Source organism: Pseudomonas juntendi (genome assembly GCF_021560075.1).
GTDB lineage: Bacteria > Pseudomonadota > Gammaproteobacteria > Pseudomonadales > Pseudomonadaceae > Aquipseudomonas > Aquipseudomonas juntendi.
Genome location: NZ_CP091088.1, coordinates 1,247,781 through 1,362,881 on the forward strand (window position 1 = coordinate 1,247,781; position 115,101 = coordinate 1,362,881).

General features: G+C 62.9%; 95 protein-coding genes and 4 tRNA genes (2 of these 99 running past the window's edge). 60 read left to right on the forward strand and 39 right to left on the reverse strand.

Features of this window, described 5'->3' with window-relative positions; all coding sequences use genetic code 11:
- From L1P09_RS05705 to L1P09_RS05715, 3 genes are all read right to left on the reverse strand, one after another.
- On the reverse strand, positions 1–575 hold the 5' portion of the coding sequence (locus L1P09_RS05705; RefSeq protein ID WP_029886693.1) for an OmpP1/FadL family transporter. It extends 691 nt beyond the left edge of the window; the window shows 575 of its 1,266 coding nt (coding positions 1–575); it begins with the start codon at positions 573–575; its stop codon lies off the left edge, out of view.
- Between the two features lie 147 nt (positions 576–722).
- A complete protein-coding gene (locus L1P09_RS05710; RefSeq protein WP_029886692.1) occupies positions 723–1,205 on the reverse strand; it encodes a hypothetical protein in 483 nt (160 codons plus the stop codon).
- A 250-nt stretch (positions 1,206–1,455) separates the two neighbouring features.
- Complete coding sequence (locus tag L1P09_RS05715) at positions 1,456–1,680, reverse strand: hypothetical protein (protein WP_009686213.1); 225 nt, start codon at positions 1,678–1,680, stop codon at positions 1,456–1,458.
- A 946-nt stretch (positions 1,681–2,626) separates the two neighbouring features.
- Here L1P09_RS05715 and L1P09_RS05720 point away from each other — a divergent pair.
- On the forward strand, positions 2,627–3,046 hold the full coding sequence (locus tag L1P09_RS05720; protein WP_029886691.1) for a tetratricopeptide repeat protein: 420 nt from the start codon (positions 2,627–2,629) through the stop codon (positions 3,044–3,046).
- A 159-nt stretch (positions 3,047–3,205) separates the two neighbouring features.
- Positions 3,206–4,579: a DNA recombination protein RmuC gene (rmuC, locus tag L1P09_RS05725; protein ID WP_161893205.1), complete on the forward strand. Its 1,374-nt coding sequence runs from the start codon at positions 3,206–3,208 to the stop codon at positions 4,577–4,579.
- On the opposite strand, the gene L1P09_RS05730 is transcribed toward rmuC, so the two are convergent.
- The gene (locus L1P09_RS05730) at positions 4,551–8,027 is read right to left on the reverse strand and encodes a hybrid sensor histidine kinase/response regulator (protein ID WP_029886689.1); all 3,477 of its coding nucleotides are present in this window, start codon (positions 8,025–8,027) and stop codon (positions 4,551–4,553) included. The two genes, rmuC and L1P09_RS05730, sit on opposite strands and share 29 nt — an antisense overlap.
- 260 nt (positions 8,028–8,287) lie before the next feature.
- Between L1P09_RS05730 and L1P09_RS05735 the strand changes: the two genes are divergently transcribed.
- The 4 genes from L1P09_RS05735 (at position 8,288) to L1P09_RS05750 (ending at position 13,267) form a co-directional block, all read left to right on the forward strand.
- Positions 8,288–9,019 (forward strand): GntR family transcriptional regulator, encoded by a 732-nt coding sequence (locus L1P09_RS05735; protein WP_029886688.1) that lies wholly within the window; start codon positions 8,288–8,290, stop codon positions 9,017–9,019.
- A 99-nt stretch (positions 9,020–9,118) separates the two neighbouring features.
- Entirely contained in the window at positions 9,119–10,393 is a 1,275-nt protein-coding gene (locus L1P09_RS05740; RefSeq protein ID WP_029886687.1) for an MFS transporter, read from the forward strand.
- Positions 10,394–10,416: 23 nt separating this feature from the next.
- A complete protein-coding gene (locus tag L1P09_RS05745) occupies positions 10,417–11,250 on the forward strand; it encodes an amidohydrolase family protein (protein WP_029886686.1) in 834 nt (277 codons plus the stop codon).
- Between the two features lie 139 nt (positions 11,251–11,389).
- A complete protein-coding gene (locus tag L1P09_RS05750) occupies positions 11,390–13,267 on the forward strand; it encodes an MFS transporter (RefSeq protein ID WP_110678008.1) in 1,878 nt (625 codons plus the stop codon).
- A 9-nt stretch (positions 13,268–13,276) separates the two neighbouring features.
- On the opposite strand, the gene sugE is transcribed toward L1P09_RS05750, so the two are convergent.
- A complete protein-coding gene (sugE, locus tag L1P09_RS05755; protein ID WP_009686221.1) occupies positions 13,277–13,594 on the reverse strand; it encodes a quaternary ammonium compound efflux SMR transporter SugE in 318 nt (105 codons plus the stop codon).
- Between the two features lie 291 nt (positions 13,595–13,885).
- Positions 13,886–14,806 carry a recombination-associated protein RdgC gene (rdgC, locus tag L1P09_RS05760; RefSeq protein WP_009686222.1) on the reverse strand — a complete coding sequence of 307 codons (921 nt, stop codon included), beginning with the start codon at positions 14,804–14,806 and terminating at the stop codon, positions 13,886–13,888.
- 217 nt (positions 14,807–15,023) lie between these two features.
- On the opposite strand from rdgC, the gene L1P09_RS05765 reads away from it, so the two are divergent.
- From L1P09_RS05765 to L1P09_RS05780, 4 genes are all read left to right on the forward strand, one after another.
- Positions 15,024–15,099 (forward strand) — tRNA-Val (locus L1P09_RS05765).
- 13 nt (positions 15,100–15,112) lie between these two features.
- Positions 15,113–15,189: transfer RNA gene (locus L1P09_RS05770), tRNA-Asp, on the forward strand.
- 170 nt (positions 15,190–15,359) lie between these two features.
- Positions 15,360–15,435, forward strand: a tRNA-Val gene (locus tag L1P09_RS05775).
- Positions 15,436–15,448: 13 nt separating this feature from the next.
- Positions 15,449–15,525 (forward strand) — tRNA-Asp (locus L1P09_RS05780).
- Between the two features lie 108 nt (positions 15,526–15,633).
- Here the strand turns inward: L1P09_RS05780 and map are convergent.
- Positions 15,634–16,431: a type I methionyl aminopeptidase gene (map, locus tag L1P09_RS05785; RefSeq protein WP_225624710.1), complete on the reverse strand. Its 798-nt coding sequence runs from the start codon at positions 16,429–16,431 to the stop codon at positions 15,634–15,636.
- Between the two features lie 268 nt (positions 16,432–16,699).
- Here map and L1P09_RS05790 point away from each other — a divergent pair, with 268 nt between their 5' ends.
- The 3 genes from L1P09_RS05790 to nirD all read left to right on the forward strand — a co-directional run bounded on the left by L1P09_RS05790 (position 16,700) and on the right by nirD (position 23,935).
- Positions 16,700–20,725: a bifunctional nitrate reductase/sulfite reductase flavoprotein subunit alpha gene (locus L1P09_RS05790; protein ID WP_235768573.1), complete on the forward strand. Its 4,026-nt coding sequence runs from the start codon at positions 16,700–16,702 to the stop codon at positions 20,723–20,725.
- 295 nt (positions 20,726–21,020) lie between these two features.
- Positions 21,021–23,573 (forward strand): nitrite reductase large subunit NirB, encoded by a 2,553-nt coding sequence (gene nirB / locus L1P09_RS05795; RefSeq protein ID WP_235768575.1) that lies wholly within the window; start codon positions 21,021–21,023, stop codon positions 23,571–23,573.
- A complete protein-coding gene (nirD, locus tag L1P09_RS05800; RefSeq protein WP_235768577.1) occupies positions 23,573–23,935 on the forward strand; it encodes a nitrite reductase small subunit NirD in 363 nt (120 codons plus the stop codon). The genes nirB and nirD overlap by 1 nt, the downstream gene beginning before the upstream one ends.
- Before the next feature lie 127 nt (positions 23,936–24,062).
- Here the strand turns inward: nirD and L1P09_RS05805 are convergent, their stop codons facing one another.
- From L1P09_RS05805 to L1P09_RS05820, 4 genes are all read right to left on the reverse strand, one after another.
- Entirely contained in the window at positions 24,063–25,013 is a 951-nt protein-coding gene (locus L1P09_RS05805; protein WP_029885868.1) for a 2-hydroxyacid dehydrogenase, read from the reverse strand.
- A gap of 40 nt (positions 25,014–25,053) precedes the next feature.
- Positions 25,054–25,812: an SDR family oxidoreductase gene (locus L1P09_RS05810; RefSeq protein WP_029885869.1), complete on the reverse strand. Its 759-nt coding sequence runs from the start codon at positions 25,810–25,812 to the stop codon at positions 25,054–25,056.
- Positions 25,813–25,830: 18 nt separating this feature from the next.
- Positions 25,831–26,541 (reverse strand): fumarylacetoacetate hydrolase family protein, encoded by a 711-nt coding sequence (locus tag L1P09_RS05815; RefSeq protein WP_154211813.1) that lies wholly within the window; start codon positions 26,539–26,541, stop codon positions 25,831–25,833.
- 203 nt (positions 26,542–26,744) lie between these two features.
- Positions 26,745–28,085, reverse strand: a complete 1,341-nt coding sequence (locus L1P09_RS05820; RefSeq protein ID WP_009686232.1) for an MFS transporter — start codon at positions 28,083–28,085, stop codon at positions 26,745–26,747.
- Positions 28,086–28,499: 414 nt separating this feature from the next.
- Here L1P09_RS05820 and L1P09_RS05825 point away from each other — a divergent pair, with 414 nt between their 5' ends.
- From L1P09_RS05825 to L1P09_RS05860, 8 genes are all read left to right on the forward strand, one after another.
- A complete protein-coding gene (locus L1P09_RS05825) occupies positions 28,500–29,429 on the forward strand; it encodes a helix-turn-helix transcriptional regulator (RefSeq protein WP_029885872.1) in 930 nt (309 codons plus the stop codon).
- A gap of 10 nt (positions 29,430–29,439) precedes the next feature.
- Positions 29,440–30,372 (forward strand): pca operon transcription factor PcaQ, encoded by a 933-nt coding sequence (gene pcaQ, locus L1P09_RS05830; protein ID WP_009686234.1) that lies wholly within the window; start codon positions 29,440–29,442, stop codon positions 30,370–30,372.
- A gap of 193 nt (positions 30,373–30,565) precedes the next feature.
- Positions 30,566–31,330 (forward strand): FKBP-type peptidyl-prolyl cis-trans isomerase, encoded by a 765-nt coding sequence (locus L1P09_RS05835; RefSeq protein WP_009686235.1) that lies wholly within the window; start codon positions 30,566–30,568, stop codon positions 31,328–31,330.
- 289 nt (positions 31,331–31,619) lie between these two features.
- Entirely contained in the window at positions 31,620–32,060 is a 441-nt protein-coding gene (locus L1P09_RS05840) for a YkvA family protein (RefSeq protein WP_029885873.1), read from the forward strand.
- A gap of 77 nt (positions 32,061–32,137) precedes the next feature.
- On the forward strand, positions 32,138–32,308 hold the full coding sequence (locus tag L1P09_RS05845) for a YhfG family protein (protein ID WP_009686237.1): 171 nt from the start codon (positions 32,138–32,140) through the stop codon (positions 32,306–32,308).
- On the forward strand, positions 32,305–32,922 hold the full coding sequence (locus L1P09_RS05850; protein ID WP_029885874.1) for a Fic/DOC family protein: 618 nt from the start codon (positions 32,305–32,307) through the stop codon (positions 32,920–32,922). Before L1P09_RS05845 ends, L1P09_RS05850 begins: the two co-directional genes overlap by 4 nt.
- Positions 32,923–33,205: 283 nt before the next feature.
- Positions 33,206–33,544 carry a helix-turn-helix domain-containing protein gene (locus L1P09_RS05855; RefSeq protein WP_029885875.1) on the forward strand — a complete coding sequence of 113 codons (339 nt, stop codon included), beginning with the start codon at positions 33,206–33,208 and terminating at the stop codon, positions 33,542–33,544.
- Positions 33,541–33,909 carry a hypothetical protein gene (locus tag L1P09_RS05860; protein WP_009686241.1) on the forward strand — a complete coding sequence of 123 codons (369 nt, stop codon included), beginning with the start codon at positions 33,541–33,543 and terminating at the stop codon, positions 33,907–33,909. Before L1P09_RS05855 ends, L1P09_RS05860 begins: the two co-directional genes overlap by 4 nt.
- A 96-nt stretch (positions 33,910–34,005) precedes the next feature.
- Here L1P09_RS05860 and L1P09_RS05865 read toward each other — a convergent pair whose 3' ends face one another.
- Positions 34,006–36,087: a carboxy terminal-processing peptidase gene (locus L1P09_RS05865; RefSeq protein ID WP_165944151.1), complete on the reverse strand. Its 2,082-nt coding sequence runs from the start codon at positions 36,085–36,087 to the stop codon at positions 34,006–34,008.
- A 143-nt stretch (positions 36,088–36,230) separates the two neighbouring features.
- Between L1P09_RS05865 and L1P09_RS05870 the strand changes: the two genes are divergently transcribed.
- Positions 36,231–37,193 carry an NAD(P)H-quinone oxidoreductase gene (locus tag L1P09_RS05870; protein WP_009686243.1) on the forward strand — a complete coding sequence of 321 codons (963 nt, stop codon included), beginning with the start codon at positions 36,231–36,233 and terminating at the stop codon, positions 37,191–37,193.
- Positions 37,194–37,299: 106 nt separating this feature from the next.
- Here L1P09_RS05870 and L1P09_RS05875 read toward each other — a convergent pair whose 3' ends face one another.
- The 6 genes from L1P09_RS05875 to L1P09_RS05900 form a co-directional block, all read right to left on the reverse strand.
- Positions 37,300–37,953, reverse strand: a complete 654-nt coding sequence (locus tag L1P09_RS05875) for an HAD family hydrolase (RefSeq protein ID WP_029885876.1) — start codon at positions 37,951–37,953, stop codon at positions 37,300–37,302.
- 14 nt (positions 37,954–37,967) lie between these two features.
- Complete coding sequence (locus L1P09_RS05880) at positions 37,968–38,957, reverse strand: ABC transporter ATP-binding protein (protein WP_009686245.1); 990 nt, start codon at positions 38,955–38,957, stop codon at positions 37,968–37,970.
- 1 nt (position 38,958) lies between these two features.
- The gene (locus tag L1P09_RS05885) at positions 38,959–39,753 is read right to left on the reverse strand and encodes an ABC transporter permease (protein ID WP_029885877.1); all 795 of its coding nucleotides are present in this window, start codon (positions 39,751–39,753) and stop codon (positions 38,959–38,961) included.
- Positions 39,743–40,591 (reverse strand): ABC transporter permease, encoded by an 849-nt coding sequence (locus tag L1P09_RS05890; protein ID WP_054881375.1) that lies wholly within the window; start codon positions 40,589–40,591, stop codon positions 39,743–39,745. The genes L1P09_RS05885 and L1P09_RS05890 overlap by 11 nt, the downstream gene beginning before the upstream one ends.
- Positions 40,570–41,376: an alkaline phosphatase family protein gene (locus L1P09_RS05895; RefSeq protein ID WP_009686249.1), complete on the reverse strand. Its 807-nt coding sequence runs from the start codon at positions 41,374–41,376 to the stop codon at positions 40,570–40,572. The genes L1P09_RS05890 and L1P09_RS05895 overlap by 22 nt, the downstream gene beginning before the upstream one ends.
- A 138-nt stretch (positions 41,377–41,514) precedes the next feature.
- Positions 41,515–42,579 carry an ABC transporter substrate-binding protein gene (locus L1P09_RS05900; protein ID WP_029885879.1) on the reverse strand — a complete coding sequence of 355 codons (1,065 nt, stop codon included), beginning with the start codon at positions 42,577–42,579 and terminating at the stop codon, positions 41,515–41,517.
- 318 nt (positions 42,580–42,897) lie between these two features.
- On the opposite strand from L1P09_RS05900, the gene L1P09_RS05905 reads away from it, so the two are divergent.
- A complete protein-coding gene (locus L1P09_RS05905; protein ID WP_029885880.1) occupies positions 42,898–43,611 on the forward strand; it encodes a UTRA domain-containing protein in 714 nt (237 codons plus the stop codon).
- A 38-nt stretch (positions 43,612–43,649) separates the two neighbouring features.
- Here the strand turns inward: L1P09_RS05905 and L1P09_RS05910 are convergent, their stop codons facing one another.
- The 7 genes from L1P09_RS05910 to minC all read right to left on the reverse strand — a co-directional run bounded on the left by L1P09_RS05910 (position 43,650) and on the right by minC (position 50,389).
- Complete coding sequence (locus L1P09_RS05910) at positions 43,650–45,803, reverse strand: mechanosensitive ion channel family protein (RefSeq protein WP_029885881.1); 2,154 nt, start codon at positions 45,801–45,803, stop codon at positions 43,650–43,652.
- Between the two features lie 44 nt (positions 45,804–45,847).
- Positions 45,848–46,015: a hypothetical protein gene (locus L1P09_RS05915; RefSeq protein ID WP_009686254.1), complete on the reverse strand. Its 168-nt coding sequence runs from the start codon at positions 46,013–46,015 to the stop codon at positions 45,848–45,850.
- Between the two features lie 183 nt (positions 46,016–46,198).
- On the reverse strand, positions 46,199–47,488 hold the full coding sequence (locus tag L1P09_RS05920; protein WP_029885882.1) for a M18 family aminopeptidase: 1,290 nt from the start codon (positions 47,486–47,488) through the stop codon (positions 46,199–46,201).
- A gap of 159 nt (positions 47,489–47,647) precedes the next feature.
- The gene (locus L1P09_RS05925; RefSeq protein WP_029885883.1) at positions 47,648–48,283 is read right to left on the reverse strand and encodes an RluA family pseudouridine synthase; all 636 of its coding nucleotides are present in this window, start codon (positions 48,281–48,283) and stop codon (positions 47,648–47,650) included.
- 153 nt (positions 48,284–48,436) lie between these two features.
- On the reverse strand, positions 48,437–48,691 hold the full coding sequence (minE, locus tag L1P09_RS05930; RefSeq protein ID WP_009682849.1) for a cell division topological specificity factor MinE: 255 nt from the start codon (positions 48,689–48,691) through the stop codon (positions 48,437–48,439).
- Positions 48,692–48,694: 3 nt separating this feature from the next.
- A complete protein-coding gene (gene minD / locus L1P09_RS05935; RefSeq protein ID WP_003252574.1) occupies positions 48,695–49,507 on the reverse strand; it encodes a septum site-determining protein MinD in 813 nt (270 codons plus the stop codon).
- A gap of 120 nt (positions 49,508–49,627) precedes the next feature.
- The gene (gene minC, locus L1P09_RS05940) at positions 49,628–50,389 is read right to left on the reverse strand and encodes a septum site-determining protein MinC (protein ID WP_009682850.1); all 762 of its coding nucleotides are present in this window, start codon (positions 50,387–50,389) and stop codon (positions 49,628–49,630) included.
- A 111-nt stretch (positions 50,390–50,500) separates the two neighbouring features.
- On the opposite strand from minC, the gene L1P09_RS05945 reads away from it, so the two are divergent.
- Positions 50,501–51,436 carry a lipid A biosynthesis lauroyl acyltransferase gene (locus L1P09_RS05945; protein ID WP_009682851.1) on the forward strand — a complete coding sequence of 312 codons (936 nt, stop codon included), beginning with the start codon at positions 50,501–50,503 and terminating at the stop codon, positions 51,434–51,436.
- 25 nt (positions 51,437–51,461) lie between these two features.
- Positions 51,462–52,613: a patatin-like phospholipase family protein gene (locus L1P09_RS05950; protein ID WP_064314622.1), complete on the forward strand. Its 1,152-nt coding sequence runs from the start codon at positions 51,462–51,464 to the stop codon at positions 52,611–52,613.
- Between the two features lie 54 nt (positions 52,614–52,667).
- Here L1P09_RS05950 and L1P09_RS05955 read toward each other — a convergent pair whose 3' ends face one another.
- Together L1P09_RS05955 and L1P09_RS05960 are read right to left on the reverse strand one after the other, a co-directional pair.
- Entirely contained in the window at positions 52,668–53,414 is a 747-nt protein-coding gene (locus L1P09_RS05955; RefSeq protein WP_050492197.1) for an MlaA family lipoprotein, read from the reverse strand.
- Between the two features lie 73 nt (positions 53,415–53,487).
- Positions 53,488–54,786 (reverse strand): alpha/beta fold hydrolase family protein, encoded by a 1,299-nt coding sequence (locus L1P09_RS05960; RefSeq protein WP_029885886.1) that lies wholly within the window; start codon positions 54,784–54,786, stop codon positions 53,488–53,490.
- A gap of 190 nt (positions 54,787–54,976) precedes the next feature.
- Here L1P09_RS05960 and L1P09_RS05965 point away from each other — a divergent pair, with 190 nt between their 5' ends.
- Entirely contained in the window at positions 54,977–55,345 is a 369-nt protein-coding gene (locus L1P09_RS05965) for a hypothetical protein (protein WP_192440570.1), read from the forward strand.
- Between the two features lie 40 nt (positions 55,346–55,385).
- Here the strand turns inward: L1P09_RS05965 and L1P09_RS05970 are convergent, their stop codons facing one another.
- Entirely contained in the window at positions 55,386–56,951 is a 1,566-nt protein-coding gene (locus tag L1P09_RS05970) for a glycoside hydrolase family 17 protein (RefSeq protein WP_235768579.1), read from the reverse strand.
- 197 nt (positions 56,952–57,148) lie between these two features.
- Here L1P09_RS05970 and L1P09_RS05975 point away from each other — a divergent pair, with 197 nt between their 5' ends.
- The 3 genes from L1P09_RS05975 (at position 57,149) to L1P09_RS05985 (ending at position 60,185) form a co-directional block, all read left to right on the forward strand.
- Complete coding sequence (locus L1P09_RS05975; RefSeq protein ID WP_009682858.1) at positions 57,149–58,009, forward strand: glycine betaine ABC transporter substrate-binding protein; 861 nt, start codon at positions 57,149–57,151, stop codon at positions 58,007–58,009.
- Positions 58,010–58,212: 203 nt separating this feature from the next.
- On the forward strand, positions 58,213–58,524 hold the full coding sequence (locus L1P09_RS05980) for a DUF485 domain-containing protein (RefSeq protein WP_009682859.1): 312 nt from the start codon (positions 58,213–58,215) through the stop codon (positions 58,522–58,524).
- On the forward strand, positions 58,521–60,185 hold the full coding sequence (locus tag L1P09_RS05985; protein ID WP_009682860.1) for a cation acetate symporter: 1,665 nt from the start codon (positions 58,521–58,523) through the stop codon (positions 60,183–60,185). The genes L1P09_RS05980 and L1P09_RS05985 overlap by 4 nt, the downstream gene beginning before the upstream one ends.
- Before the next feature lie 62 nt (positions 60,186–60,247).
- On the opposite strand, the gene L1P09_RS05990 is transcribed toward L1P09_RS05985, so the two are convergent.
- Entirely contained in the window at positions 60,248–60,400 is a 153-nt protein-coding gene (locus L1P09_RS05990) for a DUF3309 family protein (protein ID WP_009682861.1), read from the reverse strand.
- A gap of 195 nt (positions 60,401–60,595) precedes the next feature.
- Here L1P09_RS05990 and L1P09_RS05995 point away from each other — a divergent pair, with 195 nt between their 5' ends.
- Positions 60,596–61,405, forward strand: a complete 810-nt coding sequence (locus L1P09_RS05995; protein ID WP_235768580.1) for an SDR family oxidoreductase — start codon at positions 60,596–60,598, stop codon at positions 61,403–61,405.
- 120 nt (positions 61,406–61,525) lie between these two features.
- Positions 61,526–61,708 carry a carbon storage regulator gene (locus tag L1P09_RS06000; protein WP_029885890.1) on the forward strand — a complete coding sequence of 61 codons (183 nt, stop codon included), beginning with the start codon at positions 61,526–61,528 and terminating at the stop codon, positions 61,706–61,708.
- Here L1P09_RS06000 and L1P09_RS06005 read toward each other — a convergent pair.
- The 5 genes from L1P09_RS06005 to mnmC all read right to left on the reverse strand — a co-directional run bounded on the left by L1P09_RS06005 (position 61,705) and on the right by mnmC (position 69,733).
- Positions 61,705–61,932: a YheU family protein gene (locus L1P09_RS06005; protein WP_009682864.1), complete on the reverse strand. Its 228-nt coding sequence runs from the start codon at positions 61,930–61,932 to the stop codon at positions 61,705–61,707. The two genes, L1P09_RS06000 and L1P09_RS06005, sit on opposite strands and share 4 nt — an antisense overlap.
- Positions 61,933–62,765: 833 nt before the next feature.
- Positions 62,766–63,950 carry an osmoprotectant NAGGN system M42 family peptidase gene (locus L1P09_RS06010; protein ID WP_115293536.1) on the reverse strand — a complete coding sequence of 395 codons (1,185 nt, stop codon included), beginning with the start codon at positions 63,948–63,950 and terminating at the stop codon, positions 62,766–62,768.
- A 67-nt stretch (positions 63,951–64,017) separates the two neighbouring features.
- Positions 64,018–65,763 carry an N-acetylglutaminylglutamine synthetase gene (gene ngg, locus L1P09_RS06015; RefSeq protein WP_009682070.1) on the reverse strand — a complete coding sequence of 582 codons (1,746 nt, stop codon included), beginning with the start codon at positions 65,761–65,763 and terminating at the stop codon, positions 64,018–64,020.
- Between the two features lie 3 nt (positions 65,764–65,766).
- Positions 65,767–67,554 (reverse strand): N-acetylglutaminylglutamine amidotransferase, encoded by a 1,788-nt coding sequence (locus tag L1P09_RS06020; protein ID WP_054881869.1) that lies wholly within the window; start codon positions 67,552–67,554, stop codon positions 65,767–65,769.
- 208 nt (positions 67,555–67,762) lie between these two features.
- A complete protein-coding gene (gene mnmC, locus L1P09_RS06025) occupies positions 67,763–69,733 on the reverse strand; it encodes a bifunctional tRNA (5-methylaminomethyl-2-thiouridine)(34)-methyltransferase MnmD/FAD-dependent 5-carboxymethylaminomethyl-2-thiouridine(34) oxidoreductase MnmC (RefSeq protein ID WP_192440566.1) in 1,971 nt (656 codons plus the stop codon).
- On the opposite strand from mnmC, the gene L1P09_RS06030 reads away from it, so the two are divergent.
- From L1P09_RS06030 to L1P09_RS06040, 3 genes are all read left to right on the forward strand, one after another.
- Entirely contained in the window at positions 69,732–69,944 is a 213-nt protein-coding gene (locus L1P09_RS06030; protein ID WP_235768582.1) for a hypothetical protein, read from the forward strand. The genes mnmC and L1P09_RS06030 overlap by 2 nt on opposite strands.
- 12 nt (positions 69,945–69,956) lie before the next feature.
- On the forward strand, positions 69,957–71,450 hold the full coding sequence (pap, locus tag L1P09_RS06035; RefSeq protein ID WP_054881871.1) for a polyphosphate:AMP phosphotransferase: 1,494 nt from the start codon (positions 69,957–69,959) through the stop codon (positions 71,448–71,450).
- Between the two features lie 134 nt (positions 71,451–71,584).
- Positions 71,585–72,547 (forward strand): DMT family transporter, encoded by a 963-nt coding sequence (locus tag L1P09_RS06040; protein WP_029888098.1) that lies wholly within the window; start codon positions 71,585–71,587, stop codon positions 72,545–72,547.
- Between the two features lie 456 nt (positions 72,548–73,003).
- Here the strand turns inward: L1P09_RS06040 and L1P09_RS06045 are convergent, their stop codons facing one another.
- On the reverse strand, positions 73,004–74,398 hold the full coding sequence (locus L1P09_RS06045) for a class II fumarate hydratase (protein WP_235768585.1): 1,395 nt from the start codon (positions 74,396–74,398) through the stop codon (positions 73,004–73,006).
- A gap of 154 nt (positions 74,399–74,552) precedes the next feature.
- Between L1P09_RS06045 and L1P09_RS06050 the strand changes: the two genes are divergently transcribed.
- The 7 genes from L1P09_RS06050 (at position 74,553) to L1P09_RS06080 (ending at position 82,413) form a co-directional block, all read left to right on the forward strand.
- Positions 74,553–75,077 (forward strand): DUF2059 domain-containing protein, encoded by a 525-nt coding sequence (locus L1P09_RS06050; RefSeq protein ID WP_009686015.1) that lies wholly within the window; start codon positions 74,553–74,555, stop codon positions 75,075–75,077.
- A gap of 10 nt (positions 75,078–75,087) precedes the next feature.
- On the forward strand, positions 75,088–75,384 hold the full coding sequence (locus tag L1P09_RS06055) for a BolA family protein (protein WP_235768587.1): 297 nt from the start codon (positions 75,088–75,090) through the stop codon (positions 75,382–75,384).
- A gap of 228 nt (positions 75,385–75,612) precedes the next feature.
- A complete protein-coding gene (gene trhO, locus L1P09_RS06060) occupies positions 75,613–76,545 on the forward strand; it encodes an oxygen-dependent tRNA uridine(34) hydroxylase TrhO (RefSeq protein ID WP_009686013.1) in 933 nt (310 codons plus the stop codon).
- A 3-nt stretch (positions 76,546–76,548) separates the two neighbouring features.
- Complete coding sequence (locus tag L1P09_RS06065) at positions 76,549–77,181, forward strand: DsbA family protein (RefSeq protein WP_029886224.1); 633 nt, start codon at positions 76,549–76,551, stop codon at positions 77,179–77,181.
- Complete coding sequence (locus L1P09_RS06070; protein WP_029886223.1) at positions 77,174–79,006, forward strand: ABC transporter ATP-binding protein; 1,833 nt, start codon at positions 77,174–77,176, stop codon at positions 79,004–79,006. Before L1P09_RS06065 ends, L1P09_RS06070 begins: the two co-directional genes overlap by 8 nt.
- Positions 79,007–79,140: 134 nt before the next feature.
- Positions 79,141–81,597: an EAL domain-containing protein gene (locus tag L1P09_RS06075; RefSeq protein ID WP_235768589.1), complete on the forward strand. Its 2,457-nt coding sequence runs from the start codon at positions 79,141–79,143 to the stop codon at positions 81,595–81,597.
- 30 nt (positions 81,598–81,627) lie between these two features.
- Positions 81,628–82,413, forward strand: coding sequence for a TenA family transcriptional regulator (locus tag L1P09_RS06080; protein ID WP_054890379.1), 786 nt, complete (start codon positions 81,628–81,630; stop codon positions 82,411–82,413).
- 62 nt (positions 82,414–82,475) lie between these two features.
- Here the strand turns inward: L1P09_RS06080 and L1P09_RS06085 are convergent, their stop codons facing one another.
- From L1P09_RS06085 to ubiG, 3 genes are all read right to left on the reverse strand, one after another.
- On the reverse strand, positions 82,476–83,216 hold the full coding sequence (locus L1P09_RS06085; RefSeq protein WP_235768590.1) for a YciK family oxidoreductase: 741 nt from the start codon (positions 83,214–83,216) through the stop codon (positions 82,476–82,478).
- A 165-nt stretch (positions 83,217–83,381) separates the two neighbouring features.
- On the reverse strand, positions 83,382–84,053 hold the full coding sequence (mupP, locus tag L1P09_RS06090; protein ID WP_029886220.1) for an N-acetylmuramic acid 6-phosphate phosphatase MupP: 672 nt from the start codon (positions 84,051–84,053) through the stop codon (positions 83,382–83,384).
- A 2-nt stretch (positions 84,054–84,055) separates the two neighbouring features.
- Positions 84,056–84,754, reverse strand: a complete 699-nt coding sequence (ubiG, locus tag L1P09_RS06095) for a bifunctional 2-polyprenyl-6-hydroxyphenol methylase/3-demethylubiquinol 3-O-methyltransferase UbiG (RefSeq protein ID WP_009686004.1) — start codon at positions 84,752–84,754, stop codon at positions 84,056–84,058.
- A gap of 204 nt (positions 84,755–84,958) precedes the next feature.
- On the opposite strand from ubiG, the gene mtnA reads away from it, so the two are divergent.
- The 8 genes from mtnA to ltrA all read left to right on the forward strand — a co-directional run bounded on the left by mtnA (position 84,959) and on the right by ltrA (position 98,377).
- Positions 84,959–86,035 carry an S-methyl-5-thioribose-1-phosphate isomerase gene (gene mtnA / locus L1P09_RS06100; RefSeq protein ID WP_029886219.1) on the forward strand — a complete coding sequence of 359 codons (1,077 nt, stop codon included), beginning with the start codon at positions 84,959–84,961 and terminating at the stop codon, positions 86,033–86,035.
- Between the two features lie 294 nt (positions 86,036–86,329).
- Positions 86,330–89,095 carry a DNA gyrase subunit A gene (gene gyrA / locus L1P09_RS06105; RefSeq protein ID WP_054905905.1) on the forward strand — a complete coding sequence of 922 codons (2,766 nt, stop codon included), beginning with the start codon at positions 86,330–86,332 and terminating at the stop codon, positions 89,093–89,095.
- Between the two features lie 264 nt (positions 89,096–89,359).
- Positions 89,360–90,445, forward strand: coding sequence for a 3-phosphoserine/phosphohydroxythreonine transaminase (gene serC / locus L1P09_RS06110; protein WP_009686001.1), 1,086 nt, complete (start codon positions 89,360–89,362; stop codon positions 90,443–90,445).
- Positions 90,445–91,539, forward strand: coding sequence for a prephenate dehydratase (gene pheA / locus L1P09_RS06115; protein WP_009686000.1), 1,095 nt, complete (start codon positions 90,445–90,447; stop codon positions 91,537–91,539). The genes serC and pheA overlap by 1 nt, the downstream gene beginning before the upstream one ends.
- A gap of 235 nt (positions 91,540–91,774) precedes the next feature.
- Positions 91,775–93,994, forward strand: a complete 2,220-nt coding sequence (locus tag L1P09_RS06120) for a bifunctional prephenate dehydrogenase/3-phosphoshikimate 1-carboxyvinyltransferase (RefSeq protein WP_054881875.1) — start codon at positions 91,775–91,777, stop codon at positions 93,992–93,994.
- A complete protein-coding gene (gene cmk / locus L1P09_RS06125) occupies positions 93,991–94,677 on the forward strand; it encodes a (d)CMP kinase (protein ID WP_009685997.1) in 687 nt (228 codons plus the stop codon). The genes L1P09_RS06120 and cmk overlap by 4 nt, the downstream gene beginning before the upstream one ends.
- 124 nt (positions 94,678–94,801) lie before the next feature.
- A complete protein-coding gene (gene rpsA / locus L1P09_RS06130) occupies positions 94,802–96,478 on the forward strand; it encodes a 30S ribosomal protein S1 (RefSeq protein WP_003252673.1) in 1,677 nt (558 codons plus the stop codon).
- Between the two features lie 477 nt (positions 96,479–96,955).
- Positions 96,956–98,377 (forward strand): group II intron reverse transcriptase/maturase, encoded by a 1,422-nt coding sequence (ltrA, locus tag L1P09_RS06135; protein ID WP_222186725.1) that lies wholly within the window; start codon positions 96,956–96,958, stop codon positions 98,375–98,377.
- A gap of 175 nt (positions 98,378–98,552) precedes the next feature.
- Here ltrA and L1P09_RS06140 read toward each other — a convergent pair whose 3' ends face one another.
- A complete protein-coding gene (locus L1P09_RS06140) occupies positions 98,553–99,008 on the reverse strand; it encodes an REP-associated tyrosine transposase (RefSeq protein WP_235768592.1) in 456 nt (151 codons plus the stop codon).
- A gap of 1,630 nt (positions 99,009–100,638) precedes the next feature.
- Here L1P09_RS06140 and ihfB point away from each other — a divergent pair.
- The 11 genes from ihfB to L1P09_RS06195 all read left to right on the forward strand — a co-directional run.
- Positions 100,639–100,935, forward strand: coding sequence for an integration host factor subunit beta (gene ihfB / locus L1P09_RS06145; protein WP_003252675.1), 297 nt, complete (start codon positions 100,639–100,641; stop codon positions 100,933–100,935).
- A gap of 19 nt (positions 100,936–100,954) precedes the next feature.
- Positions 100,955–101,218 (forward strand): lipopolysaccharide assembly protein LapA domain-containing protein, encoded by a 264-nt coding sequence (locus L1P09_RS06150; protein WP_009685995.1) that lies wholly within the window; start codon positions 100,955–100,957, stop codon positions 101,216–101,218.
- A 102-nt stretch (positions 101,219–101,320) separates the two neighbouring features.
- Complete coding sequence (locus L1P09_RS06155) at positions 101,321–102,754, forward strand: MBL fold metallo-hydrolase RNA specificity domain-containing protein (RefSeq protein WP_235768594.1); 1,434 nt, start codon at positions 101,321–101,323, stop codon at positions 102,752–102,754.
- Positions 102,755–103,078: 324 nt separating this feature from the next.
- Positions 103,079–104,521, forward strand: a complete 1,443-nt coding sequence (locus L1P09_RS06160; protein ID WP_070085807.1) for a mannose-1-phosphate guanylyltransferase/mannose-6-phosphate isomerase — start codon at positions 103,079–103,081, stop codon at positions 104,519–104,521.
- 129 nt (positions 104,522–104,650) lie between these two features.
- The gene (locus L1P09_RS06165; protein WP_235768596.1) at positions 104,651–106,012 is read left to right on the forward strand and encodes a phosphohexomutase domain-containing protein; all 1,362 of its coding nucleotides are present in this window, start codon (positions 104,651–104,653) and stop codon (positions 106,010–106,012) included.
- An 8-nt stretch (positions 106,013–106,020) separates the two neighbouring features.
- On the forward strand, positions 106,021–107,214 hold the full coding sequence (locus tag L1P09_RS06170) for a glycosyltransferase family 4 protein (protein ID WP_083281529.1): 1,194 nt from the start codon (positions 106,021–106,023) through the stop codon (positions 107,212–107,214).
- A 114-nt stretch (positions 107,215–107,328) separates the two neighbouring features.
- Complete coding sequence (locus L1P09_RS06175) at positions 107,329–108,129, forward strand: ABC transporter permease (protein WP_009685988.1); 801 nt, start codon at positions 107,329–107,331, stop codon at positions 108,127–108,129.
- 1 nt (position 108,130) lies between these two features.
- Complete coding sequence (locus L1P09_RS06180) at positions 108,131–109,339, forward strand: ABC transporter ATP-binding protein (RefSeq protein WP_009685987.1); 1,209 nt, start codon at positions 108,131–108,133, stop codon at positions 109,337–109,339.
- Positions 109,340–109,700: 361 nt separating this feature from the next.
- Positions 109,701–110,906, forward strand: a complete 1,206-nt coding sequence (locus tag L1P09_RS06185) for a class I SAM-dependent methyltransferase (RefSeq protein WP_165944124.1) — start codon at positions 109,701–109,703, stop codon at positions 110,904–110,906.
- Positions 110,907–110,924: 18 nt separating this feature from the next.
- Positions 110,925–113,807: a glycosyltransferase family 4 protein gene (locus L1P09_RS06190; RefSeq protein WP_070085804.1), complete on the forward strand. Its 2,883-nt coding sequence runs from the start codon at positions 110,925–110,927 to the stop codon at positions 113,805–113,807.
- Positions 113,804–115,101, forward strand: partial view of a glycosyltransferase family 4 protein gene (locus tag L1P09_RS06195; RefSeq protein WP_009685983.1) — the 5' portion only. 316 nt of this gene lie beyond the right edge of the window; 1,298 of the gene's 1,614 nt are visible here — the first part of the coding sequence; it begins with the start codon at positions 113,804–113,806; its stop codon lies beyond the right edge, outside the window. The genes L1P09_RS06190 and L1P09_RS06195 overlap by 4 nt, the downstream gene beginning before the upstream one ends.

The following is a 115,101-nucleotide window of genomic DNA, read 5'->3' on the forward strand; positions in this document are numbered from 1 at the left end:
TCGTTGCGGCCCGGGGTGAATGGGTTGATCAGGCTGGAGCCCAGCTCACCCTTGATGCGGTTGATCGTTGGACCAAAACCGATCGAGACCTTGTCGTTGAAGGCGTAGCTGACGGTGGGCTGGAAGGTGACGACCTCGACGTGGCTCTTTTTGCCCCAATAGCGCGCAGCGTCATCGCTGCCGTAGTCGGTCACCAGGCCGAACGGCACATAGACACCGAAGCCGACGCTCCAGTGGTCGTCGATAGGTTTGACGTAGTAGCCCATGGGCACGCCAACGACCGGCACCATGTCACCATCGGTTTCCCCCCCGAGGTTGCTGCCAGGCCCGGAAATGTCGGTTTTGGCGATGACGGCTGCGCCGCCCACGGTGAACTGTTCACGTTTGAGGCGGGACATGCCGGCCGGGTTGCCAAACACGGTGCTGGCATCTTCGGCAGAAGAAGAACGTCCCGCGAAACCTGTCCCCATGCTGCTGATGCTCTGTTCGTTCAATGCAAAGCCGCTGGCGAGCAGTTGGCTGGATGCAAGAGCAACGGCTACGCCGAGGGAGGTTTTGAGCATTACTTTTTTCATTATTAGAAAACTCCTTGGGATCTCCGGGGCGAAAAGCTACCAACAAATGACGCGCCGCGCTATAGCCTCAATCGCAGGAGTTAGAGCGGTTTTGTAGGACAATCCGACCAAAATTCCCTTTTTTCCGGCTTTGATGTAGGACGCTTCTCAAGATGCCTGGGGCAATCTTTGATCCACGCAGGTGTGCCAAGCATGAGTGAAGTCGCGCAAGCGGCCTTGGGGGTAGAAAATCTGACGCCATATGCGCGCCAGTGCCAGTAAATCGTCAGCGGCGGGCAAGGGCATGGCGTGCTCTTCGACGAGCATCCAGGCAATGGCCGTGGAGTATCGCAGGTTGACCGTAAGCTCGAGGTGCGGGCCGCCCAGGAAGGCATGCTGGCTCGCCAGGCCCCGGACGAGGCTGGCCAGGTCGGGATCACGGGCCAGGTAGTTATCCCACAGCGCTTGGTGGCGGTGTTCGCCAATGCGGTAGAGGCCGTGCCCGCGTCGGTCGTGCAAGGCAGCCCCGAGTGCCGACTGGCTGGCGGCAATGCCCAGTAACAAGGCTTCTGCGCTGGCGCAGTGACGGTTCAGGTAAACCAGGGTGGGCCGTATCACATACTGACACAATTCATTCGCCGCAATACCCATGATGCCCTCGAACAGTAAAGGGCCGGACGGGCGCTGGAGCTTGGCAGCTGGTGAAGGAGTCAGGCCCGCCGGAAGCGGCAAGTACCGCTCGAGTTGAAGTGTAGTGTGATAATCGTGGTGTAAAGAGCTGTTTTTAAATCAATTGCTGCCTGACGTTGCGGGGTATATGCCCTAAGGCAATTACGCCGTGAACGTTCAGGCAGGTAGACGATGGCATGATTCAGCGTATGAATACTGCAGCATTCGCCGCTCACGCGGTGAGCGACTGGCGAGTCCTTGCAATGACTGCCTGCAAGGGTTCATTGCGGCTGTACTGTTCAGGGTACAGGCGCTCGGTGTGGCAGGCGACGCCGTGTTCGTCTACCAGGGTAAAGCTGAAGCTGCCTTTGCGTGGGGCAACGATAAGGCACTTCAACGGCGAGAAGGCCTGGGAAAGGGTGCCAATGGCAGCCTGAATCTGATGATGGGTTTGCATATTGTTGGATGTTCCTGCTTTAAACACGGGGAGTATGATCCGTGCATGATAGAAACGTTCCAGTGACGCCATTATTAAGGGACGAGCGAACCTGACTGGAACAGGGCAGCCAGAGGGGCGCAATCAAATGTGGGCGCTTGGGCTGACTGGTAGGTACTTCAGAAGGCAGGCAGCACGCCGGGGCCAAGGTTCGCGGCCATCGGGGTGGGATCCTGATCAATCTGTCGGGTGATTCGTGCTTGACCAGCCTGTGGCTGGCGAGTGAATCATCGAATGGGCCGGTCCTGGTTTCAGCAGGGCCGCACTTGGGAGGTGGGCGACTGCAAGGACATGGGGCCAGAATTGACTTTCAGCTTGGTACTAACGAGGCGGACTGTACAGTGAATGAGTGCGCTTGGCAAGCACCGTGTCAGTATTGGGTAGCCGAGCAGTATGGCCTGAATTCGCCAGGCTGGGAAGAGGGTGCAAATGGCCCGTATCGCCACGGATGTACCCATTGCGTGCATTCAAAAGAGGGCTCACGGTGCATTTGTTCACATTCGGTGCAGGGCTTGTAACAGCACCGCAACAACCCCTGGCGACTTCGCCAATGCCTTGACTGCGTGGTTAAGTCAATGAAAAAAAACACTATTTTCAGCTGGTGAAAAAATCGTCAGTTTGACTGAAGCCCACAGTTTACGGGGGTTTGCGGGGTGTGTCATAGGGTTGTCCACCGAGTTATCCACAGGAACTGTGGATTGTCCCCGGCACTTGCTCTAGCACGGGCGTATCAGCTACGCGCCGAGCTGTCCGACAATCGCGAAGCCTGGACGACTAGCCCAACCATTCGCCGGCGAACGTCAAGAAAAGATCATCTAAAATTTTTTTCATTGTTCCGGATTCGACAGGCCATGGCGGAAAAAAAAGCGTACAGTGGCGCGCCTTTCGCATTGCCTGACGTGTTGCCATGAAGTTCCGCAGTAAACACCTCGCCAACTCCGCCGCCCCTACACCACCCCCTGACGCCGAGCGGTTCAGCTTGAAAGTGGCCTTGTGGCTGCTCGATAGCCCGCGCCTCGGTGACAAGCCCCAGGTCAAGCATCTGGCGGGCCGCCTGCTGAAGCAGCCGGCCCGCCAGGGTGTGGTGGTGGCGCAAAGCCGGCTAGGGCAAATGCTGTGCCGGGATTGCGGCAATGCCCGTGACCGGCGCATTGGCCATGAGTTACTGCGCCAGGCAGCGCGGGCCGGGGACCGGCGGGCGCAGCTGGAATACGCGCGGTTGTGCCAGCACAACGCGCCGGCGCAGGCGCGTTACTGGCTGGAGCTTGCGGCGGGGCAAGGTTCGCAGGAAGCGCGGCGGCTGCTGGGGCAGTGGTTTGCGGGTTGAAGGCTGATAAGCTGCACCCATTCGTACAGCGCGTTCGGGGTAAGCATGACAGTGGATCTGGCCAGCATTCTGCTCGGCGTGGTGGCAGGGGCTTTGCCCTGCCTGGGGTGGATCATTCAGCTCCAGCGCCGTCAGGGTGCACGGCAGGGCGAGCAGGCATTGCTGGAGGAGCGCCTCAACGCCGCCCAGTTGGCCCAGGCCGGGCTGCAAGCGCAGCTGGATGCCAGCCGCGACGAAATCAGCGACCTCAGCGAAGCCAATACCCTCAAGCAGAGCCAGCTGGCCGCCCAGGGTCGTGAGCTGGAGTTGCTGCAGATCGACCGCGACAACGCCCGCGACGCCGCCCATGCCTGGCACCTCGAACGCGCCAACCGCGAAGCCGAACTGCGCCGCCTGGAGGCGCAAAGCGCACGCCTGGAGGCTGAACTGCGCGAACAGCAGGAAAGCCACCAGCAACGCCTCGAAGACCTGCAAGAAGCCCGTGACACCCTGCGTGCCCAGTTCGCCGAAATGGCCACCAAGATCTTCGACGAGCGTGAGCAGCGCTTTGCCCAGACCAGCCAGCAGCACCTTGGCCAGTTGCTCGACCCCCTCAAGGAACGCATCCAGTCGTTCGAAAAACGGGTCGAGGAGAGCTACCAACAGGAAGCCCGGGAGCGCTTCTCGCTGGGCAAGGAGCTGGAGCGCCTGCAACAGCTCAACCTGCGCCTGTCCGACGAAGCTACCAACCTGACCCAGGCACTGAAGGGCCAGAAAACCCAGGGCAACTGGGGCGAGTTGATTCTCGAACGGGTACTGGAGCATGCCGGTCTGGAGAAGGGCCGTGAGTACCAGACCCAGGTCAGCCTGAAGAGCGCCGATGGCGAGCGCTTCCAGCCCGATGTGCTGATCATGCTGCCGGGCGACAAGCAGGTGGTGGTGGATGCCAAGGTCAGCCTCACGGCCTACCAGCAGTTCGTTTCCAGCAATGACGAGGCCGCGCTCAAGCAGCATGTGCAATCGCTGCGCAGCCATGTCAAAGGCTTGTCGAGCAAGGATTACAACCGCCTCGAAGGCCTGCACAGCCTCGACTTCGTGTTGCTGTTCGTGCCCATCGAGGCGGCCTTCTCGGCGGCCCTGCAGGCGGAGCCGAACCTGTTCCAGGAAGCTTTCGACCGGCAGATCGTGATCGTCAGCCCCACGACCTTGCTGGCGACGTTGCGGGTGATCGACAGCCTCTGGAAGCAGGAACGCCAAGGCCAGAACGCCCGGGAGATCGCCGAGCGGGCCGGCTGGCTATACGACAAGTTCGTCCTGTTCATCCAGGACCTGGACGAGCTGGGCAGTCGCCTGCAACAGGTGGACAAAGCCTATGCTGCGGCGCGCAACAAGTTGTGCGAGGGGCGCGGTAACCTGGTAAGCCGCAGCGAGCAATTGAAGTTGCTCGGCGCCCGCGCCAGCAAAAGCCTGCCGCCCGACCTGCTGGAACGGGCGCTGGCCGACGCGGCGCTGGCCGATCAAGCGCTTACTGAACCAGGTTCAGATGGCGATTGAGCATAGCGCGCAGGGCCGCAGGCTTGACCGGCTTGGCCAGGTAGTCGAGGCCGGACGCATGCACCAGGGCAATGGTTTCCTTGCTGCCGTCGGCACTGATCACCACACCCGGTACGGGCTCACCCAACCGCGCACGTAGCCAGCCCATCAGCCCGGTGCCGGTCTCGCCGTCGTCTAGGTGGTAGTCCACCAGCGCCAGGTGCGGGCGCAGGCCGTGGTCCAGCAAGGCGGCGCATTCGGCCTGGTTACGCGCAGTAGACACCTGGCAACCCCAACGGCTGAGCAGGCTGTTCATGCCGATCAGAATGCTGTCTTCATTGTCTACGCACAGTACCTGCAAGCCTGCCAGCGGCTGGCTCGCCTGCTCCAGCGGGGCGGGCTGTGCCGGCGCGGCCTGGCGGGCGATGGGCACACTGACCCGAAACACCGTACCTTTGCCTGGCCATGAACGTACTTCCAGTGGGTGGCCGAGCACCCGGCACAGGCCGTCGGCGATCGCCAGGCCCAGGCCCAGGCCCTTTTCGGCACGGGTCTGGTGGCTGTCCAGGCGCTTGAATTCCTGGAAGATCACCTGCAGCTTGTCGTCGGCGATGCCTGGGCCGCGGTCCCAGACTTCCAGCCACAGCCGCCCGCCCTGGCGCCGTGCCCCCAGCAGAATCGGGCTTTTGCCATAGCGCAGGGCGTTGGTAAGAAAGTTCTGCAGCACCCGGCGCAGCAGTTTCATGTCACTGTCCACCCGCAGGCGGCTGCCGCGCAGGCGGAATTCCAGGCCCTTCTCGGCAGCCAGCAGCTTGAACTCGGCGCCGAGGGTGTCGAACAGTTCGGTAAGGGCGAAGGGCTTGGCGTCTGGCGTGATCTTGCCGTTTTCCAGGCGCGAGATGTCCAGCAGGTCGCTGATCAGCTCCTCTGCCGAGCGCAGTGAGCTGTCCATGTGCTGCACCAACTGCCGGGCTTCTTCATTCATGCCTTCGGCCTGCTGCGACAAGGCGGCGGAAAACAGCCGCGCAGCGTTCAACGGTTGCATCAGGTCATGGCTGACTGCAGCCAGGAAGCGGGTCTTGGACTTGCTGACCGCTTCGGCCTGGCTCTTGGCTTCGGACAATGCCTGGTTCAGTTGCGACAGTTCATGGGTGCGCTCGGCCACCCGTTGCTCCAGGCCTTCGTTGGCATCGCGCAGTGCCTGTTCGGCCTCGCGGAACGGCGTGATGTCGGTGAAACTCATGACGAACCCGCCCCCGGGCATCGGGTTGCCGATCAACTCGATCACCCGGCCGTTGGGGAACAACCGCTCGGAGGAGTGCGCACGGCCCTGGCGCATCCAGTGCAGGCGGCGCGCCACGTGCACCTGGGCCTCGCCGGGGCCGCACAACCCGCGCTCGGCGTTGTAACGGATGATGTCGGCAATCGGCCGGCCGACACTGATCAGCCCCTCCGGGTAGTTGAACAGCTCCAGGTAACGGCGGTTCCAGGCCACCAGGTGCAGGTTCTGGTCGACCACGCTGATGCCTTGGTTGATGTTCTCGATGGCGCCCTGCAGCAGGGCGCGGTTGAACTGCAGGACTTCGCTGGCTTCATCGGCGATGCGCACTACGTCTTCCAGCTGCATGTCGCGGCCTTCGATGGCCGCCTTGACCACCGCGCGGGTCGACGAGGTGCCCAGCACGCCGGCCAGCAGCCGTTCGGTGTGTTCGATCCAGTCGCCGTCCGCGTTCTGGTTGGGGTTGAAGCCCTTGCCCTGGCGGTAGGCAAAGCGGATGAAGCTCTGCCGGGCGCGCTCTTCGCCGACAAAGCGCGATGCCAGGGTCAGCAGGTCGTCGATCTGTACCGCCAGCAGCGGCTTGCTGCTGGGCCGGGCGCTGGTCTGCTGGCCAATGAAGCGGCCAGCCTGCCAATGTTCGGACACCCGCGTGCGCGACAGCAGCGACACCCAGGCGAACAGGGTGAAGTTACCCGCCAGCGACAACACCACGCCTTGGGTCAGGGGACTGATCGGCAGGTTCAGCGGGTTGCCGTGCAGCCAAGCCAGCCCTGGGAACACCTGCAGGGGCCAGCCCACACTGTGCGCGGCAATCGGCAACACCAAGGTGTAGAACCACAGGAAGATACCGGCAGCCAGGCCGGCAAACACGCCGCGGCGGTTGGCCTGCTTCCAGTACAGCGCGCCGAGCATGGCCGGGGTCAATTGGGTCACGGCGGCAAACGCGATCTGGCCGATGGTTGCCAGGCTGGCGGTCGAGCCCAGCAGGCGATAGCTGACATAGGCCAGCAGCAGGATCACCACGATGGTCACCCGGCGCACCGAGAGCATCCAGTGACGGAACGCTTCGAACGGCCGTTCGGCATTGTTGCGGCGTAGCAGCCAGGGCAGCAGCATGTCGTTGGAGACCATGGTCGACAGTGCCACGGCCTCGACGATGACCATGCCGGTGGCTGCCGAGGCGCCGCCGATGAACGCCAGCAGCGCCAGGCTCGGGTGGGCCTCGGCCAGCGGCAGGCTGATCACGAACGAGTCGGAAATCACGGCCCCTGGCAGCAGCATTTGCCCGGCCAGGGCAATCGGCACCACGAACAGGGCAGCCAGCCCCAGGTACAGGGGGAACACCCAGCGGGCCAGGCGCAGGTCTTGTGGTTCGATGTTCTCCACCACAGTAACGTGGAACTGCCGCGGCAGGCAGATGATCGCCATCATCGCCACGGCGGTCTGCACCACCATGGAGGGCCAATTGATGGTCTCCTGCCAGTAATCCTGCAACTGAATCGACTGGCGTGCCTGGCTGAACAGGTCGCCGAAGCCGTCATACAGGTTGAACACCACGAAGATGCCCACAGCCAGGAAGGCCAGCAGCTTGATCAGCGATTCGAAGGCAATGGCCAGGACCATGCCACGGTGGTGTTCGGTCACGTCCAGGCTGCGCGTGCCAAACACGATGGCGAACAGCGCCAATACCAGCGACACCACCAGCGCGGTGTCCTGGACGCGTGTGCCGGTGGCGTCGGCACTGGCGCCGATCAGCAAGTTCACGCCCAGCACGATGCCCTTGAGCTGCAGGGCGATGTAGGGCAGCACGCCAACCAGGCAGATCAGCGCCACCACCACCGCCAGGGTCTGCGACTTGCCATAGCGTGCGGCGATGAAGTCGGCGATCGAGGTGATGTTCTGCTGCTTGCTGATCAGCACCATCTTCTGCAACACCCAAGGCGCAAAAATCAGCAGCAGTACCGGGCCCAGGTAGATCGGCAAGAACGCCCATAGTTGTTCGGCGGCCTGGCCAACGGCGCCGAAGAAGGTCCAGCTGGTGCAGTACACGGCCAGCGACAGGCTGTACACCCAGGCACGCAGCTTGGGCGGCAACGGCGTGCTGCGGCGGTCGCCATAGAAGGCGATGGCGAACATGATGGCCATATAGGCCAGGGCGACCACGGCGATCAGCCCGCTGGACAACGACATGAAAACTCCGAAGCAATAAGATAACGCGGTCCCGATCTACCAGTCTGGCACGCTGGTGGCGCTTCGTCAGCGCCGACGATGGTCGCAGTGGCGCGTGGTCGCAGGGCCCGGCTTCGCTGACCGGTACCGGCCCTGTCGCCAGCAAGGCAGCTGACGCCTCAGAACCGCGACAAGCGGAGGATTGACAGCCCGGCATACGCGGGGAATACTGCCTCCAGAATTCATATATATGTTTATATAACAACAAGAGAGCGAGACCCATGCACCCACTGTCCGGTGATGCTCGACTGCCCCGTTACCAACAACTGCGCGACCACTTGCTCGAGCAGATTGCCAACAACCGCTGGCGCCCAGGCGAAGCGATCCCGACTGAGGCTGCCTTGGCCACCGAGTTCGACATGTCAGTCGGCACCGTGCGCAAAGCCGTGGACGTACTGGTGGCTGAAGGCGTGCTGGAGCGTCAGCAGGGGCGCGGTACCTTCGTGCGCCGCCCGCAATTCCAGTCTTCGCTGTTCCGGTTCTTCCGCTTCGAAGCCGCCAATGGCCAGCGCGCGGTGCCTGAAAGCCGCATTCTTGCCATCGAGCCGATGACCGCGCCTTCGGCGGTCGCCGAAGCACTGGGCCTGGCGGTTCACAGCGAGGTGATCCGAATTGTCCGCACGCGCCTGCTCGGCGCCCAGCCGGTACTGGCCGAAGAAATCTGGTTGCCGCGCCAGACGTTCCAGCCGTTGCTGGAGGTCGACCTGAACAGCGAGGGGCCGCTGCTGTACCCCCTCTACGAAGCACTGTGCGGCCAGGTGGTCGCCTACGCCGAAGAAACCCTCACCGCCGAAGCGGTTGACGCGGCGCATGGCCGCTTGCTGCAACTGCCGGCCGGCAGCCCGGTGGTGGTGATCGAGCGCCTGGCCCGTGACTACGCCGGCAAGCCGCTGGAATGGCGCCGCTCACGCGGCCATGCGCAGCACTTCCGCTACCGCATCGACATTCGCTAAGCCGGCGGCTGCACCCCGTTTCCCTCTGCGCCGTGCACACGCGGCGCGGTGGCTTCGCTTGCCTGGCGGTCACAGGCACACACTAGAAGGATAACAATCATGTTCAGTTGGTATCGCCAGATCACCTCGCGGGAACGCAAGACATTCTGGGCCTGTTTCGGCGGCTGGTCGCTCGATGCGCTGGAAGTGCAGATGTTCGGCCTGGCCATCCCGGCGCTGATCGCCGCGTTCTCCCTGAGCAAAGGCGATGCCGGCCTGATCAGTGGCCTGACCCTGGTGACTTCGGCCATCGGCGGCTGGCTGGGTGGCACCTTGTCCGACCGCTACGGCCGCGTGCGGACCCTGCAGTGGATGATCCTCTGGTTCTCGTGCTTCACCTTCCTCTCGGCGTTCGTCACCGGTTTTTACCCCTTGCTGTTGGTCAAGGCCATGCAAGGCTTCGGTATCGGCGGCGAGTGGGCTGCCGGCGCCGTGCTGATGGCCGAAACCATCAACCCGAAATACCGCGGCAAGGTCATGGGCACGGTGCAGAGCGCCTGGGCCGTGGGCTGGGGCCTGGCCGTGGCACTGTTCATGCTGATCTACTCGCTGGTGCCGCAGGAATTTGCCTGGCGGGTGATGTTCTTCGTCGGCCTGTTGCCGTCGTTGCTGATCCTTTGGGTACGCCGCAACGTGCCCGAGCCGGACAGCTTCCAGCGCCTGCACAACGCCAATGCCATCCCTGCCAGCTTCCTGCACTCCATGGCCGGCATCTTCCGCCCGCAGCTGTTGCGCGTGACCTTGCTGGGCGGCCTGCTTGGCCTGGGCGCCCATGGTGGGTACCACGCGGTGATGACCTGGCTGCCGACCTTCCTCAAAACCGAGCGCAACTTGTCGGTGCTGAACTCCGGTGGTTACCTGGCGGTGATCATCCTGGCCTTCTGGTGCGGTTGCGTGGTCAGCGGCCTGCTGATCGACCGCATCGGCCGGCGCAAGAATATTCTGCTGTTCGCCCTGTGCTGCGTGCTGACCGTACAAGCCTATGTGTTCTTCCCGCTGACCAACACGCAGATGCTGTTCCTCGGCTTCCCGCTGGGCTTTTTCGCCGCCGGTATCCCGGCCAGTCTGGGGGCGTTTTTCAATGAGCTGTACCCGGCCGAGGTGCGCGGTGCCGGGGTGGGCTTCTGCTACAACTTCGGCCGCGTACTGTCGGCAGTGTTCCCGTTCCTGGTCGGCCACATGAGCGAGTCGATGTCCTTGGGCAGCGCCATTGGTATCGACGCTGGCATCGCCTATGGCGTGGCGGTGATCGCCGCCTTGTGCTTGCCGGAGACCCGCGGGCGCACCCTCGAAAATGCCACGGCGCCGCACACCGCCGGGGCAGTTGCCAAATAACCTGACTTTTCTGTATGAGAGCCATGCCCGACGTACCTCCTTTACACCTGAGCGCGATCGACAGCCACGCCCACGTTTTCAGCCGTGGGCTGGCGCTGGCCAGTGAGCGGCGCTATGCCCCTGATTACGATGCGCCGCTGGGCGACTACCTGGGCCAGCTGCTGGCCCATGGTTTCAGCCATGGCGTGCTGGTGCAGCCGAGTTTCCTCGGCACCGACAACCGCTACCTGCTCAGCGCCCTGCAGGCTGTGCCGCAGCAACTGCGCGGGGTGGTGATGCTGGCGCCCGATGTCGAGCCACACACCCTTGCCGACATGGCCCGGTCAGGCGTGCGTGGTGTGCGCCTGAACCTGATGGGTCAGACCCTGCCGGACCTGGCCAGTGGCCGCTGGCGACCGCTGCTCGAACGCATTGGCGAACAAGGCTGGCACCTGGAACTGCACCGGCAGGTGGCGGACATACCGGCACTGGTCCGCGCGCTACAACCCTATGGCCTGAACATCGTGATCGACCATTTCGGCCGCCCCGATGCCCGCCGTGGGCTGGGCCAGCCCGGGTTCGCCGAACTGTTGACCCTGGGCGGGCAGGGCAAGGTTTGGGTGAAGGTGTCGGGGATCTACCGGCTGGCGGGGGCGCCGGACGAGAATCTGGCCTTCGCGCGCTCGGCACTGTGCGCGCTGGAAGCGCACTACGGCGCCGAGCGCTTGATGTGGGGCAGTGATTGGCCGCATACCCAGCATGAGTCGACGACCAGCTTTGCCACTGCAGTGCAGCAGTTCGAGGCCTTGGGTTGCTCGGCCCAGCTGCGCCAGGCCCTGCTGGTGGATACCGCGCGGGCTTTGTTCGGTTTCGAATGAGCGCCTGCCGGGCGCGATCGACCCGCTGAGCGTGGCGGGTTCTGCCCCTGCGCTTGCCAGCCGCTGCCTTTCCCATGCAGATTTGTGGCCTGGTGCGCCCGGCGCGCCTCCAATTGAAAAGCCATCAGGACCAAGGACGATGAGTCATTCCTCGCAATTCACCTTGCTCGGCAAGCGGCGCTTCCTGCCGTTTTTCATCACTCAGTCGCTGGGTGCCTTCAACGACAACCTGTTCAAGCAGTCGCTGATCCTGGCGATCCTGTTCAAGCTCAGCCTGGGCGAGGGTGACCGGTCGATCTGGGTCAACCTGTGTGCCTTGCTGTTCATTCTGCCGTTTTTCCTGTTTTCGGCGTTAGGTGGGCAGTTTGGCGAAAAGTTTGCCAAGGACGCGCTGATCCGCGCCATCAAGCTGGCCGAGATCGCCATCATGGCGGTCGGCGCCCTGGGCTTCATCACCAACCACCTGGCGCTGATGCTGGTGGCGCTGTTCGGCATGGGCACGCATTCGGCGCTGTTCGGCCCGGTGAAGTATTCCATCCTGCCCCAGGCCCTGCGTGAAGAAGAGCTGGTCGGTGGCAACGGGCTGGTCGAAACCGGCACCTTCCTTGCCATCCTGGCAGGCACCATCGGCGCCGGGGTGATGATGTCGGCCGACAGCTACGCCACCGTGGTGGCCGGGGGGGTGGTCGGCACTGCGGTGCTGGGCTACCTGGCCAGCCGCTGGATCCCGCGGGCAGCCGCGGCCTCGCCGAACATGCCGCTGGACTGGAATATCTTCAAGCAATCCTGGGTGATCCTGCGCATGGGCCTGGGCCAGCCGCCGGCAGTGTCGCGCTCGATCGTCGGCAACTCGTGGTTCTGGTTTGTCGGTGCCATCTACCTTACGCAGATTCCGGCCTACGCCAAGGACTGGCTGCACGGTGACGGCACCGTGGTAACGCTGGTGCTGACGCTGTTCTCGGTGGGCATCGCGCTGGGCTCTCTGCTGTGCGAACGGCTCAGCGGGCGCAAGGTGGAAATCGGCCTGGTGCCATTCGGCTCGTTCGGCCTGACCCTGTTCGGGTTGCTGTGGTGGTGGCACTCTGGCGATGTGCCAGCGGCTGCTGCGCCGCATGACTGGCTGGCGCTGCTGGGCATGAGCCAGGCCTGGTGGATCCTGCTGTCGATCATGGGCCTGGGGGTGTTCGGCGGCTTCTATATCGTGCCGCTGTATGCCTTGATCCAGGCCCGCACCGGCGAAGACCAGCGCGCCCGGGTAATCGCGGCCAACAACATCCTCAATGCCCTGTTCATGGTGGTGTCGGCACTGCTCACCATCCTCCTGCTGGGCCTGGCCAAGCTGAGCATCCCCCAGCTGTTCCTGGTGGTGTCGCTGCTCAATATCGCGGTCAACGCCTACATTTTCAGGATCGTGCCCGAGTTCACCATGCGCTTCTTGATCTGGCTGCTCAGCCATTCGATGTACCGCGTGCAGCACCGTGACCTCCAGCGCATTCCCGACCAGGGTGCGGCGTTGCTGGTGTGCAACCATGTCTCGTTCGTCGACGCGCTGCTGTTGGGTGGGGCGATCCGCCGGCCGATCCGCTTTGTCATGTACTACAAGATCTACAACCTGCCGGTGCTCAACTTTGTTTTCCGTACCGCAGGGGCCATCCCGATTGCCGGGCGCAATGAAGACCAGGCCACGTACGAGCGGGCCTTCGCACGCATTGCCGCGTACCTGGCCGACGGCGAACTGGTGTGCATCTTCCCGGAGGGCAAACTGACCGGTGATGGTGAAATCGATGTGTTCAAGGGGGGCGTCAAGCGCATCCTCGAAGAAACCCCGGTGCCGGTGATTCCGCTGGCCTTGCAGGGCTTGTGGGGCAGTTTCTTCAGCCGCGACCCACGCAAAGGCTTCTTCAAGCGGTTGTGGTCGCGGGTGACCATCGTGGCCGGTGCCGCCATCCCGGTGGAGGCGGCGCAGCCAGAAGCCTTGCGAGAGCAGGTCAGCCGCTTGCGCGGCAACCTGCGCTAGGGGAGAGGATCAGCTGGCGCTGACCTTCAGGCCGACCAGGCCGGTGATGATCAGCGCCACGCTAACCAGGCGTACAAGGGCCATGGATTCGCCGAACAGGATAATGCCGGCGATTACCGTGCCCACGGCACCCACCCCGGTCCAGATGGCGTAGGCAGTGCCCAGCGGCAACTCCTTCATGGCCAGGCCCAGAAGGCCGAGGCTGATAGCCATGGCGGCGACGGTGAGTACGGTGGGCAGTGGCTTGCTGAAGCCGTCGGTGTATTTGAGGCCTACGGCCCAGCCGACCTCGAACAGGCCGGCGAAGAACAGGATGATCCAGGACATGGTGCTTCTCCATCGTGGTGAATGATGGGGCCGTCCCCGTAATGATCACGCGGTGCGTCGTGAGGTCGTCCTCACAGTGAGCACTATAGTGCACACCTGCAGGTTTCAGGGCAAGACGCGAGACGCAAGCTGCAAGCTGCAAGAAAAACCCAAAGCAGGGGTGCCGTGTTCGATGCGGCACCGTAGTACTTTCACTTGCCACTTGCCACTTGCCACTTGCCACTTGCCACTTGCCACTTGCCACTTGCCACTTGCCACTTGCCACTTGCCACTTGCCTTTCGCTACTGCTTTCAGACCCCCTGCGGAATCTCCTCGCCACCCAGGGCCTCGAACAGCACCGGCAAGAATTCGGCAAAGGTCATCATCATCAGCTGGAAGCTGGCGTCGAACTGCTGGGCCGCCTCATCGCCACCGTCCTGTTCGGCCTGTTCCTGCAGCAGCTCTTCGAACTTCAGGCGCTTGATGACCATCTTGTCGTCGAGGATGAACGACAGCTTGTCCTGCCAGGCCAGGGCCAGTTGGGTAACCACCTTGCCGGTGCTCAGGTGCAGCTGGATTTCTTCGCCGGTCAGGTCCTGGCGTTTGCAGCGCACGATGCCACCGTCTTCGGCGGTGTCGCGCAGTTCGCACTCGTCCAGCACGTAGAAGCCTTCAGCAGCCTGTTGCGACTTGACCCAGTCGGTCATGGTAGCAACCGGTGCGATTTTTACCGTGGCTGGGCGCACTGGCAGCGAGCCCATCACTTCACGCAGGGTCGACAGCAGGTCTTCGGCACGCTTGGCGCTGGCCGAGTTGACCAGGATCACACCCTGACGCGGGGCAATGGCAGCGAAAATCATCGAGCGGCGGATGAACGCGCGCGGCAGGAAGGCCTGGATGATCTCATCCTTGATCTGGTCGCGTTCCTTCTTGTAGACCTTGCGCATCTGCTCGGTCTCGATCTCTTCGACCTTTTCCTTCACGGCGTCATTGACCACGCTGCTTGGCAGGATGCGTTCTTCCTTGCGTGCGGCAATCAGCAGGTACTCGCCGCTGACATGCACCAAGGGCGCGTCTTCGCCTTTGCCGAACGGTGCGATGAAACCATAGGTGGACAGCTCCTGGCTGGCACAGGCGCGGGCCGGCTTGCTGGCCAGGGCGGCCTCCAGCGCTTCAGGCTCGAACGGTACTTCCTGGGTCAGGCGGTAGGTCAGCAGGTTCTTGAACCACATGCGGGGCAATCTCTCATTAATGCATAAGGCGGGCATTATTCTCCGAGCAGTGCTCCCAGGCCAACCCTGTCAGAGGGCCAGCAGTGGTTAATGGCGCAAGAAAACGCCTGGCAACGCTAGGTCTTTGAAAGGCCTGAGGTTTTTTTTGAAAAAAGTTTAAAAAGTGCTTGCCAGGGTGCAGGGGCGTACGTAGAATGCGCGCCACACCGAGAGACATGGGTGATTAGCTCAGCCGGGAGAGCATCTGCCTTACAAGCAGAGGGTCGGCGGTTCGATCCCGTCATCACCCACCACTCGATGTATAGCGCAGCGGTAGTTCAGTCGGTTAGAATACCGGCCTGTCACGCCGGGGGTCGCGGGTTCGAGTCCCGTCCGCTGCGCCATATTCAACTTCCAGGGCCCACTGAACACCCGGAAGTTACAAAGAAAGCGACCTTAGGGTCGCTTTTTTTTTGCCTGAAATTCTGTGCCTGATTTAAATGCGCAAAAACTTCGATAAGGGCTTGCCAGAGCGAAAAGTCGCCCGTAGAATGCGCGCCACACCGAGAGACATGGGTGATTAGCTCAGCCGGGAGAGCATCTGCCTTACAAGCAGAGGGTCGGCGGTTCGATCCCGTCATCACCCACCACTCGATGTATAGCGCAGCGGTAGTTCAGTCGGTTAGAATACCGGCCTGTCACGCCGGGGGTCGCGGGTTCGAGTCCCGTCCGCTGCGCCATATTCAACTTCCAGGGCCCACTGAACACCCGGAAGTTACAAAAAAAGCGACCCTAGGGTCGCTTTTTTTGTGCCTGTATGCTTCAAGAGCCCGCAGAGCGCTTCAGTTTCAGCCCCGGCGTTCTTCTTCACGCAACGTCAGCACTTCGAAACCGTCGTCCGTCACCGCCACCGTGTGCTCCCATTGCGCCGACAAGCTGTGGTCGCGGGTAACCACTGTCCAGCCATCTTTCAGTTCGCGCGTGCCGCGCCCACCCTGGTTGATCATCGGTTCGATGGTGAACACCATGCCTGGCTTGAGCTTCATGCCCATGCCGCGCTGGCCCACGTGCAAGACCTCCGGTGCTTCATGCATCTGCTGGCCGATACCATGCCCACAGTATTCGCGCACCACGCTGTAGCCCGCGGCCTCGGCATGGGCCTGCACGGCGTGGCCGATGTCACCCAGCGTGGCCCCTGGGCGCACCTGCTCGATGCCTTTCCACAGCGCTGCATAGGTGGTGTCGACCAGGCGGCGGGCCTCGTCGCTGATCGTGCCAATGCAGTACATCTTCGAGGCGTCGGCGATGTAGCCGCCCTGTTCCAGGGTAATGTCGACGTTGACGATCGAGCCTTCCTCAAGCACCTCGTCGGCTTTGGGCATGCCATGGCACACCACATGGTCCACCGAGGTATTGAGCGAGTAGGGGAACCCGTACTGGCCCTTGCTCGCAGGCCGGGCCTTGAGCGTTTCGACAATGTAGGCTTCGGCGCGGTCGTTGATTTGCAGGGTGGTCACGCCGGGGCGGATGAAGTTGTCGAGGTCAGCGAATACCTGGGCCAGCAACTGGCCGGCCCGGCGCATCAGCTCGAGTTGGGCGGGGGTCTTGAGGATCACCTGGGGCATGGGGAAAGGGCGGTTGCTCATGCTGGAATTTGCCCCAGCATAGCGCCAGCGGGTGTTAAGTTGCCACCGCATGGTGCGCAGGGTGCGCAGGGTGCGCACGGTACGCCAGAGCGCGGGCGTGGTAGAAGCGTCTGCTCCAGCTGGCCCACTAATTGCTGGCTACCTCCCATCCCGGGCCATCAACGTCGACAGCCCGCACATTCTCACGACAAAGGCGCCGTGTTGCCCCCGCTTGCTGCTGCAGGCCGGGGCAGCCGGCGCCTTTTTGCGTTTCCACAGGAGCCCGCCCATGGTCAATAACGAAGTGCGCAGCGTATGCCCGTATTGCGGGGTTGGTTGCGGCATCGTCATGAGCGTTGCCGATGGCAAGGTCGGCAAGATCAGCGGCGACAAGCAGCACCCCAGCAACTACGGCCGGCTGTGCACCAAGGGCCTTACCGCCCACTTGCCGCTGACGGCGGCCGGGCGCATGGAAGACGCCTACCTGCGCCAGCAACGCAACCAGCCGCCAGTGCGCGCCAACATGGACCAGGCAATTGCCGAGAGTGCTAAGCGCCTGCGTGGCATCATCGACCAGCATGGGCCAGACGCCGTAGCGCTCTACGTGTCCGGGCAGATGTCGCTGGAGGCCCAGTACCTGGCCAACAAGCTGGCCAAGGGTTTCATTCGCACCCGCCACATCGAGTCCAATTCGCGCTTGTGCATGGCCAGTGCCGGCAGCGGCTACAAGCTGTCGCTAGGCGCCGACGGCCCGCCTGGCAGCTATGAGGATTTCGAGCACGCCGATGTGTTTCTGGTGATCGGTTCGAACATGGCTGACTGCCACCCGATCCTGTTCCTGCGTCTGCTCGACCGGGTCAAGGCAGGGGCCAAACTGATCGTCGTAGATCCCCGGCGCAGCGCCACGGCGGACAAGGCCGACCTGTTCCTGCAGCTGCGCCCCGGCAGCGACATGGCCTTGCTCAATGGCCTGCTGCACCTGCTGCATCGCAATGGCCACACCCAACCGGACTTCATCGCCCGCCATACCGAAGGCTGGGACGACATGCCCGCCTTGCTCGATGACTACAGCCCCGAACGGGTGGCCGCCATCACCGGGCTGGCCGAGGCCGACATCGTCAAGGCCGCGCAATGGATCGGCAGCGCCGGCAACTGGATGAGCTGCTGGACCATGGGGCTGAACCAGAGCATTCATGGCACCTGGCACAGCAATGCCATCTGCAACCTGCACCTGGCCACCGGCGCCATTTGCCGCCCTGGCAGCGGGCCGTTCTCGCTGACCGGCCAGCCCAATGCCATGGGCGGCCGCGAAATGGGCTACATGGGGCCCGGCTTGCCCGGCCAGCGCTCGGCGCTGGTGGCGGCCGACCGTGCCTTCGTCGAACAGCAGTGGCAACTGCCACCCGGTAGCCTGCGCAGCGAAGCCGGCGAGGGAACGGTGGCCCTGTTCGAGCAACTCAAGGCCGGCGAGGTGAAAGCCTGCTGGATCATCTGCAGCAACCCGGTTGCCAGTGTCGCCAACCGCCAGCAGGTGCTCGACGGCTTGCGCCAGGCCGACCTGGTGATCGCCCAGGACGCTTACCTCGACACCGAAACCAACCGTTACGCCGATATCCTGCTGCCTGCCGCGCTGTGGGCCGAAGGCGAGGGCGTGATGATCAACAGCGAACGCAACCTGACCCTGATGCCCCGCGCTGTCGAGCCGCCCGGGCAAAGCCTGCCGGACTGGCAGATCATCGCCCGCGTGGCCTGCGCGATGGGCTATGGCGAGGCCTTCGATTACCCGAACGCCGAGGCGGTGTATGAGGAAATTCGCCGCTTTCACAACCCGGCCACCGGCTATGACCTGCGTGGCATCAGCTATGCCGACCTGCGTCAGCAACCCCGGCAGTGGCCCAGCGCCCCGGGGCGCGAGCAGCACCGCAGCCCGCTGCGTTACCTGAACGATGGCAGCAGCCAGGCGCTGCTGCTCGATGACCAAGGGCAGCGGCCGGCTATCGCCTTCCCCACGGCCAGTGGCAAGGCACGCTTCTTCGCCCGGCCCTGGTTGCCCGCCGCTGAGTTGCCGGATGACGCCTACCCCCTGGTGCTCAACACCGGCCGCGTGCAGCACCACTGGCATACCCTGACCAAGACCGGCAAGGTACCGGCGCTGAACAAGCTGGAGCCCGGCCCGTTCGTTGAAATCCACCCGGAAGATGCCGCCCGTTTGGGCATTGCCGAAAAAGACCAGGTGGCCGTTCGCTCGCGGCGTGGCCAGGCCGTGCTCCCGGCGCGTATCAGCGACCGGGTCATGCCGGGCAACTGCTTTGCGCCGTTTCACTGGAACGACCTGGTCGGTGAGCAGCTGGCCATCAATGCCGTGACCTGCGATGCGCTCGACCCTCTGTCGTTGCAGCCCGCATTCAAGCACTGCGCCGTGGCCCTGCAGCGGGTTGCCGGCGAGCGTATCGATGCCCTTGAACTGCACACCTCCGTTGCCGAGCCTGCCAGCATGCCGACCGCCACCTTGTCCCGCCTGTTAGGCCTGGACACCTTGCCGGCCCCGGTGCTGGCCGACGACGAGCGCCACTATCTGCAAGGTTTTCTGCTGGGGCTGGCCCAGGCGCGCGCCGACGCTGTGCCCAGCCTGCCGGCCAGTGCGCCGCTGCCGGCCAGCCGGCGTATGTTCGTTGACGGCTTGCTGGCCGGGCTGTTCGCGACCCCGGCCCAGGCACCGGCCGCGGCGCCAGCCCAGCCGCTGCACCAGGTGGTATGGGCTTCGCAGACCGGCAACTGCGAACTGCTGGCCGAGCGCTGCGCCGAACGCCTGCGCGGCGCAGGCCTGCAGGTGCAGCTCAGTTGCATGCAGGCGACCCGCCCCAGCCAGCTGCGCGGCGCTGCCAGCGTGGTGTTCATTACCAGCACGTTCGGTGATGGCGAGGCCCCCGACAGTGCCGCGAACTTCTGGCAGGCGTTGCAAGGTGAGGAGGGCGGCCACTGCGCCGAGCTGCCGTATGCCGTGCTGGCCTTGGGCGACTCCAGTTATGAGCAGTTCTGTGGTTTTGGCCGCAAGCTGGACCAGCGGCTGGCCGAGCTGGGCGGCCGGCGCCTGCTGCAACGGGTGGACTGCGAGCCCGACTTCGACGAAGTGTTTGCCGGCTGGCTGGAGGCACTGCTGCCAAGCCTGGGGAGCACCGCCGCGGCACAGCCGGCCGGCGCAGCGGCACCCGTGGCGGTTTACACCAAGCAGCGGCCCTGGGCGGCCACCCTGCTGGAAAACCGGCTGCTCAACGGCCCCGGTGCCAGCAAGGAAACCCGCCAGCTGGTCTTCGACCTCAGTGGCAGCGGTTTCACCTACGCCGCCGGCGACGCCCTGGGGGTATGGCCACGCAATTGTCCGGCGCTGGTCGCAGAACTGCTGGCGCTGATGCAACTCGACGGCCAGGCGCTGGTGGAATTGAAGGGCCAGCCCGCCAAGCCGCTGGCCGAAGCCCTGCAGGCACACCTGGAAATCGCCAAGGTCACCCCACAGCAACTGCAGGTGTTCGCCGCTAATGCCCCCGACCTGCAGCGCCTCCTGCAGCCCGAGTGCAAGGCCGAACTGCAGGCGTGGTTGTGGGGCCGGCAACTGGTCGATGTGTTGCGCGCCTTCCCGCAGCAACTGCCACTGGCCAGTTGGCTCGCGTTGCTCAAGCCGTTGCAGCCACGGCTGTACTCGATCAGTTCCAGCCCACTGGCGCACCCGCAACAGGTGCACCTGACCGTTTCCACGGTGCGCTACGGTGATCGCAACGGTGTGTGCTCCAGCTTCCTGGCCGACCGGGCACAGTCGTTGAAGGTGGCGATCTTTCCGCAGGTGTCGAAGCACTTCCGCCTGCCTGAGGACGATGGTGTGCCGTTGATCATGGTCGGCCCTGGCACTGGCATTGCGCCGTTTCGGGCGTTCCTTGAAGAGCGTGAAGCGCGCGGCGCCAGCGGGCCGAACTGGCTGTTCTTCGGCGAGCAGCACGCTGCGAGCGACTTTTATTACCAGGCGCAATTGCAGGCCTGGCAAGCCACGGGGCACCTGCGGCTGGACACGGCGTTCTCGCGTGACCAGGCGCAAAAGATCTACGTGCAGACGCGCATGCTCGAGCACGGGGCGCAGCTGTGGCAATGGTTGCAGGCCGGGGCGTACTTCTATGTCTGCGGTGATGCCCAGCGCATGGCCAGGGATGTGGATGCGGCCTTGCGGGCGATTGTCGCCGAGCATGGCGGCATGGATGCGGCGGCGGCTGATGCCTACGTCGACGGCCTGAACCAGGCCCGGCGCTACCGGCGTGACGTGTACTGATGTGCACCGCGATGGGCTGCAGTGCACTGTGAATGTGCGCAGCCGGTGCCGGGTGGCGGGCGAGCGAGCCCGCTGCTGCAAAGGCCTGGAACGCTGTGCAGGCCCGTGCAGGTGCGGGTTTGCGCGTAACGCGTCCACCCCCGGCACCAGGCTTGGCACACTCCCTGCTTAGCCCATGTAACAACAAAGCCCACTGATCAACGGCGATCAACCGGGCCCCCTACCGTGATGAATACAGGCAAAAGCGCCTGGAGCTTCGGCTCCAGGCGCTTTTTTTTTGATCGAGGATCGGCTTATGAAGGCAACAGCGAGCAGCGGGCAACGAGAGCGACTGGTCATCGTCGGCAACGGCATGGTCGGCCACCACTGTGTCGAACAACTGGTCAGCCGCGGCGCCCTGCAGCAGTTCGAGGTACGGGTGTTCGGCGAGGAGCGCCAGCGCGCCTACGATCGAGTGCACCTGTCCGAGTACTTTGGCGGTAGCTGTGCCGAAACCCTGGCCCTGTGCGAGCGCGACTTCTACACCGCCAGCGGCGTGCACCTGCACCTTGGCGAAGCGGTCCTGCAGATCGATCGCGAGCGGGGCGAGGTGGTTACCGCCCAAGGCCGCTACGGCTACGACCAACTGGTCCTGGCGACCGGTTCCTACCCCTTTGTGCCGCCGATCGAGGGCTCCAGCGGTGATGCCCGCCTGGTCTACCGTACCCTCGACGACCTCGATGGCATTCGCGCTGCCGCCGCCAGCGCCCGCCGTGGCGTGGTGGTGGGGGGTGGCCTGCTGGGGCTGGAAGCGGCCAACGCCCTCAAGTCGCTCGGCCTGGAAGCCCACGTGGTGGAGTTCGCGCCACGGCTGATGCCGGTGCAGCTGGATGGCGAGGGCGGCGCAGCGCTCAAGGCACAGATCGAAGCACTGGGCGTGGGGGTGCACCTGTCGCGTGCCACCCAGTCGATCAGCCAGGGCGACGCCTACCGTTACCGCATGAACTTCGACGGTGGCCAATACCTGGAAACCGACCTGATCGTGTTCTCCGCTGGCATTCGCCCTCAAGATGCCCTTGGCCGTGCCTGCGGCCTGGACATCGCCACGCGCGGCGGGATAGTGATCGACGAGCACTGCCGCAGCAGTGACCCGCGCATCTTTGCCATCGGTGAATGCGCATCGTGGAACGGCAGCGTGTTCGGCCTGGTCGCGCCCGGCTACAGCATGGCGCGCAACCTGGCGGCATTGCTCTGCGGCGAGGCGCCGGTGCCGTTCAGCGGTGCCGACATGTCGACCAAGCTCAAGCTGCTGGGGGTGGACGTCGGTTCGATCGGTGATGCCCACGGTGCTACGCCCGGTGCACGCAGCTACCGCTTCATCGACGAAGCCAACAGCGCCTACCGGCGGCTGGTGGTGGATGCCAGCGGCAAGCATGTGCTGGGTGCGGTGCTGGTTGGCGACAACAGCTATTACGACACCTTGCTGCAGTATGCCCAGTACGGTATTGCCCTGCCGGCCGACCCCGCCGCGCTGATCCTGCCGCAAGGCGGCGCAGCACCAGCGCTGGGGGCCGACGCCTTGCCCGACAGCGCCACCATCTGCTCCTGCCATAACGTCAGCAAGGGTGCAGTCTGTGCCGCCATCGACAGCGGCTGCAGCGACCTGGCTGCGGTCAAGGGCTGCACCAAGGCGGCAACCGGCTGTGGCGGCTGCGCGGCCTTGCTCAAGCAAGTCTTCGAACATGAACTGACGGCCCGCGGTGTAGCAGTGGACAAGAGCCTGTGCGAGCACTTCGCCTACACCCGGCAAGAGCTGTACGGCATGGTGCGGGTGGAGGGCATCCGCACCTTCAGCGAATTGCTCGCACGTCACGGCAAGGGCCACACCGGCTGTGACATCTGCAAGCCGGCGGTGGGCAACATCCTTGCCTCCTGCTGGAACCAGCCGATCATGGACCCGGCGCTGGTGCCGCTGCAGGACACCAACGACACCTTCATGGCCAATATGCAGAAAAACGGCACCTACTCGGTGGTGCCGCGTATTCCGGGGGGTGAAATCACCCCGGACAAACTCATCGTGATTGGCCAGGTGGCCAAGAAGTACGACCTGTACACCAAGATCACCGGCGGCCAGCGCATCGACCTGTTCGGCGCCCAGCTGCACGAATTGCCGCTCATCTGGGGGGAGTTGATCGAGGCCGGTTTCGAAACAGGCCATGCCTACGGCAAATCGACCCGTACGGTGAAGTCGTGCGTGGGCAGTACCTGGTGCCGCTACGGCGTGCAGGACAGCGTGGCCATGGCCCTGCGCCTGGAAGACCGCTACAAGGGCCTGCGCAGCCCGCACAAGCTCAAGTTCGCCGTGTCTGGCTGCACCCGCGAATGTGCCGAGGCGCAGAGCAAGGACATTGGTGTGATCGCCACCGACAAGGGCTGGAACCTGTACGTGTGCGGTAACGGCGGCATGCGCCCGCGGCATGCCGAACTGTTTGCCACCGACCTGGACGACGAAACCCTGGTACGCCTGATCGACCGCGTGCTGATGTTCTACATCCGCACCGCCGACAAGCTGCAGCGTACTTCGGTGTGGCGTGAAAACCTCGAGGGCGGGCTGGACTACCTGAAACAGGTGGTCATCGACGACAGCCTGGGCCTTGCCAGCGAACTGGAAGCGCAGATGCAGCATGTGGTCGACCAGTATCAGTGCGAATGGGCCAACGCCCTGAACGACCCCGAGAAGCTCAAGCGCTTCCGGACCTTTGTCAACGACCAGCGCGCCGACCCGGACGTGCACTTCGTGCGTGAACGCGAACAACGCCGGCCTGCCGCGCCGCTGCACCTGATCCCCACTGTCGAGGAGGCTGTCTGATGATGCTGTCCAATGCTGCTGTGAACAAACGCGAGAACTGGCAGGCCGTGTGCCGGGCGCAAGACCTGGTGGCCGACTCCGGTGTGGTGGTGTGGCTCGACGGTGCCCAGGTGGCGCTGTTCTATCTACCTGGCCAAGCCCAGGCGCTGTACGCGGTGGACAACCGCGACCCACGCTCCGGGGCCAACATCATCGGCCGCGGCTTGGTGGGGAGCGTGCAGGGTGAGCTGGTGGTGGCGGCGCCTTTGTACAAGCAGCATTTCAGCCTGCACACCGGGGAATGCCTGGAGGACAGCGGGCAGCGCTTGCGGGTGTGGCCGGTGCGGTTGAAGGGTGAGGCGGTGGAACTGGGTGTGGCCTGATTCTCGTGCATTGCCAGTGCCGGCCCTTTCGCGGGCTTGCCCGCTCCTACAGGTACAGCGCAGCCCTCAAGCCCTGCGATGAATCTGAGGGAGCGGGCGAGCCCGCGAAGAGGCCGGCACTAGTGCCTCAGAACACCAGCCCCTGCGGCGTGCGCCCGGCAAACACATCTACCAGGCTGGCCACCACCATCTCGCCCATGCGCGTGCGGGTCTGCACGGTGGCACTGGCCCGGTGCGGCTGCAGTACCACGTCCTCACGCTCGAACAACGCCTCGGGCGCTCGCGGCTCATCGGCAAACACATCCAGCGCCGCGCCGGCGATCTCGCCAGCCTGTAATGCCGCGATCAAGGCCGGTTCGTCCACCAGCTTGCCGCGCGCGATGTTGATCAGGTAACCCTCGCTGCCCAAGGCCCGCAGCACGTCGCGATCGATCAGCGCCTCACCCTTGTCGGCCGCCGCTGCAAGGATCAGTGCGTCGCTGTGCTTGGCCAACTGCAGCAGGTCGGCCTCGAAGCCGTATGGCACATCCAGCGCCTGCAAGTCGGTGTAGCGAATCGGGCAACCGAACGCGGCTGCCCGCTGCGCCACCGCGCGGCCGACCCGGCCCATGCCGACAATGCCCACGCGCATGCCCGACACCTGACGGGCCAGTGGCAACGGTGCCAGCGGCGTGGCACTGGTGGCCCAATGGCCGGCGCGCACGAAACGGTCACCGGTGCAGATGCCCCGGCACACACCGATCAGCAGGCCGATGGCGAGGTCGGCAACGTCCTCGGTGAGGGCGCCGATGGTCGCTGTCACCTGGATGCCGCGGTCGCGGGCGTAGGCCAGGTCGACCGCGTCGGTGCCGACACCATTGACCGCGATCACTTCCAGGTTGGGCAGGCGCGCCATCAGTGCCTGGCTGATACCCGTGTGGCCACCGGTGATCACGCCGCGGATATTGTCGGCATGCTGGCTGACGTAGGCGTGCTTGTCGGCCTGTTCGTAGTAGCGGTGTACGGTGAACAACTGTTCAAGGCGCTCACGGATCTGCGGGATGAGGATCGGGCTAAGTTGCAGGACTTCGGGTTTCATCGGTCACTCCATCAGGAACAGGGTTCATCGAAAGCAAGGTTCAGCCACGGCCAACGAATGGCATGTTGCTGGCCATCACGGTCATGTTCAGCACGTTGGCGTCCAGCGGCAGCGCAGCGATGTAGCGCACCGCGTCGGCCACATGGCGCACGTTTAGCATTGGCTCGGCGGCGATCTCGCCATTGGCCTGGCGCACACCCCGGGTCATGCGCTCGGACAGCTCGGTCAGGGCGTTGCCGATGTCTACCTGGCTGCAGACGATGTTGTAAGGCCGGCCGTCCAGCGCCAGTGCCTTGGTCAGGCCCAGCACCGCATGCTTACTGGCGGTGTAGGGCGCGGTGAACGGGCGCGGGGTATGCGCCGATATCGAGCCGTTGTTGATGATCCGCCCGCCTTGCGGCTGCTGGCGGCGCATCAGGCCGAAGGCCGCGCGGGCACAGAGGAACACCCCATCGACGTTGGTAGCGATGACGTTGCGCCAGTTTTCCAGCGGCAGCTCGTCGACCGGTACGGCCGGGGCATTGATGCCGGCATTGTTGAAGATCACGTCGAGGCGCCCATGTACCTCCTCGACGGTGGCAAACAGCTGCGCGACGCTCTGTTCATCTCGCACGTCAGTGGCTACCGCCATGGCTTCACCGCCCGCAGCCTGCGCCTGTTCGACGACCGCTTGCAGCGGTTCGAGACGGCGCCCGGCGAGGACCAGGCTGAAGCCATCCTCCAGCAGGGCGAGGGCGACGGCGCGGCCGATGCCGCTGCCGGCGCCGGTGACCAGAGCGATTTTCCTGTTCTGCTTCATTTCGTCACTCCAGGGGAATCAGGCAGCGTTGGCGGCTTGCCCGGCAGGGCGGGGGCCGACGTGCAAGTGCAGTTCGCCGATACCGTCGATGCCGGCGTGGAGGGTGTCGCCTGGGTTCAGCGCCGCCACCCCGGGCGGGCTGCCGGTCATGATCAGGTCGCCCGGGCGGAGCGGCAGCTGGCGGGACAGCCGGCTGATGACTTCGGCCAACGTCCAGGTCTGCTGGCTGAGGTGGGCACGCTGGCGCTCCTGGCCATTGACCTGCAGCCACAGCGTCGCATTCAGCGGCCAGGCGCACTCGCTGGCGGGGACGATGGCAGTCATGGGGGCCGAGGCCTCGAACACTTTGGCCGCCTCCCAGGGGAGGCCCTCGGCCTTGGCCTTGCGCTGGTGATCGCGCCGGGTCATGTCCAGGCCGGCGGCAAAGCCGAACACGTGTTCCAAGGCATGCTCCGGGGCGATGTCGGCACCGCCCTTGGCGATGGCTGCGACCAGCTCGATTTCGTGGCAGAACTCGTCGGTCTGCGGCGGGAAGGGCAGCTCGCCCGCTGCCTCGACCACATTGCTCGCTGGTTTCATGAAGAACACCGGCTCCTGTGGCGCCGGCCCGTAGGTTTCCGGCCATGGGTAGTTGCGGCCCAGGCAGAACACCCGGCCGACCGGAAAGCGCACATCGCTGCCGCGGATCGGCAGGCTGACGATGGCCGGGGGGGTGAACAGGTAAGTCATGGGTCAATCCTCCTTGCTGGGGTGGCCAGCGTATGTCACGGGCTGGCCGGTAAAGTTGGACGAAAGCGGGGTTGGGTTGGACTATCCAGGCAACCTGTACCGGTCCTATCGCCGGCAAGCCTGCGCCCACAGGTCCAGGCAACTGCGCAGGCCTTGTGGGAGCTGGCTTGCCAGCGATGAGGCCAGCACAGGCCGTGGGAATCTCAAGCTGCAGTCTTGAGCTCGATGCGGTACAGCTTCCCCAGCAGCAGCGAATACGAAAGCGTCCCCATCAACGCCACCGCGCCAATGAACCAGAACGCCATGGCGAATGAACCGCTGGCCTGCACGATCGCGCCAATCACGATGGGCGTAACGATGCCGCCAATGTTCGCGGCCAGGCTGGTAATCCCGCCGGTCAGGCCGATCAGCTCCTTGGGCGCCACTTCCGACACCGCCGCCCATGACGACGAAGCGATACCCTGGGCAAAGAACGCCAGGGTCAGGACGGCGATGCACAGCACGTTGGAGTCGGTGAAGTTCACCAGCACGATCGACATGCCCAGCATCGAGCCCACCACCAGCGGCAGCTTGCGGGCGAACGACAGCGAGTACCCCTTGCGGATCAGCAGGTCGGAGACGATGCCCGCCAGCAGGATGCCCACCGTAGCGCCAATGAACGGCATGACCGCGAAAATGCCGACCTTGATCAAGGTCAGCTGGCGCTCTTCGATCAGGTAGGTCGGGAACCAGGTCAGGAAGAAATAGAGTGCCGAGGTGCTGGCGAACTTGCCCAGGCAGATCGCCCACACCTGGCGGTAGCGGAACAGCTCGGCGACCTGGCGCCAGTCGAAACGGGTGCGTTGCTGGCTGCTTTTGACCAAGCCGCCGCCGTTCTCTATGTAGGCCAGTTCTTCCTTGCTGACCTTCTTGCAGTTCAACGGGTCGCGGTACAGGAACAGCCACACCACGCCGAACACGATGCCGACCAGGCCCGTGCTGTAGAACACATGGCGCCAGTCGTAGGTGGTCGCCAGCCACAGCAGGGCGCCAGTGAACAGCGCCGTGCCCAGGTACTGGCCGCATACGTAGATGCTGCTGGCCATGCCGCGCTCGCGGGCGGGGAACCACACGGTGACGGCGCGGCTGTTGGCCGGGAAGGCCGGGGCCTCCATGGCACCGACCGCCAGGCGCAGGCCGAACAGCGAGGCAAAGCCACTGGCCAGGCCCTGGGCCACGGTCACTGCCGACCAGCTGATCAGCGACACGCCGTAGGTCAGGCGCGAGCCGAAGCGGTCGGCGATGAAGCCTGCCGGCACCAAGGCCAGGGCGTAGGTCCAGGCGAAGGCGGAGAAGATCAGGCCCATCTCCACCTTGTCCAGGCCAAGGTCCTTGGCCATGAACGGCGCGGCGATGGAAATGTTCACCCGGTCGACGTAGTTGATGATGGTCGCCACCAGCAGCAGCGACAGCATGAACCAGCGGCGGCGGGTGGGCAGGCGCTGGGCAGGGGCCGCGTCCAGCGCGTACGACGACGCGGCGCGGGGGGTAGGCGTGCTCGACATGAGTCGACCTCGTTTGTTGTTGTTGGTAGAGGTTGGGCTGCAGTCCCTCTACTAAGGTGGTCGTACAACGTCTTGAATGCAACGGCAGTTTTAGATCGTTTTTTTCACGGGAGGCGAGGGAAGACTGCACTGTCCAAAAAATCGAGAGGTAGGGTTTTGACCGGTTTTTCTGCTGGGCGTCGCATTTCTAGCGGGCTGTGGACGTTCAGGGTTGCGCAGGTTTTTGCAGACAGGTTTAATTTGATGAGTTTGGACATCGTACAACTTGTGTTGCCTGCTCCCGCCTCTTCGCGGGCTTGCCCGCTCCCACAGGTGCAGCGCAGCCCTCAAGCCCTGTGATGATGCTGTGGGAGCGGGCGTGCCCGCGAAGCGGCCGGAACAGGCAGCGCCCTTCTGGAACCTGGAGTAAGCCCAATGCCCCCAAAGCGCGAGGTCCCGACCTACGTCATGCAGCAGCGCAGCGAGCTGATGGACTTCTACATCCGCGACCAGCGCGGCCGCCCCGCCGAGACAGCGCCACATCGCCACGAGTACTTCCAGATCCAGGTCAACCTGGGCGGCGACACGGTGCAACACATCGGTAGCGTGCAGCGCCCCTTCAGGCGCAACACCCTGGCTTTCATCCTCCCGCACCGGGTGCATGTGATCCCGCACCCGGCCAACAGTGACTTCGTGGTGATCAACTTCTCCCAGACCTTCCTGCTGCCGCACTTGGCCTGTGACCCGATGGACCTGGAAGAGGTGTCGATCCTGCAGGCGCCAGAGCTGTCCCCCTTCCGCTTTCAGGAGCACCTCGACTTTTGCCTGGGCGAGGCCGACTTTGCCGAGTTACGCCAAGTCCTCGAGCGCATGCGTGTACTGGATGCCAACCGCCGCTTCGGCACCCGCGAAATCCTCAAGGGCCTGTTGCTGCAACTGATCGGCCAGGTCTGTGGCCTGTATGCCGAGCCGCTGCGCGAACTGGCCGAGAGCAATGCCGCACAGCTCAGCCGCCGCGCTGCGCTGGGCCGCATGAGCGAATACCTGCGCAGGCATATCGACGACCCCGACCTCAACCTGCAGAAGGTCGCCGCCGCCACCTACCTGTCGCCTACCTACTTGACCCACTGGCTGCGCAAGGAAATCGGCAAGACCTTCAGTGAGCTGGTGCTGGAGCGGCGCATGCACGCCGCACGCAACTACCTGCTCAACGGCAGCCGCCCGGTGGGCGAGGTGGCACGGCTGTGCGGCTTTGCCGACGAAGCCTACTTTTCCCGACGTTTCCGCCAGATCCACGGCCTGCCACCCGGGCAGTTCCGTCGCCAGCAGCGCGACCCGGATACGCCGCAGGTGGCGATGCGGTAAGCTTGCCGGCATGAACCTCGACACCCGCATCAAGTACCGCCACCTGCTGTGCTTTCTGGAGATTGCCCGGCAGGGCAGCCTGGCCAGGGCTGCCAACGTGCTCGCCATCAGTCAGCCGGCGATCTCCAAGACCCTCAAGGAGCTCGAAGACCTGCTGGAAACGCGGCTGTTCGCACGCAGCCGCCAAGGGGTCGAGCTGACGCCGGCCGGTACGCGCTTCATGCGCTATGCCGGGCCCAGCGTGCAAGCCCTGCGCGATGGCGTCAGCAGCCTGCGCGGCGAGGCACGGGCGCCGTCGCAGGTCCGCATCGGCGTGCTGTCCACGGTCGAGGGCCTGCTCATGCCCGAAGTGCTGTGCCGCCTGCATCAGCGTCATGAGGCGCTGGTGATCAGGGTGGTGACCGGGGTCAGCGCACAACTGCTTGGCCAACTGCACCTGGGGGAACTGGAGCTGGTGGTCGGGCGCATGACCGACAGCCCGCAAATCCAGGGTTTGTCGTTCGAGCACCTGTACAGCGAGTCGATGAGCCTGGTGGTACGCCCAGGTCACCCACTGCTGGCCCGCACCCCCGTGGAGCGCGGCCAGGTAGGGCGTTACCCCTTGGTCTTGCCGCCTGCGGGTACCACCATCCGCCAGCATGCCGACAGCCTGTTCGTGCAATGCGGCATCCAGATGCCGGCGCAGCGCCTGGAAACGCTGTCCCTGGCGTTGAGCCGGCGCTACCTGTTGAGCAGTGACGGCGTGTGGGTGGCGCCGCGCGATGCCGTGCTGCTCGACCTGCGCCGTGGCGAGCTGGTCGAACTTGACCTGGGGGTGCGTGAACCCGGTGGCTCGGTGGGCATCTGTCGCAATGCGGCCCTGCCGCAAAGCCTGCCGGGGCAGTGGGTGTGTGAAGTGCTGCGCGAAGTGGCCGGGCAGTACCGCGAGGGCGTTTACCCCTGAGCCGGCGCTGTCAGCAGGGCGCTCAGCGCCTTGAGGTGGAACCGGCAGCCGCAAGGCCTTCCTGCCGTGCGCGAGGCTGTGGAACTATTCCCTCTTTGTTGGCTCTTATGCCGGTAGCCATGGGTTGGGGACGCCTGATAAGCTCGCGGCTTCTACCCTGATTGCCCTTATGGCGCATGAACAAGGAAATGACATGAAACAGCATCGTTTGGCGGCTGCGGTTGCCCTGGTTGGCCTGGTACTGGCTGGCTGTGATCAACAGGCCAGCAGCCCCGAGCTGAAGACCCCGGCGCAGAAAGCCTCCTACGGAATTGGCCTGAACATGGGCAAGAGCCTGGCTCAGGAAGGCATGGAAGACCTTGATTCCAAAGCAGTCGCCCTCGGTATCGAAGACGCCGTTGGCAAGAAAGAACAGCGTATCAAGGACGAAGAGCTGGTAGAGGCCTTCACCTCGCTGCAGAAACGTGCCGAAGAGCGCCTGGCCAAGGCCAGCGAAGAAGCCGCCTCTGCTGGCAAGAAGTTCCTTGAGGAAAACGCCAAGAAGCCGGGTGTCGTAACCACCGCTTCGGGCCTGCAGTACGAAGTGATCAAGAAGGCCGACGGCCCGCAGCCCAAGCCGACCGACGTGGTGACTGTTCACTACGAAGGCAAGCTGATCGATGGCAAGGTCTTCGACAGCTCCGTCGAGCGCGGCAGCCCCATCGACCTGCCGGTGAGCGGCGTCATCCCAGGTTGGGTCGAAGGCCTGCAACTGATGCACGTTGGCGAGAAGTACAAGCTGTTCATCCCGGCTGAACTGGCCTACGGTGCACAAAGCCCAAGCCCGCTGATCCCGGCCAACTCGGTACTGGTGTTCGATCTTGAACTGATCGCCATCAAGGACCCGGCCCAGCTGCAAGGCGCTGAGCCGGACGCTGAAGCCCCCGCTGAAGCGCCTGCCGAAGCCCCTGCCAAGTAATACTGGCTGTTTGCCGAAAACGCCCCGTCTTTACGGGGCGTTTTCGTTTCAGCTGCTTGGACGAACCTGCCACTGCTGATACTGTCCGAGGAAATGCAGCGTGAAGAAGTAGGACGCTTCTGACGCAAGTCGCTCGCGGCGCTGGTAGCAACAGCCTGTAACGACTGTGTAAAAAACGCCCGATCTGACCGGGGCCCTTGCCTGGCAGGCACCCAGGGTCAGAAACTGTGGCCTGTTCACAAGGTTATCCACAATAAATGTGGATAACCTTTTCCCTCTCGGAGGTTCCATGAGCGCACCCTGGAATTTCGCCCGTTTCCTGCCCTTGGCCGAGCGCCTGCTTAGCCGCGGCCGGTTGCCGGCCTTGCTGTTCGCCGTGGCGCGCAAAGGCCCACGCCTTGGCCAGTTGCGTGACGACGTGAAATTGCTGCAGTCGCTGTGCCTGGCATGGTGGCGCGGCGAATACCGCGCCATCAGCCCCAAGGCGCTGGTGACCATCGTCGCTGGCCTGCTGTATTTCGTCAGCCCCATCGACGCAATCCCCGACTGGTTGCTGGGCGTCGGGTTCCTCGACGACATCGCAGTGCTGGGCTGGGTACTGAAAACCGTGGCCGACGAACTGGCCCGCTTCAGGGCCTGGCGCGACAGCCAGGCACCCGAGCGGCTACGCGTGGTCGAGCGGCTGCCCGCGACACCGGAAGCACTGCGCCTGGAGCGCAATACCCGGTAAAACCGAACTTTTGGGTAGCTGGCCTGGCTTGGAGTCTGTCGGCTACAATGACACCTACAGACATTAGAGACTCGTCCATGGACAAGCTAAGCCTGCACGCCAAAAAAGCGTGGTTCGCCAAGCATCGCACTGCGAATTTCGAAAACAGCCTGCGCCTTGAAGGCTTTATCGTGCCGCCAGACGACGGGAAAGCGAAGTTGCCTGCCCGTGCTGCTGCACGCGAAGCCGTGCGGCAACTCAAGGCTTGAGTGTCGACAAGTATGGGGTCTATCAAGACCCTGATTGCTACCCTGACACGGACGTCCTGAAGAACCTTCTCAATCTGCGCAATGCAGAGGATCTGACGGAAGCTGAGCGTTACCTCACCCAGGTAGCGGCATCGCAGCTGGAGTTCGAAGAGCCTCCATACGATCTAGGTACATTAAAACGAATTCACCGCTGTCTGTTTTCCAGTATCTACAGTTGGGCTGGAGAAACTCGATCCGTAAAGATCAGCAAGGGCCATAGCCACTTCTGTGTACCGGACCGTATCGAGCCAGAGGTAGCGAAAGAGTTTTCCAGAATGGCGCGGGCGGGCTGGTTTGAAGGCTACTCTCGTGATTCGCTCGTGGTTTCCGTTGCTCAATCGTATGGAACATTGAATGTCGCTCATCCCTTCCGTGAAGGTAATGGTCGGGCTCAGCGTGTTCTGTTTGAATGGCTAGTCGTGAACGCTGGTTTCGAGATTACCTGGGGACGGGTTGGCCAGGAGCAGTGGGTAGCGGCGAATATCGAGTCTTTTCAAGGCAATGACCAGGCTTTGGAGCTCGTCTTCAATCAATGTATCGGCGCTCCGATCAGGGAAGCCAACGATCCATCTTGATACTTGTTCTCTGATTCTGTGGGTGCTTCAGCGATTGCAAACTGGCGGTGACATTCATTGGGGGCCGACCTCGTCTGACGATGTCCGCTCTCGAGCACGCCTGCTGGAAATCTCTTACAATGAGATATAACAGAAGGGGAGCAGCCCGATTGCCGTTCGCTATTGGCTGTCATCCGGTTGGATGAGAGGGCAGGGTTGCCGCGCTGTATTGCAACGCCTATGCCGGCTCCCCCAGATAGGCCGTATGGATTGCATGCTGTAATCCTTGTTGAAGGGGTTTGTAATGGGTATTCAGGTCATCAGCCGCGACGGTCAGCCCGAGTACGCCGTGGTTCCCTGGGAGCAGTACCAGGCGCTGCTGCAGGCTGCAGGGCAGGCACCTGCCGAGGCCGGTGCCAGCGAGCCGGCTCCCGCCGCAGCCGTTGCAGCGCTGCCGGCGTTCAGTGAAGTTGCACAGATCCGCCAGGCCAAGGGCATCGCGCCTGAGCAACTGGCGCGCAATGTTGGGGTCAGCCCGGCCTACCTGGCCATGATCGAATCAGGCGAACGCCACCCGGATGCCGCCATCCGCCGTGCTCTGGCCTGGCACCTGGGGGTCGCAGGCTGGAGCGAGCCATCATGAGCCAGGTCAGGATCAGCCGTCAGCATTGGGACAACCTGCTGGGCGAGCTTGACCTGGCCCGCCGTCAACGTCACTTGCTGACTTACAGAGCGCTGATCGAGCGCTTGCAATTGCCCAGCCCGGCCATGCAGACACTCACCGCTGCGCTGGAATACCTGGCGGTGCTGGACGCGCGTGCCGAGCAACCGCTACGCAGTTCGTTGGTCATCAGCCAGGGCGCCAGCCGCTTGCCGCGTACCGGCTTTTTCGAATGCGTAGAGCGCCTGGGGCGCTTTTCCGGCCCGATCGACGGTATGGAGGCCGCGTCGTGGCATGCTTCCGAAGTGGTGCGGGTGTTCGAATACAGCTACCCCGAAAGCGCCTGATCGCCAGCTGCACCGGGTTTTATCCAGGCAGGCATGAAATGAAAGGGCCGGGCATTTGCATGCCCGGCCCTTGTTGTGTCGCGACAGCCAGCGGCCTTACTTCTTGGCCACTTTGCTGCTGGCGCTGAGGTAGTCGATCAGGATGCGACCGGTTTCTGCCAGGTAGGCGTCGTCTTCCGGCTTGGTGTTTTCATCCTCGGCCGGCAGCGCGTCTTCGTCCTCTTTCTTCAGCTCTTTGAGTGGCTCTTCACCCTTGGCCTTGCGGCGGGTGTTTTCCAGCGCCAGTTGTTTCGCCTCGATCTCGTCGTGGCGGGCACGGCGGTCCTGCTCGTTGAGGCTGACGGTTTTCTCGTTCATCAGCTTCTGGGTCAGGGCCAGGCGGTCGCGGATGTAGGTGAACTCGGCATCCTTGTCGCTACGTGCCTCATGCTGGGCCTTGAGCTGCGCCAGGAACGGTTTAAACGGGTCGGCAGCGGGCTTGACCACCGGGCGAATGGTGTCCCAAGGCATGGCCTCGGGCAGGGCGCTTTCGCCGATTTCCTTGGTGTCGATGATCGATGGGTAGTCGATGTCCGGCAGTACGCCCTGATGCTGGGTGCTCTGCCCGGATACCCGGTAGAACTTCGCCAGTGTCAGCTTCAGCTCGCCATGGTTGAGCGGCTGGATGGTCTGCACGGTGCCCTTGCCGAAGGTCTGGCCGCCAATGATCAACGCGCGGTGGTAGTCCTGCATGGCACCGGCGAAAATCTCCGAGGCCGAAGCCGAGAGGCGGTTGACCAGCAGCGCCAGCGGCCCTTTGTAGAAGGCACCGGGGTTTTCGTCTTCCAGCACGTCGACCCGGCCATCGCTGTTGCGCACCAGCACCGTCGGGCCTTTCTCGATGAACAGGCTGGTCAGTTCGGTGGCTTCCTGCAACGAGCCGCCGCCGTTGTTGCGCAGGTCGATGACCACGCCGTCGACTTTCTCTTTCTGCAGCTCGGTGAGCAGTTTCTTCACGTCACGCGTGGTGCTCTTGTACTCCGGGTCGCCGGCGCGATAGGCCTTGAAGTCCAGGTAGAAGGCCGGGATCTCGATGATGCCCAGCTTGTAGTCACGCCCGTCCTGCTTGAGCTTGAGCACAGACTTCTTCGCCGCCTGCTCTTCCAGCTTCACCGCCTCGCGGGTGATCGACACGATCTTGCTGGTCTGGTCGCTCGGCGCGTTGCTGGCCGGGATGACTTCCAGGCGCACCACCGAGCCTTTCGGGCCGCGGATCAGCTTGACCACTTCATCCAGGCGCCAGCCGACCACGTCGACCATTTCCTTGTTGCCCTGGGCGACACCGATGATCTTGTCTGCCGGTGCCACCTGCTTGGTCTTGGCTGCCGGGCCGGCCGGCACCAGGCGCACGATCTTGACCTGGTCGTTGTCGCTTTGCAGCACTGCGCCGATACCTTCCAGCGACAGGCTCATGTTGATGTCGAAGTTTTCCGCGTTGTCTGGCGACAGGTAGTTGGTATGCGGGTCGTAGGACTGGGCGAAGGTGTTGATGTAGGCCTGGAAGATATCCTCGGCACGGGTCTGGTCCAGGCGCGCCAGCTGGTTCTTGTAGCGCTTGGTCAGGGTTTCCTGGATCTGCTTGGGCTCTTTGCCGGCGATCTTCTGGCGCAGCACTTCGTCTTTCACGCGTTTGCGCCACAGGTCGTCAAGCGCAGCCTGGTCCTTCAGCCATGGCGCGTCCTTGCGGTCGATCAGCAAGGTTTCCTTGGTGGTGAAGTCCATTTTGTCCACGCCCTTGTTCAGCTCGGCCAGGGCGAAGTCCAGGCGTTGCTTGACGCGGTCGAGGTAGCGCTTGTAGATGGTGAAGCCCGGGTCGAGGTTGCCGCTTTTGAGGAAATCGTCGAATTGCGTTTTCCACTTGTCGAATTCGGCGATATCGGCCGCGGTGAAGTAGCTGCGCGCCGGATCCAGCAGCTTGATGTAGCTGTCATAGATGATGACCGAACGGGCGTCATCCAGTGGCGGCTTGCTGTAATGGTGGCGCTTGAGCAACTCCACCACATTGAGGCTGGCGACAATCTCGTCGCGGTCGGGTTGCAGGCTGTCCCATTTGTTGGCGGCCGCTGCATTGCCGCCGAGCGCGAGGCTGCCCAGGCCGATCATCATGGCCAGGGCGGTGCTTGGGAGGAAATGCTTCATGCTGATTCGACGTGGGGGCAATTGATCACGCATAGTAGGCCGTCTTTTCCGTTCGCCGGTTCCAAAAGAGCCGGGCGCATACTGCAAAAAGCCTGGGCACAACGATCCCAGGCTCGGTCATATGATTCAACTATGGAGGCACTGTGAAGGCATTGCAAGGCGTTGACGGACATGTGACCTGGGTCGAGGCCGAACGCCCGACCTGTGACGCGGGCCAAGTGCGCATCCGCGTGGCTGCGGCGGGGTTGAACCGCGCCGATTTGCTGCAGATGAAAGGTTTGTACCCACCGCCGCCAGGTGCCAGCCCGTACATGGGGCTGGAGTGCTCCGGGGTGGTCGAAGAAGTGGGCGCTGGCGCAGCCTGGCGCGTGGGTGATCGGGTCTGCGCGCTGCTGGCCAGCGGTGCCATGGCCGAGGAAGTGGTGGTCGACGCCCGCCACGTACTGCCGGTGCCCGAAGGCCTTGGCCTGCATGAAGCCGCTGCACTGCCGGAGGTGTACGCCACTGCCTGGCTGAACATCTTCCAGCTTGGTGCGCTGAAGGCGGGCGAGAAGGTCCTGGTGCACGCCGGTGCCAGCGGCGTCGGCTCGGCAGCCATTCAGCTGTGCAAGGCCTTTGGCAGCCCGGTCTGGGTCAGCGTCGGCTCGGCGGACCGCCTGGCCTATTGCCAGGCCTTGGGCGCAGCAGGTGGCGTGGTGCGTAACCAGAACCTCGACGCGCTGGAAGGTCTGGGCCCGTTCGACGTGATTCTCGACCCGGTGGGGGCCAGCTATGGTGAACTCAACCTCAAACTGCTGGCCCGTGACGGGCGCTGGGTGATCATCGGCCTGATGGGCGGCCGCACGTTCGAGCTGGACCTGGCTCAGGTACTGGGCAAGCGCCTGGGGATCACCGGTTCTACCCTGCGCAACCGTGATGACAGCTTCAAGGCCGAGCTGCTGCGCGAGTTGCAGCAGCAGGTGTGGCCGCTGTTCAGCGAAGGGCGCCTGTCGCCGCAACTGGTCGATACCTACCCTGTGGAGTTCGCCCAGGCGGCGTATGCCGAGCTGGAGACCAACCAGGTGTCGGGCAAGTTGGTGATGGTGATCGACCCGAGCCTGGCTTGAGGTTGCCGGGGCTGCTGAGCAGCCCATCGCGACACAAGGCCGCTCCTACAGGAGGTTGCATTTGCCTGTAGGCGCGGCCTTGTGTCGCGAAGCGCCCCCATGTCCCTCAAGTCCAACTCAAGACAGGCCAGCCATTCTTCTCGGCGTGCTCGCGCAACACCCCATCCGGGTTCACCGCATACGGGTGATCCACCTTCAACAACAACGGCAGGTCATTCCTCGAATCGGAATAGAAGCTCGCCCCCTCCAGGTTCTCCTGCTCCTGGTCCAGCCATTCCAACAGCCGGGTAATCTTGCCCTCGCGGTAGGTCAGTACCCCATGGGTGTTGCCGGTATACACCCCGTTCACCGCCTCCAGCTCGATCGCCAGGTATTCGTCCACGCCCAGGCGCGCCGCAATCGGCCCCACCAGGTGCGTGCCCGAAGCGGAAATGATCAGAATGCGATCGCCGCGCTTGCGGTGCTCGGCAATGCAGCGGCAGGCGTCGCCGTAGATGATCGGTTCGATCACCTCTTCAACCCACGGCTCCACCAAATGCTCGACTTCCTCCAGGGTGCGCCCGGCTATCGGCTCCAGGCTGAAGGCCATGTAGTCCTCCATCTGCAGGTGGCCTTTGCCGTACGCTTCCATCAGCTCATGGTCGCGGCGCAGGAATTCCTTGCCATCGACCCAGCCCAACCGGGCCATCTGTTCACTCCACAGCGACGCGCAGTCGCCGTGGATCAGGGTTTCGTCCAGATCGAAAATTGCCAATGCCATCGTGTTGCATCTCCTTAGGCCACTTCGCGTAGCGCCGTGGGGTCGATCGACAGGCTCACCCGTTGCCCGTCTGCATGCAGGTCGGCCGGTGAGCGGTTGAGTACGTCGACCACCAGTTCCACGCCACGCACTTGAACGCGGTAGCGGATCACGTTGCCCAGCAGGCTATGGCTGCGTACCTCGGCGTCGCGCTCACCCGCCAGGCCCAAGGTGATGGATTCCGGGCGGATCGCCAGGCGGCAGGCTATCGGGCGTTGCAGCAGGCGGCTGGCGCTGTCGGCGTCAAGCAGGTTGTAGTTGCCGATAAAGCCTGCGGCAAACAGGTCCACCGGCGCAGTGTAAAGGGTTTCGGCATCGCCGCTTTGCACAATGCGCCCCTGGTTCATCAGGAAGATACGGTCAGACATGGTCAGCGCCTCTTCCTGGTCGTGGGTGACGAAGATGGTCGTCAGCCCCAGTTCGCGCTGGATCGCGCGAATTTGCTCGCGCAGGTGCTTGCGGATACGTGCATCCAGTGCCGACAGCGGCTCGTCGAGCAGCAACAGGCGTGGCCGGGTGACCAGCGAGCGGGCCAAGGCCACGCGCTGGCACTGGCCGCCCGACAGCTGGTGCGGGTAGCGCCCGGCAAAGGTGCCCAGCTCGACCAGGTCCAGTGCCTCGCGCACGCGCCGCTGGCATTCCTCGGCCTTGACCTTCTGCATGCGCAGGCCAAAGGCAACGTTCTGCTCCACGGTCATGTTGGGGAACAGCGCGTAGCTCTGGAACACCATGCCGATGCCGCGTTGCTGCGGGCTCAGCGGCACGATGTCGTGGCCGTCCAGCAGGATCTGCCCGCGGTCCACCGGGGTGAGCCCGGCGATGCAACGCAGCAGCGTGGACTTGCCGCACCCGGAGGGGCCGAGCAGGGTGACGAATTCGCCGCGCTCGATGTGGCAGTCGATGTTCTCGAAAACCGGGTTGCCGGCATAGCGCTTGTGTAATTGCTGTACGCTGACGAAGCTCATGTCAGGTCTTGTCCTTGTTCAGGCAGTTGGCAACCCAGGTCAGTACCAGCACGAAGGCGAAGTAGGAAATCACCAGCGCGCTGTTGAAGTGGCCGCTGCTGTTGCGCATGTTGTTCAGGTACACCTGCAGGGTCTCGTAGCGGGTGCCGACCAGCAGGTTGGCGAACACGAACTCCCCGAACAGGAACGAGAACGACAGCAGCAGCGCCACCATCAGGCCCTTGCGCAGGTTTGGCAGCACCACCAGCAGTGCGGCTTGCCAGGTGCTGGCGCCCAGCAGCTGGGCTGCGTCCATCAGGTCGTGCAGGTGAATGGCCTGCAGGTTGTTGGTGATCGCCCGGTACATGAACGGCAGGGCGATGGTGAAGTAGCAGCCGATCAGGATCCACGGCGTGCCGACCATGGCCATCGGCCCGCTGCCGTACAGCTGCAGCAGCCCTACCGACGACACCACCGGCGGTACCGCGAAGGGCAGCAGGATCAGGATGTTCATCAGCCCGTCGAGCCTGGGGAAGTGGTAGTGGACCACGAACAACAAGGGCAGGATCAGTACCACCGACAGCAGCAGCGCCCCCACGCAGACCAGCAGCGACTGGCCGAACGCCGCCAGGAAGCGGGGTTCGCTCCACAGCGCGATGTACCACTTGAACGTCAGGCCGCTGGGCAGCAGGCTGGCCGACCAACTGGTAGCCAGCGAGTAGAGCAGGGTGCCGGCCAGGGGCAACAGCAGAATCAGGAACAGCAGGTACACCACGGCGCGGTGGTACCAGCCGCCGGCACGGGTTTCAGCGCGCATGGTAGCTCCGTTTCAGTAGCCATTGATGCACCACCGTGACCAGCGTCATCAGCCCTACCAGAACCATTGCCAGCGCGCTGGCCAGGTTGGGGTCGAGGCTGATGTCACCGGCCACCAGGCCAGCGATGCGGATCGGCAGTACGTTGAAGTTGCCAGTGGTCAGCGCGTACACGGTGGCGTACGCGCCAAGGGCATTGGCCAGCAGGATGACGAAGGTGCCCAGCAGGGCCGGGGTCAGCACCGGCAGGCCGATGTGCCGCCAGAACTGCCAGTGGCTGGCGCCCAGCAGTGCCGCCGATTCACGCCAGTCTTCGCGCAGTGCGTCGAATGCCGGGTACAGCAGCAGCACGCCCAGCGGGATCTGGAAGTAGGTGTACACCAGGATCAGGCCGTTTCTGGAATAGATGCTGAAGTCTTCCAGCAGGCCGATCTGCTTCAGCAGCAGGGTCAGTGCGCCGTTGAAACCGAGCAGGATGATGAAGGCAAAGGCCAGCGGCACCCCGGCGAAGTTGCTGGTCATGTTGGCGAAAGCGCTGACGAAGTCGCGCAGCCTCGAGTCTACCTGGCGCAGCGAATAGGCACCGAGGGTAGCGATGACGATACCGAACAGGCTCGACCAGAAGCTGATCTCCAGGCTGCGTTGCAACGCCTGCAGGTAGAACTTCGAGGTGAACACCTTGCTGAAGTTGGCCAGGCCCCAGCCAGCCTCCGATTGCAAGCTGTTGATCGCCACCCAGGCCAGCGGGGCGATCTGGAAGATGACGAAGAACACCGCGAACGGCAGTAGGCACAGCAAGGCCAGGTAGCGGCTGCGGTTCACTTGAGCAACTCCCTGCATACCGTTTTGTCGTGCGCCACGCCCAGCAGCTCGCAGATGGTGCCGCATAGCTCGGTCTGCTGTGGCTTGGCGGCCGGGTCAAGGCTGAAGGCTTCGCCAAAGACGAACAGCGGCACTTCGCGTTCCTCGGTGAGCAAGCCATTGTGCGAGCGGTCGTTGTTCATGCCGTGGTCGGCAGTGACCAGTACCTGGTAGCCCTCTTCGAGCCAGCCTGGCAGGTAGTCGGCCAGCAGGATGTCCACGCTGCGCGCGGCATTGCGGTACTGGCTGCTGTCCAGGCCATGGTGGTGGCCGACATCATCGATGCTCATGGGGTGCAACAGCAGAAAGTTCGGGGCGTGCCGCCGGCGCAGGTACTCGCCGTCGGCCAGCAGGTGTGAGTCCGGGTAACGGTCGTCCCAATAGAACAGCCCGTGCTGGATCGGCAGCTTCGGGGCGTGGGTATGGCGGTCGCGCTGCGGGTCGAAAGGCGAGCGGTTGTACAGTTCGCTCATCCAGTGATAGGCCGCTGCCGCCGTGCCCAGGTTGGCCTCACGCGCGTAGTGGAACACGCTGCGTTGGTTGGACAGGCGGTTGACGCCGTTGTGCACGATACCGCTGTCGATGGGCGCTACGCCGGTGAGGATGCATTCGTACAACGGCCGTGACAGCGATGGCAATTCGCATTCCACGCGGTACAGCGCGGCGCGGTCGGCCTCGACATAGGCGTGCAGGTGGCCCATGGCATGGTGGGCGACCTGGTAGTTGAGGCCGTCTAGCAGGACCAGGATGACGTTGTGTTGCATGGTGGCTCCCAATGAGCTGCAGGCGGTTCTAGCTGAAAGCTGAAAGCTGAAAGTTGCAAGCTACAAGCTGCAAGAAGAAGCCGGCATGGCGCTCACCGGCTTCCACTTGTAGCTTGCAGCTTGCTACTTGAAGCTTCTTCATTCCATCTCGATGATCACCTGCTCCTGCCACAATTGCGGCAGCTTCTTCGAGGTCGTTTCCCAGGCTTCGGCATTCTTGATCGGCTGCGCCGCACTGTACTGCTCATTGGGCAGCAGTTTGGCCTGCACGTCTTCCGGCAGCTTCATGTGCTCGGCCCGGATCGGCCGTGCATGCCCCTTGGCCAGGTTGATCTGCCCGGCGTCGCTGAAGATGTATTCACGGGTCAGCTTGGCAGCGTTGGGGTGCTTGGCGTATTTGTTGATGACGGTGGTATAGCCGGAAATCACCGAGCCGTCGGCCGGGATCAGCACTTCAAAACGCTTGGGGTCGATCTGCTCGCGGTAGCTCAGGCCGTTGAAGTCCCATACCACGCCCACTTCAACTTCACCCTTTTCAAGGGTCTGGATGGTCGGGTTCGCCAGGGACAGGCGCTTCTGCTGGGCCAGCTTGGTGAACAGTTGCAGGCCGGGTTCGATGTTGCTTTCACTGCCTTTGTAGGCGATGGCCGCGGCCAACACGCCGTTGGCCGCCTGGGCAGCGGTGCCGACGTCACCGATAGCGACCTTGTACTTGCCTTTCTCCAGGTCGTGCCAGGTTTTCGGGCGTTCGCCTTCCTTGACCAGATCCTTGTTGATGATGAAGGCGATGGTGCCGGTATAGGCCAGTGCCCAGTGGCCATCTTCATCCTTGGCCCATGCCGGCACCTGGTCCCAGGTGCTGGGCTTGTACGGTTGGCTGACACCCTTGGCCACTGCAATCGGGCCGAAGGCGGCGCCCACGTCACCGATATCGGCGCTGGCGTTGTCTTTCTCGGCCTCGAACTTAGCCAGCTCCTGCGCCGAGCTCATGTCGGTGTCGCTGTGCTTGAGGCCATATTTGCTGGCCAGGTCTTCCCAGGTGCCTTTCCAGTTGGCCCAGGCATCGGGCATGCCCACGCTGTTGATGGTGCCTTCCTTGCGGGCGGCGTCTTCCAGCGCCTTGAGGTCAGGGCCGGCGGCCAGCGCCGAGGTGCACAGGGTAATGGCCGAACCGAGCAGTGACGCCATGAACAACTTTTTCATCCGAAGCTCCTTGGTATGGGTGCCTGTAGCGATCGTTGTTAGGAGTGAAGGGGTTGTCTGGTGACCGTTGGTCTAGGTCAGCAAACCTTGAGCCAAGGTAGGCCGCTTGCGTGACAATTTGATGTAGGGGTACACCGGCAACGGCCCTGCGACTAAAGCGTAGACCACGGAATTCAACCGGTCGGGCGGCCTTGGCGCGTTTCTGGCAAGGGTCGCGGCAGGCGCTTGTCACAGGATATTCATCAGCCCTGCCTAGGCTGCACTAATCTTCACAGGCCCCTTTGTGGGGCTGGACTAGTCCAGATAGGTAACCTTTTGATGCAGTCGACGCCCCCGCGTGCGGTAACAGCCATCTGCCATGCCCTGCAGGAGCAGATCGAGCACGGCTTGCTGGAGCCGGGCGGCAAGTTGCCGGCCGAGCGCCGGCTGAGCGAGCTGTTCGGCACCACGCGCATTACCCTGCGTGAAGCGCTGGTGCAGCTGGAAGCCCAGGGCCTGATCTACCGCGAAGAGCGGCGCGGCTGGTTTGTGGCGCCGCAGCGCCTGACCTACGACCTGATCGAACGCAGCCACTTCCATGCCATGGTGCGCGCCCAAGGGCGCGTGGCCAGCACCGAGCTGCTGTCGGCGCGGCTGCAGCCAGCCCCGGCAGCCATCTGCGCACGCCTGCAGATGCCGGCGTTGTCCAGTGTGGTGCGCATCTGCCGATTGCGGCGCATTGATGGGCGGGCAGTGTTGTATGCCGAGCACTACCTCGCCCCCCGGTATTTTCCGGACATCCTCGAGCACGACCTGGCGCAGTCGCTGACCGAGATCTATGGGCGGGTGTATGGCATCGAGTATGGGCAGGTGTGTTTCGAGATCCTGCCAACGGCATTGCCGGTCGAAGCGGCGGGGGCGTTAAAAGTATCGGCGGGGAGCCCGGGGCTGCACATTACCCGGGTCAACAGCGACCAGTATGGGCACCTGATCGACTGTGACCTGGAGTATTGGCGGCATGATGCCATTCGTATTCGTGCCCAGGCGGGCTAGGGTGTTGGCTGCTTCGCGGGCAAGCCCGCGAAAAGGCGCTAACTGGAGGAACCGGTTTCCGCCATCCCACCACCCCCGGCGGTCACCACCTGCACCGACAACCGTGGCGTCGCCAGATCCAGCCCGGCCTCGTCCAGCTGCCGCTTCAGCGCCAGGTTGAACGCCCGCGACACTTCCCACTGCTTGATCGGCGCGGTCTTGAACCGTGCTCGCAACACCGCCGAACCCGACTCGAAGCTTTCCACGCCCTGCAGCTCCAGCGGCGACCAGATATTGCGGCGCATCAGTGGGTCGTTGCGCAGTTTTTGCCCGACTTCGCGAATCAGCGTGATGGCCTGGTCAATGTTCATGCTGTGCGGGATCGCCACCCGGAAGATCGCGTAGCCGAACTCCCGCGAGTAGTTCTTGATGCTCTTGATTTCGCTGAACGGAATGGTGTGCACGATGCCGTCGATATCGCGCAGGCGCACGGTGCGGATGGTCAGCCCCTCGACGGTGCCCAGGTGGCCGCCGACATCCACGTAGTCGTCGATGGCCAGCGAGTCTTCGATGATGATGAACAGCCCGGTGATCAGGTCGGCCACCAGCGACTGCGCGCCAAAGCCGATGGCCAGGCCGATCACGCCGGCACCGGCCAGCAGCGGGGTGACGTTCATGCCCATGTTGGCCAGGGCCACGATTACGGCAATGATGAAGATGACCACGAACATCACGTTGCGGATCAACGGCATCATGGTTTGCGCGCGGGCATTGGCCAGCCCCCGGCGCGAACGTACCAAGGCATGGTGCACGGCGGTGTCGGCCAGGATCCACACCAGCCAGGCGACGATCAGCGTGCCGGCCAGCCCCAGCAGGCGCACGCTGATGTCGTGACCGTCGCCCTCGGCGAAGGTGATCATCGACAGGCCCCACACGCGCAAGCCCAGCTCGATGAACAGCAGCCAGATGAGGATGTGCACCAGCAGGTAGCCAAAGTTGCGCAGGCGCTCGGCATACACCGCCTGGCGCTTGGCCGCCCGCTTGGGGTTGGCTGCATGCCGCCGCACCAGGCCATTGAGCACCATGCACACCACCACCAGCACCGTGCACATCAGTGACTGGCGCAGCGCGGTGCTGGTGTCACCGGCAGAAACGAAGGTGGCGAACAGTGAAATCGCCACCAGGATCAGTGCGGGAATGAACCAGAAGCTGCCAAGGATCTCGATGGTGTCGCTGAGCGTGCGCCGCGTCAGGCGCCGGGACAGCGGCTGGTTGCGGATCAGGTGGGCGATCGGCCGGCGGAAGCGCAGGATGAACAGCCCGGTACACAGGGCGGCAATCACATTGGCCAGGGTTGCCAGCGCATGTGCCAGGTGGGTACCCAATGCCACCAGCAGGCGCGGGTCGCTCATGGCCTCGCCAAAGGCGGCGAAGCTGCCGATCAGCCACAGCGGCCGGAACGCCTGGTGCCGCAGGATATGCAGGGCGCGGTGGCGGTGCGGGCCGTCGAGCAGCGAAAAGGCGATGACGCACACCGCCGAGAAGCAGGTGCCCACCACCAGCGCGTAGGCCAGCACCATGGCCAGCGATTTGCCCAGTGACGGCGGCAGCACGAAGCTCAGGTACACGGTGAACACCAGCGCCACCAGCCAGGGGCCCAGCTTGCGCAAGGCAAAGCGCACCAGGTCCCAGGTGCGTGGGTGTTGCGGCAGTTCTTCACTCAGCCCAAACCGCAGGCGTATGCGGTGGCCGACCCAGTTGAAGAAGTAGGCCAGCAGGCTCCACACGGCAATCACCGCGGCAAAGCCGAACAGGATGGCCGGCCACTGGTGCACCGGCACCATCAGCTCGGTCAGCTCGACCTGGGCCTGTTCGATTTCCGCCGCCCAGCGGTGGAACGGGCTGGCATCGCCGCTGAACTGTTTTTCGAAGTCACTCAGCGCACCGCCGATCAGGCCGAGCACACCTTGCTCGACACTGGGCTGAGTTTGCCGGGTGGCATCGCGCAGTTTTTTCAGGTCGGCCAGCAGCTTGGCCCGTTGCTGGTCGTTCTCGAGGTTCTTGATCACCTCGTCCAGCGACTCGCCCAGTGGCTCGGTGGCCTCCGGCTGCGCGGGCGCGCTGCTGCCCAGCAGGCTGGGCAGGCCCGCTGCCTGCACCGGGGTGATGAACAGCAAGAACAGTAGGAACAGGAAACGCAGAAGGGCAGGCACTGGCAAATCTACCTCAGGTCAAACGATTGGCCGAGTGTAGAGGTTTATGTCGGCAGTTTCTCGAGGATCTTCCAGCAGGTAAGGCCAAAGATGCCCAAGGTGCCGATCCACATCATCAGCACACCGATACTGCGTTCGCGCATGCTGAAGCCAACGGTCAGCAACAGCAGGAACAGGAAAACCGGCACGAACAGGGACAAAAACGGGGACATGGACAGCAATCCTTTTGCAGTGGGGCCATGTAACAAGCATAGCGGGTGGCAAGCGAAGCGGGATTGACCTTGAGCAGGCCAGGCCCTATCGCCGGCAAGCCGGCTCCCACAGGGAAAGCGCCAGCCCTGAAGGTTGTGCAGTACCTGTGTGGCTTGCCGGCGATAGGGCCAGACCTGCCTAGCTCAAGGCAGCTCGCGGCACCGGTAGAACGCTGTCAGCACCTTCACCAGGTGCGCCAGGTCATGGCTACCACACAGCTCGCGAATCGAGTGCATGGCAAAGGTCGGCAAACCGATATCCACGGTGCGCACACCCAGGTGGCTGGCCGTGATCGGCCCGATGGTCGAGCCACAGCCCATGTCGCTGCGTACCACGAAGCTCTGCACGGGCACTTCTTCGGCCATGCACAGGTGGCGGAAGAACCCAGCGGTTTCGCTGTTGGTGGCGTAACGCTGGTTGTTGTTCACCTTGATCACTGGCCCGGCGTTGAGTTTGGGCCCATGGTTGCCGTCGTGCTTGTCGGCATAGTTGGGGTGCACGCCGTGGGCGTTGTCGGCCGATACCATCAGCGAACGCTGGAGGGTGCGCACGTAGGTGTCGCCGTCGGGCAGCAGGCGTTGCAGGGTCTGCTCCAGCATCGGGCCATCGGCGCCGCAGGCCGAGCAGCTACCGACCTCTTCATGGTCGGTGCACACCAGCACGCAGGTTTCGTCGCTGTCGGCGGCCAGCAGTGCCTGCAGGCCGGCGTAGCACGACAGCAGGTTATCCAGGCGGGCCGCGGCGATGAAGTCGCCGTTCAGGCCGACCAGGGCGGCCTGCTGGGTGTCGTAGAAGCTCAGTTCGTAGTCCAGCACCACGTCGGCGATCAGCTCGTGTTCACGGGCCAGTTGCTCGGTGAGCAGGGCGCGGAAGTCGATGCGTTCGTCACCGGCCACCTGGGCCAGAATCGGCGGCAGTTCGTTCTGCGGGTTGATCGCCCAGCCCTCATTGGCGGTGCGGTTCAGGTGGATGGCCAGGTTGGGGATGATGGCAATGGGCAGTTTGAAGTCGATCAGTTGGCTTTCGACCTTGCCATCACGGCGGTAGGTGACCCGCCCGGCCAGCGACAGGTCGCGGTCGAACCACGGCGCCAGCAGGGCGCCGCCATACACTTCTACGCCCAGTTGCAAAAAGCCCTGGCGCTGCAGCTCGGGCTGCGGCTTGACCCGCAGGCAAGGGCTGTCGGTATGCGCGCCGACCATGCGGATACCGTGGTGTAGCGGGGCTTGCTTGCCCAACTTGATGGCGATGATCGATGAATCGTTGCGGGTAACGTAGTAGCGCCCGCCCGGCACCGTGGCCCAGCTATCACGCTCGTCCAGGCGCTGGTAACCGGCTGCCTCCAGGCGTTGGGCCAGGCTGGCGGTGGCATGGAAGGGCGTGGGGGAGGCCTTGAGAAAGTCGATAAGGCCAGAATTCAGTGCATCGCGCATAACTCACTCCAATTCGAGCTTCAAGCTATAAGCTTCAAGCCATAAGCTACAAGCCATAAGCTACAAGTCGTGAGCTACAAGCTTCAAGCAAAGGCAGTCCGCGGAGCAAGCTTCCACGCGATCTGTCTTTGCTTTTTCTTGCAGCTTGCAGCTTGCAGCTCAAAAAGGTGCAGGGCACTCGAACTTCAGCCGTTGCCCGGAAACCGGGTGGGTGAAGCTCAGCATCGAGGCGTGCAGGCACAACCGCTCATGCGCCGCCAATGCCTGCGGGTTGGCATACAGGCGATCGCCCAGCAACGGGTGCCCGATCGACAGCATGTGCACGCGCAACTGGTGTGAACGCCCGGTGATCGGGGTCAGCTCCACCCGGCAGTGGTCGCCACAGCGCTCGACGATGCGCCAGAAGGTGAGGGCATGCTTGCCTTGCTCATGGTCCACCACGTGGCGGGGCTTGGTCGGTGGGTCGTAGCGCAGCGGCAGGTCGATGCTGCCGCTGTCCAGCGCCGGCTGCCCCCAGCACAACGCGGTGTAGGCTTTTTCGGTTTCACGGTCGTGGAACTGGCGCGACAGCTCGCGGTGGCTGTCGGCATCGCGGGCCAGCAGGATGATGCCCGACGTTTCCCAGTCCAGGCGGTGCACGATCAGGGCGTCGGGGTAGCCGTTTTCCTGCAGGCGGGTGATCAGGCAGTCCTTGTTGTCGTCGGCGCGGCCAGGCACCGACAGCAGCAGCGTCGGCTTGTTGATCACCAGGATGGCGGCGTCTTCGTGCAGGATCTGGATGTTCGACAGCGGCATTGCTCGGTCTCGGTTATATCAGGGGAAAACAGCGGGGCCGCTTTGCGGCCCTTTCGCGACACAAGGCCGCTCCCACAGGGGAGTGCATAACCCTTGTGGGAGCGGCCTTGTGTCGCGAAAGGGCTGCAACGCAGCCCCGGCTTTTTTGCCGAATCAACGATCCGGCAAGGTAATGTTCAGCTCCAGAATCGAGCAGCTGCCCTGGTTCTCCAGCTCGATATGCACGTCGTCATTGCCGATGTTCACATACTTGCGGATCACTTCCAGCAGTTCTTTCTGCAGCTCCGGCAGGTAGTCCGGCTCGCTGCGCTGGCCGCGCTCGTGCGCCACGATGATCTGTAGACGCTCTTTCGCCACCGACGCGCTGGTCTGTTTCTGTCTGCCACGAAAGAAGTCAAAAAGGTTCATGGTTTATTTGCTCCCGAAAATGCGCTCGAAGAATCCTTTCTTCTGTACATCGATGAAGCGCATTGGCTTCTCTTTGCCCAACAGGCGGTCGACTGCATCGCTGTAGGCCTGGCCAGCGTCGCTCTGGTCATCGAGGATGACCGGGATACCCTGGTTGGAAGCCTTGAGCACAGCCTGAGACTCCGGGATGACGCCTTTGAGTTTGATCGACAGGATTTCTTCGACGTCGGCCACGCTGAGCATTTCGCCCTTCACCACGCGCTCGGGATGGTAGCGGGTGATCAGCAGGTGCTCCTTGATCGGCTCTTCGCCGTTCTCGGAACGGCGCGATTTGCTCGACAGGATACCCAGCATGCGGTCCGAGTCACGTACCGACGACACTTCAGGGTTGGTCACGACAATCGCTTCGTCGGCGAAATACATCGCCAGGTGCGCGCCTTTCTCGATACCGGCCGGCGAGTCGCAGATCACGTACTCGAAGTCCTTTTTCAGGTCCATCAGTACCTTTTCCACGCCTTCCTGGGTCAGCGCGTCCTTGTCACGGGTCTGGCTGGCGGCCAGCACGTACAGGTTCTCGAGGCGCTTGTCCTTGATCAGGGCCTGCTGCAGGTTGGCTTCGCCGTTGACCACGTTGACGAAGTCGTACACCACGCGGCGTTCGCAGCCCATGATCAGGTCGAGGTTACGCAGGCCCACGTCGAAGTCGACGATGACGGTCTTGTGGCCGCGCAGTGCGAGGCCGGTACCAATGGCGGCGCTGGTGGTGGTCTTGCCCACACCCCCCTTGCCGGAAGTAACCACGAGAATCTTGGCCAAGGTGTTTCACCCCTAAAATAGTCGGGACACTTGTCCCTGCAAAAAACTGAAATAGCTTTAATAGCTCAAATAAAAGGCAACTGTAAAAAAAGTTGCACTAAAAATGCTGGCAAGTATCCGTTAAAGACGGGTGATGTTCAACACGTCACCAGACAGGCTGACTTGCACGCCGGTGCCCCACAGCGGGTCGCGGCGCAGGTCTTCGCAGACCTTGTACTGGCCAGCGATGGAGACCATTTCGGCGGTCATCTGCTGGCAGAAGATACGTGCCTTGGTATTGCCTTTGATGCCGGCCAGGGCGCGGCCGCGCATGGCGCCGTACACATGGATGTTGCCATCGGCCAGAAGTTCCGCACCTGGGCTGACCGAAGCCGTGACTATCAGATCGCCACCTTGGGCGTAGATCTGCTGGCCGCCGCGTACCGGCGAAGTGATGATACGGGTCGGGCGTACCTCCGGCTCCGGGGCTGGGGGCGGTACCGGGGCGGGTTCGGGTTTTTTCACCGCTTCGGGTTCGGGCTCCAGCGGCCGCTCACGGGCGCCGGACGGCGGCAGCACGGGCAGGTCGATGGCGATGGCGGCGGCGATGTCCTCGATGCGGCTGGCACGAATGGCCAGCGTACGCAGGCCATGGTGGCGGCAGATCCGCATCAAGCCGGGCAGGTCGATTGCCCCTTCATCGGCAGGCAGCTTGTCCAGCGCCAGCACCAGCGGCGTGTTACTGAAGAAGTTCGGCGCCTGGGCGACTTTGGCCGCCAGCTGGCGGTCCAGGGCTTCAAGGTCATTGCGCGCCAGTTCCAGTACGGTGATGGCAAGCATGCTGCCCTTGAGCTGGAACACGGAAGCGGTGTCGGGTGTGTGGTTTGGGCTCATGGTCTGCATAGACGGCTTGTTGCGGAAAAAGTGCCCTGACTTATAACGAGAACACCGGTTGCCCGCAACATGCGCTGATCCGTTGTAGAATGCGCAGCCTTTGTCTTTCCGGATGCTTCAATGGAACGCCCGCGTTTTCGTCGCTATTACCTTCACCCAAAGTTCTGGGGCCTGTGGCTGGGCCTGGGCCTGCTGTGGCTGGTAGTCCAGTTGCCGTACCGGGTGCTGTTGAAAATCGGTGCCGCGCTGGGCGCGGTGATGTACCACTTTGCCGGCGAGCGCCGGCGCATTGCTGCGCGCAACCTGGAGCTGTGCTTTCCGGAGCTGTCAGTCGACGAACGGCAGCGGTTGCTGAAGGCCAACTTCGCGTCCACCGGCATCGCCTTCTTCGAAATGGCCATGAGCTGGTGGTGGCCCAAGGCGCGGCTGGCACGCCTGGCCCATGTCGAGGGCCTGGAGCACCTGCAAGCCGCGCAGCAGGCGGGGCAGGGGGCCATCCTGATGGCGGTGCACTTCACCACCCTGGAAATCGGCGCGGCGCTGCTGGGCCAGCAGCACACCATCGACGGCATGTACCGCGAGCATGGTAACGCGCTGTTCGATTTCATCCAGCGCAGCGGCCGCGAGCGCCACAACCTCGATTCGCTGGCGGTGGAACGTGAGGATGTGCGTGGCATGCTCAAGCTGCTGCGTTCGGGCCGGGCGATCTGGTACGCGCCGGACCAGGACTACGGCACCAAGCAGAGCCTGTTCGTGCCGCTGTTCGGCATACCCGCCGCAACGGTCACGGCCACCACCAAGTTTGCCCGGCTGGGCAAGGCGCAGGTCATTCCGTTCACCCAGAAACGCCTGGACGATGGCAGCGGCTACCGGCTGGTGATCCACCCACCGTTGGCGGATTTCCCCGGGGAAAGCGAAGAGGCCGATTGCCTGCGCATCAACCAGTGGGTCGAAAGCGTGCTGCGCGAATGCCCCGAGCAGTACCTGTGGGCGCACCGCCGGTTCAAGTCGCGGCCCGAAGGGGCTGAGCGGCTGTATGACAAGAAAAAGCGTTGAACCCTGTGTCGTCGGGAAGCACGCCATGGCCCCACCTGCGGTAACCGGCCTTATCCTGTCTGGCGGTGGCGCCCGCGCCGCCTATCAGGTCGGCGTACTGGCCGGTATCGCCGAGCTGTTGCCGGCCAGCGCAGCCAACCCGTTCCCGGTGATCGTCGGCACTTCGGCAGGGGCCATCAACGCCGTGACCCTGGCCAGCGGTGCCGGCCAGTTCAACAGCGCCGTGCAACGGCTGACGCACTTCTGGCAGAACATTTCCAGCCACCTGGTGATCCGCAGTGACTGGCCTGGGGTGGTGCGCCAGGCCAGCCGGTTTGTCGGCCACAACCTGCTTGGGCTGGGCGGCCAGGCGCCCGTGGCGTTGCTCGACAGCCGCCCGCTGCGCACCTTGCTGGAGGCGCAGCTGAACCTGGATGGCATTGGCCAGGCCTTGGCCGCCGAGCAACTGCGCGCGGTAGCGGTAACCGCCTTCGGTTACGAGTCCGGCCAGGCAGTGACCTTCTACCAGGGCCGAGGCTCGATCGAGGCCTGGTTGCGCCACCGCCGCATCGGCGTGCCCACGCCGCTGGGCATCGACCACCTGTTGGCCAGTGCGGCGATCCCGCTGCTGTTCGCGCCGGTGCAGCTGGGTGACGAGTATTACGGTGACGGTGCGGTGCGGCAGTCGGCGCCGATAAGCCCGGCCCTGCACCTGGGTGCCAGCCGGGTGCTGGTGGTCGGCGTCAGCGGCAACCCGCAGCGGCCTGCGCCACCCTTGCCGCCCCAGCGGGTGTTCAGCGGGCAGCAGCCAAGCCTGGCGCAGATCGGCGGGCACCTGCTCAACAGCACCTTCATCGACAGCCTGGAAGATGACATCGAACTGCTGCAGCGGCTCAACCACCTGGGCCGGCTGTTGCCAGCGCACCTGGACGCACGCCGCCTGGGCCTGGCACCGATCGATGTGCTGGTGGTTGCGCCCAGCCAGCCGCTGGACGAGATTGCCGCGCGCCACCGCCGCGATCTGCCGGCGGCGCTGCGCCTGTTCCTGCGCGGGCCGGGGGCAACCCGTACCAGTGGGGCGGGGGTGTTGAGCTATCTGCTGTTCGAAGCCGGTTATTGCAGTGAGCTGATCGAGTTGGGGCGCCGCGACGCCTTGGCCAAACAGCGCGAGCTGCGCCAGTTCCTGGGTATCGGATAGCGCCTGCGCCGGCCCTTTTGCGGCATTGCACCGCCGCCAAAGGGCCCGGCCGGCTTACTCCGCTATTTGCAGCTTGCGCGACTGGGTATAGACGTAGCGCACCTTTTCATACTCGAACGGCGAGTTGAGCTGGCCATAGCGGAATTTGGTGTTGTAGCGCTTGTCCACCACGCGCAAGGCGAAGATCTCGGGGTGGTCCTTGCTGGCGTCGGCCACGTTGAGGTAGTTGATGCTCTGCTCGCCGGCGTAGTCCACTGCCAGGCCGGTGGTATCGCGCAGGTTCGACGGGCCCAGCAGCGGCAGCATCAGGTACGGACCTTCGGGTACCCCGTAGAAGCCCAGCGTCTGGCCAAAGTCTTCGCTCTGCCGTGGCAGACCCATGCTGGTCGCCGGGTCCCACAGCCCGCCCACGCCAATGATGGTGTTGAACATCAACCGCGCGGTGATCTCGGCCGAGCGTTTGGCCTTGAGCTGCAGCACGCTGTTGAACAGGTTCGGCACATCGCCCAGGTTATTGAAGAAGTTGCTGACCCCGGTGCGGACGAAGCTTGGCGTAACGTACTGGTAGCCGTTCACCAACGGCAGCAGCACCCACTGGTCGAGGCGGTAGTTGAAGTGGTAGATGCGCCGGTTGACCGACTCCAGCGGGTCGTACACGTTCAGCGCCTCCAACGTGGAGCGCTCGAACTCGCGCTGGTCCAGGCCGGGGTTGAATTTCAGCTCGCGCAGCGGGTCGAGAAAACCGTCGGACTCGGGCACCAGTGGCGCTGTGCCAACCACCTGCGGGTCGGCCTCGACCACGCTGGCCCGCGGTGCGGTTTCGGCGGCCAGGGTATGGCCGGCGGCTAGCAGGGCAGTGGCGAAGAGGAGTTTGTTAACCACGGAAGAACTCCAGCATGGCGTCGCTGTTGACGCGGTAGTTGAGGTTGCCGCAATGGCCGCCATGGGGGTAGAGGGTCAGCCGGTCACCAAAGACCTTGCGCAGGAAGCCGATGTCGCCCGGGCCGAGGATGACGTCGTCGGCGTTGTGCATCACCGCGATCTTGTCGCTGCTGTGCAGGTAGTCTGCCAGCGCGTACAGGCTGACCTGGTTGATCAGTTGCAGGATGCTGTTGCCGTCGGTGCGTGCACGCCACATGGGGATTACCTGCTCGGTCATGTAGCAGTCGAAGTCACACTGCAGTGCACGTTTGAAGAACGGCGTGAGGCTGCTGCCTTCGGTGATCGGGTACTTCGGCGGAATGATCAGGCCGCGACGGTTGATCAGGTCGGAGGTAAAGGCAATGTCGGCCGCCGAGAAGCGGAACGAGGTGCCGATCAACATGGCCATCTGTTCGTTGGACAAATGTTGTTTCGACTGCTGGAAGTCGTACAACAGGGCATCGTTGAGGTCGATGTAGCCCTTGTCCTGGAAGTAGCGGGTGAGCTTTTGCAGCATCAACTCGTAGAAGGTGGTGCTGCGGTCGATGCCCTTCACCTGGGTTTGCACCAGCTTGTCGAGGTTGTTGATCGAGGTGTACAGGTTGACCGGTGGGTTGAGCAGCAACACGCGCTTGAAGTTGAAGCTGCGGCGGGTTTCGTCCAGGTGGCTGACGAACGCCGCGTCGAGGGCCCCCAGGCTGTAGCCGGTCAGGTAGAACTCGCTGACCGGCAGGCGCGGGTGCTGGGCCCGCACGGCCTGCATGACCCGGTACAGGTCTTCGGCGTCTTCCTGGGTGATGCCGGGGGTGGCAAAGCGCGAGGCGGCGCTTATGAAGTCGTAGCTGGTAGGCGAAGACAACTGCACCACGTGGAAACCGGCCTGATAGAACAGCTTCTTCAGGTATTCGTTGATGGTGCTGTTGTAGGCGGCCCCGGTGCCGGCGATGATGAAGATCAGCGGCGCCGCGTGGTCCTGGCGGGCCAGGCGGTACTTGAGCTTTTTCACCGCCCAGAAGTTGTCGGGCAGGATGAACTCGCGCTCCGGGCGCAGGTTCAGGCTGTAGTCGGACTGGTCGATGTCTTCATCGCTGGGCAGGGTCGGGCGCTGCTCCGGCGGTGTGGTGGCGATGGTGGCCTCGAACGGGTTGGTCAAGGGGTAGCCATAGCTGGCGGCGTCGATATCGCGCGCTGAAGCGGCCACAGCCATGAGCAGGCCACCGAGCAAGGCAGCGAGGCGCAAAGTACGAAGCATGTAATCCCCCAAAAGAACGCAAGGTCAAGCGTATGCAGGCTAGGACCACTGCGGGCTGAACAAAGTTGCCTGGCGTAGTGGCCTTTGGTGTTCTTGTTATCTGCAACATAGCTGCAGGCCGACAATTTTGCCTTATCAAGGGCGATGGGTGATCATCGTTTTCTTCAATAGTGACTGTAGGGAAAACAGGATGTCTCGTGCCTTGCCGGCAGCCATGGTCATGCTGTTCATCGGGCTGTGGCTCGCAGCCAGTTACGCGGTGCGTTACGGGCTGATGGAAGACGGCCAGTGGGTCGGCCTGTGCACATTACCGGCGGCGTACTGGCAGTGCGAGGTCCGGTCGTTGCTGGGGCTGGGCATTCACCACCAGGTGCTGGCCTGGGGCGGTTTGGGCCTGGCCCTGTTGGCGCAGGTGGTCGCCGGCCGTGCAGGCTGGTGGCTGGCTTTCCTGGCCCTGGTGTTCGCGGTGCCGGCGCTGGTGCTGTATACCGCCAGCATTGCGGTGTTTGCGCTGGTGCTGGCGGGCTTGCGGTTGGTCCGCTCGCAGCGGCGGGCCTGACCAGGCCAACCGCCGCATGAAAGGTGCGCCGCGGCCGCCATCACACCGCGCGCAGCCGCAAGCTGCGCCACAGCGCCACGGTCATTATCACGCTCACCACCGCCCACCCCCAGGCCTGGCGGTTCTGCAGCCCTTCGACAAACAGCTGTGGCGCCACCCCGGCGCCCACGATAAACGCCAGCAATGCCACCTCCGCCCGCCGCGCACGCACCGGCCACAGCGCGTACACCAGCGCCGGCAACGCCAGCGCTGCAGTGGGGAAGCTGCGGTAGCGCGGGTCGAACACCAGCGCCAGCATGCTCACCGCCGCAGCGAAGCCTGCTGCCAGCAACAGCCAGCCGGCGCGCGCCTGCAACCCGGCGAACAGCCGCTCGCGCCAACCGGCGCGCTGCGCCTGGGCCAACACGGCATGGGCCAGCACCAACAGGTTCAGTGCGACCAGCCCCAGCGCCCACGCCCATTCCCCGGCGAAGCGCGCATGGGTACGCACCAGCTCGCCCCACAAGCCCAGGCAACCCGCCCCCAGCGCTGCCAGCAGCGGTAACAGCAACGCCGCCCGCAGGGTGGCGGGGCGCCCGGCCAACACCAGCATGACCAGCATCAGCGCGGCGCTGCCCAGCAACCACTGCGGCCAGTAGTGCAGGTTGCTCACCGGCCCTTCCAGCACACCCTTGTCCTGCCGGTCGGCATCGTACAACCCCCAGTACCCGCCCACCGCACCTTCGTTGGCACGCTTCCACGGCTGGTCGAAGGCCTCGATCAGGTTGTAGTGCCAGCCATTGGCCTCTGCCATGCTCACAAAACCACGAATGAAGCGCGCTTCATTGACCCGGCTGGGCACTGCCGTCTCGCGCTGGCGGCCTTCGCTGGGCCAGCCGGTTTCACCAATCAGGACGTCCTTGGGCGCAAAGCGCGTACCGAACACCCGGCGTACATCGGCGACATGGGCCAAGGCCTGGTCGATGCCCTGGGGGTCGTCCTCCCAGTAGGGCAACAGGTGAATGGTGAGGAAGTCCACCGCCGGTGCCACCTGCGGGTGCTGCAACCAGAATTCCCAGACATCGGCGTAGGTCACCGGCACGTGCACCTGGCTTTTCACCTGGGCGATCAGCGTGGCCAGGTGTGCACCGGTCACCTCCTTGCGCAGCAGGGTTTCGTTGCCGACGATCACTGCGCTGACCACGTCGGGGTTGGCATTGGCGGCGGCGATCAGCAGGTTGATTTCCCGCTCGGTGTCGGTGGCGTGCGCATTGACCCAGGCCCCCAGCATCACCTTCAGGCCGTGCTTGCGCGCCAGCGCCGGTATTGCTTCAAGACCGGTCATGGAATAGGTGCGAATGCACTGAAAGCGTTCGGCCAACAAGGCCAGGTCGGCATCCATGCGCTGCGGGCGCAGCCGAAACGGTTGGTCGTAGGGCGACTGGTCCTTGTCGAACGGTGTGTACGAGGCACATTGCAGCTTGTGTGCAGGGCTCGCGGCATCGGGCAGTTGCAGCGGCTTGCCAAGCCCGTACCAGAGCGCTCCCAGCCCCAGCAGGGCGAACAGGCAGGCAAACAGGTACAACGGCAGCAGCGCGCGGGCAGAACGGGGCATCAGGCGGTCCATCGTCAGGCACAAAGGGATAGATAGTAGCCCGGCGCCAAAGCTTTGGCATGCAAGGATCGCGCAGGTCGTGGTGGGCATATGGCGCTAATGGCACAGTGCTGTCGCATATGGGGCAGGTACAGGTCGCAGCTGGATCAGGTCGCCCGGGGTTGCAGGCAGATGATGGAATCTCCAAGACCTGACGAGGGGATGCTTTGATGGCGACTTTGAAAAAAATGCGACGTTTCCTGGGCGTGGGCACTGCCCTGGTACTGGGATTGAGCGCAGCACAGGCAATGGCCAAGGAAGTGAGCATTGGCTACGTGGACGGCTGGGCCGACAGCGTGGCAACCACCAACGTGGCGGCCGAAGTAATCAAGCAGAAGCTCGGCTACGATGTGAAGCTGCAGGCCGTTGCCACCGGGATCATGTGGCAGGGTGTGGCGACCGGCAAGCTCGATGCCATGTTGTCGGCCTGGTTGCCGGTGACCCATGGCGAGTACTGGGCCAAGAACAAGGATAACGTGGTCGACTACGGCGCCAACTTCAAAGATGCCAAGATCGGCTTGATCGTGCCTGAGTACGTCAAGGCCACCAGCATCGCCGACCTCAAGACCGACAACAGCTTCAAGCAGAAGATCGTCGGCATCGATGCAGGCTCGGGCGTGATGATCAAGACCGAACAGGCCATCAAGGACTACGACCTGACCGGCTACAAGCTGCAAGCCAGCTCGGGCGCCGCGATGACCGCCGAACTGGGCCGTGCCTACGCCAAGCAGCAGTCGATTGCAGTGACCGGCTGGGTGCCGCACTGGATGTTCGCCAAGTGGAAGCTGAAGTTCCTCGAAGACCCGAAAGGCGTTTATGGCGCGTCGGAAACCGTAAACAGCATTGGCAGCAAAGAACTGGCGACCAAGGCACCGGAAGTGGCCGAGTTCCTGAAGAAATTCAGCTGGCAGTCCAAAGACGAGATTGGCGAAGTGATGCTGGCCATCCAGGAAGGCGCCAAGCCTGAAGCGGCGGCCAAGGACTGGGTGGCCAAGCACCCGGACCGCGTGAAGGAATGGACTGGCAAGTAACAACCTGAAGGGCCGGTTTTGTTGCTTCGCGGGTAAACCCGCTGCCGCAGGGCAGCGGGTTTTCTCGCGAATGGGCCGGCACTTTGTTACGCAAACGGTAAAACACCGTTGCATCTAAGACTAAGGTCGTCTGGTTGGCGTCCATCGGCAGCATAAAGTAAGGGTGTGGGTGTTTCCCTACTTGTGCTGCTAGGACAAAAACAATGAACGACAGCATTTACCTCTCGATACAAAACAGCCCTCGCTTCAAGGAGCTGGTCAGCAAACGCGAACGGTTCGCCTGGATCCTCTCGGCGATCATGCTTGGCTTGTACTGCGCTTTCATCCTCCTCATTGCCTACGGTCCTCACATACTGGGCGCCAAGCTCAGCCCTGAGTCGTCGATCACCTGGGGTATCCCCATCGGCGTCGGCCTGATCGTCTCGGCATTCGTCCTTACCGCCATCTACGTGCGCCGCGCCAACGGCGAGTTCGATGAGCTGAACAAGGCCATCCTGAAGGAGGCGCAACAATGATTCGCCACGCCAAAGCCCTGGCCATACTGGCCTGCGGAGCCTTCGCACCCGCCGTGTGGGCCGCCGATGCCCTGACCGGCGAGGTGCAGAAGCAACCGCTGAACGTCTCTGCCATCGCCATGTTCGTGGCGTTCGTCGCCTTCACCCTGGGCATCACCTACTGGGCCTCCAAGCGCAACAAGTCGGCGTCGGACTACTACGCGGCCGGCGGCAAGATCACCGGTTTCCAGAATGGCCTGGCGATTGCCGGCGACTACATGTCGGCAGCCTCGTTCCTGGGCATTTCCGCACTGGTGTTCACCTCTGGCTACGATGGCCTGATCTACTCGATCGGCTTCTTGGTCGGCTGGCCGATCATTCTCTTCCTGATTGCCGAACGCCTGCGCAACCTGGGCAAGTACACCTTCGCCGACGTGGCTTCGTACCGCCTCGGGCAAAAGGAAATCCGCACCCTGTCGGCTTCCGGCTCGCTGGTGGTGGTGGCGTTCTACCTGATCGCGCAGATGGTCGGTGCCGGCAAGCTGATCGAGCTGCTGTTCGGCCTGGATTACCATGTGGCGGTGATCCTGGTGGGTATCCTGATGTGCCTGTACGTGCTGTTCGGCGGCATGCTGGCCACCACCTGGGTACAGATCATCAAGGCCGTGCTGTTGCTGTCCGGTGCCAGCTTCATGGCGCTGATGGTGATGAAACACGTGGGCTTCGACTTCAACACGCTGTTCTCCGAAGCGATCAAGGTGCACGCCAAGGGCGAGGCCATCATGAGCCCGGGCGGCCTGGTCAAAGACCCGATCTCGGCGTTCTCCCTCGGCCTGGCGCTGATGTTCGGTACGGCCGGCCTGCCGCACATCCTGATGCGCTTCTTCACCGTCAGTGACGCCAAGGAAGCCCGCAAGAGCGTGCTGTACGCCACCGGCTTCATCGGCTACTTCTACATCCTCACCTTCATCATCGGCTTTGGCGCCATCCTGCTGGTCAGCACCAACCCTGACTTCAAGGACGCCGCCGGCGCGCTGCTGGGCGGCAACAACATGGCCGCGGTGCACCTGGCCAATGCCGTGGGTGGCAGCGTGTTCCTCGGCTTCATCTCGGCAGTGGCGTTCGCCACCATCCTGGCGGTGGTCGCCGGCCTGACCCTGGCGGGTGCCTCGGCAGTGTCCCACGACCTGTACGCCAGCGTGTGGCGCAAGGGCAAGGCCAACGACAAGGACGAGATCCGCGTGTCGAAGATCACCACCGTCGCCCTCGGCGTACTGGCGATCGGCCTGGGCATCCTGTTCGAGAAGCAGAACATCGCCTTCATGGTCGGCCTGGCGTTCTCCATCGCCGCCAGCTGCAACTTCCCGGTCCTGCTGCTTTCGATGTACTGGAAAAAGCTGACCACCCGTGGCGCCATGATCGGCGGCTGGCTGGGCCTGGTCAGCGCAGTGACGCTGATGATCCTTGGCCCGACCATCTGGGTGCAGATCCTGGGCCATGAAAAGCCGATCTACCCGTACGAGTACCCCGCGCTGTTCTCGATGGCCATTGCCTTCGTCAGCATCTGGTTCTTCTCGGTCACCGACAAGTCCAAGGCCGCAGAAAACGAACGCGCGCTGTTCTTCCCGCAGTTCGTCCGTTCGCAGACTGGCCTGGGGGCTTCAGGCGCTGTGTCGCACTGAGCCCGCCCGCCCATAAAAAAACCGCGCCGAAGCGCGGTTTTTTTTTGCCTAGCGTGGCGCGTCTAGATCCTGCCCAGCAGTAACAACACCAGCAGGACCACCAGTACCACGCCGACGATGCCGGACGGGCCGTAGCCCCAGCTGCGCGAGTGTGGGAAGACCGGTAAGCCACCAATCAACAGAAGAATCAGGATGATGATGAGGATCGTGGTCATGTACGTGTCCTTGCGTGGTTAGGGGTCAAGGGCCTCGGGTTGCCGGCCTCTTGTAAGTTCGGACTGGTGGGCAATGTGAAAGATTCCATTTTGTGCCGGTTCATGCCCCCACATTCACTACCCTGATGAACCCTGCCGTTGGCCAGGCCCTTGTTTAGACTCGTTTCATACCTCAACGAGACAGGGCCAGCCACCATGCACAACCGCATCATGATTACCGGAGCCGGCTCAGGCCTCGGGCGCGAAATTGCCCTGCGTTGGGCACGTGAGGGGTGGCGCCTGGCGCTGGCCGATGTCAACGAAGGCGGCCTGCGCGAAACACTGGAGCTGGCCCGTGCGGCCGGCGGTGAGGGTTTCGTCCAGCGCTGCGACGTGCGCGACTACAGCCAGCTCACAGCCCTGGCCCAGGCCTGTACCGAGCAGTTCGATGGCATCGACGTGGTGGTCAACAACGCCGGGGTTGCCTCGGGCGGGTTCTTTGCCGAGCTGTCGCTGGAAGACTGGGATTGGCAGATTGCCGTCAACCTGATGGGCGTGGTCAAGGGCTGCAAGGCCTTCCTGCCCCTGCTGGAGCGCAGCAAGGGGCGCATCATCAACGTCGCGTCGATGGCCGCCCTGATGCAGGGGCCGGGCATGAGCAACTACAACGTCGCCAAGGCCGGCGTGCTGGCGCTGTCGGAGAGCCTGCTGGTGGAATTGCGCCAGGTGGAGGTGGCGGTGCATGTGGTGTGCCCGTCGTTCTTCCAGACCAATCTGCTGGACTCGTTCCGCGGCCCGAACCCGGCCATGAAGGCGCAGGTCGGCAAGTTGCTGGAAGGGTCGCCGATCAATGCGGCGGACATTGCCGACTACATCCACCGGCAGGTCGCTGCTGGCGAGTTCCTGATTATGCCGCATGAGGCCGGGCGGCAGGCTTGGGAATTGAAGCGGCAAGCCCCCGAGCGGCTCTACCAGGAAATGGCCGAAATGGCCGTGAAAATGCGTGCCAAAGCGGTTTCGCGATGAAATATCTGTAGGGCGAATTACCAGTAGATGTAGGGCGCTTCTGAATCGCTGCGGAGCTATTGAGTAGCCTGATCCTGACGATGCAGTCTCCGGTTTTACCTTGTGCAGGAGGACCGGAACATGCTGGTGATAGGGCGCGAAGTGGGCGAGGTCATCATGATCGGTGAGAACATCCGCCTCGTGGTGGTCGAAACCCGTGACGGGGTGGTGCGCTTTGGCGTGGATGCCCCACGGGAAGTGCCGGTGCACCGGTCCGAGGTGTACAAGCGCATCAAGGAAGCCAAGAAAGCCGAGACCGGCTAGTCGAGCAGTTCCCGCGGCACGTCATGCTTGGCCAGCAACTGGCACTGCTGGCTTTCGGGGTCGAACAGGATGAAGGCCTGGCCCTTGGCCAATGCCTGGCGTACCCGCAGTACCCGTGTTTCCAGCGGGGTATCGTCACCATTGTCGGTACCGTCGCGGGTGACGAAGTCTTCGATCAGGCGGGTCAGTGTTTCGGCTTGCAGTTGCTCGTAAGGGATCAGCATGGGGCGGTGTCTCGGGTTACGGTGGGGGCATGCTACGCGAAACATTGGGGCTTTTGGGACCGCGTTGCGGCCCATCGCGACACAAGGGCGCACCTCAACGACCGTGCAATTTTTGAGCTGTGGGAGATTCTATGGTTCCTGGCAAGGGTAGCCGGAGCATCTTCAGCGCCTGTGAGATCGAGCGCCGCCCGCGCGGCGCATCGCGAGCTGCGCTCGCTCCTACGTTTGTTTCGGGCCAGTAACGCCTGTGACAGGCGCGCGCGGCCGCCTTGTTTGTACGGCGCGATATTGAGGCATGCACCAAGGCGTTCGCGCGCAAATCCCACAGGAATAATTGGCCCGAAACAAACGTAGGAGCGAGCGCAGCTCGCGATGCGCCGCGCGGGCGGCGCTCGCTCTAACAGGCGCTGCATACCTTGTGGCAAACACCTGTCAGCCCTGATGCGCTCCCTGTGGGAGATTCTATGGTTCCTGGCAAGGGTAGCCGGAGCATCTTCAGCGCCTGTGAGATCGAGCGCCGCCCGCGCGGCGCAATCGCGAGCTGCGCTCGCTCCTACGTTTGTTTCGGGCCAGTAACCCCTGTGCCAGATGCGCGCGGCCGCCTTGTTCGTACGACGCGATTTTGAGGCATGCGCCAAGGCGTTCGCGCGCGAATCCCACAGGAATAATTGGCCCGAAACAAACGTAGGAGCGAGCGCAGCTCGCGATGCGCCGCGCGGGCGGCGCTCGCTCTAACAGGCGCTGCATACCTTGTGGCAAACACCTGTCTGCCCTGATGCGATCCCCGTGGGAGTTGGCTTGCCGACGATGGTCCGCAAAGCGGCCCCAAGGCCTCAGCCCTTGTTACCGACCAGGCTGTCGACCGCCGGCACGCGCGTGTCGCTCTCCATCTGCGCATCGTGTTCCAGCTGGTGGCTGAAGCGCTCCAGCGAGGCATTGGCCGGCTGTGAATCGCTGGCAAACACCGGCGGGCTGAGCAGGTACGCCGACAACAACTGGCTCAGGGCCGCCAGGCTGTCGATGTGTGTCCGCTCATAGCCGTGGGTGGCATCGCAGCCGAACGCCACCAGCGCGGTGCGAATATCGTGCCCGGCCGTTACCGCCGAATGGGCGTCACTGAAGTAGTAGCGGAACAGGTCGCGGCGTACGGGCAGGTCGCGGTCGCCGGCCAGTTTCAGCAAGTGCCGCGACAGGTGGTAATCGTAGGGCCCCGACGAGTCCTGCATGGCCACGCTCACGGCATGCTCGCTGGAGGCTTGCCCGGGCGCCACCGGCGCAATGTCGATACCGACGAACTCGCTGACGTCCCAAGGCAGGGCACCCGCTGCGCCCGACCCGGTTTCCTCGGTAATGGTGAACAGCGGGTGGCAGTCTATCAGCGGTTGTTGGCCGCTCTCCACCACAGCCTTGAGCGCGGTGAGCAGCGCCGCGACACCGGCCTTGTCATCCAGGTGACGGGCGCTGATGTGGCCGCTGTCCGTGAACTCGGGCAGTGGGTCGAAGGCCACGAAGTCACCAATGCTCACCCCCAGCGCCTCGCAATCGGCGCGGGTGGCGCAATAAGCGTCCAGGCGGACTTCCACGTGTTCCCAGCTCACCGGCATCTGGTCGATGGCGGTATTGAAGGCGTGCCCACTGGCCATCAGCGGCAGGACGCTGCCGCGGAACACGCCGGTGTCGGTGAACACGCTGACCCTGCTGCCCTCGGCGAAGCGGCTGGACCAGCAGCCAACCGGCGCCAGGGCCAGCCGGCCGTTGTCCTGCAGTTGGCGCACGCTGGCGCCGATGGTATCGAGGTGCGCGGATACGGCGCGGTCGGGCGAGGTTTGCCGGCCCTTCAAGGTCGCGCGAATGGTGCCGCGACGGGTCAGCTCGAAGGGGATGCCCAGTTCGTCCAGGCGTTCGGCCACGTAGCGCACGATGGTGTCGGTGAAACCGGTCGGGCTGGGGATGGCCAGCATCTCCAGCAGCACGCGCTTGAGGTATTCGAGATCGGGTTCGGGATGTCGCTCGGACATGGTTGAATACTCCTTGCTCCTGTGCCGGCCTTTTCGCGAGTGAACCCGCGAAGAGCCCGGCACTGGTTTACGCCAAAGGCCGGCTATGCGGGAACAGCAGGTCGATGAAACGCTCGGCCGTTGGCTGCGGTTCGTGGTTTGCCAAGCCGGCGCGCTCGTTGGCTTCGATGATCACGTACTCGGGCTGTTCGGCATCACGCACCATGAAGTCCAGCCCGACCACCGGTATTTCCAGCGCCCGCGCAGCGCGCACGGCTGCGTCGGCCAGCACCGGGTGCAGGCGGGCGGTAACGTCTTCCAGGGTGCCGCCGGTGTGCAGGTTGGCGGTGCGCCGCACGGCCAGGCGCTGGCCGGGTGGCAGCACATCGTCGTAACCCACGCCAGCAGCGCGCAGGGTACGTTCGGTTTCTTCATCCAGCGGGATACGGCTTTCACCCGCCGTAGCGGCTTGGCGACGACGGCTTTGGGCCTCGATCAACTGGCGCACACTGTGCTTGCCGTCACCCAGCACCTGGGCCGGGTGGCGAACGGCGGCCGCCACCACTTCATAGCCGATCACCACGATGCGCAGGTCGAGGCCGGCATGGAAGCTTTCCAGCAACACCCGGCTATCGAACTGGCGGGCATGGCCGACCGCCTGGGTTACGTCGTCGATGCAGGTCAGGTTTACCGCTACGCCCTGGCCTTGTTCGCCGTCAACGGGCTTGACCACCACCGCGCCATGCTCGTCGAGAAAGGCCAGGTTATCGTCGGCATTACCGGCCAATTGTTGCGCCGGCACCTGCAGCCCGGCAGTGCGCAGGGCATGCTGGGTCAGGCGCTTGTCCTGGCACAGGGTCATGGTCACGGCGCTGGTCAGGTCGCTGAGCGACTCTCGGCAGCGGATGCGCCGGCCGCCCAGGCTCAGGGTGAACAGCCCGCCGGCGGCGTCATCCACCTGTACCTCGATGCCGCGGCGCAATGCCTCGTCGACGATGATGCGTGCATAGGGGTTGAGGTCGGCCTGTGGGCCGGGGCCGAGGAACAGTTGCTCGTTGATGCCGTTCTTGCGCTTGACGGCGAAGGTGGGCAGGTTGCGAAAGCCGAGCTTCTGGTACAGGCGCTTGGCCTGGCGGTTGTCGTGCAGCACCGACAGGTCGAGATAGGCCAGGCCACGGCTCATGAAGTGCTCGATGAGGTGGCGCACCAGCACTTCACCCACGCCGGGGCGGGTGCAGTGCGGGTCGACTGCCAGGCACCACAGGCTGCTGCCGTTCTCGGGGTCATCGAAAGCCTTGGCATGGTTCAGGCCCATGACGCTGCCGATCACCGCGCCGCTGTCTTCGTCTTCAGCCAGCCAGTAGACCGGGCCGCCCAGGTGCCGAGGGGTGAGCAAGTCGGCATCGACCGGCAGCATCCCGCGCACCTGATACAAGGTGTTGATGGCCTGCCAGTCAGCCGGGTTCTGCGCCCGTCGCACGCGAAAACCGCGAAATACCCGCTGGGCTGGGCGGTAATCGGTGAACCACAGGCGCAGGGTGTCGGATGGGTCGAGGAACAACTGTTGTGGCGCCTGCGCCAGCACCTGCTGCGGTGCTGCCACATACAGCGCGATATCGCGTTCGCCTGGGCATTCGCCCAACAGGTCGTCGGCCAGGTCGGCCGGCTCGGCATAGGTGTGGCCAATCAGCAGCCGGCCCCAGCCGCAGTGCACGGCACGCGGCTGTTGGTGGGGCTGGCTGCCGTCGCCGGCCAGGCGCGCCTGCAGGCGCTCGTAGGACGGCGCCTGGCCACGCAGCAGGCGCTGACCGTAGGCGATTTCGTGGGGTTTCATCGGTCAGAGTCCTTGTTCGCTCAGCCACAGGTTCAATGCTGCCAGTTGCCACAGCTTGGAACCGCGCAGTGGCGTCAATTGGCCGTGCGGGTTGCTAAGCAGGCGGTCGAGCATGGCTGGGTTGAACAGCCCACGGTCCTGGCTGGGGTCGGTCAGCAGCTCGCGTACCCAACCCAGTGTGGCGCCTTCCAGGTGCTTCAGGCCCGGTACCGGGAAGTAGCCCTTCTTGCGGTCGATCACTTCATGCGGGATCACCCGCCGTGCGGCTTGCTTGAGCACCTGTTTACCGCCGTCTGGCAGCTTGAAGCGCGCCGGAACGCGTGCCGACAGCTCTACCAGGCGGTAGTCGAGGAACGGGGTGCGTGCTTCCAGGCCCCAGGCCATGGTCATGTTGTCGACCCGTTTGACGGGGTCGTCGACCAGCATCACGGTGCTGTCCAGGCGCAAGGCCTTGTCCACCGCCTGCGGCGCGCCGGGGCGGGCGAAATGCTCGCGCACGAAATCGCCAGCGGCATCGGTATCCAGCAACCATGGCGCCTGTACGGTATCGCGGTACTCGTCGTGGCTGCGGTCGAAGAAGGCGTTGCGGTATGCCGTGTAGGCATCGTCGGCGCCGTCCACCTGCGGGTACCAGTGGTAGCCGGCGAACAGTTCGTCGGCGCCCTGGCCGCTTTGCACGCCCTTGCAATGCTTGGCCACTTCCCGCGACAGCAGGTAGAAGGCGATGCAGTCGTGGCTGACCATCGGCTCGCTCATGGCGCGGAAGGCGGCAGGCAGCTGGTCGATGATTTCGTGCTCGGCAATGCGCAACTGGTGGTGGCGCGTGCCGTAGTGCCTGGCGATCAGGTCGGAGTACTGGAACTCGTCGCCGCGCTCGCCGCCGGCATCTTCAAAGCCGATGGAGAAGGTCGACAGGTCGTCCACACCGACTTCGCGCAGCAGGCCGACCAGCAGGCTGGAGTCGACACCGCCGGACAGCAGCACGCCCACGTCCACGGCGGCACGCTGGCGGATGGCCACGGCTTCGCGGGTCGCGTCCAGTACGCGGGTGGTCCAGCCTTCCAGGTCCAGCTCACGCTCATCGGCGTTGGGCCCGTATTGCAGTTGCCACCAGGTCTGACGCTCGATTTCGCCGTGGCGGTCGATACGCATCCAGGTGCCGGGTTCCAGCTTTTGCACGTTCGCCAGCAAGGTGCGCGGTGCCGGCACCACGGCATGGAAGTTGAGGTAGTGGTTGAGCGCCACCGGGTCGAGCATCGGGTCGATGTCGCCGCCCTTGAGCAGCGCTGGCAGGGTCGAGGCAAAACGCAGCCGCTCTCCGTTGCGTGACAGGTACAGCGGCTTGACGCCCAGGCGGTCGCGGGCCAGGAACAGGCGTTGGTTATCGCGTTCCCAGATGGCCAGGGCGAACATGCCGTTGAGTTTCGGCAGTAGCGCCGCACCCCAGGCGTGGTAGCCCTTGAGCAGCACTTCGGTGTCGCCGTCCGACCAGAACTGGTAGCCCAGGGCCTGCAGCTCCTGGCGCAACTCGGGGAAATTGTAGATGGCACCGTTGAACGCCAGGGACAGGCCCAGGGTGTTGTCGACCATGGGCTGCGCCGAGCCGTCGGACAGGTCCATGATTTTCAGGCGGCGGTGGCCGAGGGCTATGGGGCCCTGGCTATGGAAGCCCCAGGCATCCGGGCCGCGTGGCGCCAGGTGATGGGTAATGCGCTCTACCGCAGCCAGGTCGGCTGGGCGTGGCGCTTGGCCGATGGGGGTGAAACGTAACTCTCCTGCTAATCCGCACATAAGTCCTTACCGGTTTTTCCGTTGGGGAGGTGATGCCCCGGATTAGGGCACCTTAAGGAACTGACCCATGTGCTTTATGAGAGTTTTAGAACAATCTGTTATATGCGGCTGCGGCCTGCGACGCTTTTCTGCCCAATCGCGACACCGGTTTTGCCTTGCCGGAACGGCCCGGTGTCGCAATTGGGCTGCACCGCAGCCCCCGGTTCCATCACTTGCCCCGTATCAGCCTGCGCAGGGCGAACCGGTTAGGATGGCAAGCCTGCGCCACCCCTTGAGGCACCGGCAGCGGCTCCCCGCACACCCACGCCGCTAGCAGTTCCCCACTCAACGGCGCGGTGATCAACCCGCGCGAGCCATGCCCGCTGTTCACATACAGCCCGCCCAGCCAGGGGCAAGGGGCTTGCGGCACCTGTCGCGCATCACGCGCCAGTACCGCGTAGGTGTCGGCAAACGCCTGTGCATCGGCCAGCGGCCCGACAATCGGTAGGTAATCCGGGCTGGTGCAGCGGAATGCGGCCCGCCCTTGCAGGTGCTCAGGGTTCAGCGTTGCCACGCCCAGGCGTTGTGCCAGGTCGGTCGATATCTCGTCCAGCAACGCCAGGTTGCCCTGGTGTTCGGCCACCGTCGGCGCCAGGTTGTCACTGTTGAAATCAAAGCTCGCGCCCAAGGTATGTTCATCACCACGCGGCGGTGCCACGTAGCCCTCGGCGCACACCACGGTGCGCAGTGCGCGGCTGCCGACGGTGGCCGGCAAGCGGGTGATCTGGCCGCGGATGCGCTTGAGCGGCAACCCGGCACAGGCGTCGAAGCGGCGGACCTCGGCGGCTGCGGCCAGAATCACCACCGGCGCGCTGGCCAGCAGGCGCTCGCCGGCCCAGGCTTGCCACTGGTCAGCCACTTTGCGCAGCTCGATGACTTCCTGGTGGGTCACCAGCCGGATACCAGGGTGCTGCAACTGCTGCTGGCACAGGGCAGGCGGGTGGACCCAGCCGCCTTCGGGGTAGAACAGCCCGCCAGCCGGCAGGGCGACGCCGGCGACGGCTTCGGCCTCGGTACGTTGCAGCGCGTGCAGCAGGTCGTGGTCGAACGCGCCAGCCAGTTTGCCCTGGCGCTCGGCTTCCTTGGCGTCGAACGCCAGTTGCAGCACGCCGCAGGCATCCCAGTCCTGGCCCCGTTGCAGGCGTTCGAGCTGGCGCCGAGTGTAGCCGAAGCCGGACAGGATCAGCTGCGACAACGCCGTGCCATGGGCGGACAGCTTGAGGTACAGCACCCCCTGCGGGTTGCCCGAGGCTTCCTGCGCGGCGGCGTCATGGCGTTCCAGCACGGTCACCTGCCAGCCACGCCGGGCCAGGCTGGCCGCGCTGGCGCTGCCGGCGAGCCCGGCGCCGATAACCAGTGCCTGGCGCGGGCCCGGCGTGGCGGGCGGGCGTGCATACCAGGGGGCGCCAGGGGCGGGCAGGGCGCCGACGTAGGCGCCGCTCATCACTTCCCACTTTTTGCCGATGCCCGGCACCTTCTTCATGGCGAAGCCCGCTTCGACCAGGCTGCGGCGCACCCAGCCGGTGGTGGTGAAGGTGCCCAGCACTGTTCCGGCGTGGGACAGCCGCGCCAGCTGGGCGAACAGCTGCGGGGTCCACATGTCGGGGTTCTTGGCCGGGGCGAAGCCGTCGAGGAACCACACGTCGACCTGTGCATCGAGCTGCGGCAGCTGCTCCAGCACATCGCCGATCAGCAGGGTCAGGGTGACCCGGCCTTCGGCGAAGGTGAACTGCTGAAAGCCGGGGTGCACCGCCACATACTGGGCCAGCAGCGGCTCGGTGTAGGCGGCGAGCTCCGGCCACAGGCGTACGGCGCGGGCCATGTCGGCAGCGCCCAGGGGGTACTTTTCGACACTGACGAAATGCAGGCGTGCACCGCTGGGCGCATGCTGGTCGAACAATTGCCATGCGCAAAAGAAGTTCATGCCGGTGCCAAAGCCGGTCTCGCCGATCACCAGGCTGCTGTGTGCGGGCAGGTTGGCGAAGCGTTCGGCCAGGCGGGTCTGGCCGAGGAACACATGCTTGGTTTCTTCGATGCCTTCGTTGACCGCGAAATAGACGTCGTCGTACTGCCGCGAATGGGGGCGGCCCTGGTCGTCCCAGTCGATCTGGGCGTGCTGGAGAAGGGTGGATTCAGGCATGGCTGGTTCGCTGGAGATGAGTGGCAAGTTGCAAGTGGCAAGTGGCAAGTGGCAAGTCGCAAGTCGCAAGTGGCTAGAAAAAGCAGATGGTGGCATGGCTTACGTTTTCTTGCAGCTTGCAGCTTGCAGCTTGCAGCTTGCAGCTTGCCACTTGCCACTTGCAGCTTGCAGCTTGCAGCTTCGAATTCCGCTAGTCTTGGTTATCCATTGAAGGAGCCATTGCATGTTCGAATCCGCCGAAATCGGCCATAGCATCGACAAGGAGGCTTACGACGCCGAGGTGCCCGCGTTGCGCGAGGCCCTGCTCGAAGCCCAGTACGAACTCAAGCAGCAGGCGCGCTTCCCGGTGATCGTGCTGATCAACGGCGTTGAAGGCGCTGGCAAGGGTGAGACGGTAAAGCTGCTGAACGAGTGGATGGACCCGCGCATGATCGATGTGCTGACCTTCGACCAGCAGACCGACGAAGAGCTGGCCCGGCCGCCGGCATGGCGCTATTGGCGGGCCTTGCCGCCGAAGGGGCGGATGGGCGTGTTTTTTGGCAACTGGTACAGCCAGATGCTGCAGGGGCGGGTGCACGGGGTGCTCAAGGATGCCGTGCTCGACCAGGCCATCACCGGCGCCGAACGCCTGGAGCAAATGCTCTGCGACGAAGGTGCGCTGATCATCAAGTTCTGGTTCCACCTGTCCAAGAAGCAGATGAAGGCGCGCCTGAAATCGCTGAAGGACGACCCGTTGCACAGCTGGAAAATCAGCCCGCTGGACTGGCAGCAGTCGAAAACCTACGACCGCTTCGTACGCTTTGGCGAGCGCGTGCTGCGCCGTACCAGCCGCGATTATGCACCGTGGCACATCGTCGAGGGGGTCGACCCCAACTACCGTAGCCTGGCGGTCGGGCGCATCCTGCTGGAAAGCTTGCAGGCCGCGCTGGCCAACAACCCCAAGGGCAAGCACCAGGGGAACGTGGCCCCATTGGGGCGTAGCATCGATGACCGCAGCCTGCTGGGGGCGCTGGACTTGAGCGTGCGCCTGGACAAGGCCGATTACCAGGAACAACTGGTAACCGAGCAGGCCCGCCTCGCCGGGCTGCTGCGGGACAAGCGCATGCGCCGCCATGCCTTGGTGGCGGTGTTCGAAGGCAACGATGCTGCCGGCAAAGGCGGGGCCATCCGCCGGGTGGCCGCTGCGCTGGACCCCCGCCAGTACCGTATCGTGCCGATTGCCGCGCCCACCGAAGAAGAGCGCGCGCAGCCTTACCTGTGGCGCTTCTGGCGGCACATTCCGGCGCGGGGCAAGTTCACCATTTTTGACCGCTCCTGGTATGGGCGGGTGCTGGTGGAGCGGGTAGAGGGGTTCTGCACGCCGGCTGACTGGATGCGCGCCTACGGCGAGATCAATGATTTCGAGGAACAGTTGGTGAACGCCGGGGTGGTGTTGGTCAAGTTCTGGCTGGCCATCGACCAGCAGACCCAGCTGGAGCGCTTCGAAGAGCGCGAGCAGATCCCGTTCAAGCGCTACAAGATCACCGAGGATGACTGGCGCAACCGGGACAAATGGGATGACTACGCCCAGGCCGTGGGGGACATGGTCGACCGTACCAGCAGCGAGATTGCGCCATGGACATTGGTAGAGGCCAACGACAAGCGCTGGGCCCGGGTGAAGGTGCTGCGCACCATCAACGAGGCGCTTGAGGCGGCGTTTGCCAAGCACAAGAAGTAGATTGCCGGGTTTGGCCTCAAGCCATGCTGCAAAAGAATGACCTGATGAATTCTTTTCTCGGCACGTTCCCCCGCACCTCCCCAGCAAGCCCGTAGAATCAAGCAATCGCCACCACGGGCTTGATCGAGGACTTTATGCATACCACTTCCGGCCGCTGGGGCTATGGCCTGTTCCTGGCACTCTTGACGGCGCTGCTCTGGGGCATTCTGCCGATCAAGCTCAAGCAGGTACTGCAAGTGGTCGACCCGATCACCGTCACCTGGTACCGCTTGCTGGTCTCGGGCGGCCTGCTGTTTGCCTGGCTGGCGGCCCAGCGGCGGTTGCCCTCCATTCGTAAACTGCCAGCAAAGGGCAAGGGCCTGGTGGCCGTTGCTGTCTTCGGCTTGATGGGCAACTACGTGCTGTACCTGATCGGGCTCAACCTGCTTAGCCCGGGTACTGCACAGTTGGTGGTGCAGATTGGCCCGGTGTTGCTGCTGGTGGCCAGTGTGTTCGTATTCCGTGAGCGTTTCAGCCTGGGGCAGGGTGTAGGGCTGCTGGTGCTGCTGGCGGGGTTTGGCCTGTTCTTCAACCAGCGCCTGGACGAACTGCTGACCTCGCTGGGGGCCTACACCACGGGTGTGCTGACCATATTGCTGGCCACCAGCATCTGGGTGTTCTATGCCCTGAGCCAGAAGCAGTTGTTGACGGTGTGGCATTCGCAGCAGGTCATGATGGTGATCTACCTCAGTTGCGCCGCGCTGCTCACGCCCTGGGTGCACCCGCTGCAGGCGTTGCAACTGACCCCGGTGCAGGGCTGGCTGTTGCTGGCGTGCTGCCTGAATACCCTGGTGGCTTATGGCGCGTTCGCCGAAGCGCTGGCGCACTGGGAGGCATCACGGGTGAGTGCCACGCTGGCACTGACGCCGCTGGTGACTTTTGTTGCAGTGGCGTTGGCGGCGCTGGTATGGCCTGACTATGTGCACGCTGAAGACATCAATGCGCTGGGCTATGTGGGGGCGGTGACGGTGGTGTTCGGCTCGGCCCTGGTGGCGTTGGGGCCATCGCTGGTGGCCGGCTGGCGTGCCCGCAGGGCGCGGTTGGCCCATGTTCCTTGATCGCCTGTACTGGCCCCATCGCTGGCAAGCCAGCTCCCACGGGGATCGCATCAGGGCTGACAGGTGTTTGCCACAAGGTATGCAGCGCCTGTTAGAGCGAGCGCCGCCCGCGCGGCGCATCGCGAGCTGCGCTCGCTCCTACGTTTGTTTCGGGCCAATTATTCCTGTGGGATTTGCGCGCGAACGCCTTGGTGCATGCCTCGATATCGCGCCGTACAAACAAGGCGGCCGCGCGCGCCTGTCACAGGCGTTACTGGCCCGAAACAAACGTAGGAGCGAGCGCAGCTCGCGATTGCGCCGCGCGGGCGGCGCTCGATCTCACAGGCGCTGAAGATGCTCCGGCTACCCTTGCCAGGAACCATAGAATCTCCCACAGGGGTTACCTCAGGCCTGAGCATTGCGCACCCTGTGGGAGCTGGCTTGCCAGCGATAGGGCCAGTACAAACAATCAATAATTTAGCCTTTACCACCCGGTGCCAGCATGTTCTCCGGCCTTACCCACTGGTCGAACTGCTCATTGGTCAGGTACTTCAACTCCAGCGCGGCCTCCCTCAGGGTCTTGCCTTCGCTGTAGGCCTTCTTGGCGATCTCCGCGGCTTTGTCATAACCGATGTGCGGGTTCAACGCGGTCACCAGCATCAACCCGCGTTCCAGGTGTGCGGCCATCTGCTGGGCGTCGGGCTCGATACCCGCCACGCAGTGCTGCTGGAAGTTGCGGCAGCCATCGGCCAGCAACTCGACCGACTGCAACAGGTTGTGGATGATCACCGGCTTGAACACGTTCAACTGCAAATGCCCCTGGCTGGCGGCAAAGCCGATCGCCGCATCGTTGCCCAATACCTGGCACGCCAGCATCGACAGCGCCTCGCACTGGGTGGGGTTGACCTTGCCCGGCATGATCGAGCTGCCCGGCTCGTTGGCCGGCAGGCGTACCTCGGCCAACCCGGCACGCGGCCCGGAGCCCAGCAGGCGCAAGTCGTTGGCGATCTTCATCAGGGCCACTGCCAGGGTCTTCAACGCGCCGGCCAGGCTGGTCAGCGGTTCATGGCCGGCCAGGGCGGCGAACTTGTTTGGCGCGGTGACGAACGGCAGCCCGGACTCGGCTGCCAGTTCGGCGGCAATGGCTTCGGCAAAACCGTGCGGGGCATTCAGCCCGGTGCCCACGGCGGTACCGCCCTGGGCCAGTTCGCATACGGCCGGCAGGGTGGCACGAATGGCGCGTTGGGCGTAGTCCAGCTGGGCAACAAAGGCCGATACCTCCTGGCCGAAGGTGATCGGCGTGGCATCCATCATGTGCGTGCGGCCGGTCTTGACCAGTTTGTTGTGCCGCGCCGCCAGTTCGGCCAGCCCGGCCGACAGTTCGCCGATGGCAGGCAGCAGTTTTTCCTGCACGGCCTGCGCCGCGGCAATGTGCATGGCGGTCGGGAAGCAGTCGTTGGAGCTTTGCGAGCGGTTGACGTGGTCGTTGGGATGCACTGGCGTTTTGCCGCCCCGGCCCTGGCCAGCCAGTTCATTGGCCCGCCCGGCAATCACCTCGTTGACGTTCATGTTGCTTTGGGTGCCGCTGCCCGTCTGCCACACGACCAGCGGGAACTGGTCGTCGTGCTTGCCCGCCAGCACCTCGTCGGCGGCCTGTTCGATCAGCCGGGCAATGTCGGCCGGCAGGTCGCCATTGCGGTCGTTGACGCGTGCCGCGGCCTTCTTGATCAGCGCCAGGGTGTGCACCACCGCGAGCGGCATGCGTTCCTTGCCGATGGCGAAGTTGATCAGCGAACGCTGGGTCTGCGCACCCCAGTAGGCGTGCTCAGGAACTTCGACCGGGCCCAGGCTGTCTGTCTCGATACGGCTCATTCTGTACTCACTCCTGTGTAGTTCGAATTCGCAGTTTAGGCCTTGATTCGACCGAGCGGTTCAGTCGCTCGTCGTGCCACTTGAGCACCGCGCTACCACGGCGCAGAATGCTCTACTCTGAGGTACCCGCCTCCCTCTCTCTGAAGGAAATGCAATGACCCGTCTCCGTGTCCTTTGTGCCGCCGTTGCCCTGGTTTGCGCCAGCGGCCAGGTACTCGCTGCCACCGCCAGCCACAACGCTGCTGCCGAGAAATTCCTGACCCTGGCCAACGCCGACAAGTTGGGCACCCCGGTGTACATGCAGGTCCAGCAGATGTTCGCCCAGCGCTTCGCCCAGACCAAAGCCCCGGCCAGCAAGCAGCCGGTGCTGGAAAGCTACCAGGCCAAGGCCAACGCCGCGCTGGACAACGCCATCGGCTGGAACAAGCTGAAGCCGAAGATGGTAGACCTGTACACTCAGACCTTCACCGAGCAGGAACTCAAGGACCTGGTCAAGTTCTACGAGTCGCCGCTGGGCAAGAAAGTGCTGCGCGAAATGCCCAAGGTCACCCAGCAGTCGGCGCAGCTGACCCAGCAGAGCCTCGAGCCGGCCGTACCGGTGGTGAACAAGCTGCTCGAAGACATGACCAAAGAGCTGGACCCGAACGCTGGCAAGGCCGCCGCCCCAGCGAAGAAGTGAGTAAGCCGCAATGACCATGCAACAGCGTATCGAACAGCAGCTGGCCAGCCTGGCGCCGCAACACCTGGAAGTGCTCGATGAAAGCCACATGCACAGTCGTGGTCAGGAGACCCACTACAAGGCAGTGATCGTCAGCGAGCAGTTTGCCGGGTTGAACAGCGTCAAGCGCCACCAGAAGGTGTACGCCACCATGGGTGAGCTGATGGGCCAGATCCACGCCCTGGCCATTCATACCTACACCGGCGAAGAGTGGGCCAAGGTCGGCGCTGCACCGGCCTCGCCGGTATGCGCCGGCGGCGGGCACTGAAACCTTGCTGTTGTTCTGGTAGAATCCTGCAAGATCCGGGGGCCGCTTTGCGGCCCTTTCGCGACACGAGGCCGCTGTTACAGCGACTGCACAGCCTGATGGCGGGTGCGGTCCCTGTAGGAGCGGCCTTGCGTCGCGAAAGGGGCGCAAAGCGCCCCCTGTTTTTTTTGCCACACCGTCAAACCCGGTCCGCCCCTTACGAGGGCAACCACCTGGAGAACCTGCTTCATGTCCCAAGCCATCGTCGTCGCGGCGCTGTACAAGTTCGTTACCCTGCAAGACTACGTCGAGTTGCGCGAGCCACTGCTCAAAGCCATGCTCGACAACCAGGTCAAGGGCACCCTGCTGCTGGCCCATGAGGGCATCAACGGCACCGTGTCGGCCACCCGCGAAGGCATCGACGGCCTGCTGGCCTGGCTGCGCAGCGACCCACGCCTGGTCGATGTCGACCATAAAGAGTCGTACTGCGACGAACAGCCGTTCTACCGCACCAAGGTCAAGCTCAAGAAAGAGATCGTTACACTCGGCGTGCCCGGCGTGGACCCCAACCAGGCCGTGGGCACCTACGTCGAGCCCAAGGACTGGAACGCCCTGATCAGCGACCCGGAAGTGCTGCTGATCGACACCCGCAACGACTACGAAGTGGCCATCGGCACCTTCAAGGGCGCCATCGACCCCAAGACCGAAACCTTCCGCGAGTTCCCCGAGTACATCAAGGCCAACTTCGACCCCAGCAAGCACAAGAAGGTGGCCATGTTCTGCACCGGCGGCATCCGCTGCGAAAAAGCCTCCAGCTATATGCTCGGTGAAGGCTTCGAGGAGGTCTATCATCTCAAGGGCGGCATCCTGAAGTACTTCGAGGAAGTGCCTCAGGAACAAAGCCTGTGGGATGGCGACTGCTTCGTCTTCGACAACCGCGTCACGGTGCGCCATGACCTGAGCGAGGGCGAGTACGACCAGTGCCACGCCTGCCGCCACCCGATCAATGCCCAGGAGCGCGCGTCCGAGCATTATTCGCCAGGTGTCAGCTGCCCGCATTGCTGGGACACCCTGAGCGAAAAGACCCGCCGCAGCGCCATCGACCGGCAGAAGCAGATCGAGCTGGCCAAGGCGCGCAACCTGCCGCACCCGATCGGTTACAACTACAAAGCCGAGGCCTGATGCATGTCTGCCCGCCTGATCTATGTGATGGACCCGATGTGCTCCTGGTGCTGGGGTTTCGCGCCAGTGGCCGCGGCCCTGATCGCCCAGGCGCATGAGGCGGGTGTGCCCACCCACCTGGTGGTGGGCGGGCTGCGCACCGGCGGCAGTGCGCTGGACAGCGCCACGCGCAAGTACATCCTCGAACACTGGCAGGCGGTGGCCGATGCCACGGGCCAGGCGTTCCGCTTCGAAGGGGCCATGCCGGACGGTTTCGTCTACGACACCGAGCCGGCCTGCCGCGCCCTGGTCAGCGCCCGCGAACTGGGTGGCGAGCGCGTTTGGCCGCTGCTGGCGCTGATCCAGCGCGCGTTCTACGAGCAGGGCATGGATGTGACCACCGCACCACAGCTGGTCGACCTGGCTGAACAGGCCGGTTTCGACCGGGCCGTATTCGCCACCACCTTCGCCCAGGCCGATACCCGCGCCGCCACCGCGGCCGATTTCGTCTGGGCCCAGGACCTGGGCATCGCCGGTTTTCCGACCCTGCTCGCCGAGCGCAACGGCCAAGTGGCGCTGTTGACCAACGGCTACCAGCCGTTGGAGCGCCTGCAACCATTGCTCGGCCGCTGGCTGCAGCAGGCCACCTGTGCTTGACCTGCCTGGGTCCCCGGACCCGGTACCGGGCAAGCCCTGCACGGCGGCCGATCGGCTGAGCTGGGCGGAAATCCGCCGGCTGGCCCTGCACCACCGCAAGCAGCTCTGGTCGGCCAACCTGATCGCCGTGCTCGCGGCCTGCTGCAGCGTGCCCATTCCGCTGTTGCTGCCGTTGCTGGTAGACGAAGTGCTGCTCGGCCATGGTGATGCGGCACTGAAGTGGATGAACCACCTGCTGCCGTCGGGCTGGCAGGTGGCTGCCGGCTACATCGGCCTGATGCTGTGCCTTACCCTGTGCCTGCGCCTGGCCGCGTTGGCCTTCAACGTGGTGCAGGCCAAATTGTTCGCCGGCCTGGCCAAGGACATCGTCTACCGCCTGCGCATCCGCCTGATCGAGCGGCTCAAGCGTATTTCGCTGCAGGAATACGAAAGCCTGGGCAGTGGTACGGTCACCACGCACCTGGTCACCGACCTGGACACCCTCGACAAGTTCGTGGGCGAAACCCTCAGCCGCTTCCTGGTGGCCATGCTCACCTTGACCGGCACGGCCGCCATCCTGATCTGGATGCACTGGCAACTGGCGTTGCTGATCCTGCTGTTCAACCCGCTGGTGATCTACTTCACCGTGCAGTTGGGCAAACGCGTCAAGCACCTCAAAAAGCTCGAGAACGACAGCACCGCGCGGTTCACCCAGGCCCTGGCGGAAACCCTCGATGCCATACAGGAAATACGTGCCGGCAACCGCCAGGGCTATTTCCTCGGCCGGTTGGGCCTGCGTGCCCGTGAAGTGCGCGACTATGCCGTCGACTCGCAATGGAAAAGCGACGCCAGTGGCCGCGCCAGCGGTTTGCTGTTCCAGTTCGGTATCGACATTTTCCGCGCGGCGGCCATGCTGACCGTGCTGTTTTCCGACCTGTCGATCGGCCAGATGCTGGCGGTGTTCAGCTACCTGTGGTTCATGATCGGCCCGGTCGAGCAGTTGCTCAACCTGCAATACGCCTACTATGCCGCCGGCGGCGCCCTCAACCGCCTCAACGAGCTGCTGGCGCGGGCCGACGAGCCGCAGTACCCGGCGGCCAGCGACCCGTTCGCCGGCCGTGACACGGTCGGTATCGAGGTGCGTGACCTGCGCTTTGCCTATGCCGATGAGCCCGTGCTCGACCACCTCGACCTGTCGATCGCGCCGGGTGAGAAGGTGGCCATTGTCGGTGCCAGCGGCGGCGGCAAGAGCACCCTGGTGCAACTGCTGCTGGGCTTGTACAGCGCCCAGGCCGGGACCATCCGCTTTGGCGGGGCCAGCTTGCAGGAAATCGGCCTGGAAACCCTGCGCGAAAACGTGGCAGTGGTACTGCAGCACCCATCGCTGTTCAATGACACCGTGCGTGCCAACCTCACCATGGGCCGTGACTGCAGTGACGAGGCCTGTTGGCAGGCGCTGCGCATCGCCCAGCTGGACGCCACCATCGCCGCCTTGCCGCAGGGCCTGGACAGTGTGGTGGGGCGGTCGGGTGTGCGCCTGTCCGGCGGCCAGCGCCAGCGCCTGGCCATCGCCCGCATGGTCCTGGCCGAGCCCAAGGTGGTGATCCTCGACGAGGCCACTTCGGCGCTGGACGCGGCCACCGAATACAACCTGCACCAGGCCTTGGCGCGCTTCCTCAGTGGCCGCACCACGCTGATCATCGCCCACCGCCTGTCGGCCGTGAAACAGGCCGACCGGGTGCTGGTGTTCGATGGTGGGCATGTGGCGGAAGATGGCGACCACCAGCAGTTGATTGCCGAAGGTGGGTTGTATGCCAAGCTGTACGGGCATCTGCAACAGAGCTGAATCCTGGGCCGACCCAGGCTGCGCAAAGCCCCCGCTGCCTTGTCATAAAAATCCCCTTCACAGCGATGGCAAATGGCCTACGCTGTGCTTGTCTGGGTCGATTTGCGCCTTATCTGCTCTGTGACAGGGACTCCATGAAGGGACATCGCACACTCGAAGCGCCAAAGTTGCTGGGCATCACCTGGCCCTTCATCGCCGTCGTGGTCTTCCAGGTGGCACTGGGTAGCCTCAGCCTGTACACGCTGTCGTCCGTGCGCGCTTACGTTGCGGGCGAGAGTTTGTGGTCCAAGGCGCAGAAAGATGCCATCTATTACCTCAACCTATACGCCGAAACCCGCGACGAGAGTACCTACCAGCGCTATCGCCAGGCCATAACCGTGCCCCAGGGCGACCAGAAGGTGCGCGAGTTGCTCGACCAGCCGCACCCCGACCTGGAAGCCGCGCGCCAGGCGGTACTGCAGGGCGGCAACCATGCCGACGACGTGCAACGGATCATCTGGTTCTACCGCAACTTCCGCAACATCAGCTACATGCAGACCGCCATCGACTACTGGAACGTCGGTGACGATTACCTGGACAAGCTGGATGTGCTGGCAGGCGAGATACACCAGCGTTTCGCTGCGGGCCCGGTGGACGCCGCTACGGTCGCAGCCTGGAAAGCGCGCATCGTCAGCATCAACGAAGGGGTAACGCCGGCGGCCAAGGCCTTCAGCGATGCGCTGGGCGAAGGGTCGCGCATGCTGCTGCGGGTGCTGCTGGTCACCAACCTGCTGACCGCCATGTTCCTGATCAGCATCGCCTGGCGCCGCTCCAGCAAGCTGCTGGCCCAGCGCCAGGCCTTCGCCAGTGCCCTGCAGGAAGAAAAAGAGCGGGCGCAGATTACCCTGCAGGCCATCGGCGACGCGGTGATAACCACCGATGTGGACGGCTGCATCGGCTACATGAACCCGGCCGCCGAACAGCTGACCCACTGGCAGGCCGCCCAGGCCCAAGGGTTACCGCTTTCGGCATTGTTCAGCCTGGTCGACGAGCACGCCGAAGAAAACGGCACCAGCCTGGTCGAACAGGTGCTAAACGGCAGCCTCAACGGCGGCGCCGAGCATGCGCGGCTGATCCAGCGCCTGGACGGCAGCACGGTATCGATCAACCTGGTGGGCTCGCCGATCGTCAATGACGGCCAGGTTGCCGGCATTGTGCTGGTGCTGCACGACATGACCCAGGAGCGCCAGTACATTGCCAACCTGTCCTGGCAGGCTACCCATGATGCCCTGACCGGGCTGGCCAACCGCCGCGAGTTCGAATACCGCCTGGAGCAGGCGCTCAATGGCCTGGTCCGCCAGGCCGGGCGGCATTCACTGATGTTCCTGGACCTGGACCAGTTCAAGCTGGTCAATGACACCTGCGGCCACGCCGCTGGCGACGAGCTGCTGCGGCACATCTGTGCCGTGCTGCAGTCTGGCCTGCGTGAGGGCGACACCTTGGCGCGGCTGGGGGGCGACGAATTTGGCGTGTTGCTGGAAAACTGCCCCAGCGACCAGGCCGAGCGCATCGCCGAGCAACTGCGCCAGCTGGTGCAAAGCCTGCACTTCGTGTGGAAAGGCCGCCCGTTCGTGACCACGGTCAGCATAGGCCTGGTGCACATGGCCCAGGCCCCCAGCACCCTTGAGGCCTCGTTACGTGCCGCGGACATGGCCTGCTATATGGCCAAGGAAAAAGGCCGCAACCGCGTGCAGGTGTACCACGCCGACGACAGCGAGCTGTCCATGCGCTTTGGCGAAATGGCCTGGATCCAGCGTTTGCATGTTGCCCTGGAAGAGAACCGGTTTTGCCTGTACGCGCAGGAAATCGCCCCGCTGAAAACCTTCGAGGGGCCGGGCCATATCGAAATTCTGCTGCGCCTGCACGACGAAAGCGGCCGCACCATCCTGCCCAGCAGCTTCATTCCGGCGGCCGAGCGCTATGGCCTGATGACGGCGCTGGACCGCTGGGTGGTACGCAATGTATTCATGGTCATCCGCCAGTGCCTGGACGAGGGGCGGGAAGGGCCGCTGTCGACCTGCGCGATCAACCTGTCGGGGTCGAGCATCGGCGATGACAAGTTCCTGGAATACCTGCAGCGGCTATTCGTCGAGTACGCCATTCCGCCGCGGATGATCTGCTTCGAAATCACCGAAACCAGCGCCATCGCCAACCTGGGTAGCGCCATCCGCTTCATCAACGAGCTCAAGGGCCTGGGTTGCCGCTTCTCGCTCGATGATTTCTGCGCCGGCATGTCCTCGTTCGCCTACCTCAAGCATTTGCCCGTGGATTACCTCAAGATCGACGGTAGTTTCGTCAAGGACATGCTCGACGACCCGGTCAACCGGGCCATGGTCGAAGTCATCAACCATATCGGCCATGTGATGGGCAAGCGCACCATCGCCGAGTTTGTCGAAACGCCCCTGATCGAGCAGGCCCTGCAGGAAATTGGCGTGGATTACGCCCAGGGCTACCTGATCGAACGCCCCCAGGTGTTCACCTGTGACAGTCTGCAGCGCCAACGGATCGCCGCCCGGCCTCTGTTGCAGCGTGCACCTGGCACCTTTCGTTAGCTGGAAATCACAAGGATCAAGGAGCTGAAAGTGATTGATGCATTCGTTCGTATCGGGCCGTTGATGGACCCGGCCAGTTACCCTCAATGGGCTCAGCAGCTGATTGAAGATTGCCGCGAGAGCAAGCGCCGGGTCGTGGAGCATGAGTTCTATGCACGCCTGCGCGATGGCCAGCTGAAGCAATCGACCATTCGCCAGTACCTGATTGGCGGCTGGCCGGTGGTGGAGCAGTTCTCGCTGTACATGGCCCACAACCTGACCAAGACCCGCTACGGTCGGCACCAGGGTGAGGACATGGCACGGCGCTGGCTGATGCGCAATATCCGGGTCGAGCTCAACCATGCCGATTACTGGGTGAACTGGTGCCAGGCGCATGGTGTGCACCTGCACGACCTGCAGGCCCAGGACGTGCCGCCGGAGCTCAACGGCCTGAACGACTGGTGCTGGCGGGTGTGTGCCACCGAGAACCTGGCCATTGCCATGGCCGCGACCAACTATGCCATCGAAGGCGCTACGGGCGAATGGTCGGCAGTGGTGTGTTCGACCGACACCTACGCCATGGGCTTCCCGGAGGAAGGGCGCAAGCGGGCGATGAAATGGCTGAAGATGCACGCCCAGTATGACGATGCGCACCCGTGGGAAGCGCTGGAAATCATCTGTACCCTGGCCGGCGAGAACCCCAGCCTGGGCTTGCGTACCGAGTTGCGCAGGGCGATCTGCAAGAGCTACGACTGCATGTTCCTGTTCCTGGAGCGGTGCATGCAGCTTGAGGGGCGCCAGCAGGGGCGTATGCGCCCGGCGTTGGCCGCCGGGTAGGCCCGCCCCGCTGCGAAGCAAGGCCGCGATGGGCCGCGCTGCGGCCCCGGCAATCTCGGCCGTTACTGGGCGTTCAGCGCCTGCCCATTCACGGCCTTGCTGTCCGGCCCCATCAGGTACAGGTACACGGGCATGATTTCTTCAGGCAGCGGGTTGTTCTGCGGGTTCTCGCCAGGGTAAGCCTGCGCCCGCATCGCTGTGCGCGTGGCCCCGGGGTTGATGCTGTTGGCCCGCACCGGCGCCACGCCTTCCAGTTCGTCGGCCAGGGTCTGCATCAGGCCCTCGGTGGCGAACTTGGACACGCCGTAGGCGCCCCAGTAGGCACGGCCCTTGCGCCCCACGCTGCTGCTGGTGAACACCAACGAGGCGTCTTCCGACAGCTTCAGCAGCGGCAGCAGGGTACTGGTGAGCATGAAGGTGGCATTGACGTTGATGTGCATCACGCGCATGAAATGGTCGCCTGACAGCTGTTCCAGCGGCGTGCGCGGGCCGATGATCGAGGCGTTGTTGAGCAGGCCGTCAAGGCGGCCGAACTGCTCTTCGATCATGACCGCCAGGTCGTCGTACTCATGTGCCTGCGCGGTTTCCAGGTTGAACGGAACGACCACCGGCTGCGGATGCCCGGCGGCCGCGATCTGGTCGTAGACCTCGTTCAGGTTGGCTTCGGTCTTGCCCAGCAACAGCACGGTGGCGCCCAGTGCGGCGTAGGCCTTGGCAGCAGCAGCGCCGATGCCGCGGCCGGCACCGGTAACCAGGATGACCCGGCTTTTGAGCAGGTCGGGGCGGGCGGTGTAGTCGAACATGGTTCTGTCCTTGATTCGGGGCTTTAGCTGCAAGCTTCGAGCTTCAAGCTTCAAGCTTCAAGCTTCAAGCTACAAGAAAAAGCTGGGCGATGTGGGCTGCTGCAGCTTGTGGCTTGTGGCTTGCAACTTGCAACTTGCAACTTGCAACTTGCAGCTTCAGCAGCTTCAGCAGCCACACAACGCGCTGTCGATCACCTTGCGCAGGTCCAGCGGGTGGTCCACCACCACGTCGGCGCCCCAGTGGTTGGGGTTGTCTTCTGGGTGAATATAGCCGTAGCGCACCGCGGCGGTACGGGTGCCGGCGTCACGGCCCGACTCGATGTCGCGCAAGTCGTCGCCGACGAACAGCACACTGGCCGGGTCCAGGTTCAGGGTGTTGCAGGCCAGGATCAGCGGCTCTGGGTCCGGCTTGCTGTTTTTCACATGGTCCGGGCAGATGAGCAGCGCCGAACGCTCGGCCAGGCCCAGCTGCTGCATGATCGGCTCGGCGAAGCGCACCGGTTTGTTGGTGACCACGCCCCACAGCAGCTTGCCTTTCTCGATGTCGGCCAGCAGTTCGGCCATGCCGTCGAACAGCTTGCTGTGCACCGCGCAGTCGCGCTGGTAGCGCTCGAGGAACTCCAGGCGCAGGGCCTCGAAGCCTTCGGCTGCAGGGTCCATGGCGAAGGTGGCGGCGACCATGGCCCGCGCACCGCCGGAAATCACCCCGCGGATCAGCGTGTCATCGACCGGCGGCAGGCCGCGTTCGGCGAGCATGGCCTGGCAGATGGCGATGAAGTCCGGCGCCGTGTCGAGCAAGGTGCCGTCCATGTCGAAGAGTACCGCTCGCAAACGCATGCTCATTCCTCGCGCAGGGTCTGGATCATGTAGTTGACGTCGACGTCGCTGCTCAGCTTGTAGTGCTTGGTCAGCGGGTTGTAGGTCAGGCCGATGATGTCCTTGACCTGCAGGCCGGCATCACGGCTCCACGCGCCCAGTTCGGAGGGGCGGATGAACTTCTTGAAGTCATGGGTGCCGCGCGGCAGCATCTTCAGGATGTACTCGGCGCCAACGATGGCCAGCAGGTAGGCCTTGGGGTTGCGGTTGATGGTGGAGAAGAACACCTGGCCGCCTGGCTTGACCATGCGGTAGCAGGCACGGATCACCGACGACGGGTCGGGTACGTGCTCGAGCATTTCCAGGCAGGTGACCACATCGAATTGCTCAGGCATTTCTTCGGCCAGCGCTTCGGCGGTGATCTGCCGGTACTCCACCTGCACGCCAGACTCCAGCTGGTGCAGCTGGGCCACGGCCAGCGGCGCCTCGCCCATGTCGATACCGGTAACGCTGGCACCGCGCAGGGCCATGGCTTCGCTGAGGATGCCGCCGCCGCAACCTACGTCCAGCACCTTCTTGCCGGCCAGGCTGGCGCGTTCGTCGATCCAGTTGACGCGCAGCGGGTTGATTTCATGCAGCGGCTTGAACTCGCTTTCACGGTCCCACCAGCGGTGGGCCAGCGCTTCGAACTTGGCGATTTCGGCGCGGTCGACGTTGCTCATTGGGCAGTCCTCAAAAGCTTGGCTATTAAGCTGCAAGCTGCAAGCCCCAGGCAGCAAGAAAAAGCAGACCTTGTACGCATTCGCTTTTTCCTGCCGCTCGTAGCTTGCGGCTTGCGCTCGAAAAGGCCGGAGTATACCCGAGCGCTCGGCCCCCAGGCTCGCTATAATCGCCGGCTTTTGATATCCGAACGACAGGGAGAGGCAATGCGCGAGCGACTATTGGCGGCGGAGAAGGTGACCGCGATCCGCTGGCAGGGCGGCGTCCTGCACCTGCTCGACCAGCGCCTGCTGCCGTCCCGGGAGTGCTGGCTGGCCTGCGACAATGTCGCGCAGGTGGCAGCCGCGATCCGCGACATGGCGGTGCGCGGTGCTTCGGCGATCGGTATCGCGGCGGCCTACGGCCTGGTGCTGGCCCTGGAAGAGCGGCTGGCCGAAGGTGGTGACTGGGAGCTGGACCTGGAAGAGGACTTTCTCACCCTGGCCGAGGCGCGCCCCACGGCTGCCAACCTGTTCTGGGCACTGAACCGCATGCGCGAGCGCCTGCAGCGCCTGCGCCCGGACGAAGATGTGCTGGCCGCGTGCGAGGCCGAAGCGCTGGCCATTCACGAAAGCGACCGTGAAGCCAACCTGACCATGGCCCAGCACGGCACCGAGCTGATCCGCCGCCACCAGGGCAACGCCCAGACCCTGCTCACCTATGGCAATGCCGGTGCGCTGGCCAGTGGGGGCTTCGGCACCGCGCTGGGGGTGATCCGTGCCGGTTACCTCGAAGGCATGGTCGAGCGGGTGTATGCCGGCGAGACGCGCCCCTGGCTGCAGGGCTCGCGCCTGACCGCGTGGGAGCTGACCAACGAAGGCATCCCGACCACCCTGTGCGCCGATTCGGCGCTGGCCCACCTGATGAAGACCAAGGGCATCACCTGGGTGGTGGTGGGGGCGGACTGCATTGCCGCCAATGGTGACATGGCCGGCAAGATCGGCACCTACCAGCTGGCGGTCAGCGCCATGCACCATGGCGTGCGCTTCATGGTGGTGGCGCCCAGCACCAGCATCGACCTGAACCTGGCGACCGGCGAGGATATCCCCCTGGAAGTGCGTGAGGCCGATGAACTGCTGGATTACGCCGGCACCCGGGTGGCCCCGGAGGTCGAGGTGTTCAACCCGGTGTTCGACGTGACCCCGGCAGACCTGATCGACGTGATCGTGACCGAGCGCGGCATTGTCGAACGTCCGGATACCGCCAAGCTGGCGCAGTTGATGTGCCGCAAGCGCCTGCATTGACACATGTGCCGGCCTCTTCGCGGTAAACCCGCGAAGAGGCCGGCACAGGCACCAGCAAATCAAGATTCGAACCTGCTTCTGGCTGCCCGCCACATCTCCCCACCGCACCCGCCTTTGTGGTAACATCCGGCAGTTTCCAAGGCCGCCCATCACGGCGGCCTTCATTGCGCAGATCCATGGCACAACTCATTGATTTGTCGTAAGTCGTCGCACCCTTATGCGCTGCGGCGGCGAGCTTCGTTCGGCCCTTGATGGAGCTGCGAAGTTTCACCAGAAAAAGGAATCAGGCTTCTCATGGGCGAACTGGCCAAAGAAATCCTCCCGGTCAATATCGAAGACGAACTGAGACAGTCCTACCTCGACTACGCGATGAGCGTGATTGTCGGGCGAGCGCTGCCCGATGCACGTGACGGCTTGAAGCCCGTGCATCGTCGCGTTCTCTATGCGATGAGCGAACTGGGCAACGACTGGAACAAGCCGTACAAGAAATCCGCCCGTGTGGTCGGTGACGTGATCGGTAAGTACCACCCGCACGGCGACATTGCGGTCTACGACACCATCGTGCGTATGGCCCAGCCTTTCTCGCTGCGCTACCTGCTGGTCGATGGCCAGGGCAACTTCGGTTCGGTGGACGGCGACAATGCCGCGGCCATGCGATACACCGAAGTGCGCATGACCAAGCTGGCCCACGAGCTGCTGTCCGACCTGCACAAGGAAACCGTCGACTGGGTGCCCAACTACGACGGCACCGAGCAGATCCCGGCGGTCATGCCCACGCGTATCCCCAACCTGCTGGTCAACGGTTCCAGCGGCATCGCCGTGGGTATGGCGACCAACATTCCGCCGCACAACCTTGGCGAAGTCATCGACGGTTGCCTGGCGCTGATCGACAACCCGGAAGTCACCGTCGATGAACTGATGCAGTTCATCCCCGGCCCGGACTTCCCGACAGCCGGCATCATCAACGGTCGCCAAGGCATCATCGAGGCCTACCGCACCGGCCGCGGCCGCATCTACATGCGTGCCCGCTCCGAGGTCGAAGACATCGACAAGGTCGGTGGCCGCCAGCAGATCGTGATCACCGAGCTGCCGTACCAGCTGAACAAGGCGCGGCTGATCGAAAAGATCGCCGAGCTGGTCAAAGAGAAAAAGATCGAAGGCATCACCGAGCTGCGCGACGAGTCCGACAAGGACGGCATGCGCATCGTCATCGAGCTGCGCCGCGGCGAAGTGCCGGAGGTGGTGCTCAACAACCTCTACCAGCACACCCAGCTGCAGAGCGTATTCGGCATCAACGTGGTGGCCCTGGTGGACGGCCGCCCGCGGCTGCTCAACCTCAAGGACCTGCTCGAAGCGTTCGTCCGTCACCGCCGTGAAGTGGTGACCCGCCGCACTGTCTTCGAGCTGCGCAAGGCCCGCGAACGCGGCCACATCCTTGAAGGCCAGGCGGTTGCGCTGTCCAACATCGACCCGGTCATTGCCTTGATCAAGGCTTCGCCTACGCCTTCCGAGGCCAAGGAAGCCCTGATCTCCACGCCGTGGGAGTCCAGTGCCGTGCAGGTCATGGTCGAGCGCGCCGGTGCCGAGGCCTGCCGCCCTGAAGACCTGCCCGAGCAGTATGGCCTGCACGATGGCAAGTACTTCCTGTCGCCGGAACAGGCCCAGGCCATTCTCGACCTGCGCTTGCACCGCCTGACCGGCCTGGAGCACGAGAAGCTGCTGGCCGAGTACCAGGAAATTCTCGAGCAGATCGGCGAGCTGATCCGCATCCTCAACAGCGCCGAGCGCCTGATGGAAGTGATCCGCGAAGAGCTGGAGGCCATCCGCGCCGAGTACGGCGATGCCCGCCGCACCGAAATCCTCAATGCCAGCCACGACCTCAACTACGGCGACATGATCCCGGAAGAAGAGCGCGTGGTCACCATTTCCCACGGTGGTTACGCCAAGACCCAGCCGTTGTCCGCTTACCAGGCCCAGCGCCGTGGCGGCAAAGGCAAGTCGGCGACCGGCGTGAAGGATGAGGACTACATCGAGCACCTGCTGGTCGCCAACAGCCACGCCACGCTGCTGCTGTTCTCCAGCAAGGGCAAGGTGTACTGGAAAAAGACCTACGAAATCCCGGAAGCATCGCGTGCCGCCCGTGGTCGCCCGCTGGTGAACCTGCTGCCGCTGGAAGAGGGTGAGCGCATCACCGCGATGCTGCAGGTGGACCTCGAGGCGCTGCAGCAGAACGCCGACCTTGACGAAGAGCTGGAAGACGCCGACGACACCGTGCTCGAAGGTGAGCTGGTCGAGGCCGAGGAAGTTGACGAAGAAGACGGCGACACCCCTGAGTGGGTGGCAGAGCCGACCGGCGCGTACATCTTCATGGCCACCGCTTCGGGTACCGTCAAGAAGACCCCGCTGGTGCAGTTCGCCCGCCCGCGCTCCAATGGCCTGATTGCCTTGAAGCTCAAAGAAGGCGATACCCTGATTGCAGCGGCCATCACCGACGGCGCCAAGGAAGTGATGATGTTCTCCGACGCTGGCAAGGTCATTCGCTTTGCCGAGAGCGTGGTGCGTGAAATGGGCCGTAACGCCCGTGGCGTGCGGGGCATGAAGCTGGGCAAGGGGCAGCAGATCATTTCCATGCTGATTCCGGAGTCCGGCGCGCAGATCCTGACCGCTTCCGAGCGTGGCTTTGGCAAGCGTACCCCGCTGTCCAAGTTCCCGCGCCGCGGCCGTGGCGGCCAGGGTGTGATCGCCATGGGCACCAAGGGGCGCAATGGCTTGCTGATCGGCGCCATCCAGGTGCACGAAGGCGAGGAGATCATGCTGATCTCCGACCAGGGCACGCTGGTGCGCACCCGGGTTGGCGAAGTGTCCAGCCTGAGCCGCAACACGCAGGGTGTGACCTTGATCAAGCTGGCTGCCGACGAAACACTGGTTGGCCTGGAGCGGATCCAGGAACCGTCCGAGGACGAACTCGACGATATGGTCGAGGCGGGCGAGGAGGGTGTCGAGGCCGAAGTGCCAGACAATGACGAAGCTGCAGGCGCCGAAGAGGCCCCGCAGGAGTAAGCAGGTGTAAAACCCGAACGGGGCGACCAAGGTCGCCCCGTTTGACTGATAACTGCAGGCAATGCCTGGCCGGGTGCGAGCAAGCTTTTTGTAGGAGCGGCCTTGTGTCGCGAAAGGGCTGCAAAGCAGCCCCAGGATTTCAGCGGCGCTGCAAAAAGCTGGGGCCGCTTCGCGGCCCTATCGCGACACAAGGCCGCTCCCACAAAGAGGCGCGTGCGGCCTGCAAGAAATGAATTTGTACCATTTGGCAGAGCGAGAGTGGATGTGAGCAACCGAGCCTTTAACTTCTGCGCAGGCCCTGCCGCGCTTCCTACCGCTGTTCTGCAGCGCGCCCAGGCTGAAATGCTGGACTGGCATGGCAAGGGCTTGTCGGTGATGGAAATGAGCCATCGCAGCGACGATTACGTGGCCATCGCCGAAAAGGCCGAGCAGGACCTGCGTGACCTGCTGTCTATCCCCTCCAACTACAAGGTACTGTTCCTGCAGGGCGGTGCCAGCCAGCAGTTCGCTGAGATCCCGCTGAACCTGCTACCGGAAAACGGCACTGCCGACTACATCGAGACAGGCATCTGGTCGAAAAAGGCCATCGAGGAAGCGCGCCGCTTCGGCAACGTCAACGTCGCCGCCAGCGCCAAAGCCTACGATTACCTGGCCATTCCGGGCCAGAACGACTGGAAACTGACCAGCAACGCTGCCTACGTGCACTATGCGTCCAACGAAACCATCGGTGGCCTGCAGTTCGACTGGGTGCCGCAGACCGGTGACGTTCCGCTGGTGGTCGACATGTCCTCCGACATCCTCTCGCGCCCGATCGACGTGTCGCAGTTCGGCCTGATTTACGCCGGCGCGCAGAAAAACATCGGCCCCAGCGGCCTGGTGGTGGTGATCGTGCGTGAAGACCTGCTGGGCCACGCCCGCAGCAGCTGCCCGACCATGCTCGACTACAAGGTGTCGGCCGACAACGGCTCGATGTACAACACCCCGGCCACTTACTCCTGGTACCTCTCGGGCCTGGTGTTCGAGTGGCTCAAGGAGCAGGGCGGTGTCGAGGCCATGGAGCAGCGCAACCGGGCCAAGAAAGACCGCCTGTACGGCTTCATCGACAGCAGCGAGTTCTACACCAACCCGATCAGCGTCAATGCCCGCTCGTGGATGAACGTGCCGTTCCGCCTGGCCGATGAACGCCTGGACAAGGCCTTCCTCGCCGGTGCCGATGCCCGCGGCCTGCTCAACCTCAAGGGCCACCGCTCGGTCGGCGGGATGCGCGCTTCTATCTACAACGCCCTGGGCCTGGACGCCGTGGAAGCGCTGGTGGCCTACATGGCTGAATTCGAGAAGGAGCACGGCTGATGTCGGAACAGGAACTCAAAGCCCTGCGCGTTCGCATCGACAGCCTCGACGAAAAAATCCTCGAGCTGATCAGCGAGCGCGCCCGGTGTGCCGAAGAGGTTGCGCGGGTCAAGACCGCTTCGCTCAAAGAAGGCGAGAAGCCGGTGTTCTACCGCCCCGAGCGCGAAGCAGCAGTGCTCAAGCGGGTGATGGAGCGTAATAAAGGGCCGCTGGGCAACGAAGAAATGGCGCGGCTGTTCCGCGAAATCATGTCGTCGTGCCTGGCCCTGGAAGAACCGCTGAAAATCGCCTACCTGGGCCCTGAAGGCACCTTCACCCAGGCGGCGGCCATGAAGCACTTCGGCCACGCGGTGATCAGCCGCCCGATGGCGGCCATCGACGAGGTGTTCCGTGAAGTTGCGGCCGGTGCGGTCAATTTTGGCGTGGTGCCGGTGGAAAACTCCACCGAAGGCGCGGTCAGCCACACCCTGGACAGCTTCCTCGAACACGACATGGTGATTTGCGGCGAAGTCGAGCTGCGTATCCACCACCACCTGCTGGTGGGCGAGAGCACCAAGACCAACAGCATCACCCGCATCTATTCCCATGCCCAGTCCCTGGCCCAGTGCCGCAAGTGGCTGGACGCGCACTACCCGAATGTGGAGCGGGTGGCGGTATCGAGCAATGCCGAGGCCGCCAAGCGCGTGAAGGGCGAGTGGAACTCGGCGGCGATCGCCGGTGACATGGCTGCCAACCTGTATGGCCTGACCCGCCTGGCCGAGAAGATCGAAGACCGCCCGGACAACTCCACGCGCTTTTTGATGATCGGCCAGCAGGAAGTGCCGCCCACCGGCGACGACAAGACCTCGATCATTGTTTCGATGAGCAACAAGCCGGGCGCGCTGCATGAGCTGCTGGTGCCGTTCCACCAGAACGGCATCGACCTGACCCGCATCGAAACCCGCCCGTCGCGCAGCGGCAAGTGGACCTACGTGTTCTTCATCGACTTCGTTGGCCACCACCGCGACCCACTGATCAAGGCGGTGCTCGAACAGATCAGCCAGGAGGCTGTGGCGCTGAAGGTGCTGGGCTCGTATCCGAAGGCAGTGCTTTGATTCAGGGCCGCTGGGGGCGCTTCGCGCCCCATCGCAGGCAAGCCAGCTCCCACAGGTACAGCGCAAGCCCCCAGGTTTCCACTGCCCCTGTGGGAGCTGGCGTGCCTGCGATGGGTGTGGGAGCTGGCTTGCCTGCGATGGGCTGCAACGCAGCCCCAGCGTTCTTACAGGCTGTCCCGATTTCTGAACAGGGTTCACACCAGTGGTAAATGCAGCAAAAACCAAACCCGCGCCCATCATCAACCGCCTGGTCGTAGTTGGCCTCGGCCTGATCGGTGGTTCGTTCGCCAAGGGCCTGCGTGAAAGCGGTCTGTGCCGCGAAGTGGTCGGAGTCGACCTGGATGCCCCCTCGCGCAAGCAGGCCGTAGCCTTGGGCGTGGTCGACCGCTGCGAAGAAGACCTCGCCACCGCCTGCGTGGGCGCCGATGTCATCCAGCTGGCCGTGCCCATCCTGGCCATGGAGAAAGTTCTGGCGCGCCTGGCCCGGCTAGACCTGGGCGACGCCATCATCACCGACGTCGGCAGCGCCAAGGGCAATGTTGTTCGTGAGGCGCGTTCCGTTTTTGTGAACGAGAGCGGCCAGCGCCTGCCGCGCTTCGTGCCTGGCCACCCCATTGCCGGTTCCGAGCAGAGCGGGGTAGAGGCATCCAACGCCACCCTGTTCCGCCGGCACAAGGTCATTCTCACGCCGCTGGCCGAAACCGACCCGGCCGCACTGGCCCTGGTCGACCGCCTGTGGCGCGCGCTGGAGGCCGATGTCGAGCACATGACGGTCGAGCGCCACGACGAAGTGCTGGCCGCCACCAGCCACTTGCCGCACCTGTTGGCCTTTGGCCTGGTCGATTCACTGGCCAAACGCAATGAAAACCTCGAGATCTTCCGGTACGCTGCCGGGGGGTTCCGCGATTTCACCAGGATCGCCGGCAGCGACCCGACCATGTGGCATGACATCTTCCTCGCCAACCGCGATGCTGTCCTGCGCACACTTGATACATATCGCAGTGATCTCGACGCCTTGCGCGACGCTATCGCTGAAGGGGACGGGCACCAGTTGCTGGGTGTATTCACCCGCGCACGCGTTGCCCGCGAGCATTTCAGTAAAATCCTGGCCCGTCGGGCCTATGTGGACGCTATGAACGCCAACGATCTGATTTTCCTGGCCCAACCGGGTGGCCGCCTGAACGGGCGGATTCGTGTACCGGGCGACAAGTCGATTTCTCACCGCTCGATCATGCTTGGCTCGCTGGCCGAGGGCACCACCGAGGTCGAAGGCTTCCTCGAAGGTGAAGACGCCCTGGCGACCCTGCAGGCATTCCGTGACATGGGTGTGGTCATCGAAGGCCCCAACCACGGCCGCGTGACCATTCATGGCGTTGGCCTGCACGGCCTGAAGCCGCCGCCCGGCCCGCTGTACGTAGGCAACTCGGGGACCTCGATGCGTTTGCTGTCCGGCTTGCTGGCCGGCCAGCCGTTCGACGTGACCATGACCGGTGATGCCTCGTTGTCCAAGCGCCCGATGAACCGTGTGGCCAACCCGCTGCGCGAAATGGGTGCCGTGGTCGAGACCGGCCCGGAAGGCCGCCCGCCGCTGACCATTCGCGGCGGCCACCGGCTCAAGGGGCTGACCTACACGCTGCCGATGGCCAGCGCGCAGGTCAAATCCTGCCTGCTGCTGGCCGGCCTGTACGCCGAAGGCAAAACCACCGTCACCGAGCCGGCACCGACCCGCGACCACACCGAGCGCATGCTGCGCGGTTTCGGCTACGCGGTAGAAAGCAATGGCCCGGTGGCCTCGTTGCAGTCTGGGGGCAAGCTGACCGCTACCCGCATCGAAGTGCCGGCCGACATCTCCTCGGCAGCCTTCTTCCTGGTGGCGGCGTCCATCGCCGAAGGCTCCGAGCTGGTGCTGGAGCACGTCGGCATCAACCCGACCCGTACCGGTGTCATCGACATCCTGCGCCTGATGGGTGGCGACATCACCCTGGAGAACCAGCGTGAAGTCGGCGGCGAGCCGGTGGCCGACCTGCGTGTGCGCGGGGCCAAGCTGAAGGGTATCGATATCCCTGAAGAGCTGGTGCCGCTGGCTATCGACGAGTTCCCCGTGCTGTTCGTTGCCGCTGCCTGCGCCGAAGGCCGTACCGTGCTGCGCGGTGCCGAAGAGCTGCGGGTGAAGGAGTCCGACCGTATCCAGGTGATGGCCGACGGCCTGCTGACCCTGGGCATCAAGTGCGAGCCGACCCCGGACGGCATCATCATCGACGGCGGCCAGCTGGGCGGCGGCGAAGTGCATGGCCACGGTGACCACCGCATTGCCATGGCCTTCAGCGTGGCCTCGCTGCGCGCCAGTGCGCCGATCCGCATTCATGACTGCGCCAACGTTGCCACGTCGTTCCCCAACTTCCTGGCGCTGTGCGCCGAAGTGGGCATCCGCGTGGCCGAAGAGGGCAAGTCGTGAACACGCTGGCCCCCATCATCACCATCGACGGGCCGAGTGGCTCTGGCAAAGGTACGGTGGCCGGCTTGCTGGCGCGCGAACTGGGCTGGCGCCTGCTGGACTCGGGCGCGCTGTACCGGCTGCTGGCGTTCAATGCCAGCAACCACGGCGTCGATCTGACCAACGAAGAGCTGCTGACCAAGCTGGCCGCCCATCTGGATGTGCAGTTCATCGCCGCCGAGCCCGGTAAGCTGCAGCAGACCATTCTCGAAGGTGAGGACGTCAGCCAGGTCATCCGCACCGAAACCGTCGGTGCCGGTGCCTCGATGGTGGCGTCGCTGCCTGCCGTGCGTGAGGCGCTGCTGCAGCGCCAGCGCGCCTTCCGGGAAATGCCCGGGCTGATTGCCGACGGCCGCGACATGGGCACGGTGGTATTCCCCGACGCGCCGCTGAAGGTATTTCTGACCGCCAGTGCCGAGGAACGGGCGCGCCGCCGCTACCTGCAGTTGAAGGGCAAGGGTGAAGATGTTAGTCTGTCGAGTCTGCTGGATGAGATTCGGGCGCGTGATGAACGCGACACTCAGCGTGCAGTGGCCCCGCTGAAACCAGCGGCAGACGCCATTCAGCTGGATTCCACCGAGTTGTCCATCGAGCAGGTGTTGCAACGTATCAGGAGCGAGATCGCCCAGCGCGACCTTCTCTGATCACCAGGAAAGCAGGCAGGTTCACCAGTCAACGTCTTGCCGGCGTTCCTTTACTTAAAACAGACCCACATTGTCTGGAATGTGGCGAGGGGCGTTTGTTTCGCCCGAATCTACAGGAATTAAAATGAGCGAAAGCTTTGCAGAACTCTTTGAAGAAAGCCTGAAAACCCTCAATCTTCAGCCGGGTGCCATCATCACCGGTATCGTTGTCGACATCGACGGCGACTGGGTTACCGTACACGCTGGCCTGAAGTCCGAGGGTGTCATCCCGCTCGAGCAGTTCTACAACGAAGCTGGCGAACTGACCATCAAGGTCGGTGACGAAGTCCACGTTGCGCTGGACGCGGTCGAAGACGGCTTTGGCGAAACCAAACTGTCCCGTGAAAAAGCCAAGCGCGCCGAGTGCTGGATTGTTCTGGAAGCAGCTTTCGCCGCCGAAGAAGTGGTCAAGGGCGTTATCAACGGTAAGGTTAAGGGCGGCTTCACTGTCGACGTTAACGGCATCCGTGCGTTCCTGCCGGGCTCCCTGGTTGATGTCCGCCCAGTGCGCGACACCACCCACCTGGAAGGCAAAGAGCTGGAATTCAAGGTCATCAAGCTGGACCAGAAGCGCAACAACGTTGTCGTTTCCCGTCGCAGCGTGCTGGAAGCCGAGAACTCCGCCGAGCGCGAAGCCCTGCTGGAAACCCTGCAGGAAGGCCAGCAAGTCAAAGGTATCGTCAAGAACCTCACCGACTACGGCGCATTCGTGGACCTGGGCGGTATCGACGGCCTGCTGCACATCACCGACATGGCCTGGAAGCGCATCAAGCACCCATCGGAAATCGTTAACGTTGGCGACGAAGTCGACGTACGCGTTCTGAAGTTCGACCGTGAGCGCAACCGCGTTTCGCTGGGTCTGAAGCAAATGGGTGAAGATCCGTGGGTAGCTATCACTGCCCGTTACCCAGAAGGTACTCGCGTACAGGCTCGCGTAACCAACCTGACCGACTACGGCTGCTTCGCTGAGCTGGAAGAAGGCGTTGAAGGTCTGGTACACGTTTCCGAAATGGACTGGACCAACAAGAACATCCACCCGTCGAAAGTCGTTCAGGTTGGCGACGAAGTGGAAGTCATGGTTCTGGACATCGACGAAGAGCGTCGTCGTATCTCCCTGGGCATCAAGCAGTGCAAGTCCAACCCATGGGAAGACTTCTCCGGCCAGTTCAACAAGGGTGACAAGATCACCGGTACCATCAAGTCGATCACCGACTTCGGTATCTTCATCGGTCTGGACGGCGGCATCGACGGCCTGGTTCACCTGTCCGACATCTCCTGGAACGAAACCGGCGAAGAAGCCGTACGTCGTTTCAAGAAGGGCGACGAGCTGGAAACCGTCATCCTGTCGGTTGACCCAGAGCGCGAGCGCATCTCCCTGGGCATCAAGCAGCTGGAAGACGATCCGTTCTCCAACTTCGTTGCTGTCAACGACAAGGGCGCTATCGTCAAGGGCATCGTGAAAGAAGTTGACGCCAAAGGCGCCATCGTCACCCTGGCCGACGACATCGAAGCCACTCTGAAAGCTTCCGAAATCAGCCGTGACCGCGTTGAAGACGCGCGCAACGTTCTGAAGGAAGGCGAAGAGATCGAAGCCAAGATCATCAGCGTTGACCGCAAGTCCCGCGTGATCAGCCTGTCGATCAAGTCGAAAGACGACGCTGAAGAGCGTGAAGCTATCCAGAGCCTGAAAAACGCTCCGGAAGCTGCTGCCGACACCACCATGGCTGCGCTGCTGCGCGAAGCAATGGCCAAGCAGAACTGAGTTCTGTTTGATCGGTAAAAAGGGCGACCCTCGGGTCGCCCTTTTTTTGTTGTGCGCCAGGCATGGCGCGTTGCGCGTAAGCGCAACCTGCTTGGCTGTGGTGGCCAAGCGGGTGACTTGGAGGTGAAAGTCCTCTACACACCCGGCAAGGGGAAGTGTTAGCCGGAGGCAAGGGTGTCGCGGGCGACTGCGAATCTGAAGGAAGCCCGAGGCAAAATGCTGGCCTGACGAACAGGAAGCGGATCAGGCGGCACAGCGGGGTTAGGCGGCAACAATCGCCAAAGCCCAATACTTGCACGGAACGCTGTGACGTAAATCCGACAGGCATAAGCAGGAAGGTCACGCGAATTACCCTGGGAGATCTGTACGTTTGCCATTGTGCTACCGCGCGTCGAAAGGCGACGGGATGAGCGTGCAGAAGTCAGCCGAAGCCGTAGTAAGTGGCGGATAACCGCGCCACCAAGGGCCGAACAGGTTATGCCGCTAGTAGGCGTCACTGTCTCGTTGGTAGCCGTAATGCAGAAATTTCCCACAGCGGAAACTGTCATCCCGAATCCCGGCCAGAAGCCGAGGGTGATGCCTGACAGTGCAAAGGTGCCGGCGGCGTCAGCGACGTGGACGAACGCGGAGCCGGACACGCTGATGGAGCGGGTGCTTGCACCGGCCAACCTCAGACGTGCGTATCAACGCGTGGTCAGCAACAAGGGAGCGCCGGGTGCCGATGGCATGACGGTCGCTGACTTGGCGGGCTACATGAAACAGTATTGGCCAACCCTCAAGGCCAGGCTACTGGCCGGTGAATACCATCCACAAGCAGTGCGAGCGGTTGAAATTCCCAAGCCGCAGGGCGGCACACGGCAACTGGGAATCCCCAGCGTCGTGGATCGCTTGATCCAGCAAGCCTTGCAGCAACAGCTCACGCTCATCTTCGACCCACTGTTCTCGGACTACAGTTATGGCTTCCGTCCGGGCAGAAGCACACATCAAGCTGTCGAGATGGCCCGTGCCCATGTGGCATCGGGACATCGGTGGTGCGTGGAAATCGATCTGGAAAAGTTCTTCGATCGAGTCAACCACGACATCCTCATGGCCTGTATCGAGTGCCGGGTCAAAGATAAGTGCGTACTTAGGCTTATCCGTCGCTACCTTGAAGCGGGAGTCATGTCAGGTGGTGTCGTTAGCCCACGGCAGGAAGGGACGCCGCAAGGCGGCCCGCTCTCGCCGCTGCTGTCGAATATCCTGCTCGATGAATTTGACCGCGAACTGGAGCGGCGGGGCCATCGCTTCGTGCGCTATGCCGATGACGCGAACATTTATGTGCGCAGTCCTCGGGCTGGCGAGCGAGTACTGGTCAGTGTCGAGCGCTTCCTGAACCAACGTTTGAAACTGACGGTGAATCAGAAGAAGAGTCGAGTCGCGAGAGCCTGGAAGTGTGACTACTTGGGCTATGGGATGAGCTGGCATCAGCAGCCAAGGCTGCGGGTGGCAACGATGAGCCTGGGTCGCCTGCGCGACCGGCTCGCAGAGCTGCTACGCGGTGCACGGGGTCGCAAGATGGCAAATACCATCGAGCGGATAAACCCTGTATTACGAGGCTGGGCGGGTTACTTCAAGCTCAGCCAGAGCAAACGGCCACTTGAGGAACTGGATGGCTGGCTCAGGCACAAACTCCGCTGTGCCATCTGGCGCCAATGGAAGCAGCCCTCTACGAGGGTGCGCAACCTGATGCGCCTGGGTCTAAGTGAAGAGCGTGCCTGCAAATCAGCCTCTAATGGTCGAGGCCCATGGTGGAACTCGGGAGCATCTCATATGAATCAGGCGCTGCCGAAGAAGCTATGGGATCGACTCGGACTGGTCTCGATACTGGATACGATCAACCGGCTTAGCCGCATAGCCTGAACCGCCGTGTACGGAACCGTACGCACGGTGGTGTGAGAGGACGGCGGGTGTGAACCCGCCTCCTACTCGATTTCTTAGTATGCCCCGCGATGCCCTGGAGCGTTCGTGCACAATCCGCACAGGCATAACTGTCGCGAGGCGCGGGCGGCGTGCGATACGTCTCCATCGTGATGCCTTAAAGCCATGCTGCATCCCAATGAGGATATGCGCCAACCGATGACACCAGTCCGGCCCTTACCGGATTGGCAACGATGTATCTCGCGACCTTGAAAACATCCTCGTCCCGGCGCAAGGCTCGGTCGTAATAACCTGCCTGCCACACCGGCTTCCCCTTTGCCCCGGCCTTGTGAAGCGCATTGCTGGACTGGCATTTGAAGCGCTGCATCAATGTTCCAAGCGTCACTTCTTTCAGCTCAATCAGCCAATGCACATGATCTGGCATTACGACCCAGGTCAGCGATCGGCAGTGGTGTTGTTCTTCCGCGTAACGAAGGTTTTGGATGACCAACCGTCCGAAGCGGAGGTCGTGAAACAAAGGCTTACGTCGATGAGTGACCGTAGTCAGCATATAAAGCCTGCCTGGCACCGAGCATCGTGCGCGGCGAAGCCTGTAGCCATGAGGGTTCGGCATTGCGTTCATCCTTGAGCAGGTAATTGCTCGGTCAGCATAGTCAGCCTGTGCAGGGATCGACCCGCCAGTGATTTGCAGTATGTAAACAAGGGCCAAAGCGTTCGCGCGCACCTGGCCCAGGCATAACTGGCCCGAAAAAAACGTAGGAGCGAGCGCAGCTCGCGATGCGCCGCGCGGGCGGCGCGGCCTCGCGGGCAATGCCGCTCCATCGGCGTACCTTCACCGGCACGGCGCATGGCTGAGATATCGGGGGAGCCCCGGGGTGCTTGGCTTGGGGGATGTGGTGGTGCGCAAATCGAGCGCCGCCCGCGCGGCGCATCGCGAGCTGCGCTCGCTCCTACGTTTGTTTCGGGCCAGTGAGGCCTGTGAGAGGCGAGCGCGACCGCCTGGTTCATACAACGCGATATTGAGGCCTGCGCCAAAGGGTTCGCGCGCAAATCCCCCAGGCATAATTGGCCCGAAACAAACGCAGGAGCGAGCGCAGCTCGCGATGCGCCGCGCGGGCGGCGCGGCCTCGCGGGCAATGCCGCTCCATCGCCGTACCTTCACCGACACGGCGCATGGCATGAGGTATCGGGGGAGCCCCGCGGTGCTTGGCGTGGGGGATGTGGTGGTGCGCAAATCGAGCGCCGCCCGCGCGGCGCATCGCGAGCTGCGCTCGCTCCTACGTTTGTTTCGGGCCAGTGAGGCCTGTGAGAGGCGCGCGCGACCGCCTGGTTCATACGACGCGATATTGAGGCATGCGCCAAAGGGTTCGCGCGCAAATCCCCCAGGCATAATTGGCCCGAAACAAACGTAGGAGCGAGCGCAGCTCGCGATGCGCCGCGCGGGCGGCGCGGCCTCGCGGGCAATGCTGCTCCATCGCCGTACCTTCACCGGCACGGCGCATGGCATGAGGTATCGGGGGAGCCCCGGGGTGCTTGGCGTGGGGGGTGTGGTGGTGCGCAAATCGAGCGCCGCCCGCGCGGCGCATCGCGAGCTGCGCTCGCTCCTACGTTTGTTTCGGGCCAGTGAGGCCTGTGAGAGGCGCGCGCGACCGCCTGGTTCATACGACGCGATATTGAGGCATGCGCCAAAGGGTTCGCGCGCAAATCCCCCAGGCATAATTGGCCCGAAACAAACGTAGGAGCGAGCGCAGCTCGCGATGCGCCGCGCGGGCGGCGCGGCCTCGCGGGCAATGCTGCTCCATCGCCGTACCTTCACCGGCACGGCGCATGGCATGAGGTATCGGGGGAGCCCCGGGGTGCTTGGCGTGGGGGGTGTGGTGGTGCGCAAATCGAGCGCCGCCCGCGCGGCGCATCGCGAGCTGCGCTCGCTCCTACGTTTGTTTCGGGCCAGTGAGTTCTGTGGGATTTGTGCGCGTACGTTTTGGTGTATGTCGCAATACCGCGCCATACCAACCAAAGCGTTCGCGCGCACCTGGCCCAAGCATAATTGGCCCGAAAAAAACGTAGGAGCGAGCGCAGCTCGCGATGCGCCGCACGGGCGGCGCGGCCTCCCTAGACCATTCCGGTAAAACTTCAATCTTGAAATTTTTTATTAAGTCAAGATGCACCCTGTTCAAATCCTTCCCAGCGTGCTACAACCTGCTTAAGCAATGATCTAGCTGCTTGATAACGAAGGGAAAAATATGACGAAGTCGGAGCTGATCGAACGTATTGTCACCCATCAAGGGCTGCTCTCGTCCAAGGACGTGGAGTTGGCCATCAAGACTATGCTTGAACAGATGTCACAATGCCTGGCTACCGGCGATCGCATCGAGATCCGCGGTTTTGGCAGCTTCTCGCTGCACTATCGCGCCCCACGCGTGGGGCGTAACCCCAAGACCGGCCAGTCGGTCAGCCTCGAAGGCAAGTTCGTCCCGCACTTCAAGCCCGGCAAAGAGTTGCGCGACCGGGTCAACGAAGAAGATGAGGCCGAGGCCTGAGCACTCAAGGAGCAATCTGATGCGTAACCTGAAGCGCGCCCTGGCGGCTATTTTCGTGCTGCTGTTGGCGGCGGTGGTGTTGTTCTTCGTGCTGGAGAACCAGCAGCCCGTTGCGCTGGTGCTGTTCGGCTGGGCTGCGCCGGAAATGCCCGTGGCTGTCTTGGTGCTGGCAGCGCTGGTCATCGGCCTGGCTATAGGCCCGCTACTGGGCGCATACGGCGTTCAACGCAGCAAGCGCAAGATCAAGGCCTCTGCCCGGCAAGCGGCATTGAGCGGTAACTAAGGAAATTTCCTACGCCTTCCTGGGAATAGTCCGCCTATGCACAGGCTGGCCGCCATGAAGTAATAGCCCACTTCATTTATGGCCAAGTTGAGTGTGCGTAGCATGGAGTTCCCCTGCCTTTTCCATCACGGTGGCACCCGGGGTGTGACTGGGTCCTGCCACCAGTTGCACTTGGCCTCGTGTAGCAGTTTGCTGGTCGACTGTGGGTTGGAACAGGGCACCGATGCGCCGCCTGGTGCAGAATCCGCGCCGCTCAGCTTCGATATTCATGGCATTCGCGCGCTAATCGTCACCCACGTACACCTGGATCATGTCGGGCGCATACCTGCGCTGCTGGCTGCAGGTTACCGCGGCCCCATAATCTGCAGCGAGCCATCGGCGCGGCTATTGCCGCTGGTACTGGAGGACGCCTACAGGGTGGGCATCAACCGCGAGCCTGCTCAGGTGGCGCGGTACCTTGAACGGGTCACAAGCCTGATTGTGCCTTTGCCCTTCGAGCAGTGGCATGAAGTGGTGATGGAGCCGGGTTTGCAGTGTCGTATCCGCTTGCAGCGTGCAGGGCACCTGCTTGGGTCGGCATATGTCGAGTGCGACCTGTTGCATGGAAGTATCAACACCCGTTACGTGTTTTCAGGCGACCTGGGCAATGGTGCCAACCCATTGCTGCGCCCGCTTCGGCCCCCAGAGCGGGCAGATGTGCTGGTGCTGGAGAGTACCTACGGTGACCGCCTGCACCCGGTCAAGGGCGGTCGGCAGCAGCAACTGGAGGCGGCAATTGATCGCGCCTTGGCCGACAAAGGCACCATTCTGATTCCGGCCTTCAGCCTGGGGCGTACGCAAGAGCTGCTGTACGAAATAGAGGATATTCTGCACCGCAAGGCATTGACCGGAGCCCGCGGCGAACCGGGTGACGAAGATCCCGTCAACTGGTCGCAGTTGCCCATCATCCTCGACTCACCCTTGGCCCAGCGTATTACCGGTGCCTACCGCGACCTGCATGAGTTCTGGAACGAAGAGGCGAGGGCGCGGCTCGCGCAAGGGCGTGATCCGCTTGGCTTCAACCAGTTGATCACAGTGGACACCCATGCCAAGCACCAGCAGGTAGTCAATTACCTCAGCAGCACCGGTCGACCGGCCATCGTCATTGCAGGCAATGGCATGTGTTCGGGCGGGCGGATTGTCAATTACCTCAAGGCCATGCTGGGGGATCGGCGGCATGAGGTGATGTTTGTGGGGTATCAGGTAAAGGGGACGCCGGGTGCGGTAATCCAGGCGAGTGAAGGGGCTGAAGGGTTGGTGCTGATTGATCTGGATGAGCAAATGTACGAAATACGCGCGAAAGTGCTGACCCTGGATGGATACTCGGGGCATGCCGACCAAGCGGGGCTGGTCGGGTTTGCAACCAGCGTGGCGCAAAGCCCCCGCAGGATTGTACTGGTGCACGGTGAGCGCCGAGCCAAAGTCGAGCTGTCCCGGGTATTGGCGCGGAGGCTTTGCGAGCTGGAGTGGGTGACGCAAATACAGATTCCCGCATAAAGTCGTTTTCCATGGAACGTTCATAATCGTGATTGTCTTATGGCTGCCCTCAGGCGTTTCGCGCTCTCCCGCCAAGGTTAACGACCGGCCTAAATTGGGTGATTGCCGCGGGATAGCCAGCTGCCGGCCGGCAACCTACGAAGAAAAATCTCTGGTATTCTACGGGGTGAATCTTGCGTCTTGTGCCTATGGATGGTCGGGGATTTAAATACGCTGGGCGCTCTAATTTTCGCGCCGTTGCGCATTTGCGACGGTGATCAGCAGTAAGACACATGCCGGTTTCTTGAAGTGAAACAACATCAAGGGGCCGTTAAGGATCCGAATATGGAATTGATCCCGGTAATTTTATCCGGTGGCGTTGGTAGCCGTTTGTGGCCAGTATCCCGTGAGGCTCATCCGAAGCCGTTCATGACGTTGCCTGACGGGCAGAATCTAATCCAGAAGACCTTTCTTCGCGCAGCCCGGCTGGAAGGTGTGGTCGAAGTCCTCACCGTCACCAACCGCGAGTTGTTGTTCAAGACCGAAGACGAATATCGTACGATCAATACCAAGGGCCATGCACAGGGCTATATCCTCGAGCCATTCGGTCGCAACACGGCTGCCGCGGTGGCTGCTGCCGCGCTGCAACTGCACCAGAGCCACGGGCCGCAAGCGCATATGTTGGTGCTGGCAGCAGACCACCTTATTCAGGACGAAGTGGCTTTTTCTCGAGCTGTTGACAAGGCGATCCATCTCGCTGAACAAGGCTGGCTGGTGACGTTTGGCATCAAGCCGCAGTATCCAGAAACCGGCTTTGGCTATATCGAGGCCGCTGCCGGGGCGGCACTTGAAGGCGGGTTGAAGGTCGAGCGTTTTGTCGAAAAACCCGATGCCAAGACTGCCGAGGCTTACGTAGCGGCTGGCAACTACTTCTGGAATGCCGGTATGTTCTGCTTCCAGGTAGGCGCCGTAATTGAAGAGTTCAAAACTCATGCGCCTGATGTGCTGGAAGCTGTTGCCGCTACGCTGGAAGCTTCTCGCATTGCCTCGTCGGCAGGCTACCGCTGCCTTGCGCTTGATGCTGAAACCTTCGCCAATGTCCCTGATATTTCAATCGATTACGCCCTCATGGAGCGTTCTCGAAAGGTCGCGACCATCCCATGCGACATAGGCTGGAGCGACATAGGGTCGTGGAACGCGGTCAGCGAACTTACCCCGCCGGATGAGCACGGCAACCGTTTCGAAGGCGAGGTGATGGCCTACGAAGCAACCAACAATTATGTCAGCACTGAAGATCGCCTTGCTGCCCTTGTCGGTGTGCAGGACCTGTTGGTGGTCGATACGCCCGACGCTCTGCTGATTGCCCACAAGGACCATGCCCAAGACGTCAAGCATATCGTCAAACGCCTGAAGGGCGATGGCCACGCCGCGCATTTGTTGCACCAGACGGTGCATCGTCCTTGGGGAACATACACCACGCTTGAAGACGGCGAGCGCTTCAAGATCAAGCGTATCGTGGTCAAGCCGAAAGCATCGTTGTCCCTGCAGATGCACCATCATCGTAGCGAGCACTGGATTGTGGTCAGCGGCATGGCCCTGGTGGTAAACGATGACCAGGAGCTGATGCTTAATACCAATGAATCCACATTTATTCGTGCCGGTCACAAGCATCGCTTGCAAAACCCAGGTGTCATTGACCTAGTGCTGATTGAAGTCCAGAGCGGTGACTACCTCGGCGAAGACGACATCGTTCGTTTCGAGGACAAATACGGTCGTTGCGACGCCTGAACTCAGGTTTTTCCCGTCGGCCCGTGAGTGCCTTTTCGAGGTGCCGGGCCAATTTCATGCGACTGACCATCGCCCGCCATCCCCTTCTAGGCGTTGCACGCTCAGGCGGCAACGCATCCAGAGAGATGTATGTACGCACCTATCCAGACCCGCTGCTTCAAAGCCTATGATATTCGAGGCCAAGTTCCGGCCGACCTCAACGACGACATCGCTTATCGCATCGGGCGCGCCTTGGTGGCCCAACTGGGCGGTTGTAGCTATGTAGTGGGTCGTGACATGCGCCTGGAGAGCCCTGGCCTGGCAAGCGCCTTGGTAAAAGGCCTGACGGAAGCCGGGGTCGATGTAATCGACATCGGCTTGTGCGGTACCGAGGAGGTTTATTTCGCCACTAGTCACTACCAGGCCGACGGCGGCATCATGGTAACCGCCAGCCATAACCCCAAGGGTTACAACGGCATGAAGCTTGTACGCGAGCACTCCCGCCCGATCAGCGGTGATACAGGTTTGGCGGACATCCGTGCGCGTGTCGAAAGCGGCAATCTTGGTACTCCTGGCAAAACCCAAGGCGCTGTTCGTGAGGCATTCGACAAGAGTGCCTACATTGACCACTTGCTGACCTACGTTGATCGGTCTGCCCTCAAGCCACTCAAAGTGTTGGCTGACCCCGGGAATGGTGCAGTCGGCCCGGTGCTCGAACTGCTGAAAGCGCGCCTGCCACTGGAGATGACAATCATCAATGGGGAGCCGGATGGCAACTTCCCTAACGGTATCCCCAACCCACTGCTGCCTGAAAATCGCGACCTGACTCGGCAAGCCTTGCTCGATACGGGTGCTGATATAGGGATAGCGTTCGACGGTGATTTCGATCGCTGCTTCTTCTTCGACAACCAGGGGCGGTTCATCGAGGGTTACTATGTTGTCGGTCTGCTGGGTGAAATGTTGCTGGCCAAGCACCCAGGTGGCAAGATCATCCATGACCCGCGGCTGACATGGAATACCATTGAACAGGTTGAGGCCGCGGGCGGTATTGCCATCCAGAGCAAGACCGGCCACGCCTTCATCAAGGAAAGAATGCGTGCCGAAGATGCCGTTTATGGCGGTGAAATGAGCGCCCACCATTACTTCCGCGACTTCGCTTACTGCGACAGTGGCAATATTCCATGGTTGTTAATTGCCGAGCTGATGAGCACGACCGGGAAGAGCCTGGCGCAACTGGTGGACGAGCGCATCAAAGCTTTTCCGTGCAGCGGTGAAATAAATTATGAAGTTGGCGATGTGAAAGGCACTATCGAGCGCATCCTCGCTTTTTACCTGCCGCATAATCCAGAAGTCGACCGTACCGATGGTATCAGCGTGGCATTTGCCGACTGGCGTTTCAGCCTGCGCGGTTCGAACACCGAACCGCTGTTGAGACTGAACGTCGAGAGCCGGGGTGACAGCGCCTTGGTCGGACGCCGTGTCAACGAGATCGCGCGTTTGATCAGGGGCTGACTGGTTTCATGAAGCTTTTGCTCAATACTGAATCGCTGGTCCCGCCGTTGACCGGGATCGGGAACTATACCTTCAACCTTCTTGAGCAACTGCTGGCTCAGGAGGTAGGTGTGATCGAGTGTTTTCATGGGGCCAGGTTCTCAAGTGCAGAAAGCGCATTGGCCCAGTGTCTGGCCGCCACATCGCTCTATGTGAAGCCAGCTGCCGAGCAAGTGAAGCTCACTGGGCGTCAGGCTCTTGAAGCACATGTTCGGAGTATCCTCAAACGTTGGACGTTCACCTACCATGCCAGGGAGGCGTTGCTCAACGCCCGGCGCTACTCTCGGGCAGGTGAACGCCGGCAGTACATCTATCACGAGCCGAATTTCATCCTTAAACCCCACGTAGGCCCTTGCGTGGCGACCATTCATGACCTCTCGTTCCTGCATTTTCCGCAGTTTCATCCGCGCAAACGCGTGGAGTGGCTAACTTCCAAGCTGCCTCAGACTTTGAAACGAGCGGATATGCTGATCACCGATTCGGATGTGATACGTGATGAGCTAGTGGGTGACTTCGGGGTAAGTTGCGACAGAGTGAAAACGGTATATCTGGGTGCGTCCCAGGCGTACCGGCCGCAAACGTCCGATGAAACCTGCGTGGCTCTTCAGCGGTACGGGCTTCAGCATGGGCGCTATGTATTGTTCGTGGGTACACTGGAGCCGCGCAAGGGCGTAGGCAGCCTCATTGAGGCTTGGTGCCGCCTGCCGCGGGCCGTGCGTGAGGAGTATCCACTGGTATTGGCTGGCGCACCCGGGTGGCACAATCAGGACCTTGGCGATCGCATCAAGGCACTGGAACTCAGCCACGGCTTGCGCCAGCTTTCCTTTGTGCCGGGGGCTGACCTACCGGCCCTTTATGCCGGGGCCTCAGTATTTGCCTACCCATCGCTCTATGAAGGTTTCGGTCTGCCTGTGCTAGAGGCAATGCAATGTGGCGTGCCGGTGATCTGCACGGCAGGTACATCCATGGCCGAATTCACCCAGGGCAGTGCGTGGCTGGTGGAGGCTGGCAATATCGAACAACTGAGTGCGCAGCTCAACGACCTGCTTGGCGACCCCGCTGGCCGCTCCGCATTGGCGGATGCCGGCTTGAAGCGTGCTGCCGAATTTTCCTGGGGGCGTTGTGCTGAGGAGACGCTGGAGGTCTACCGTGCAATCGGCTAGTAGCCGGGCGGCCTTACCAAGTGCCATGCCTGGCATAGCCTGCGCCGTACGTTACAGATTGGGCGCGAATACCTTACATACAGGAAGTCTTATGAACATGGTGAGTCGAATACAATGAATACGCCGCTGTCTTTGATAAAAGACGTACTGCGCTATCGGGGTCTGATCTTTGCGATCACCCTGCGTGAGATCAAAAGCCGTTATGCGGGCTCTACTTTCGGTGCCCTGTGGTTGGTGGTGCCACCGATTTTCATGGTGTTTATCTATACGGTGATCTTCTCGCGCCTGATGCAGGCGCGGATGCCCGGTATTGAGCACCAGTATGCTTACAGTATATACCTCTGCGCGGGGCTGATTACCTGGAACCTGCTGCTTGAGTTGGTACAGCGGGGCAAGGGTGTATTTCTTGAGCATGCGAACCTGATCAAGAAGTCCAGCTTTCCCAAGTTCATCCTATTCATTCCAGTCATCGCGACGGCGGCGCTGAACAGCTTGATCCTGCTGGTGCTGGTGGTCATGTTCATGCTGGTGTCGGGCTTCCCGATCATGCCTACGACGCTGGTATTGATTCCGGTGTTGGCCACTGTCGTATTGCTGGGGGTTGCCGTAGGGGCCTTGCTGGCGACATTGAACGTATTCTTTCGCGATATCGGCCAGTTGAGCGATGTTTTTTTCCAAGCACTGTTCTGGGCCACCCCGATCGTCTATCCGCTGAGCATATTGTCTGAACATGTACAGTCGATGCTGTCGTGGAACCCCGTTTTCCCAATGGTACTGACGGCGCAGAAAGCATTGTTGGGTGAACCGGTCGGGATGTCCCAATTGGCTTACCCGCTTGGCTTCGCTGTTATCGTCTTCATCCTGGCTGTTGTGTTGTACCAACGCAGCTACAACGACTTGCTCGATCAGATCTGACATGACAATTCAAGTAAACCAGGTAGGTAAGGCCTATCCGAAACTCAAAGGTCGCTGGCACGCACTCGGTACTTGGCTCGGGCTGTGTAAACGCGACCAGAACTGGATTATCCGGGATGTCAGCTTCAAGGTAGGGCAGGGCGAATCGGTGGGCATCATTGGCGTCAACGGCGCCGGCAAGAGTACCTTGCTGAAGATGATCACCGGCACAGCGATGCCAACCGAGGGCTCAATCACCACCACTGGCCGCATTGCCGCGCTGCTCGAGCTGGGCATGGGTTTTCATCCCGAGTTCACTGGCCGGCAAAACGTTGCGTTAGCGGGGCGCATGCAAGGGCTCGAGCGTGCGGAAATTATCGCGCTGATGCCGGAAATTGAAGCATTTGCCGAAATTGGCCACTATTTCGACATGCCTGTCCGAACCTATTCATCGGGCATGTTCGTACGCCTCGCGTTCAGTGTGGCGACAGCTGTGCGCCCTGAGGTCCTGATTGTTGACGAAGCATTGGCGGTAGGCGACGCCTACTTCCAGCACAAGTCGTTCGCGCGCATTCGTGAGTTTCGCGAGCAGGGCACGACCTTGCTGTTCGTTTCCCATGACCCAGGTGCCATCAAAAGCCTTTGCGACCGTGCGATCTTGCTGGGCGACCACAAGATGCTGATGGATGGCCGGCCCGATGAAGTACTGGATTACTACAACGCGCTGATTGCCCGCAAGGAAGAAGGATCGCTGCAGGCCCAGGCTGTAAATGCGCCGTATGCTGGGCGCTCGGGCAATGGCAAGGCTCGGATCGAGGAGCTTACCCTCAGCAGCAATGGCCGAGCGGCGACCATGCTGGAGGTAGGCGCGCCGCTCACATTGAGCCTGAAGATCCGCTCCAATGAGCCTATCTATGATTTGTCGCTGGGCTTCATGTTCAAGGATCGCACTGGCTACGACATTTTCGGTACAAACACTTGGTTGCGTGGAGAGTTGCGCGACCTGGGTGTCGAGGCTGGCAAGGAACAGACGCTGACCGTGACAATTCCAGCCTTCAATGTCGGGCCCGGAAGCTACAGCCTTACCCTTGCCTTGCATGGGGGCGCCGATCACATCGAGGACAACTTCGACTGGTGGGACAAGGCTGTTGTGTTCAATGTGATTGGCAACAGCAGCTACAAACATTTCGCCGGGGTATGCGCCATGCAGGCAGAGTTCAAGCTTGACTGAGGCGTTTGAGAGGTGCCCGGCTTGAACAAGGCCGAGGGTCTTGCCCATTGGGGCTTGCTCGACGCTAGCAAGACGACCTGCGTAGAATGACGGCCTCTGGTGTTCCCGTAGCGTACGAAGCTAGTGCCATACACTCATCCGCCTACACTGGCCACTCAACCAGTTTTGAACACAAATAATGACTATCGATCTTAAAAAACTGCAAAAAACCATTCAGGCTGAAGTCAATCGTCGCGAGTATGAGCGAGTTACTGCCAGTGCCGATAGTGCAAAGCTGCCTAGTAATGTACCCAACGACATTGTACGTACTTTCGAGCTTTTGGATCTTGAAGGGTACCTGCCGCCCAAGCCTGAAGCGCCGGTGCAACCTGAAGTAGCGGCCACCCCAGCGGCCAACGACGACACCCCGCAAGCCCAGACGCCGCCGCCGAGCCTGTATCGCCGGCTGCGCGGGTTGCCGATAGTCGGCAAGCTCTTCAGCCACCCGCGTATCATGAATTTCCTCACCAGGGTGCGGCAGCGCCCTGGTGGTGCCACGCTGAAAAACCTGTTCATTACCCTGGCACACGCGGTAGCCGTGCGTGTTCCCGGTGTCTTGCGCATGCGGCAGGTGCTTGCCGTGGTGCGTCACCTGCCCGAACGAGTGGGCGCGTTGGAGTGGCACATCGCCGACGGTGCTGCTCGTTTGCGCAACGTCGCTGTGCAAGTACAGAACCAGACCAACCAAAGCCTTTACACCCACGGTTTGGCAATCCAGCAGAACGAGCAGTACCTGATAGAGCGCATGCGCCGTCTGGAGCAGATGCTACGCGAACAAACCTTGACCATTGCCGAACTTCAGGCAGCACGACCACGGCTCGACAACGCTGCCCAGGCAATGCCGGCGGTGGTAGATGAACCGGGCATGCCGGCAGAGCTCTACCTGGAGTTCGAGGCCAGTTTCCGTGGGGCGCCTGAAATGATCCGCGAACGGCTGAAGCGGAACCTTGACTACTTCCGGAATGATCCAGAGCTGGTTCAGTTGCCAGTGCTGGACTTGGGCTGTGGTCGCGGCGAGTGGTTGCAACTGCTCAAGGAAGAAGGCATCCCGGCGATCGGCGTCGACTCCAACAGTGCGATGATCGAAAACTGCAAGCAGTCCGGTCTTGAAGTCTACATGGGCGATGCGCTGCAGTATCTGGCAGCTATGCCTGCCAACAGCCTGGCGGGGCTTACTGCCTTCCATATCATCGAACACTTGCCATTAAACGTTCTAGTTCGCCTGATTGATGAGGCTCGTCGTGTCGTGTGCCCTGGTGGCGTTGTTTTGTTTGAAACGCCAAACCCGGAAAACCTGATTACCGGGGCCTGCAATTTCTACGTCGACCCTACGCACCGCAACCCATTGCCACCCGCGCTGGTGGCGTTCCTACTCAAGGCGCGTGGGTTCGAGCGAGTTGAAATCGACCGTCGACACCCGGGTGACCCTTCCCTGTTGCTGCAAGGCAACGATGAAGCCATCACCACCCCTCTCAACCGATTGCTGTTTGGCCCACAGGACTACGCCGCCATCGGTTATGCGCCCTGAACAGGTTGAATTGATTCCATGCATCTGATTATCTGCAACGAGCGCCTGCTGTTCCGTTTTGGCGTAGACCGTGTATTGCTGCTGCTGGCGCAAGGCCTCAAGGCCTCGGGTTGGCACATTACCTTTGTCGCCCAGCGCGCCAACCATGATGTATTGCGCCGTATCACTGACGATATCCATACCCCACCAGAGCATCTGGGGGCGTATACCGACCTGGATCAGGTGACTGCCGAATGGTTACGCGACAACCGTCATCTCTTCTCGCCGGCCGGTAGTGACCCGTCCGGCACGGTAGCGCTGATCGGTGGTTGGCCGTTCTATGCCTCGATTGCAGTCTTCCGCCAGTGGGGCGTACCCACCGTGGCGCTAGATTGCGGTGGTGTCCCTTATGAAGATATGAAGGGCCCTGCGCGTATGGTGCAGGAGCGCTTGCGCGCCCAGCGTCGCGAATACCTTCCCGAAGCGCGAGTGGTCACCCCGATCAGCCACTTTGTATCGCGTAGCCAGAGCTTGCCCGATGCTGGCCCCGAAGTAGAAATCGCCATGATTCACCTGGGCGCTGACCACTTGGCCGGTGGTGTTGACCAAAGCCTGTGGCTACATGGTCATCAGGTGGCTGGTGATCAGGCTGGCGCTGATCCAGCCGACGGCCCCATGATCATCAACCTGGGCCGCTGGGAAACCGGTAACTACAAAAATAGCGAAGGGCTTTACCCGATTGCCCGGCAAATCATTGCCGTACACCCCAAAGCACGTTTCAGCGTACTGGCGACTGCCGACGAACTGAAACTGCCGGCTGACCTAGTGGGCTATATCTTGCCTTTGGGCCACCCCAGCGATGCCGAACTGTCTGCATTGATGGCCAACGCCCAGTTGGGCTTGAGTGTATCGCACTGGGAAGGTTTCAACTTGCCGCTGGCGGAGATGCAGCAGTTGCGCAAGCCTGTGCTGGTTTTGAATATTGGCGCGCATCCCGAAGTGGTTGCCGACGCTCGGCAGCTTTGTGCCGACGAACACGATATGGCTGCAAAGGCACTGCGGGTGCTTGCGGGCGACCTGCTGACAGGCCCCGAATGGGAAGCCAACCTGGACAACTTCCAGCAGACCTTTACCTGGAAGCGCACCATCAAGGCATACGCCGATTTGCTCGCCACCTTGAATCCTATCCAGGAACTGCCCGTACCTAAGCTTGTCATCGACACCAGCGCCTGCCTGCGCGATACCGCCAACACAGGTGTGGCGCGGGTAGTGCGTAGCCTTACCCGTAAGTTGCAGGACTTTGGCGAGCCACTGTTCGTGACCTGGGACGAAACCTTGCGCGAGTATGTGCTGCCCACCGAGGGTGAGTATCACAACCTGGCTTTGTACGGCGGCCCCAAACCTGACCCGCAACACTACGTACTGCCCCGCTCGCCGGCCCACCGTCGGCAGACGTTGTCCAGCCTTGGGGGCAGAGCCCTGCGCGGTGGCTGGTTGCTGCAAAGCGAGATCGTCTTCGAGCGCCAAGGACCTGCACGCCGTGCCGCAGCCCGGCAGCTAGGCCTCAACGTTGCGGCGATTTTCTACGACGCCATTCCGGTCACGCACCCCGAATGGGTTGCCGATACCGCTATTCGTGACAACCACGCTGCTTACATGCGTGGCCTGGCCGAGACCGACCGCGTGTTACCGATTTCTCCGGACGCCGGTAAGCAGTTGCAAGCCTTCTGGGAGCGTGAAGGCATCAACCCGCATGCCCACGTTAAAACCTGCTGGATTCCCGGCGAATTGACCGCATCTGTACGTGCTACTACCCCGGCTGCGGCGCCTGGTGCGGGTGAACCGCTGCGTATCCTGTGCGTTTCGACACTCGAACCGCGCAAGAACCACAAAGTGCTGCTCGAAGCTGTCTCCCGCCTGGCCAGAGACTACCCGCAACTGGACTGGCAACTGGACCTGATCGGCAATCGGTATGCTGGTGCCGACCATATTGTCGATGCAGTACGTGCGGCCAATGCTGCTGACCCGCGCATTGTCTGGCACGGGGTGGTCGACGATGCCACCCTCAACGACTATTACGCCAAAGCCCATGTCAGCGTGTATGCCTCCCTCGTAGAAGGTTATGGCATGCCGATCGTCGAATCGCTTTGGCATGCGCGTCCCTGCATCTGCCATAACGGCGGGGTAATGGCCGAGCTGGCAGCGGAAGGTGGTTGCCGTACAGTAGACATGACTGACCCCGATGCACTCGCCGGGCAAATCTATGCGCTGGCAAGCGAGCCGCAGGCTTACCTGAAACTGGCCAGCGAAGCCGTGGCCCGGCCAATCCTGACCTGGCGCAGCTACGCGCGGGCCATGCTGCGGCAATTGGCCAGCCACACATTGCGAACGGTTGCCAAGCCGTTGCCGCGCCAGTGGCAACACTTGCTGATCGACCCGCAGCTACAATTGGTGGACGAGCCTGGTCAACTAGCCTTGGCTTGCCTGCTGCACCAGCGGCCGGCCCAATGCGCACTGCTGCTGGGCGAGCATCCCCAATGGGTGACCGACTTGATCGGCCACCACGCACTGCGAGCTTGGCAAGTGGCGGATGGGACCCTGTTGGGTGACGTAAGCCGAGAAGGCGCGATTAGCCGCATTGAAGCGCCCGTGGATGCAGCCTTGCCGTTGCTGCTGGCCGAGCTGCGCGACAGCGAAATTACCGTCGACTTGGTCGTGCTGGCAGCCGAGCCGTTCAACCCTGCATTGCGTGAAGCGCTCAGCCCGTTACTGACGGGGCAGGCTGAAGGGCTGCTGTTAATAGCGCAAGGCCTGAGTGCAGAGACAACGCTGGCATTGGGCTTGCCACCCGAGGCTGCTATCGAGCTGCCAGGGTTGCGTGGCTATCATTACCCGCTGGTGAAGCCAGGGGCGGATAAATGAAGGTTCTGGTCATCTCCAACTTCTTCCCGCCGCACGTCATTGGTGGCGCGGAGATCATAGCCTACCACCAGGCCCGGGCGTTGGCAGCGCGGGGCCATGAAGTGCGCGTGCTGGCAGGGGATAACAGCCGTGGCCTGCCAGGCTATCCCATCGAGCAGGAGATGTTCGATGGGCTGCCGGTTACGCGCGTTTCACTCACTTATCTGGATTTTGCGCCCACCGGCAACAATGTCGCTCACCTGGGCGTAGAGCGAATTTTCCTTCGACTCATCGCCGATTGGCGCCCCGATGTGATTCATGCGCACCACATGGCTGGCCTGTCGCTCGGTATTCTGCAGTTGGCCCGGGCGCGCGGCATTCGTATCGCGCTGACTTTGCACGACCACTGGGGTTTCTGCATGAACAGTACGCGGATCACCACCCAGGACACGCTGTGCCAAGACAGCACGCAGTGCCACAAATGCCACTCGCATATCTACAACGGCGACCTCTTGCTGCCGCAGCGTATGCGGCAGGACTACCTTCGCTGGCAGTTGGATGCAGTCGACCACTTCATTTCGCCCAGCCACTACCTGGCGCAAACCTACATCGCCAACGGCCTGCCCGCCGAACGCATGAATGTAATCGCCAATGGCATCGAGCTGGAGCGTTTCAGTTCAACCACACCTGCGCCCCCCGGCCCTCGCCTGAATGTGCTTTTCACGGGCTACATGGGGGGCCATAAAGGTGTGCCGTCCCTGCTCAAGGCGTTGGCTTTGCTGCCGCCTGACAAGGTGCATGTCGACATGGTTGGCGACGGCCATATGCTCGAAAGCTACAAGGCTGAACTGCGAGCAATCGCCCCGCGTCTTTCGGCAAAGTTCTGGGGACGGTTGCCAAACGCGCGTATTGCTGAGCGTTTCGCCCAGGCCCACGTGTTCGTGCTGCCATCGGTGTGCCCGGAGAATCAGCCAGTGACCATTACCGAAGCCATGGCCTGCGGCCTGGCCGTAGTCGGTTCGCGTATCGGGGGTATTCCGGAGCTGGTGGATGAAGGCGTTACAGGCCAGCTCTTTGAGCACGGCAATGCTGAAGAGCTGGCACGTTGCCTGCGTCTCTATATTGACCAGCCAGAGCTGCTGGCGGCCCATGGTAAAGCCGGTCGGGAACGGATCCAGGCTTATGCCTTCGACCTGCAAATAGACCGCATTGAAGCACTGCTCGCCGGCCCAGGGGCTGAGCGTGGCGAGCAGATGCAACTGATTGCCTGTCACGGGGCGCCCTTGGCCAGTACATTCGATACAGTACTCAAGGC

What these genes read in the sequence shown, in the direction of transcription:
- L1P09_RS05710 (WP_029886692.1), bottom strand. Translation starts at nt 1,205, where the DNA reads ATGGGTATTGCGGCGAATGAATTGTGTCAGTATGTGATACGGCCCACC.
- L1P09_RS05715 (WP_009686213.1), bottom strand. Translation starts at nt 1,680, where the DNA reads ATGCAAACCCATCATCAGATTCAGGCTGCCATTGGCACCCTTTCCCAG.
- L1P09_RS05720 (WP_029886691.1), top strand. Translation starts at nt 2,627, where the DNA reads ATGAAGTTCCGCAGTAAACACCTCGCCAACTCCGCCGCCCCTACACCA.
- L1P09_RS05730 (WP_029886689.1), bottom strand. Translation starts at nt 8,027, where the DNA reads ATGTCGTTGTCCAGCGGGCTGATCGCCGTGGTCGCCCTGGCCTATATG.
- L1P09_RS05735 (WP_029886688.1), top strand. Translation starts at nt 8,288, where the DNA reads ATGCACCCACTGTCCGGTGATGCTCGACTGCCCCGTTACCAACAACTG.
- L1P09_RS05740 (WP_029886687.1), top strand. Translation starts at nt 9,119, where the DNA reads ATGTTCAGTTGGTATCGCCAGATCACCTCGCGGGAACGCAAGACATTC.
- L1P09_RS05745 (WP_029886686.1), top strand. Translation starts at nt 10,417, where the DNA reads ATGCCCGACGTACCTCCTTTACACCTGAGCGCGATCGACAGCCACGCC.
- L1P09_RS05750 (WP_110678008.1), top strand. Translation starts at nt 11,390, where the DNA reads ATGAGTCATTCCTCGCAATTCACCTTGCTCGGCAAGCGGCGCTTCCTG.
- sugE (WP_009686221.1), bottom strand. Translation starts at nt 13,594, where the DNA reads ATGTCCTGGATCATCCTGTTCTTCGCCGGCCTGTTCGAGGTCGGCTGG.
- rdgC (WP_009686222.1), bottom strand. Translation starts at nt 14,806, where the DNA reads ATGTGGTTCAAGAACCTGCTGACCTACCGCCTGACCCAGGAAGTACCG.
- map (WP_225624710.1), bottom strand. Translation starts at nt 16,431, where the DNA reads ATGAGCAACCGCCCTTTCCCCATGCCCCAGGTGATCCTCAAGACCCCC.
- L1P09_RS05790 (WP_235768573.1), top strand. Translation starts at nt 16,700, where the DNA reads ATGGTCAATAACGAAGTGCGCAGCGTATGCCCGTATTGCGGGGTTGGT.
- nirB (WP_235768575.1), top strand. Translation starts at nt 21,021, where the DNA reads ATGAAGGCAACAGCGAGCAGCGGGCAACGAGAGCGACTGGTCATCGTC.
- nirD (WP_235768577.1), top strand. Translation starts at nt 23,573, where the DNA reads ATGATGCTGTCCAATGCTGCTGTGAACAAACGCGAGAACTGGCAGGCC.
- L1P09_RS05805 (WP_029885868.1), bottom strand. Translation starts at nt 25,013, where the DNA reads ATGAAACCCGAAGTCCTGCAACTTAGCCCGATCCTCATCCCGCAGATC.
- L1P09_RS05810 (WP_029885869.1), bottom strand. Translation starts at nt 25,812, where the DNA reads ATGAAGCAGAACAGGAAAATCGCTCTGGTCACCGGCGCCGGCAGCGGC.
- L1P09_RS05815 (WP_154211813.1), bottom strand. Translation starts at nt 26,541, where the DNA reads ATGACTTACCTGTTCACCCCCCCGGCCATCGTCAGCCTGCCGATCCGC.
- L1P09_RS05820 (WP_009686232.1), bottom strand. Translation starts at nt 28,085, where the DNA reads ATGTCGAGCACGCCTACCCCCCGCGCCGCGTCGTCGTACGCGCTGGAC.
- L1P09_RS05825 (WP_029885872.1), top strand. Translation starts at nt 28,500, where the DNA reads ATGCCCCCAAAGCGCGAGGTCCCGACCTACGTCATGCAGCAGCGCAGC.
- pcaQ (WP_009686234.1), top strand. Translation starts at nt 29,440, where the DNA reads ATGAACCTCGACACCCGCATCAAGTACCGCCACCTGCTGTGCTTTCTG.
- L1P09_RS05835 (WP_009686235.1), top strand. Translation starts at nt 30,566, where the DNA reads ATGAAACAGCATCGTTTGGCGGCTGCGGTTGCCCTGGTTGGCCTGGTA.
- L1P09_RS05840 (WP_029885873.1), top strand. Translation starts at nt 31,620, where the DNA reads ATGAGCGCACCCTGGAATTTCGCCCGTTTCCTGCCCTTGGCCGAGCGC.
- L1P09_RS05845 (WP_009686237.1), top strand. Translation starts at nt 32,138, where the DNA reads ATGGACAAGCTAAGCCTGCACGCCAAAAAAGCGTGGTTCGCCAAGCAT.
- L1P09_RS05855 (WP_029885875.1), top strand. Translation starts at nt 33,206, where the DNA reads ATGGGTATTCAGGTCATCAGCCGCGACGGTCAGCCCGAGTACGCCGTG.
- L1P09_RS05860 (WP_009686241.1), top strand. Translation starts at nt 33,541, where the DNA reads ATGAGCCAGGTCAGGATCAGCCGTCAGCATTGGGACAACCTGCTGGGC.
- L1P09_RS05865 (WP_165944151.1), bottom strand. Translation starts at nt 36,087, where the DNA reads ATGAAGCATTTCCTCCCAAGCACCGCCCTGGCCATGATGATCGGCCTG.
- L1P09_RS05875 (WP_029885876.1), bottom strand. Translation starts at nt 37,953, where the DNA reads ATGGCATTGGCAATTTTCGATCTGGACGAAACCCTGATCCACGGCGAC.
- L1P09_RS05880 (WP_009686245.1), bottom strand. Translation starts at nt 38,957, where the DNA reads ATGAGCTTCGTCAGCGTACAGCAATTACACAAGCGCTATGCCGGCAAC.
- L1P09_RS05885 (WP_029885877.1), bottom strand. Translation starts at nt 39,753, where the DNA reads ATGCGCGCTGAAACCCGTGCCGGCGGCTGGTACCACCGCGCCGTGGTG.
- L1P09_RS05890 (WP_054881375.1), bottom strand. Translation starts at nt 40,591, where the DNA reads ATGCAGGGAGTTGCTCAAGTGAACCGCAGCCGCTACCTGGCCTTGCTG.
- L1P09_RS05895 (WP_009686249.1), bottom strand. Translation starts at nt 41,376, where the DNA reads ATGCAACACAACGTCATCCTGGTCCTGCTAGACGGCCTCAACTACCAG.
- L1P09_RS05900 (WP_029885879.1), bottom strand. Translation starts at nt 42,579, where the DNA reads ATGAAAAAGTTGTTCATGGCGTCACTGCTCGGTTCGGCCATTACCCTG.
- L1P09_RS05905 (WP_029885880.1), top strand. Translation starts at nt 42,898, where the DNA reads ATGCAGTCGACGCCCCCGCGTGCGGTAACAGCCATCTGCCATGCCCTG.
- L1P09_RS05915 (WP_009686254.1), bottom strand. Translation starts at nt 46,015, where the DNA reads ATGTCCCCGTTTTTGTCCCTGTTCGTGCCGGTTTTCCTGTTCCTGCTG.
- L1P09_RS05920 (WP_029885882.1), bottom strand. Translation starts at nt 47,488, where the DNA reads ATGCGCGATGCACTGAATTCTGGCCTTATCGACTTTCTCAAGGCCTCC.
- L1P09_RS05925 (WP_029885883.1), bottom strand. Translation starts at nt 48,283, where the DNA reads ATGCCGCTGTCGAACATCCAGATCCTGCACGAAGACGCCGCCATCCTG.
- minE (WP_009682849.1), bottom strand. Translation starts at nt 48,691, where the DNA reads ATGAACCTTTTTGACTTCTTTCGTGGCAGACAGAAACAGACCAGCGCG.
- minC (WP_009682850.1), bottom strand. Translation starts at nt 50,389, where the DNA reads ATGCAGACCATGAGCCCAAACCACACACCCGACACCGCTTCCGTGTTC.
- L1P09_RS05945 (WP_009682851.1), top strand. Translation starts at nt 50,501, where the DNA reads ATGGAACGCCCGCGTTTTCGTCGCTATTACCTTCACCCAAAGTTCTGG.
- L1P09_RS05950 (WP_064314622.1), top strand. Translation starts at nt 51,462, where the DNA reads ATGGCCCCACCTGCGGTAACCGGCCTTATCCTGTCTGGCGGTGGCGCC.
- L1P09_RS05960 (WP_029885886.1), bottom strand. Translation starts at nt 54,786, where the DNA reads ATGCTTCGTACTTTGCGCCTCGCTGCCTTGCTCGGTGGCCTGCTCATG.
- L1P09_RS05965 (WP_192440570.1), top strand. Translation starts at nt 54,977, where the DNA reads ATGTCTCGTGCCTTGCCGGCAGCCATGGTCATGCTGTTCATCGGGCTG.
- L1P09_RS05970 (WP_235768579.1), bottom strand. Translation starts at nt 56,951, where the DNA reads ATGGACCGCCTGATGCCCCGTTCTGCCCGCGCGCTGCTGCCGTTGTAC.
- L1P09_RS05975 (WP_009682858.1), top strand. Translation starts at nt 57,149, where the DNA reads ATGGCGACTTTGAAAAAAATGCGACGTTTCCTGGGCGTGGGCACTGCC.
- L1P09_RS05980 (WP_009682859.1), top strand. Translation starts at nt 58,213, where the DNA reads ATGAACGACAGCATTTACCTCTCGATACAAAACAGCCCTCGCTTCAAG.
- L1P09_RS05985 (WP_009682860.1), top strand. Translation starts at nt 58,521, where the DNA reads ATGATTCGCCACGCCAAAGCCCTGGCCATACTGGCCTGCGGAGCCTTC.
- L1P09_RS05990 (WP_009682861.1), bottom strand. Translation starts at nt 60,400, where the DNA reads ATGACCACGATCCTCATCATCATCCTGATTCTTCTGTTGATTGGTGGC.
- L1P09_RS05995 (WP_235768580.1), top strand. Translation starts at nt 60,596, where the DNA reads ATGCACAACCGCATCATGATTACCGGAGCCGGCTCAGGCCTCGGGCGC.
- L1P09_RS06000 (WP_029885890.1), top strand. Translation starts at nt 61,526, where the DNA reads ATGCTGGTGATAGGGCGCGAAGTGGGCGAGGTCATCATGATCGGTGAG.
- L1P09_RS06005 (WP_009682864.1), bottom strand. Translation starts at nt 61,932, where the DNA reads ATGCTGATCCCTTACGAGCAACTGCAAGCCGAAACACTGACCCGCCTG.
- L1P09_RS06010 (WP_115293536.1), bottom strand. Translation starts at nt 63,950, where the DNA reads ATGTCCGAGCGACATCCCGAACCCGATCTCGAATACCTCAAGCGCGTG.
- ngg (WP_009682070.1), bottom strand. Translation starts at nt 65,763, where the DNA reads ATGAAACCCCACGAAATCGCCTACGGTCAGCGCCTGCTGCGTGGCCAG.
- L1P09_RS06020 (WP_054881869.1), bottom strand. Translation starts at nt 67,554, where the DNA reads ATGTGCGGATTAGCAGGAGAGTTACGTTTCACCCCCATCGGCCAAGCG.
- L1P09_RS06030 (WP_235768582.1), top strand. Translation starts at nt 69,732, where the DNA reads ATGGCTGGTTCGCTGGAGATGAGTGGCAAGTTGCAAGTGGCAAGTGGC.
- mnmC (WP_192440566.1), bottom strand. Translation starts at nt 69,733, where the DNA reads ATGCCTGAATCCACCCTTCTCCAGCACGCCCAGATCGACTGGGACGAC.
- pap (WP_054881871.1), top strand. Translation starts at nt 69,957, where the DNA reads ATGTTCGAATCCGCCGAAATCGGCCATAGCATCGACAAGGAGGCTTAC.
- L1P09_RS06040 (WP_029888098.1), top strand. Translation starts at nt 71,585, where the DNA reads ATGCATACCACTTCCGGCCGCTGGGGCTATGGCCTGTTCCTGGCACTC.
- L1P09_RS06045 (WP_235768585.1), bottom strand. Translation starts at nt 74,398, where the DNA reads ATGAGCCGTATCGAGACAGACAGCCTGGGCCCGGTCGAAGTTCCTGAG.
- L1P09_RS06050 (WP_009686015.1), top strand. Translation starts at nt 74,553, where the DNA reads ATGACCCGTCTCCGTGTCCTTTGTGCCGCCGTTGCCCTGGTTTGCGCC.
- L1P09_RS06055 (WP_235768587.1), top strand. Translation starts at nt 75,088, where the DNA reads ATGACCATGCAACAGCGTATCGAACAGCAGCTGGCCAGCCTGGCGCCG.
- trhO (WP_009686013.1), top strand. Translation starts at nt 75,613, where the DNA reads ATGTCCCAAGCCATCGTCGTCGCGGCGCTGTACAAGTTCGTTACCCTG.
- L1P09_RS06065 (WP_029886224.1), top strand. Translation starts at nt 76,549, where the DNA reads ATGTCTGCCCGCCTGATCTATGTGATGGACCCGATGTGCTCCTGGTGC.
- L1P09_RS06075 (WP_235768589.1), top strand. Translation starts at nt 79,141, where the DNA reads ATGAAGGGACATCGCACACTCGAAGCGCCAAAGTTGCTGGGCATCACC.
- L1P09_RS06085 (WP_235768590.1), bottom strand. Translation starts at nt 83,216, where the DNA reads ATGTTCGACTACACCGCCCGCCCCGACCTGCTCAAAAGCCGGGTCATC.
- mupP (WP_029886220.1), bottom strand. Translation starts at nt 84,053, where the DNA reads ATGCGTTTGCGAGCGGTACTCTTCGACATGGACGGCACCTTGCTCGAC.
- ubiG (WP_009686004.1), bottom strand. Translation starts at nt 84,754, where the DNA reads ATGAGCAACGTCGACCGCGCCGAAATCGCCAAGTTCGAAGCGCTGGCC.
- mtnA (WP_029886219.1), top strand. Translation starts at nt 84,959, where the DNA reads ATGCGCGAGCGACTATTGGCGGCGGAGAAGGTGACCGCGATCCGCTGG.
- gyrA (WP_054905905.1), top strand. Translation starts at nt 86,330, where the DNA reads ATGGGCGAACTGGCCAAAGAAATCCTCCCGGTCAATATCGAAGACGAA.
- pheA (WP_009686000.1), top strand. Translation starts at nt 90,445, where the DNA reads ATGTCGGAACAGGAACTCAAAGCCCTGCGCGTTCGCATCGACAGCCTC.
- rpsA (WP_003252673.1), top strand. Translation starts at nt 94,802, where the DNA reads ATGAGCGAAAGCTTTGCAGAACTCTTTGAAGAAAGCCTGAAAACCCTC.
- ltrA (WP_222186725.1), top strand. Translation starts at nt 96,956, where the DNA reads ATGCCGCTAGTAGGCGTCACTGTCTCGTTGGTAGCCGTAATGCAGAAA.
- L1P09_RS06140 (WP_235768592.1), bottom strand. Translation starts at nt 99,008, where the DNA reads ATGCCGAACCCTCATGGCTACAGGCTTCGCCGCGCACGATGCTCGGTG.
- ihfB (WP_003252675.1), top strand. Translation starts at nt 100,639, where the DNA reads ATGACGAAGTCGGAGCTGATCGAACGTATTGTCACCCATCAAGGGCTG.
- L1P09_RS06150 (WP_009685995.1), top strand. Translation starts at nt 100,955, where the DNA reads ATGCGTAACCTGAAGCGCGCCCTGGCGGCTATTTTCGTGCTGCTGTTG.
- L1P09_RS06155 (WP_235768594.1), top strand. Translation starts at nt 101,321, where the DNA reads ATGGAGTTCCCCTGCCTTTTCCATCACGGTGGCACCCGGGGTGTGACT.
- L1P09_RS06160 (WP_070085807.1), top strand. Translation starts at nt 103,079, where the DNA reads ATGGAATTGATCCCGGTAATTTTATCCGGTGGCGTTGGTAGCCGTTTG.
- L1P09_RS06165 (WP_235768596.1), top strand. Translation starts at nt 104,651, where the DNA reads ATGTACGCACCTATCCAGACCCGCTGCTTCAAAGCCTATGATATTCGA.
- L1P09_RS06170 (WP_083281529.1), top strand. Translation starts at nt 106,021, where the DNA reads ATGAAGCTTTTGCTCAATACTGAATCGCTGGTCCCGCCGTTGACCGGG.
- L1P09_RS06175 (WP_009685988.1), top strand. Translation starts at nt 107,329, where the DNA reads ATGAATACGCCGCTGTCTTTGATAAAAGACGTACTGCGCTATCGGGGT.
- L1P09_RS06180 (WP_009685987.1), top strand. Translation starts at nt 108,131, where the DNA reads ATGACAATTCAAGTAAACCAGGTAGGTAAGGCCTATCCGAAACTCAAA.
- L1P09_RS06190 (WP_070085804.1), top strand. Translation starts at nt 110,925, where the DNA reads ATGCATCTGATTATCTGCAACGAGCGCCTGCTGTTCCGTTTTGGCGTA.